100 protein-coding genes and 1 pseudogene (2 of these 101 cut by a window edge) are annotated in these 115,343 nt (G+C 42.4%); 48 read left to right on the forward strand and 53 right to left on the reverse strand.

The annotated features are described in order from the left end of the window. The 8 genes from ACQKC9_RS00960 to ACQKC9_RS00995 form a co-directional block, all read left to right on the forward strand. Nucleotides 1-153 carry the 3' end of a TonB-dependent receptor plug domain-containing protein gene (locus tag ACQKC9_RS00960; RefSeq protein ID WP_427620166.1) on the forward strand. The gene continues 1,770 nt to the left of window position 1, outside the view, so 153 of the gene's 1,923 nt are visible here — the last part of the coding sequence; its start codon lies off the left edge, out of view; the stop codon is at nt 151-153. A 352-nt stretch (nt 154-505) separates the two neighbouring features. After that, nucleotides 506-1,930: an adenosylhomocysteinase gene (gene ahcY, locus ACQKC9_RS00965; protein WP_101204984.1), complete on the forward strand. Its 1,425-nt coding sequence runs from the start codon at nt 506-508 to the stop codon at nt 1,928-1,930. 13 nt (nt 1,931-1,943) lie between these two features. Continuing rightward, on the forward strand, nt 1,944-2,792 hold the full coding sequence (gene metF, locus ACQKC9_RS00970) for a methylenetetrahydrofolate reductase [NAD(P)H] (protein WP_427620167.1): 849 nt from the start codon (nt 1,944-1,946) through the stop codon (nt 2,790-2,792). Nucleotides 2,793-3,092: 300 nt separating this feature from the next. After that, complete coding sequence (locus ACQKC9_RS00975; RefSeq protein ID WP_427620168.1) at nt 3,093-3,989, forward strand: 16S rRNA (uracil(1498)-N(3))-methyltransferase; 897 nt, start codon at nt 3,093-3,095, stop codon at nt 3,987-3,989. Between the two features lie 173 nt (nt 3,990-4,162). After that, nucleotides 4,163-5,875, forward strand: coding sequence for a putative bifunctional diguanylate cyclase/phosphodiesterase (locus ACQKC9_RS00980; RefSeq protein WP_427620169.1), 1,713 nt, complete (start codon nt 4,163-4,165; stop codon nt 5,873-5,875). A 608-nt stretch (nt 5,876-6,483) separates the two neighbouring features. Next, nucleotides 6,484-8,277 (forward strand): acyl-CoA dehydrogenase C-terminal domain-containing protein, encoded by a 1,794-nt coding sequence (locus tag ACQKC9_RS00985; RefSeq protein ID WP_427620170.1) that lies wholly within the window; start codon nt 6,484-6,486, stop codon nt 8,275-8,277. Nucleotides 8,278-8,624: 347 nt separating this feature from the next. Beyond that, nucleotides 8,625-10,409 (forward strand): acyl-CoA dehydrogenase C-terminal domain-containing protein, encoded by a 1,785-nt coding sequence (locus ACQKC9_RS00990; protein ID WP_102092994.1) that lies wholly within the window; start codon nt 8,625-8,627, stop codon nt 10,407-10,409. 237 nt (nt 10,410-10,646) lie between these two features. Continuing rightward, nucleotides 10,647-13,091 (forward strand): site-specific recombinase, encoded by a 2,445-nt coding sequence (locus ACQKC9_RS00995; RefSeq protein WP_427620171.1) that lies wholly within the window; start codon nt 10,647-10,649, stop codon nt 13,089-13,091. Nucleotides 13,092-13,211: 120 nt separating this feature from the next. Here the strand turns inward: ACQKC9_RS00995 and ACQKC9_RS01000 are convergent, their stop codons facing one another. From ACQKC9_RS01000 to dkgB, 5 genes are all read right to left on the reverse strand, one after another. Then, entirely contained in the window at nt 13,212-13,733 is a 522-nt protein-coding gene (locus ACQKC9_RS01000; protein WP_427620172.1) for an endonuclease V, read from the reverse strand. Continuing rightward, a complete protein-coding gene (locus ACQKC9_RS01005) occupies nt 13,730-14,692 on the reverse strand; it encodes a hypothetical protein (RefSeq protein WP_427620173.1) in 963 nt (320 codons plus the stop codon). The genes ACQKC9_RS01000 and ACQKC9_RS01005 overlap by 4 nt, the downstream gene beginning before the upstream one ends. A gap of 13 nt (nt 14,693-14,705) precedes the next feature. Beyond that, nucleotides 14,706-15,635, reverse strand: coding sequence for a hypothetical protein (locus tag ACQKC9_RS01010; protein WP_427620174.1), 930 nt, complete (start codon nt 15,633-15,635; stop codon nt 14,706-14,708). Between the two features lie 469 nt (nt 15,636-16,104). After that, the gene (locus tag ACQKC9_RS01015) at nt 16,105-16,689 is read right to left on the reverse strand and encodes an NAD(P)H-dependent oxidoreductase (RefSeq protein ID WP_305935300.1); all 585 of its coding nucleotides are present in this window, start codon (nt 16,687-16,689) and stop codon (nt 16,105-16,107) included. 20 nt (nt 16,690-16,709) lie between these two features. Continuing rightward, nucleotides 16,710-17,522 carry a 2,5-didehydrogluconate reductase DkgB gene (gene dkgB / locus ACQKC9_RS01020; RefSeq protein WP_372863355.1) on the reverse strand — a complete coding sequence of 271 codons (813 nt, stop codon included), beginning with the start codon at nt 17,520-17,522 and terminating at the stop codon, nt 16,710-16,712. 117 nt (nt 17,523-17,639) lie between these two features. Here dkgB and ACQKC9_RS01025 point away from each other — a divergent pair, with 117 nt between their 5' ends. Next, entirely contained in the window at nt 17,640-18,527 is an 888-nt protein-coding gene (locus tag ACQKC9_RS01025; protein WP_305935301.1) for a LysR family transcriptional regulator, read from the forward strand. Nucleotides 18,528-18,745: 218 nt separating this feature from the next. Here the strand turns inward: ACQKC9_RS01025 and ACQKC9_RS01030 are convergent, their stop codons facing one another. Continuing rightward, nucleotides 18,746-19,582 carry a symmetrical bis(5'-nucleosyl)-tetraphosphatase gene (locus ACQKC9_RS01030; RefSeq protein ID WP_427620175.1) on the reverse strand — a complete coding sequence of 279 codons (837 nt, stop codon included), beginning with the start codon at nt 19,580-19,582 and terminating at the stop codon, nt 18,746-18,748. Nucleotides 19,583-19,723: 141 nt separating this feature from the next. Continuing rightward, complete coding sequence (gene rsmA / locus ACQKC9_RS01035; protein WP_057760387.1) at nt 19,724-20,587, reverse strand: 16S rRNA (adenine(1518)-N(6)/adenine(1519)-N(6))-dimethyltransferase RsmA; 864 nt, start codon at nt 20,585-20,587, stop codon at nt 19,724-19,726. A 309-nt stretch (nt 20,588-20,896) separates the two neighbouring features. Here rsmA and ACQKC9_RS01040 point away from each other — a divergent pair, with 309 nt between their 5' ends. Further along, on the forward strand, nt 20,897-21,676 hold the full coding sequence (locus ACQKC9_RS01040) for a transglutaminase-like domain-containing protein (protein WP_427620176.1): 780 nt from the start codon (nt 20,897-20,899) through the stop codon (nt 21,674-21,676). A gap of 442 nt (nt 21,677-22,118) precedes the next feature. Here the strand turns inward: ACQKC9_RS01040 and ACQKC9_RS01045 are convergent, their stop codons facing one another. Then, a complete protein-coding gene (locus tag ACQKC9_RS01045; protein ID WP_427620177.1) occupies nt 22,119-22,679 on the reverse strand; it encodes a hypothetical protein in 561 nt (186 codons plus the stop codon). 210 nt (nt 22,680-22,889) lie between these two features. Further along, nucleotides 22,890-23,978 (reverse strand): 4-hydroxythreonine-4-phosphate dehydrogenase PdxA, encoded by a 1,089-nt coding sequence (gene pdxA, locus ACQKC9_RS01050; RefSeq protein ID WP_427620178.1) that lies wholly within the window; start codon nt 23,976-23,978, stop codon nt 22,890-22,892. A 296-nt stretch (nt 23,979-24,274) separates the two neighbouring features. Between pdxA and dnaB the strand changes: the two genes are divergently transcribed. The 3 genes from dnaB (at nt 24,275) to argF (ending at nt 28,104) form a co-directional block, all read left to right on the forward strand. Then, a complete protein-coding gene (gene dnaB / locus ACQKC9_RS01055) occupies nt 24,275-25,678 on the forward strand; it encodes a replicative DNA helicase (RefSeq protein WP_057760393.1) in 1,404 nt (467 codons plus the stop codon). Between the two features lie 178 nt (nt 25,679-25,856). After that, nucleotides 25,857-26,963, forward strand: coding sequence for an alanine racemase (gene alr / locus ACQKC9_RS01060; protein WP_427620179.1), 1,107 nt, complete (start codon nt 25,857-25,859; stop codon nt 26,961-26,963). Nucleotides 26,964-27,180: 217 nt separating this feature from the next. Continuing rightward, complete coding sequence (argF, locus tag ACQKC9_RS01065) at nt 27,181-28,104, forward strand: ornithine carbamoyltransferase (RefSeq protein WP_057760398.1); 924 nt, start codon at nt 27,181-27,183, stop codon at nt 28,102-28,104. Nucleotides 28,105-28,240: 136 nt separating this feature from the next. On the opposite strand, the gene rpiA is transcribed toward argF, so the two are convergent. After that, nucleotides 28,241-28,900: a ribose-5-phosphate isomerase RpiA gene (gene rpiA, locus ACQKC9_RS01070; RefSeq protein WP_057760400.1), complete on the reverse strand. Its 660-nt coding sequence runs from the start codon at nt 28,898-28,900 to the stop codon at nt 28,241-28,243. Nucleotides 28,901-29,206: 306 nt separating this feature from the next. Here rpiA and ilvA point away from each other — a divergent pair, with 306 nt between their 5' ends. Further along, a complete protein-coding gene (gene ilvA / locus ACQKC9_RS01075) occupies nt 29,207-30,760 on the forward strand; it encodes a threonine ammonia-lyase, biosynthetic (RefSeq protein ID WP_427620180.1) in 1,554 nt (517 codons plus the stop codon). Nucleotides 30,761-30,948: 188 nt separating this feature from the next. Here the strand turns inward: ilvA and ACQKC9_RS01080 are convergent, their stop codons facing one another. Then, nucleotides 30,949-31,170 (reverse strand): hypothetical protein, encoded by a 222-nt coding sequence (locus ACQKC9_RS01080; RefSeq protein WP_298807682.1) that lies wholly within the window; start codon nt 31,168-31,170, stop codon nt 30,949-30,951. Here ACQKC9_RS01080 and ACQKC9_RS01085 point away from each other — a divergent pair. From ACQKC9_RS01085 to ACQKC9_RS01115, 7 genes are all read left to right on the forward strand, one after another. Next, entirely contained in the window at nt 31,148-31,252 is a 105-nt protein-coding gene (locus ACQKC9_RS01085) for an excalibur calcium-binding domain-containing protein (RefSeq protein ID WP_201579448.1), read from the forward strand. The two genes, ACQKC9_RS01080 and ACQKC9_RS01085, sit on opposite strands and share 23 nt — an antisense overlap. Nucleotides 31,253-31,350: 98 nt before the next feature. Beyond that, nucleotides 31,351-31,779 (forward strand): RNA-binding S4 domain-containing protein, encoded by a 429-nt coding sequence (locus ACQKC9_RS01090; protein ID WP_427620181.1) that lies wholly within the window; start codon nt 31,351-31,353, stop codon nt 31,777-31,779. Nucleotides 31,780-31,986: 207 nt separating this feature from the next. Beyond that, on the forward strand, nt 31,987-32,484 hold the full coding sequence (locus ACQKC9_RS01095; RefSeq protein WP_427620182.1) for a low molecular weight protein-tyrosine-phosphatase: 498 nt from the start codon (nt 31,987-31,989) through the stop codon (nt 32,482-32,484). Between the two features lie 315 nt (nt 32,485-32,799). Then, a complete protein-coding gene (gene murB / locus ACQKC9_RS01100) occupies nt 32,800-33,843 on the forward strand; it encodes a UDP-N-acetylmuramate dehydrogenase (protein WP_427620456.1) in 1,044 nt (347 codons plus the stop codon). A gap of 49 nt (nt 33,844-33,892) precedes the next feature. Further along, a complete protein-coding gene (locus ACQKC9_RS01105) occupies nt 33,893-34,621 on the forward strand; it encodes a YdcF family protein (RefSeq protein ID WP_227679385.1) in 729 nt (242 codons plus the stop codon). A gap of 115 nt (nt 34,622-34,736) precedes the next feature. Then, nucleotides 34,737-34,997 carry a cbb3-type cytochrome oxidase assembly protein CcoS gene (ccoS, locus tag ACQKC9_RS01110; protein ID WP_427620183.1) on the forward strand — a complete coding sequence of 87 codons (261 nt, stop codon included), beginning with the start codon at nt 34,737-34,739 and terminating at the stop codon, nt 34,995-34,997. Between the two features lie 98 nt (nt 34,998-35,095). Next, nucleotides 35,096-35,995, forward strand: coding sequence for a sulfite exporter TauE/SafE family protein (locus ACQKC9_RS01115; protein ID WP_427620184.1), 900 nt, complete (start codon nt 35,096-35,098; stop codon nt 35,993-35,995). A gap of 107 nt (nt 35,996-36,102) precedes the next feature. Here the strand turns inward: ACQKC9_RS01115 and ACQKC9_RS01120 are convergent, their stop codons facing one another. Next, nucleotides 36,103-37,257, reverse strand: coding sequence for a DEAD/DEAH box helicase (locus ACQKC9_RS01120; RefSeq protein WP_102091784.1), 1,155 nt, complete (start codon nt 37,255-37,257; stop codon nt 36,103-36,105). 290 nt (nt 37,258-37,547) lie between these two features. Then, nucleotides 37,548-37,763: a cold-shock protein gene (locus ACQKC9_RS01125; RefSeq protein ID WP_057760416.1), complete on the reverse strand. Its 216-nt coding sequence runs from the start codon at nt 37,761-37,763 to the stop codon at nt 37,548-37,550. A 446-nt stretch (nt 37,764-38,209) separates the two neighbouring features. Between ACQKC9_RS01125 and aroQ the strand changes: the two genes are divergently transcribed. Both aroQ and ACQKC9_RS01135 read left to right on the forward strand, forming a co-directional pair. After that, on the forward strand, nt 38,210-38,746 hold the full coding sequence (gene aroQ / locus ACQKC9_RS01130; protein WP_427620185.1) for a type II 3-dehydroquinate dehydratase: 537 nt from the start codon (nt 38,210-38,212) through the stop codon (nt 38,744-38,746). Nucleotides 38,747-38,869: 123 nt separating this feature from the next. Continuing rightward, entirely contained in the window at nt 38,870-40,171 is a 1,302-nt protein-coding gene (locus ACQKC9_RS01135; protein ID WP_427620186.1) for an ABC1 kinase family protein, read from the forward strand. A gap of 33 nt (nt 40,172-40,204) precedes the next feature. On the opposite strand, the gene ACQKC9_RS01140 is transcribed toward ACQKC9_RS01135, so the two are convergent. Further along, a complete protein-coding gene (locus ACQKC9_RS01140) occupies nt 40,205-41,035 on the reverse strand; it encodes an ion transporter (protein ID WP_057760421.1) in 831 nt (276 codons plus the stop codon). Between the two features lie 317 nt (nt 41,036-41,352). Here ACQKC9_RS01140 and ACQKC9_RS01145 point away from each other — a divergent pair, with 317 nt between their 5' ends. Then, the gene (locus ACQKC9_RS01145) at nt 41,353-42,102 is read left to right on the forward strand and encodes a YebC/PmpR family DNA-binding transcriptional regulator (protein WP_341609230.1); all 750 of its coding nucleotides are present in this window, start codon (nt 41,353-41,355) and stop codon (nt 42,100-42,102) included. Between the two features lie 80 nt (nt 42,103-42,182). Here ACQKC9_RS01145 and ACQKC9_RS01150 read toward each other — a convergent pair whose 3' ends face one another. Continuing rightward, nucleotides 42,183-42,749, reverse strand: coding sequence for a methylated-DNA--[protein]-cysteine S-methyltransferase (locus ACQKC9_RS01150; RefSeq protein ID WP_347163128.1), 567 nt, complete (start codon nt 42,747-42,749; stop codon nt 42,183-42,185). Between the two features lie 54 nt (nt 42,750-42,803). Continuing rightward, on the reverse strand, nt 42,804-43,715 hold the full coding sequence (gene ftsY / locus ACQKC9_RS01155; protein ID WP_227526712.1) for a signal recognition particle-docking protein FtsY: 912 nt from the start codon (nt 43,713-43,715) through the stop codon (nt 42,804-42,806). A 762-nt stretch (nt 43,716-44,477) separates the two neighbouring features. Here ftsY and ACQKC9_RS01160 point away from each other — a divergent pair. The 3 genes from ACQKC9_RS01160 to ACQKC9_RS01170 all read left to right on the forward strand — a co-directional run bounded on the left by ACQKC9_RS01160 (nt 44,478) and on the right by ACQKC9_RS01170 (nt 47,831). Beyond that, nucleotides 44,478-44,624 (forward strand): hypothetical protein, encoded by a 147-nt coding sequence (locus ACQKC9_RS01160; protein ID WP_191113690.1) that lies wholly within the window; start codon nt 44,478-44,480, stop codon nt 44,622-44,624. Nucleotides 44,625-44,689: 65 nt separating this feature from the next. After that, on the forward strand, nt 44,690-46,186 hold the full coding sequence (locus tag ACQKC9_RS01165) for a M16 family metallopeptidase (protein ID WP_427620187.1): 1,497 nt from the start codon (nt 44,690-44,692) through the stop codon (nt 46,184-46,186). Nucleotides 46,187-46,253: 67 nt separating this feature from the next. Beyond that, complete coding sequence (locus tag ACQKC9_RS01170) at nt 46,254-47,831, forward strand: M16 family metallopeptidase (RefSeq protein ID WP_427620188.1); 1,578 nt, start codon at nt 46,254-46,256, stop codon at nt 47,829-47,831. Nucleotides 47,832-47,980: 149 nt separating this feature from the next. Here ACQKC9_RS01170 and ACQKC9_RS01175 read toward each other — a convergent pair whose 3' ends face one another. Continuing rightward, entirely contained in the window at nt 47,981-48,556 is a 576-nt protein-coding gene (locus ACQKC9_RS01175) for a hypothetical protein (RefSeq protein WP_427620189.1), read from the reverse strand. Between the two features lie 268 nt (nt 48,557-48,824). Further along, nucleotides 48,825-49,772, reverse strand: a complete 948-nt coding sequence (locus tag ACQKC9_RS01180; RefSeq protein ID WP_427620190.1) for a D-Ala-D-Ala carboxypeptidase family metallohydrolase — start codon at nt 49,770-49,772, stop codon at nt 48,825-48,827. A gap of 284 nt (nt 49,773-50,056) precedes the next feature. Here ACQKC9_RS01180 and rodA point away from each other — a divergent pair, with 284 nt between their 5' ends. Beyond that, nucleotides 50,057-51,199 (forward strand): rod shape-determining protein RodA, encoded by a 1,143-nt coding sequence (rodA, locus tag ACQKC9_RS01185; protein WP_057760433.1) that lies wholly within the window; start codon nt 50,057-50,059, stop codon nt 51,197-51,199. Nucleotides 51,200-52,305: 1,106 nt separating this feature from the next. Further along, nucleotides 52,306-52,647: pseudogene (locus tag ACQKC9_RS01190) on the forward strand (septal ring lytic transglycosylase RlpA family protein); the annotation flags it as partial. Between the two features lie 162 nt (nt 52,648-52,809). Here the strand turns inward: ACQKC9_RS01190 and radA are convergent. The 11 genes from radA to ACQKC9_RS01245 form a co-directional block, all read right to left on the reverse strand. Further along, nucleotides 52,810-54,246, reverse strand: a complete 1,437-nt coding sequence (gene radA / locus ACQKC9_RS01195) for a DNA repair protein RadA (protein WP_290176845.1) — start codon at nt 54,244-54,246, stop codon at nt 52,810-52,812. 393 nt (nt 54,247-54,639) lie between these two features. Beyond that, complete coding sequence (gene lptB / locus ACQKC9_RS01200; protein ID WP_427620457.1) at nt 54,640-55,350, reverse strand: LPS export ABC transporter ATP-binding protein; 711 nt, start codon at nt 55,348-55,350, stop codon at nt 54,640-54,642. Between the two features lie 143 nt (nt 55,351-55,493). Further along, complete coding sequence (lptA, locus tag ACQKC9_RS01205) at nt 55,494-56,051, reverse strand: lipopolysaccharide transport periplasmic protein LptA (protein WP_057760441.1); 558 nt, start codon at nt 56,049-56,051, stop codon at nt 55,494-55,496. Nucleotides 56,052-56,140: 89 nt separating this feature from the next. Beyond that, entirely contained in the window at nt 56,141-56,725 is a 585-nt protein-coding gene (gene lptC, locus ACQKC9_RS01210; RefSeq protein WP_057760443.1) for an LPS export ABC transporter periplasmic protein LptC, read from the reverse strand. Further along, complete coding sequence (locus ACQKC9_RS01215; RefSeq protein WP_290176847.1) at nt 56,722-57,288, reverse strand: KdsC family phosphatase; 567 nt, start codon at nt 57,286-57,288, stop codon at nt 56,722-56,724. Before ACQKC9_RS01215 ends, lptC begins: the two co-directional genes overlap by 4 nt. Before the next feature lie 77 nt (nt 57,289-57,365). After that, complete coding sequence (locus ACQKC9_RS01220; RefSeq protein WP_427620191.1) at nt 57,366-58,358, reverse strand: KpsF/GutQ family sugar-phosphate isomerase; 993 nt, start codon at nt 58,356-58,358, stop codon at nt 57,366-57,368. A gap of 219 nt (nt 58,359-58,577) precedes the next feature. Then, nucleotides 58,578-59,105, reverse strand: a complete 528-nt coding sequence (hfq, locus tag ACQKC9_RS01225) for an RNA chaperone Hfq (RefSeq protein WP_160022674.1) — start codon at nt 59,103-59,105, stop codon at nt 58,578-58,580. A 327-nt stretch (nt 59,106-59,432) separates the two neighbouring features. Then, nucleotides 59,433-60,599, reverse strand: a complete 1,167-nt coding sequence (gene miaA, locus ACQKC9_RS01230) for a tRNA (adenosine(37)-N6)-dimethylallyltransferase MiaA (protein WP_427620192.1) — start codon at nt 60,597-60,599, stop codon at nt 59,433-59,435. A gap of 82 nt (nt 60,600-60,681) precedes the next feature. Then, nucleotides 60,682-62,466 carry a DNA mismatch repair endonuclease MutL gene (mutL, locus tag ACQKC9_RS01235; RefSeq protein WP_427620193.1) on the reverse strand — a complete coding sequence of 595 codons (1,785 nt, stop codon included), beginning with the start codon at nt 62,464-62,466 and terminating at the stop codon, nt 60,682-60,684. A gap of 53 nt (nt 62,467-62,519) precedes the next feature. After that, nucleotides 62,520-63,050 (reverse strand): tRNA (adenosine(37)-N6)-threonylcarbamoyltransferase complex ATPase subunit type 1 TsaE, encoded by a 531-nt coding sequence (tsaE, locus tag ACQKC9_RS01240; protein WP_427620194.1) that lies wholly within the window; start codon nt 63,048-63,050, stop codon nt 62,520-62,522. Continuing rightward, a complete protein-coding gene (locus tag ACQKC9_RS01245) occupies nt 63,050-63,670 on the reverse strand; it encodes a 6-pyruvoyl trahydropterin synthase family protein (protein ID WP_102091507.1) in 621 nt (206 codons plus the stop codon). The genes tsaE and ACQKC9_RS01245 overlap by 1 nt, the downstream gene beginning before the upstream one ends. A gap of 393 nt (nt 63,671-64,063) precedes the next feature. Here ACQKC9_RS01245 and ACQKC9_RS01250 point away from each other — a divergent pair, with 393 nt between their 5' ends. Further along, entirely contained in the window at nt 64,064-64,186 is a 123-nt protein-coding gene (locus ACQKC9_RS01250) for a hypothetical protein (protein ID WP_021815223.1), read from the forward strand. Nucleotides 64,187-64,302: 116 nt separating this feature from the next. Here ACQKC9_RS01250 and ACQKC9_RS01255 read toward each other — a convergent pair whose 3' ends face one another. Beyond that, nucleotides 64,303-64,635 carry a YnfA family protein gene (locus ACQKC9_RS01255; protein WP_427620195.1) on the reverse strand — a complete coding sequence of 111 codons (333 nt, stop codon included), beginning with the start codon at nt 64,633-64,635 and terminating at the stop codon, nt 64,303-64,305. A 221-nt stretch (nt 64,636-64,856) separates the two neighbouring features. On the opposite strand from ACQKC9_RS01255, the gene htpX reads away from it, so the two are divergent. Then, a complete protein-coding gene (htpX, locus tag ACQKC9_RS01260) occupies nt 64,857-65,771 on the forward strand; it encodes a protease HtpX (protein ID WP_427620196.1) in 915 nt (304 codons plus the stop codon). Between the two features lie 117 nt (nt 65,772-65,888). Here htpX and ACQKC9_RS01265 read toward each other — a convergent pair whose 3' ends face one another. The 3 genes from ACQKC9_RS01265 to ACQKC9_RS01275 form a co-directional block, all read right to left on the reverse strand. Continuing rightward, nucleotides 65,889-66,479, reverse strand: a complete 591-nt coding sequence (locus ACQKC9_RS01265; protein WP_427620197.1) for a hypothetical protein — start codon at nt 66,477-66,479, stop codon at nt 65,889-65,891. 246 nt (nt 66,480-66,725) lie between these two features. Then, a complete protein-coding gene (locus ACQKC9_RS01270) occupies nt 66,726-68,000 on the reverse strand; it encodes a saccharopine dehydrogenase NADP-binding domain-containing protein (protein WP_427620198.1) in 1,275 nt (424 codons plus the stop codon). Between the two features lie 297 nt (nt 68,001-68,297). Then, nucleotides 68,298-69,539 carry a carboxynorspermidine decarboxylase gene (locus ACQKC9_RS01275; protein WP_427620199.1) on the reverse strand — a complete coding sequence of 414 codons (1,242 nt, stop codon included), beginning with the start codon at nt 69,537-69,539 and terminating at the stop codon, nt 68,298-68,300. Nucleotides 69,540-69,638: 99 nt separating this feature from the next. On the opposite strand from ACQKC9_RS01275, the gene ACQKC9_RS01280 reads away from it, so the two are divergent. Next, nucleotides 69,639-70,304 (forward strand): DUF924 family protein, encoded by a 666-nt coding sequence (locus tag ACQKC9_RS01280; RefSeq protein WP_427620200.1) that lies wholly within the window; start codon nt 69,639-69,641, stop codon nt 70,302-70,304. 136 nt (nt 70,305-70,440) lie between these two features. On the opposite strand, the gene ACQKC9_RS01285 is transcribed toward ACQKC9_RS01280, so the two are convergent. The 3 genes from ACQKC9_RS01285 to lpxB all read right to left on the reverse strand — a co-directional run bounded on the left by ACQKC9_RS01285 (nt 70,441) and on the right by lpxB (nt 74,235). Then, nucleotides 70,441-71,682 (reverse strand): CAP domain-containing protein, encoded by a 1,242-nt coding sequence (locus ACQKC9_RS01285; RefSeq protein WP_427620201.1) that lies wholly within the window; start codon nt 71,680-71,682, stop codon nt 70,441-70,443. Nucleotides 71,683-72,017: 335 nt separating this feature from the next. Then, on the reverse strand, nt 72,018-72,896 hold the full coding sequence (locus ACQKC9_RS01290; protein WP_427620202.1) for a ribonuclease HII: 879 nt from the start codon (nt 72,894-72,896) through the stop codon (nt 72,018-72,020). A gap of 22 nt (nt 72,897-72,918) precedes the next feature. Then, nucleotides 72,919-74,235 (reverse strand): lipid-A-disaccharide synthase, encoded by a 1,317-nt coding sequence (gene lpxB, locus ACQKC9_RS01295; RefSeq protein WP_427620203.1) that lies wholly within the window; start codon nt 74,233-74,235, stop codon nt 72,919-72,921. Between the two features lie 429 nt (nt 74,236-74,664). Here lpxB and ACQKC9_RS01300 point away from each other — a divergent pair, with 429 nt between their 5' ends. Beyond that, on the forward strand, nt 74,665-75,747 hold the full coding sequence (locus ACQKC9_RS01300; RefSeq protein WP_102078467.1) for a 3-deoxy-7-phosphoheptulonate synthase: 1,083 nt from the start codon (nt 74,665-74,667) through the stop codon (nt 75,745-75,747). A 178-nt stretch (nt 75,748-75,925) separates the two neighbouring features. On the opposite strand, the gene pepN is transcribed toward ACQKC9_RS01300, so the two are convergent. Then, nucleotides 75,926-78,526 (reverse strand): aminopeptidase N, encoded by a 2,601-nt coding sequence (pepN, locus tag ACQKC9_RS01305; protein WP_427620458.1) that lies wholly within the window; start codon nt 78,524-78,526, stop codon nt 75,926-75,928. Nucleotides 78,527-78,954: 428 nt separating this feature from the next. On the opposite strand from pepN, the gene ACQKC9_RS01310 reads away from it, so the two are divergent. The 3 genes from ACQKC9_RS01310 (at nt 78,955) to ACQKC9_RS01320 (ending at nt 81,223) form a co-directional block, all read left to right on the forward strand. After that, complete coding sequence (locus ACQKC9_RS01310) at nt 78,955-79,563, forward strand: DUF6231 family protein (protein WP_427620204.1); 609 nt, start codon at nt 78,955-78,957, stop codon at nt 79,561-79,563. A 141-nt stretch (nt 79,564-79,704) separates the two neighbouring features. Continuing rightward, the gene (gene pal, locus ACQKC9_RS01315; RefSeq protein WP_057760480.1) at nt 79,705-80,223 is read left to right on the forward strand and encodes a peptidoglycan-associated lipoprotein Pal; all 519 of its coding nucleotides are present in this window, start codon (nt 79,705-79,707) and stop codon (nt 80,221-80,223) included. Nucleotides 80,224-80,410: 187 nt separating this feature from the next. Further along, nucleotides 80,411-81,223, forward strand: coding sequence for a 4'-phosphopantetheinyl transferase family protein (locus ACQKC9_RS01320; RefSeq protein WP_427620205.1), 813 nt, complete (start codon nt 80,411-80,413; stop codon nt 81,221-81,223). A gap of 137 nt (nt 81,224-81,360) precedes the next feature. On the opposite strand, the gene ACQKC9_RS01325 is transcribed toward ACQKC9_RS01320, so the two are convergent. Then, entirely contained in the window at nt 81,361-82,239 is an 879-nt protein-coding gene (locus ACQKC9_RS01325; RefSeq protein WP_427620206.1) for a hypothetical protein, read from the reverse strand. A gap of 593 nt (nt 82,240-82,832) precedes the next feature. Between ACQKC9_RS01325 and ACQKC9_RS01330 the strand changes: the two genes are divergently transcribed. After that, the gene (locus ACQKC9_RS01330) at nt 82,833-83,591 is read left to right on the forward strand and encodes an IclR family transcriptional regulator (protein ID WP_347163149.1); all 759 of its coding nucleotides are present in this window, start codon (nt 82,833-82,835) and stop codon (nt 83,589-83,591) included. 206 nt (nt 83,592-83,797) lie between these two features. On the opposite strand, the gene mmsB is transcribed toward ACQKC9_RS01330, so the two are convergent. The 8 genes from mmsB to ACQKC9_RS01370 all read right to left on the reverse strand — a co-directional run bounded on the left by mmsB (nt 83,798) and on the right by ACQKC9_RS01370 (nt 95,667). Continuing rightward, nucleotides 83,798-84,718: a 3-hydroxyisobutyrate dehydrogenase gene (gene mmsB / locus ACQKC9_RS01335; RefSeq protein WP_427620207.1), complete on the reverse strand. Its 921-nt coding sequence runs from the start codon at nt 84,716-84,718 to the stop codon at nt 83,798-83,800. Nucleotides 84,719-84,911: 193 nt separating this feature from the next. After that, nucleotides 84,912-86,177 carry an enoyl-CoA hydratase/isomerase family protein gene (locus ACQKC9_RS01340; RefSeq protein ID WP_427620208.1) on the reverse strand — a complete coding sequence of 422 codons (1,266 nt, stop codon included), beginning with the start codon at nt 86,175-86,177 and terminating at the stop codon, nt 84,912-84,914. Between the two features lie 55 nt (nt 86,178-86,232). Then, complete coding sequence (locus tag ACQKC9_RS01345; RefSeq protein ID WP_427620209.1) at nt 86,233-87,015, reverse strand: enoyl-CoA hydratase; 783 nt, start codon at nt 87,013-87,015, stop codon at nt 86,233-86,235. Nucleotides 87,016-87,047: 32 nt separating this feature from the next. Further along, entirely contained in the window at nt 87,048-88,208 is a 1,161-nt protein-coding gene (locus ACQKC9_RS01350; RefSeq protein ID WP_427620210.1) for an acyl-CoA dehydrogenase family protein, read from the reverse strand. Nucleotides 88,209-88,427: 219 nt separating this feature from the next. Further along, nucleotides 88,428-89,912: a CoA-acylating methylmalonate-semialdehyde dehydrogenase gene (locus tag ACQKC9_RS01355; protein WP_427620211.1), complete on the reverse strand. Its 1,485-nt coding sequence runs from the start codon at nt 89,910-89,912 to the stop codon at nt 88,428-88,430. A 343-nt stretch (nt 89,913-90,255) separates the two neighbouring features. Then, a complete protein-coding gene (locus ACQKC9_RS01360) occupies nt 90,256-92,277 on the reverse strand; it encodes a propionate--CoA ligase (RefSeq protein ID WP_427620212.1) in 2,022 nt (673 codons plus the stop codon). 313 nt (nt 92,278-92,590) lie between these two features. Beyond that, entirely contained in the window at nt 92,591-94,261 is a 1,671-nt protein-coding gene (locus tag ACQKC9_RS01365; protein ID WP_427620213.1) for a fatty acid--CoA ligase, read from the reverse strand. A gap of 215 nt (nt 94,262-94,476) precedes the next feature. Further along, the gene (locus ACQKC9_RS01370) at nt 94,477-95,667 is read right to left on the reverse strand and encodes an MFS transporter (RefSeq protein WP_201568044.1); all 1,191 of its coding nucleotides are present in this window, start codon (nt 95,665-95,667) and stop codon (nt 94,477-94,479) included. 541 nt (nt 95,668-96,208) lie between these two features. On the opposite strand from ACQKC9_RS01370, the gene ACQKC9_RS01375 reads away from it, so the two are divergent. The 3 genes from ACQKC9_RS01375 to ACQKC9_RS01385 all read left to right on the forward strand — a co-directional run bounded on the left by ACQKC9_RS01375 (nt 96,209) and on the right by ACQKC9_RS01385 (nt 99,064). Further along, entirely contained in the window at nt 96,209-97,141 is a 933-nt protein-coding gene (locus tag ACQKC9_RS01375) for a dienelactone hydrolase family protein (RefSeq protein ID WP_427620214.1), read from the forward strand. A 309-nt stretch (nt 97,142-97,450) separates the two neighbouring features. After that, the gene (locus ACQKC9_RS01380; protein ID WP_427620215.1) at nt 97,451-98,197 is read left to right on the forward strand and encodes a hypothetical protein; all 747 of its coding nucleotides are present in this window, start codon (nt 97,451-97,453) and stop codon (nt 98,195-98,197) included. 120 nt (nt 98,198-98,317) lie between these two features. Then, nucleotides 98,318-99,064: a hypothetical protein gene (locus ACQKC9_RS01385; protein ID WP_427620216.1), complete on the forward strand. Its 747-nt coding sequence runs from the start codon at nt 98,318-98,320 to the stop codon at nt 99,062-99,064. A 125-nt stretch (nt 99,065-99,189) separates the two neighbouring features. Here the strand turns inward: ACQKC9_RS01385 and ACQKC9_RS01390 are convergent, their stop codons facing one another. The 4 genes from ACQKC9_RS01390 to ACQKC9_RS01405 all read right to left on the reverse strand — a co-directional run bounded on the left by ACQKC9_RS01390 (nt 99,190) and on the right by ACQKC9_RS01405 (nt 103,344). After that, nucleotides 99,190-99,705: an Rrf2 family transcriptional regulator gene (locus ACQKC9_RS01390; RefSeq protein WP_427620217.1), complete on the reverse strand. Its 516-nt coding sequence runs from the start codon at nt 99,703-99,705 to the stop codon at nt 99,190-99,192. Nucleotides 99,706-99,990: 285 nt separating this feature from the next. After that, nucleotides 99,991-101,244 carry an NnrS family protein gene (locus ACQKC9_RS01395; protein WP_427620218.1) on the reverse strand — a complete coding sequence of 418 codons (1,254 nt, stop codon included), beginning with the start codon at nt 101,242-101,244 and terminating at the stop codon, nt 99,991-99,993. A 210-nt stretch (nt 101,245-101,454) separates the two neighbouring features. Continuing rightward, entirely contained in the window at nt 101,455-101,892 is a 438-nt protein-coding gene (locus tag ACQKC9_RS01400; RefSeq protein WP_427620219.1) for a DUF3429 domain-containing protein, read from the reverse strand. Nucleotides 101,893-101,961: 69 nt separating this feature from the next. Continuing rightward, entirely contained in the window at nt 101,962-103,344 is a 1,383-nt protein-coding gene (locus ACQKC9_RS01405; protein WP_427620220.1) for a DASH family cryptochrome, read from the reverse strand. A 220-nt stretch (nt 103,345-103,564) separates the two neighbouring features. Here ACQKC9_RS01405 and ACQKC9_RS01410 point away from each other — a divergent pair, with 220 nt between their 5' ends. Continuing rightward, nucleotides 103,565-103,813: a hypothetical protein gene (locus tag ACQKC9_RS01410; protein WP_057760515.1), complete on the forward strand. Its 249-nt coding sequence runs from the start codon at nt 103,565-103,567 to the stop codon at nt 103,811-103,813. Nucleotides 103,814-103,939: 126 nt separating this feature from the next. On the opposite strand, the gene ACQKC9_RS01415 is transcribed toward ACQKC9_RS01410, so the two are convergent. After that, nucleotides 103,940-105,418, reverse strand: a complete 1,479-nt coding sequence (locus tag ACQKC9_RS01415; protein ID WP_201548618.1) for an aldehyde dehydrogenase family protein — start codon at nt 105,416-105,418, stop codon at nt 103,940-103,942. A 428-nt stretch (nt 105,419-105,846) separates the two neighbouring features. Here ACQKC9_RS01415 and ACQKC9_RS01420 point away from each other — a divergent pair, with 428 nt between their 5' ends. The 7 genes from ACQKC9_RS01420 (at nt 105,847) to ACQKC9_RS01450 (ending at nt 114,260) form a co-directional block, all read left to right on the forward strand. Further along, nucleotides 105,847-106,446, forward strand: a complete 600-nt coding sequence (locus tag ACQKC9_RS01420) for a TetR/AcrR family transcriptional regulator (RefSeq protein ID WP_057760518.1) — start codon at nt 105,847-105,849, stop codon at nt 106,444-106,446. A 369-nt stretch (nt 106,447-106,815) separates the two neighbouring features. Beyond that, on the forward strand, nt 106,816-108,027 hold the full coding sequence (locus tag ACQKC9_RS01425; protein ID WP_101205076.1) for an iron-containing alcohol dehydrogenase: 1,212 nt from the start codon (nt 106,816-106,818) through the stop codon (nt 108,025-108,027). A 167-nt stretch (nt 108,028-108,194) separates the two neighbouring features. Continuing rightward, nucleotides 108,195-109,244, forward strand: a complete 1,050-nt coding sequence (locus ACQKC9_RS01430) for an NADP-dependent oxidoreductase (protein ID WP_427620221.1) — start codon at nt 108,195-108,197, stop codon at nt 109,242-109,244. 239 nt (nt 109,245-109,483) lie between these two features. Further along, nucleotides 109,484-110,161 carry a type 1 glutamine amidotransferase domain-containing protein gene (locus ACQKC9_RS01435; RefSeq protein ID WP_427620222.1) on the forward strand — a complete coding sequence of 226 codons (678 nt, stop codon included), beginning with the start codon at nt 109,484-109,486 and terminating at the stop codon, nt 110,159-110,161. A gap of 30 nt (nt 110,162-110,191) precedes the next feature. After that, nucleotides 110,192-110,821: a glutathione S-transferase family protein gene (locus ACQKC9_RS01440; RefSeq protein ID WP_160021176.1), complete on the forward strand. Its 630-nt coding sequence runs from the start codon at nt 110,192-110,194 to the stop codon at nt 110,819-110,821. Between the two features lie 402 nt (nt 110,822-111,223). Further along, nucleotides 111,224-112,912: an MFS transporter gene (locus ACQKC9_RS01445; protein WP_427620223.1), complete on the forward strand. Its 1,689-nt coding sequence runs from the start codon at nt 111,224-111,226 to the stop codon at nt 112,910-112,912. An 85-nt stretch (nt 112,913-112,997) separates the two neighbouring features. Next, nucleotides 112,998-114,260 (forward strand): HlyD family secretion protein, encoded by a 1,263-nt coding sequence (locus tag ACQKC9_RS01450; protein ID WP_427620224.1) that lies wholly within the window; start codon nt 112,998-113,000, stop codon nt 114,258-114,260. A gap of 142 nt (nt 114,261-114,402) precedes the next feature. Here ACQKC9_RS01450 and pdxH read toward each other — a convergent pair whose 3' ends face one another. Both pdxH and glmM read right to left on the reverse strand, forming a co-directional pair. Then, nucleotides 114,403-115,074: a pyridoxamine 5'-phosphate oxidase gene (pdxH, locus tag ACQKC9_RS01455; protein ID WP_427620459.1), complete on the reverse strand. Its 672-nt coding sequence runs from the start codon at nt 115,072-115,074 to the stop codon at nt 114,403-114,405. 109 nt (nt 115,075-115,183) lie between these two features. Further along, nucleotides 115,184-115,343, reverse strand: the 3' portion of a protein-coding gene (gene glmM / locus ACQKC9_RS01460; RefSeq protein ID WP_427620225.1) for a phosphoglucosamine mutase. 1,208 nt of this gene lie beyond the right edge of the window; only the last 160 of its 1,368 coding nucleotides appear in the window; the start codon falls outside the window, past its right edge; its stop codon occupies nt 115,184-115,186.

Here is a 115,343-nt window from a genome sequence, read left to right on the forward strand (position 1 = left end):
AGTGGCTCTGTTTACATTACACCTAATCTTCGTGCTAATTTGCGCGTTGACAATATCACTGACGAAGATTACACGTTATCTAATCAGTTCGGCACAGAATACAGCACTGACGGCACTAACTACTTTACCTCTCTAACTTACAACTGGTACTAAGCTGACTTAGCACTATAAAACTCTAGCGGTTGTTTAAATATAAAAGGTCATCTACAGGTGGCCTTTTTTTATACCTATGAAAAACATACAGGTGCTTATGCCATGATTGCTTATCATTTATCTCAGTCAATAGGTGACAATTAACCACTCATCTATTACAATAACGACCTCCGAGAGGTGTTGCGCCATAACAGTGATTTACTGCATTAACATTCTAAAGTTATGCAATCACAGGTTATGTTAGGCTCGGTTAACTGTCGAAAGACCATGTTTTTGGTCGCTCACAGCGCAAACAACGGCACCTGCGTTTTTATTCTTTTTATCATTCGTTAACCACTGATAGGAGCATATTATGGACGCAGTGTCTACTACACCATCTGCCCATACGATCGACCCCTCTTTCACTGACTATAAAGTCGCTGATATCAGCCTTGCTGATTACGGCCGCCGTGAAATCACCCTTGCTGAAGCCGAAATGCCTGCCCTAATGGGCTTGCGTCGCCGCTACGAAGCAGACCAGCCGCTTAAAGGCGCGAAAATCGCTGGCTGTATCCACATGACCATTCAGACTGCCGTACTTATCGAGACACTAGTCGCGCTAGGTGCTGAAGTACGCTGGACATCATGTAACATCTTCTCAACTCAAGACCATGCTGCTGCGGCTATCGCTGCTGCTGGTATCTCTGTTTATGCTTGGAAAGGCGAAACAGAAGAAGAGTATGAATGGTGCCTACGTCAGCAAGTACATGTTGGCGGCGAAGCGTCAGGCCAACTTTGGGATGCTAACTTAATCTTGGATGATGGCGGTGATTTGACTGCTTTGATTCACAATGATTATGCAGAGCTGCTTGATAACATCCATGGTATCTCAGAAGAAACCACTACTGGCGTTCATCGCTTGGTTGAGATGCTTGGTAAAGGTACACTTAAAGTACCAGCCATCAACGTCAACGATGCGGTTACCAAGTCTAAAAATGATAATAAATATGGCTGCCGTCATAGCTTAAACGATGCTATCAAACGCGCTACCGATATGTTCCTTGCTGGTCGCCGCGCTTTAGTTATCGGTTATGGCGATGTAGGTAAAGGCTCTACACAAAGCTTACGTCAAGAAGGCATGATCGTACGTGTTTCAGAAGTTGACCCTATCTGTGCTATGCAGGCATGTATGGACGGTTTTGAAGTATTATCACCATACATCGACGGTGACAACACGGGCGGTGCAGCCAGCATCAACAAGCGCTTGCTTGAAGATACTGATATGATCGTCACCACGACTGGTAACTACCACGTTTGTGACCGTCATATGCTAGCAGCCCTTAAGCCTGGTGCTGTGGTATGTAACATTGGTCACTTTGACACCGAAATCGACACACAATTCATGCGTGATAACTGGCGCTGGGTTGAGATCAAGCCACAAGTGCATCAAATCTTCCGTTCAGACGATGAGAACGATTATTTGATCTTGCTTGCTGAAGGTCGCCTAGTAAACCTAGGTAACGCAACTGGTCACCCATCACGCGTGATGGACGGCTCATTTGCCAACCAAGTATTAGCTCAAATGTATCTGTTCGAAGAAAAATTCGCTGACCTGCCAGCTGACCAACGTACTGACAACCTATACGTAAAAGTATTGCCTAAAAAGTTAGACGAAGAAGTAGCTGCTGCGATGGTTGCAGGCTTTAACGGTACGCTAACTAAGCTGACCCAAAAGCAAGCTGAATATTTGGGTGTGCCAGTTGAAGGTCCATTCAAGCCTGACGCTTATAAATACTAAAAGGAGCCTGACTGTGAGTAAGCCTGCTTTCTCCTTTGAGTTCTTTCCTGCAAAGACCGAGCAAGGTCACGAAAAGCTTCTCAGCACTTATGATGAGCTTAATAAGTTGTCACCAGCTTATTTTTCGGTAACTTATGGTGCGGGCGGTTCAACCCGTAGCCGCACCTTAGATATCGTACAGGCACTAAGTGTGCGTGGTACCACTGAAATCGCGCCGCACATGTCTTGTATTGGCGATGATAAAAGTGAAATCGCTGAATTGCTCGAGTATTATAAGACTTTAGGTATTAGACGTTTAGTAGCGCTACGCGGCGACTTGCCATCAGGTCAGGTGGGCATGGGTGAACTACCATTTGCGGTAGATTTGGTAAAGTACATTCGTGAGCATTCAGGTGATCACTTCCATATCGAAGTGGCCTCCTATCCTGAAATGCACCCACAAGCGCGTAGCTTTGAGTTTGATATCGATAATCTGGTAAATAAATACCAAGCTGGTGCCAATGCGTCGATTACCCAGTTTTTCTACAACGCTGACAGCTATCTGTACTTGCGTGATAAGTTAGAGAAACGCGGTATTGACACGGTAGCTCAGCCTTTGGTCGCTGGTATCATGCCAATTACCAATTCAAGCAATCTCTTGCGTTTTGCTGATAGCTGTGGCGCCGATATTCCGCGCTATGTACGTAAGCAGTTGACGGATTTTGGTGATGATCGTAAGGCCATTCGTGAATTTGGCTTTGATGTGGTTTATCGCTTGTGTGAACGCTTGATTGCCGAGGGCGTACCTGCCATGCACTTTTATAGCATGAATAAAGTCGAGCCAAACAAACGCTTAGTAGAAGCTTTGGGATTGACTGCTTAAGCACTTAAGCATTCTATAATATCCTTTAATCATTCTTGAATACATTATTAATGACTGGCGTTTCTAGGAGCGCCAGTTTTTTATTGTCAAAATTTTGACCAATAACCCTTTACCGTTTTATTCATACACTTTATCTTATTTGATTTTTAAAAATTTCTTCACTGTGTAATAATGCTGCTCTAAAAATAATTTTCTTTATTAAGAAAAATTCTCATAAAACAAATGTCATTAATTGTCTCAAGTGATATTCTATAGATCTAATAATAACTATACTCAATCAAATAATAGGAATAAGACCACGTGCGACGTTTTTTTTATGCCGTTAACAACGACAATGCTGATGCCTCACCACTACCTAAATTGGGTGAGTTACCGCTAGGTAGCAATATCGAATTACCCGATAGTGTTGTCCATCACTGGTGCCGTGTACTACGAGCCAATATTGGTGATCAAGGGATTTTGTTCGATGGATTTGGCGGCGAATATACAGTAGAGCTACAGGCAATCAGTAAAAAAAATGCCACTGCTACTTTGCTTACACATATAGACGACGATCGTACGCCGCCTACTATCACTCAGATTGGTTTGGTAATGAGCCGCGGTGAGCGTATGGATTATGCTATTCAAAAAGCAACTGAGCTTGGAGTGACTGCCATTCAGTTGCTCAGCAGCCACCACGGTGAAGTCACATTAAAACCAGCCCAAGTTGAAAAGAAACTGGCACATTGGCAACAAGTAGCGATTGCAGCTTGTGAACAATGCGGTCTTAATCGTCCGCCCCTCATTCTTGCGCCACAATCTATCAATGAATGGCTAAGCAATACCAATTCTGACGATAAGACTACTGAGGCTACGGCTACTGACGATACAAAGGCGCAAATGGCCGTCAGTTCTATCGTTTCTGTGCTTAGTCATGATTCTTACTATCAAGTATTAGCAAACGCTGCAGATCTATGTATGCAAATGAGTGTACCAGCAGCAGGACAACCTGCCACGCCTAGCGCTCTATCTGATATTCTTAAACAACAGACCCCTTATATCAAACTGTTGATCGGGCCTGAGGGTGGTCTGAGTCACGATGAATGTCAGCAGGCAGAGAGTGTTGGATTTGAGCCTTGGCAGATCGGCACAAGAGTCTTGCGTACCGAGACTGCACCAGTGGTAGCGTTAGCTACTTTACATGCCTTAAGCACCTAGTAAAAACTGATAAGTATTAGTATGACTATCGTAGTTTTTATCTTTTATGCTTATAGTCCAAAATAAAGTCTGTTCTGTATCGTACACAGTAAAACGCGATGCTAACTCAATATTAATAAATTGATAATACGGTTCTTATTTTTATAAGCCCTTATCTTTTGTGAGCCACTATTATGAGCAATTTTGACACTATTCCAGTATCAATCAAGCAGCAGTTGATGAGTACGCTATGTGAACAGCTTGAAGACGCCATATTTGTATTAGATGATAATTTACGTTATTTAGCGGTCAATGCCAGTTATGAGCTTATGATTGGCTACAAAGAAGAGTTCTTGGTTGGTCGGCCACTTGGTATTTATGCTGCTGAGTTTTTATCAGAAGCAGAGCAGCTGATCTTAAAAGACATCAGTAAAAACCTAGACAGTCATGGATTTTACGAACTTGATTTTTCGATGATCAATCGTTATGGCGAACCTATTGATTGTCATGTCACTTATCGCAAGATTTATGTCGAGCAAACAGCCTACCATGTGGGTATGTTACGTGACATGTCATCCGTTATCAAAGACCAAAAACAGGTCGCGCATTTACTCAACTATGATCAGCTTACGGGGCTTCCTAACCGTAAGGTATTTTTAAGTCAGACAAGTGACATGCTATTGGATAGTTACCAAGAGGTTGTCCTTGTACGCTTAAACATTGATCGCTATCGTAATCTTGCCAGCCTACTAGGGCCTGATGGTGCCAATGACTTAATAAAAAACTTTGTAGAAGAAGTCGAGAAGCTCAAGCTGCATAATTTACGCTCTTTTTCTCACTTTGGTGGTGATGATTTTGCGCTACTGTTTGAGGTTAAAGATGCCAATATGGTACGTCATCAATTAGACACACTTATGCAAATGTGTGAACGCCCCTTCTCTACTGATAAGAGCCATGCGACAGATGCAAATATCTATTACCATATTTCTGTGGGTGTCAGCTGTTTTCCAAAAGATGATAACGAAGTAACCGGTTTATTGACCAAAGCAGAAAAAGCATTGGACTATGTCAAGCAGCACGGTGGCGATGATATTCGCTGGTACGATGAGACTATTGAAAGCGCCACCGCTGGTAGCTTAGAATTAGAGTCTGAGCTTAGAACGGCTACCACTGAAGGTCAATTCGTTCCTTATTATCAGCCAAAGTTCTCATTAGAAACTGGGGCTATCACAGGTTTTGAAGCATTGGTACGTTGGCAACACCCTACTCGCGGATTGCTCAAACCTGTTCATTTCATTAATGCCATTATCGCGCACAAGCTCTCCTTTGATTTATTTTCGCAACTGGCTATTAAAATCGTCAAACAACTCTCCGTTTGGCAACAGCAAGGGTTTCATCAACACGTCTGTATCAACGCTGATGCCGCAGAATTTAGCCACCCTGACTTCTTTGATATGGTCAGCACACTACTGACAGAGAATGACGTTGCTGCCCATCAGTTGCATATCGAAGTGACCGAGTCGTCTTTGATTCAGCGTCATGACAATGTAAAAAAACAGCTTAACTCGCTCAGAGAGCTTGGCGTACGTCTAGCGCTCGATGATTTCGGTACTGGTTATGCATCATTGAGCTACTTGCAAGAATACCCATTTGATTTTATCAAGATTGATAAGAGCTTTATCTCCAATATTGAAACCGATCGTACCCAGCACGCGATTGTAAAAGCCATTTTAGACTTAGCAGTCGCTTTAGATATGCAGGTCGTTGCTGAAGGTATCGAAACTGAGCAGCAGCGCGATGTGTTATTAGATATGGGTTGCCAAATTGGTCAGGGCTATTGGTTTAGCAAACCCGTGGCTGCTGATGTCGCCACTGCGATGTTGATTAAACAAAATGCTTCTGAGTAAACGCTAAGCTATTCGCTATAACTTATAACTTATAACTTATTAACCATAAGCTACTATGTTCAGACTCCTAGCATACGAGCATGTTTAATGTTTATCACGTTTATATCTGTGAAATAATTTACATGCTCGGTTCTACCAAATAGTGTTGTAATTTATACCGATGCGTTTGTCTTTATGGCGAACGCTATTTTTTTGGCTGTCGTTTTTTCATGTTAATAATAATCATATAAAGGATTATCTGTCTTAGTAACGTTAGAGTTTTCATATGCTTAATGCTGCTGCTTCCTAGCGCCTAACGTCGATTGCATAACCGATGCAAGATAGGTTCATGACTTATCAGTCCTGTCACCAAACTTGTATAATCACCTATGAAAGCCTATCTTTTATAGTGAATTTGTTAGAGCACATTTAATCTTTCTTTGACTCTGACAATCACCACTCTTTTTAACACTATTTTATGTAATCGATAGCATGGTTGACCTGCTTTACTGTTTATCATTTATTTAGATTTCCAGACTGGCTAGGTAAGAATAACGCACTAGAGGATAGTGCGACCATATGCTCATTATTGGCTATACTCGGTTACATTACAAAAAGGACAGGAAGTTATGCAATACAAAGCGCCCTTACGTGATATCCAATTCGTTATGCATGAACTACTCGATAGTGAAAGCCACTACAAAACTTTGCCTGCGTTCCAAGAAGCTGACCGCGAGCTAATGGACAGCCTATTTGAAATGGCTGCAAGCTTTGCTGAAAACGAACTGTCACCATTGAACCAAAGCGGTGATGCTGAAGGCTGTAAGTTTGACAATGGTAAAGTCACCACGCCAAAAGGCTTTAAAGAAGCTTATGACGCGTATTGTGAGCTTGGCTTCCCTGCTTTATCTGCTGAAGAAGATTTCGGTGGTCAAAACATGCCGTTCTCATTATCTACTGTCATCAATGAAATGGTTGGTACGGCTAACTGGTCATTCTCTATGTACCCTGGCCTATCACATGGTGCTATTCAAACCATCGAGCATCATGGTACTGATGAGCAAAAACAAACTTATTTAGAGAAAATGGTCACTGGCGAATGGTCAGGCACTATGTGTCTTACTGAAGCTCATGCGGGTTCTGACTTGGGTATTATCCGTACCAAAGCTGAGCCTAAAGAAGATGGTAGCTATAGCATCACTGGTCAAAAGATTTTCATCTCAGCTGGTGAGCATGACCTAACCGGTAACATTATCCACATTGTATTGGCTCGTCTACCAGGCGCACCTGCTGGTACTAAAGGTATCTCACTATTTATCGTTCCTAAAATGACAGTAAACGCAGATGGTAGCGTTGGCGAAAGCAACAATGTCGTTTGTGGCTCTATCGAACACAAAATGGGTATCAAAGCCTCTGCAACTTGTGTCATGAATTTCGATGGTGCAACAGGTTACTTGATTGGACCTGAAAACCGCGGCCTACAGTGCATGTTCACCTTTATGAACGTGGCACGTATCGGTACTGCCGTGCAAGGTTTGACTGCGGCAGAGTATGCATTCCAAGGTTCATTGACTTATGCAAAAGACCGCTTAGCAATGCGTTCACTATCAGGTACGAAAGCACCAGAAAAAGCGGCTGACCCTATCATCGTACATCCAGCTGTTCGTAACATGCTATTGACTGAAAAAGCCTTTGCTGAAGGTGGTCGTGCGCTAGTTTATTATCTCTCACACTTTGCAGATACCGTTGCAAAAGGCGAAGGCGAAGAGTTGAAGTTTGCTGATCAAATGTTGTCACTACTGACACCAATTGCTAAAGCGTTCTTGACTGAAACAGGTCTAGAAGCTGCTAACCATGGTATTCAGATTTATGGTGGTCATGGTTTCGTTAGCGAATGGGGTATGGAGCAGAACGTACGTGATACGCGCATTTCTTGCTTATACGAAGGTACCACAGAGATTCAAGCGCTTGACTTACTAGGTCGTAAAGTCTTGGGTTCACAAGGTAAGCTACTTGCGAACTTTGTAAACGTTATCCAAGAATTCTGTGAAGAAAACAAAGAAAATGACGAGATGGGTCAGTTTATCCGCCCACTTGCCAAGCATCTTAAAGAATGGGGCGATTTGACTGCACGCATCGGTATGCAAGCAACTGAAACGCCAGACGCTGTCGGCGGCGCTGCAGTAGACTATATGTATTTCAGTGGTTATGTGACCCTAGCTTACTTATGGGCGCGTATGGCACTGGTTGCTCAGACTGCTATCGCAAACGGTACTGGCGAAAAAGCATTCTATGACGCTAAAGTTAAAACGGCTCAGTTCTACTTTGCTAAGCTATTGCCACGTACTACTACGCACGTACAGCGTATCAGCACTGGTGTAGAGCCATATATGAGCATGGACGTTGATCAGTTTGCCTTTTAATTAAAGCGCCAAACTTCGCAATCGTATAATCTGAGCGGCAATATACTTCGGTATGTTGCCGCTTTGTTTTGCGTATGCTTATGACAACTATCAACATAGTTTTAACCATAGCAACTATCTATAAGCACCGACCTGTCTACCTTCTCACATTCTAGTTATCAGCAAGATGTATATAAGCACTTCAATAGCCGCTGCTAACTTTTGGTGTACGCACAATTCACGAAGAAATACACTCGCTCACAAGCTTATTTGTTAAACTTTGATTATTAATCGCTAAGGTTATACCAAGAGAACAGTTGATAATCTTAACAACTTCAATTTTAATTATTTGAACCAAAGGAATGTTTATGGCTGTTTATAATGCCCCTCTTAATGACATGCGCTTTATCTTGAATGACGTATTCAAGGCGCCAGAGTTTTGGCAAAACAACGAAAACTTGGCTCATGTCGACATGGAAACTGTCGATATGATTTTAGAAGAAATGGGAAAACTGTCAAAAAACATTCTACTACCTATTAACCGTAGCGGTGATGAAGAAGGCGCAACTTTCGAAGGCGATGGCGTCGTCACGACTCCGACAGGATTTAAAGAAGCCTATAAGCAATATGCTGAATCAGGCTGGGTTGGCTTAAGCGGTAATGCTGAATACGGCGGTCAGGGCTTCCCTAAAATGGTTACCATGCTCACCGAAGAGATGGTTTTCACTGCCAACCAATCATTTGCCCTATATCCAAACCTAACAGTCGGTGCGACGCTTTGTTTAAATGCAGCTGGCTCTGAAGAGCAAAAGCAAACTTATCTAGAAAAAATGTACAACGGCGAATGGGCGGGCACTATGTGCTTGACAGAGCCGCATGCTGGTACTGATTTGGGTATTATCAAAACCAAAGCCGTGCCTAATGATGATGGTAGCTATGATATTTCTGGTACCAAAATCTTTATCACTGGTGGTGAGCATGACCTTACTGACAATATCATTCATTTGGTATTGGCAAAAACACCTAATGCACCAGAAGGTTCAAAAGGTATCTCACTATTTGTCGTACCAAAATTCTTGGTCAATGCAGATGGTAGCTTAGGCGAGCGCAATACGTTAGCTGTCGGTTCTATCGAACACAAAATGGGTATCAAAGCCTCTGCGACTTGTGTCATGAACTTTGATAACGCTAAAGGCTGGATGGTTGGCGCGGAAAACACTGGTCTATCATCAATGTTCATCATGATGAACTACGAGCGTGTCACTATGGGCTTGCAAGGCCTTGGTGGTTCTGAGCTTGCCTATCAAAATGCAGCGTTATATGCCAATGACCGCGGTCAAGGCCGTAGCGATACCCAGCTACAAAGCCCAGAAAAACCTGCTGATGCTATTATTCATCATGCTGACGTCCGTCGTATGCTATTGAATGCTAAAGTAAATACTGAAGCGTCGCGCTGTTTTGCGATGTACGTTGCCAAAAATCTTGATGAAGAGAAGTTTAGTACCGATCCTGAGTCAGCCAAAGCGGCGGCAGCGCGTGTTGCCCTACTGACACCGGTTGCTAAAGCGTTCCTGACTGATAAAGCACTAGAAGCAACTGTTGATTGTCAGCAAGTCTTTGGTGGTCATGGCTATATCCGCGAATGGGGTATGGAGCAGATCGTTCGTGATACCCGTATTGCGCAGATTTATGAAGGCACTAACGGTATTCAAGCGCTTGACTTGTTAGGTCGTAAAGTTGCTCGTAACAACGGCAAGTACGTCACTCATTTCTTAGGTGAGATTCGTGACTTTGTTAACAACATGCAAGCAGACCACGCTATCAAACAAGCTACGTTAAATGCAGCAGATACCATCGAAGAGCTAACCACCACTGTGCTTAACAATATCGGCGAACGCAAAAACGAAATCAATGGCTGTGCGGTTGACTACATGCATGCGTTTGGCTACCTCGCCTACTCGTACATGTTTGCGTTGATGGTAGAAGCCGCTAATGGCAAAGAAGGCGAGTTTTATACCAATAAAGCCAAGCTTGCTGACTATTTCGTCGGTCGTGTCTTACCACGTATCGATGCTCATGCACAAATGGTCAAAGCTGGTAGTGACCCAATGATGAACTTTGATCTTGCCTATTTCGACGTTCCTGCAAGCTAAGTTAGCTTTAAAACTAACCTAAAATACCTTGATTAAAAGGACAGTCGTGTTACTGTCCTTTTTTTTGTCAAAATAACTGCTAACAAAATAATTCAATATCAATTGGCAGTTCCGATTAAAATAACGCAAGACAAGATGTCGCTCGACTACAATTGAACGATTGGCAAACATCACTCAACCACTTATACCGACTTAAATAATAAAAACGATTGAAACAACCATGATAAAGGGTGCGACGTGTCAGAATTAAAACGCATTTTACAACAGATTACCGCTTTGAGCGACGTGCCAGATCCTGCGGTACTCAAACGCTTGATTGATGAGCTACGAGTCAGTGATAAAGAACCTGCATTGGCCAACGAAAAAATTCAATCCCTTATTGATATCATACATCAGCATCCAGAATATGGAGATGGGCTGTCTAGTTTTGTACTAAAACTGATTATCCAATATCGGCAAATTGCCCTGTATACCGACACTGGTATTATGTCCGACCAAGGATTCTTCAACAGTTTACGCCGTTTGATTGGCCATCGGTTTTTACCATTATTGCCACAAGATGACTCTGTCGTTGAGCTGGTGGGCTACTTATTTAATAAACGCTCTGATGAACGCTGGCTGGCCAATATCGAAAAGGAAAAATGGGACAAACTGGTTGAGCTGGTTCGCGTAGAAGAGAAACACTTAAATCTAGTGGCTACCGCAAAAAACAGTATTTTAAACGCCATTATCATTTTGTCTTATCGCATCAGCGGTATCGGCTTGCATCCTGATTTGATGGAGTCCTATCCGCAGATACTGAACTATTCCGCATCTTTTGTTGCACAAAATCAAGAAGCCGTACTCTTTGTCAATCAATATCGTCAAGCACATGAGCTTGATACCTTGACAGATATTACGCCTGAGCAAGCAGTCGACCCTGCACCCCTATTGGTTATGCTCGAACAGTGCGAAGATATCGTCGCTACCGTACGCAAGCGGATTTATAAAACTGGTATCTCTATTCGTTTGACTAATATGATGCTGCGTTTGGATCAAAGCTTGCAGCGTATGCGGATTTTGACTGAGTTGGTCACAGACGATAATCAAAAGCGAGATCGTGCTGTTATTGAACTGATACAGGCGCTCATCACTACAGCCAACCAGCGCTATAGTATTGGTTATTTGATTGATAACAATACCAAACTACTCTCTCGCAAAGTCACAGAAAATGCTAGCCGCGTCGGTGAGCATTATATTAGTACCGACAAAGCTGGCTATCAAAAGATGCTCAAAAAAGCCTCTATTGGTGGCTTTATCATTGCATTTATGGCAACCATAAAAATACTGGCATATCACTTAGCGCTCGCGCCCATGGGTCGCGCTTTCATCAACAGTATGATCTATGGTTTGGGCTTCGTATTTATTCATGTTATTCGCGGCACAGTCGCGACCAAGCAGCCAGCCATGACCGCTGCTGCAATCGCTTCTACCATTTCTGAAGGATCTGGTAAAAAATCGCATCAGTTGACCAAGCTATCAGAATTGGTGGTTGATATCTTGCGCACCCAGTTTATCGCTATTATGGGTAACGTCATGCTAGCCGTACCCGTCGCTTTGATTATCTCTTTTGCTTGGTTGCAATATACTGGCGCGCCAATGATCGATACCGAAAAAGCAGGACACCTGCTACATGATCTCGACCCGTTCCACTCATTAGCACTTCCCCATGCTGCCATTGCTGGGGTTTACCTGTTCTTATCTGGTTTGATTGCCGGTTATTACGATAACTTGGCAGTTTATAACAACGTAGGCGCGCGTATACAACGTCACAGATTGTTGAAATACATATTACCTAGCTCATGGCTTCAGCGTTTAGGCGGCTTTATAGAAGCCAATTTGGGCGCTATCATGGGTAACTTCTTATTCGGAGTGTTTTTAGGTAGTACCGCGACTATTGGTTATATCTTCGGCTTACCAATTGATATTCGTCACATTGCCTTCGCTTCAGCAAACTTGGCACACGGGCTATTTAATATATCTGCTGATGACATCAGCTGGAGCCTCATCCTAATTTCTATACTTGGTGTGGCACTTATTGGTCTGGTCAACTTAATCGTTAGCTTTTCACTGGCACTGTTTGTCGCCTTACGTTCTAAAGAAGTTCGATTTTTTGAATGGAGTCGCCTCACAAAACTGGTATTTGGCCATATTATTAGTCATCCGTCTGATTTTTTCTGGCCACGTGATAAGCCAATGAAATATGCGCGTATCGATAGTCAGGGCCATATGATATTTGATGATACTTCAGCACAAAAAAATGGCAAATCCATACCAAGTAATTATGTGGTAAGGCGTCTGTCTGATGTCAGAATCCTGCCTGAATCTAAACATGCTGATGCTCAACATTCACAGACCAACACCGACATCAACTATGAAAAGCAGCCGACAGATGAGCATACGCAGCCGTATAGCTCTCCTGAAAAAGTAATGGATCTGGATGATGGTTTAGTCGATGACGAACTAAACAGTGTTCCTTATACCGATGATATTCAATACGATAAGGCCACCAAAACGATAAGTGCGATTGATAGCGACGCTGTTAGTGATGAGCCACACCACACTGACTCTGATGATAAGCAAACTGGTGACGCAAAAACACCTTTACCAAAACCTAAAAAACCACCAAAGTTACCTAGTTAAATAGGTAGTTGCGGTGGCTTTATGCTCGATCAATCGTTGATATTAAAGTTATTTGTCATAAGACCTGTTATGGAAAGAAGAGCGGTTCCCTAGTTAGGGTGTGGCTGTAGCATAGATTTTCTAATTGATGACACGGCCTAGTTTATCTACGTAAGTAACCATTTTCGGCATCCTATTGTCGCCATCCATCCTACTTATCATCTCTTTAGCTTTCTTGATTTCTATACCAATACTAGTTACATATAGTGGATGCTTACTTATTCCTCTCCAAACGGCATAGTCTTCTGTAATGTCATAAAAATGATTTTTAGCGATACCGATGATGGGCTTTTTATTAGCTAGGTTGTCATACAGATATTTGCCTAATCCTGCTTTGCCTACACTATCCAAAAATACATAGCCGTCTATGATAATCACATCAAAAGGCTCTTTGATTTGGTTGATCAAGGCCAGTAAGCAAGGCATTTCTCGTTTATAGAACTGACCTGGCTCATAAGGCGCAACGTCATTAACTTCTACAATATGCTCGCTTAGAACACGGGATTGCTCAATGCCTTCAAAGCGAATACCTGCAACAGTTGCTGTAATTGCATCGATTTCTTGGCTTTCTTTATAATGTACGTCTAGAATTAGGAAAATCAATTTATTACTACCTCAAAATGTGGATGAGTTGCTTTTAATGCGTTAACTTTATCCATTTCTTTTTGATCAAAAGTATCTTTTCCAGCAAGCTGGCTATTTTTCAATTCTAACCTCTTCAAGTATGGGAGGTTAATTTTATCATTGAAAAAAATTAAGGTATCAAGATGTTCAATATCTAATACCAAGATAGACTCTGTCTCAGCAAGAGATTTATTCAATATCCATTCTCTAACTAATGACTCATTAATATCATCGCTAAGCCAAATTCTGAACCAATTGCTATTCATTTTCAATGTCTTGTAGTTCTCTAGCAATTCAAAATATTTAGGTAGAGAAAAAGGACATTTAAGATAGTCTTTTTCTTGGATTTCATTACCAGCAGCACCAAACCCTGTCACTCTATCGGTTCTAAAGTTATTGCTTACGAAAATATGCTTCAGTCTTTTATTACTATCTCTCTCGTCATACTTCCTATAAGAAAAGCTTCCAGAGTCTGTGCTTTCTTCTAAGGAAAAACATTCCGTATATACGTAGCTCCCACTCTCATAATTAGCATAATTTAATTCAAATTCATAAGGGTCTTCTTTATTTTCATACCATAATATTGAATTAAAAGTTTGTCCTTTTTCATCTGTGTATGTTTCACTTTTACATATACCATTGAAGAAAGTATAAGATATACCATGATATGGTTCACCCATGTAACGTTGCGGAATCATCCCACAACCATAGTCGTCTTCATCTATATTCCAGAAATCACTACAGTCTATTTGTGGATATGAAATAGGCTTATATTGGCAAATAGGCGTATAAAGTTTGGTTATTACACCATCTGCGACCTCGAAAACTTCTATTAAATAATTTTCTTTATCAAAAAATAAAATTCCAGTGTAAAGTTGATGCTGGTAATACCATCGGCCATCTAGTTCAGTCAATAGCGTTGATTTGAGTCGTTTCATTGCTTTATCCATATTAGTATATGACATCAATATCAGGTGCAATGGCCTTAAGTCTCTCTACTTGCTTTAAGGATGTTTTTTTATTTAGGAATATTTTTCGCAGGGAGCCAAAAATCTGTTTATTACTAAAAATATCTAAATCGTTTAAACCGTCCAGACCACTGATGTGTATTTTTTCTACATTTTTAAAGCTATTGTTTGCTACCCATATATAGAATAATTTAACTATCATATCTTCATTTATATGTAGAGATACAAACTTATCAAATATAAAATACCGATAGTTCTCGATTAACTCGTACATTTTTGGTAAAGGAATTGGGCAGTCAAGGTAGTTTCTTGAGGTAAGAATGTTGCCTATGATTGTTAATTTACCTATTGTATTTTCCTTCCATATATACTTGATAGAAATCTCCTCAAGTTGATTGGTTTCTTTACAAGTTTTACCATACCCAAAAGTTACATATTCTTTACTAGTGTTCGAATAATCGAAACCTGACTGCTTATCCTCATATCGAAGCTCAAACATGAATGGTTCATAGGTTTGGGTCTTCCACATGATCTGATTTTCTGTTTCGCCATTTTCAATGGTATAGATCTCTCTATCGCAGATACCTTCATCAAAGGTATATGACATACCTTGATATAACTTATCTTGATAAAGTTGCGGTATTGTTCCACAACCATACTCGTCTTCATCTTCATTACAAAACCCTGAAGAGTCTATTTGAATAGGTGAAGATAGCCCTATCTGACACGGTGAGACATACGGTTTACCAATCTCTCCGTTTTTAACTTCATAAGCTTCAAGTTGATGGTCAGGTTTATCAAAGAAGATAATGCCTGTGTATAGCTTATCGCGCTGATACCATTTACCCTTCTGATACCATTTACCGTTACTTTTATTTAACAATGTTGATTTCAATCGTTGCATATTACTCATGTTAATCTTCTCTTAAAGAGGAGTTATTAATCGTGCTAGAAGAAACGGTAATGCTAGAAGGACTCATTTTGAGAAATATATGGCGAACCAATCAGGTTCTTTCAATGGTTTGGTACCCTAGTGAGGACTTGAATGTTTGGCTGTGGGCTAACGGTATCAACGTTTTAACTAGCTGAAATAGTCACAGTGTACTTCATGGTGTACTTATCATATATATTCTGTTCGTGATCTGTGCGCTATAAAGGCTTCGAACGCGAAAAATAGCCTCCATAATGAAAAAAGCGATAGCGTATTTCACCATTATCAAGCTATACAATCGATATAGAGTAGTATAAGAAAAAAAATCCAATCTTGCCAAAGATAACTAGCCACTACTATTTTTTAGACTTCGTAATGGCATAGTATCCCTACAGCAACATATTCAAATATGCTATCAACTCATTATCAATAAGAGTCCTATTTGCAATATTTATATTGCAAATAGGATTTTCAGGTGTTGTTCATACTGCGCAATATCATGATCAATGGTCGGATTCTTAATGGCATCATTCACCATGAATGTTGGCATTGGCTCCATTCCTAGAAACTGATATGCCTTATGAGTAGCGATATATACGCCATCAACGCCAACACCTTCAAAGAACTGCTCGGGATCAGTGAATGCTTCTGTAGGTGCATTCCAAGTTACTGAAAGCATATACTGTTTACCTTGCAGCAGACCACCAGAACCATATTTATCTTCTGAGTTTTGACGAGAACGTCCATCACTTTGATAGAGACTGCCATGACCAATGGTGAAAATCTCATCAATATATTTTTTGACTGTCCATGGCACACCCATCCACCAAGCAGGAGCTTGTTGAATGATGATATCTGCCCACAGCCATTTTGCAATTTCATCCTCAATGTCATAACCTGCATCAATGTTGGTCACTTTTACGTCGTGACCTAAACTGAGTAATTGTTGCTCAGCGATATTGGTCAGGGTGTCATTGAGCTCACCTGTTGAATGAGCAAAACGTTTGCTACCATTTAATATCAATATTTTTTTCATTATCAGCTGCCTTGTACAAATTAGATAGATGGATCCCAAATAGGTGCCAAACCTTCAGGGTTGACTTCACGACTATTGGTATCGAGTTGGTCAATTTTCATTAATTGCTCATCGCTCAATGTGATGCCTTGTGCTGCTAAGTTGCTCGCTAGGTTTTCTCTTTTAGTTGAAGAGGGAATCACAGCGTAGCCCTTAGCGAGTGCCCACGCTAAGATCACCTGTGCTGGTGTCTGTTGATTGTGATTGGCTATTTCTTGAATGATAGGATCTTTTAAAGCTTTGCCATATGCCAGTGTCATATATGAAGTCACGTTAATACCTTGCTGCTTCATAAAACTTACCAAGCGGCGATTTTGTAGATAAGGGCTTAACTCTATTTGATTGGTCTCAATGTTTTCAGCGCCTATTACTGCTATAGCTCGTTTTAACAAATCAATATTGAAGTTAGAAACCCCTATTTTTTTGGTGAGGCCTAATTTTTTTGCTTCGAGTAAAGCTATCATATACTCTTCGACAGCTACTGGGCTTGAAGGCGCTGGCCAGTGGATCAATGTCAAATCTACAGCATCGACATTTAATTTTTTTAAGCTGGCTTTTAAGCTAGGAATGAGCTTTTCTTTTGATAAGTTATCAACCCAAATCTTAGTGGTTAGATATATTGAGTCAGAAGATATACCGCTATTTTTGATAGCAATACCGATAGCCTCTTCGTTATCGTATGCTTGCGCCGTATCTATCGCTCGATATCCTAAATCTAAGGCGTTTGTCACAGAGTGTATAACCGTATCACCTTGTAATCTAAAGGTACCTAAACCGAATTTTGGTAGTGTCATATGCTTTACCTATATTTTATCTATGAAAGTTATCGTTGGATTGGCAATCATTATATAGACGCTTATAATTGATAAGAAGGCACAAAAAATCAAAATACTCTTGCATAAGGATCAATAATGAAAGTTACGATTAATGAGCTTGATACTTTTGTTAGTATTGTTGATGAGGGCACAATCAGTCAGGCCGCTGAACACTTAGGGGTTACGGTTTCAGCAGTAAGCAGAGCGTTATCAAGGTTAGAAAAGAAACTAAATACCTCACTATTTAGGCGCACAACACGGCGTTTGGAGCTGACACAGGAGGGTGAAAAATATCTGGAACGTGTGCGGAGTATTCTCAGTGACTTAGAAGATGCGGGAGATATGATGGTGAAGAATAAAGAGGTGCCATCTGGTAAGTTGCGTATTGATGCAGCTACTCCTTTTATGTTGCATGTGATTGCACCATTGATCGATAAATATAGTAATGCTTACCCACAAATCGATATCGAGTTGGTCAGTAATGAAAGTTTAGTAGATTTATTAGAAGCACGCACAGATGTGGCCGTTCGTATCGGCGAACTAAAAGATTCTTCATTGAGTGCCACACCACTAGGCTTAAGTCAGATTCGTATTTTAGCCAGTCCTGTTTATTTGAAAAAACACGGTACGCCTAAAATTGTGGAAGACTTGGTCCATCATCAGTTATTAGGTTTTAATTCATTGGAGAAATTAAATGATTGGCCTATCTACGATGCTGCTAATAATTTATTTCATATTCATACGAATATAAAAGCGGATAGTGGCGAGACGCTAAGACAGCTTGCTTTATGCGGGATCGGTATAGTGTGTTTGTCTGATTTTATGACTTATCAAGATATCCAAAAAGGAGATTTGATTCAGCTATTTGAGTCTAGTACGATCAAAATGCAACAGCCTATTAATCTGGTTTACTACAAAAATAGAAAGTTGTCAGAACGTGTTAGCTCATTTATTGAGTTTTTGAAGGCGGAAGTGACGCTTTAAGATGAGTAAAAAATAGAATGATAAAAAATGCTTCAGGCCGTATGCTGCACTGATAGTTATTTATTCAACTAAGACTTGAATAAGGTATACCCCCAAGGGAACCAGATGTTTCACCTTTTAAACCTATTAACATACCATCTAAAACAGACTGCTATAATGGAACCACTTATAACAGACTGTTTATTTAGCCTTGTATATTAAGACGCTTATAATCTTCATTATGGGCTCGGGCACTGTGCGCTTGAGGTTGTTACCTTGCCATCACCCAATCTATAAGCCAATAGATAATTACCCCACACGCAGCCACCGTCGAGTGCGCGCGCATGTGGTAAATCAATCTCGCCTTTTAGCGCAGCCCAATGACCAAATAGTATCTTACGAGTGCTCGGTACTTGCCACTCAAACCAAGGTAAAAAATCGGTTGGCATAGCCTCATTTAAACCTGCTGAAAAACTAAACTCAAGCGACCCATCCTGCTTACACAAGCGCATGCGCGTAAAGTAATTAGCAATCGCCCTCAATTTAGTAAATCCTTCGATATCTGCATGCCATTCATCTGCTTCTTTGCTATATAGATTCGGTAGCAATTGGTCGAGCTGCTCCAAACTACTTTGCAACTGAGCTTCCAATTGTTGTGCATATCCTGCGGCGGCTTCAATACTCCAATGCGGTGGAATACCCGCATGTACCAACACCGTATGCTCATCAGGATAGGCTAATATCGGCTGCCTACGTAACCATTCGAGCAACTCATCACAATCATCTGCAGCAAAGATAGGTGCGGTTTTGTCTTTATTTTTAAGCTTGGCTGCTCCGCGCCAGACTGCTATCAAATTAAGATCATGATTGCCCAATACCGTTGCCGCTGCGCCCTGCTCACACAACGCTTTGACATGACGCAGCGTGTTCAATGAGTCCTCGCCGCGTGCTACCAAATCACCAGCAAACCATAATTTGTCTTGGGCAGGATCGAAATCCAGTGTTTTTAGCAATTGTAGATACGCAGCATAGCAACCTTGTAAGTCACCGATAACATACTGATGGCGAAAACTCATAATACCTCAACGATTTAAACCCGATAGTTAAAGACAGCTCGATAAGAAATAAATACTTAAGTGCTAATCATAAAAATAAAGCATAAAAAACCGCCATTATAATTGACGGTTAGTAGCATGCTTTTATTTATCCAAAATACACTATACGTCTAGCTGTTGTGAATGATTGCTTAGGTTCACAAAGTCTGTGACGCTTAATGTCTCAGGTCGTGCCTGCGGATCGATACCACAAGCCGCAAAATCGTCTTCGCTCAATGTCGGCAGCAACGTTGATTTTTTAAAGATAGCCCGTAGCGTCTTGCGACGATGGTTAAAAGTCTCACGCACGACAATAGCAAAATGCTCTTCATCATTTGCGACTACTGGTTTGTTGATATGCGGCGTCAGGCGGAACACGGCACTAGTCACCTTTGGTGGTGGATTAAACGCACCGCGAGGAACGGTCAGCAAATAATCTGTATCACAATGGTACTGCATGATGACCGATAAACGGCCATAGGTCTTGCTACCCACATCGGCTGTAATACGCTCGACCACTTCTTTTTGCAACATAAAATGCATGTCTTGAATCACATCGGCATAGCTAAGCAGATGAAATAAGATAGGCGTTGAGATGTTATACGGCAGGTTACCCACTACGCGCAGCTTACCGCGCTCTTCACTATATAGCTCACGGTAGTCCACATGCATCGCGTTGTCTTTGATAATCTCAAAGTTTGGATGGCTATTGGCACCGATACGAATACGCAAGCTATCTGCCAAATCGCGATCCAGCTCCACGACTGTCATTGCATCTACTTCTGCCAATAACGGCTCGGTCAATGCGCCCATACCAGGTCCAATCTCGATCAAATTGTCATCGCGCTCTAGACGAATACTTTCGACGATTTCGCGAATGACGCTAGTATCATGCAAGAAGTTTTGGCCAAAGCGTTTACGCGGCTGATGTTTGGCAGCACGTAAGCTGTTAGAAATAGTTTGAGCATCAAATGAAGTTTTGGACATAAAAGAGTCTTAATGTATAAAAGAGAAATGGGCAATGATAATGTAATAGCAGCAATGTTTTAGCTTTATAATGATAAATTATACCACAGCTCATAATTAGGCTGTGTTTTTGAATAATTATTATCGATAGACGAGCCATACGCAATTGGTTATGTTTCACCTTTTGAGTTTGAAAAGCGGTATTATGATAATTTAACCCTGTCAGGTATTGCTACCTGACTCTAGTAAGCCAGTCTCTGGTATAGTCGAGGCGGTTTAGCCCTACGCGATCGTCAGCTCGCTAAATAAATACCCTTAGGGAGTTCACATATGATCCTGAAACTTAACGTCACACTCCATTATCGACTCTCAGAGCCAATGGATCTTTTGCTTCAGATCGAAGCTGCCGATCTTGCGGATCAACGGGTACGGTCAGCCGAGATTTGGACATCTGACGTTGCGCATTTTTCACGGGTTACCGCCGATGATGGCATAGGAGAGCGGATTTGGATTCACGCTGAAGGGGATTTTAGCTGCACTTATCTCGCAGAAATCGCCGTTGACCGTCCTGCCTTAGACATATCGGCACTGTCCCAAACGCCCCTGCATCTTTTGCCCGGAGAGACAATCAGGCATTTGATGCCGTCTCACTATTGCCCATCCGAACAGTTCCATGCCTTCGTGGACGCCGAGTTTGGCAATCTCGCTGGCGGCGCACGGATTGCCGCGATGCGCGACTGGATCGAGTCGGCATTTAGCTATGTACCCGGATCGAGCCATGCACAAACCACCGCGCTCGACAGCTTTGCTCAACGTCAGGGCGTATGCCGCGACTTTGCGCATGTTCTCGTAACACTAGCGCGCGCGTCGTCGATACCAGCTAGGTTTGTGAGCGTATATGCGCCCGACGTGACACCACAAGACTTTCATGCCGTGGCCGAGGTCTATCTTGAAGGGAGCTGGCACCTCATTGACCCGACTGGCATGGCAGGTGCCGACACAATGGCCCGCATCGGTGTTGGGTCCGATGCGTCCAGCGTCGCGTTTTTAACTTCGTTCGGATCCATGGAGCTGGTCAACCAGTCGGTATCCGTGACCAGACAATCTTAGGAACCTGACCCTAGGCTTTCGAGCCTGCGTTTAAGACCATAACCGCCGCCATAATATGAAGGAGGTGGCAGCGGTTTTGGTCCATCGGCTTCTCGCTCTTCCATTCTTCACCGTGCAGATGAAAGTTTTCGTTCAACGGATCAAGGTCATGGTAGGAGAACATCTCAGGCTGTGTTTTTCAGATATTTTATCTACAAACTATCTCAAATGTAGCGCAACCAACATAGCAGCTCTTTGCTCTCGTATCATTTAACATGAAAGTCTTTCTAGGGAAGCAACAGTGGCTCCCTAGTGAGGACTTAGGTCTTTGACTGTAGGCTAATGGTAGTTATGGTTCGAGTGCTCTGGATAGTCGTCGTACTCTTTATAAGCGATCACATCAAATCGGGGATTATCTTACTTTATTTTAAAAAGATTATTCAAAGATGGCACAGTGAGTTAATCACCATTTCATAATACCTCGTGTCACCTTGATACTGCCAACAAGCGTTGAACCTTCATAATCTTTAGTTAATCGTAGCAATGTGCTTTGAAAACCCAAATTGGGAAAGGCTGCTTCGACCTGTTTAATAACAGCTTTACTCATGCCCTTACGAATATGGCCTTTTGATATGTCAACCCAGTCTGCTTTTCGACAAGCCTCAATAACTGCCTCATTTTTACCAGAATAAGGGGTGATTTTGTGATGCCAGTGAATTGCATTACGAAGTAGTTGAGGATCAAATCCCCAGTCATATTTTTCATTATCTGCAAGTGCAACTGCTTCAGAGGGTTCCAAATAAGCCAGTTTATGATCTGTCCATAATCCTATGTCATGATAGGCAAATATTGTTTCAATTAAAGCCTCATACTCAGGTTCGTTGTCCAAAAAATGCATGGCATAAGTAATGGCACGATAAACATGGTTACGATAGCCTGGGAAGTCCTTATCAATCAGATGCTTATAACGTGCAAGGATTTCTTCCACTCGAGATCGTACTAGTTTGATTTCAATATCAGACATAGCTTACACTCCTATTTTTATCAAGAAACCTTAATCTAGCAAGCCTATTTCAAAAGTTAAATACTTTTTTAAGCGATATAGATGATTATATGTATCAATAGAACCACTTACATTACGTTTAATTATTCATAAGTAGGTATTACTCACACTAAAACCATCAAGTACGATGTGAACAATACCTATTAGGCGATGAGTCATAACAGAGGTATATCAATGAGTAAGCGACTTATCCGCCATCTCATTAGCCATATTTAGTGCTTGGTATAAGCTAGTCGCACTCGCACTGCCGCTTCCTGCCAAGTCTAGTGCCGTACCATGATCGACAGAAGTACGAATATAAGGCAAGCCTAAGGTTAGATTGACCGTATCACCAAAACCGTGCGATTTTAATACTGGCAATCCTTGATCGTGATACATGGCAATGACCGCATCACAGTTTGCTAAATGTCTGGTAGTAAATAACGTATCCGCTGGCATTGCCTCTGAAATATTGACGCCCATATTGATAAACTCGTTGAGTACTGGATTGATAATTTCAATTTCTTCCATACCCAAATGGCCGCCCTCGCCTGCATGTGGATTGAGGCCGCAAACCAGGATACGAGGCTGCGCGAGACCAAACTTTTCTCTCATGTCATCGATGACGATTTGTACCGTTTGGCGTACATTGTCCGCAGTAATCGCAGCAGGGATGTCCTTCAACGGCAAATGTGTAGTGACAAGCGCTACTTTCATCGCTTGATTGGCAAGCATCATGACCACTTTCTCACAGCCACTTTGCTGCATAAAAAACTCAGTATGACCACTAAACATGGTGCCATCTAACAGCTTAATACCGGCATCTATCAGCGCTGATTTTTGCAAGGGACCTGTGACGATAGCGGCGACTGTTCCATTTACTGCTAACTGATGAGCAATGTCTAATTGCTGAGCCACCATCGCTGAGTTAGCAGTATTGATTTGCCCGCCAGTAACTCGTTCTGTACAAGGAACATTAAGCAAAATAAAAGCACTATCAGCGTTGATATCTTGCTGTGATATCTGCGCCACCAAATTAACATCGAAATTATCGGCATTTATATCTGTATTGATAGTATGCCAACTAGGCGTACTATCAAAAACGCCAGCTGTAACCAACTCATCTGCACGCACTTGCATCGCGCTTGCATCAGCGGTCACCCAAATCGGACGGTCAAAATCTTGCAGCTTGCCCTCTGCCGCCAAACTCAGTACGACGTCCATGCCAATACCAGCAGGCTCACCTGTCGTGATTAATAGCGGGCGCTTTTCTTCTGTCATAACAATAGCCTTTTTATTTAAATTACTGATTTTATTATATTTATAATTATTATTCTAAGTTTTTATACTTAGATATTGTATGGTATTTCTTAGTTCATGAAAAACAATCAATTCAGATTTAGTGCTTTATCAAGTCTAAAAAACCACATTATGTGTTAAACTTTCGCATCTGATTGTAGCATTTACAGACAAACCTGAGACCGCGTTTTGGTACTTCTATCGTAGAGGCGCGCTACGTTTGTATTGCTCTATCATCGACATCTTTTTTCATACCCATTTTAACTCATTAGGCACTCATGGCAGAAAACGACAAGACCGACGACTTACTCAATCAGACACCGCCACACAATATCGATATTGAAAAGGCATTGCTCGCGTCTTTGATGAGTATCGAAGAGGCGTACGACAAGATTGCCGATATTGTCACCAAAGATGACTTTTATGCTGGGCGACATCAATATATTTTTGATGCCATTGCCCATTTGGCGGCAGTGAATGAGCCTTATGATACGGTCATGGTACACGACTGGTTAGAAGCGCAAAAGCTCCTCAAAGGCGCAGGTGGTGACAGCTACTTAGCCGATATTTTGAGCCAAAGCCCGGCGACCTTGTTTAACCTGACTGCCTACGCCCAGCGTGTGCGTGAACTATCAACCCTACGCCAGTTAATTACCACTGGTAATGACATGCTGACGCTTGCCTATAATCCAAAAGACCAAAGCGTTAGTGATATTCTAGACAATGTCGAGGGTAAGATATTTAGTATCAATGAGCAGCATAACAAACGCGCTGAACAGCGTGGCCCTGTCGGTATTACTTCGGTCTTAACCAATGTTATCGATAAAATTCAAGAACTCAAATCTAATCCCGATGGCATGATTGGTTTGCAGACACCATTTGCCGAGCTAAATAACAAAACCCAAGGCCTACAAGCGGGTGACTTGATTATTGTCGCTGCACGTCCTTCTATGGGTAAAACTACTTTTGCGATGAACTTGGCAGAAGGGATTTTGTTTAATGAAGATTTGCCCGTCGTGGTGTTTTCGATGGAGATGCCCGCTGAATCAATCGTCATGCGTTTGCTGTCCTCATGGGGCGCGATTAATCAGACACACTTGCGCTCTGGGCAAATGAACGAAGATGAATGGGCAAAGATGATGAACGCCATTCAACACTTGCAATCAAAGCATCTATATATTGATGATAGTACTGCCCTACCGCCGTCTGAGATGCGTTCCCGCTGCCGCCGTATCGCCAAAAACCATGACGGTCGCTTGGGTGCAATCGTAGTCGATTATCTCCAGCTTATGAAAGTGCCAAGTCTAGATGGTAACCGCGTTGGCGAGATTTCCGAGATTTCTCGTAGTTTAAAGGCACTGGCACGTGAGCTTGAATGTCCCGTGATTGCATTGTCACAGCTTAACCGTAGTCTAGAAAACCGTCCAAATAAACGTCCTATCATGTCGGATCTACGTGAGTCTGGTGCGATTGAGCAGGATGCCGATTTGATTATGTTCATCTATCGTGATGAGGTTTATAATGAAAACTCGGACCATAAAGGCGTGGCGGAAATCATCATTGGTAAACAGCGTAACGGTCCTATCGGTACTATTCGTCTAGGCTTTGAAGGTCAATTTACTCGCTTTATCAATCTAACGCCAGAGTACTATCAAGGCGTGAGTTTTGAGAATGATGAGTAACTAACCTTATAAAATTTAACCCTAACAAAGACTAAGCCTTATATAGACTCAGTTTCAATTATAGGTTAATGAATAATTTTACATAACCAGTTTTAATACAATAGCCAGTACCGCATCAACTCAATCGATGCAGTGCTGGCTTTATAACTTCATAATTCTACTCATAAAGAAGGCGATTATGCGCACAATTACTATAAAACCAAAAGCCCTTACTCATAACCTAAATCAAGTCAAACAACGAGCACCTCAGTCTAAGGTATTGGCTATGGTCAAATCCAATGCTTACGGGCATGGCGTGGCGGCAGTCTTGCCAGCCCTGCAGCAAGCAGATGGTATAGGTGTCGCTACTTTGACTGAAGCACTGGAGGCCAGACAGTTAGGTTGGGTGAGAAGTATCGGTCTAGTAGAAGGTGCATTTACCGCTGATGAGTGGCAGCAAGCGATTGATCATGAGATTAGCTGCGTGATTCACCATGGACCACAGCTAGAGTGGGCACTACAAAACATCCCGCCAGCTGGCAGTGCAACTAGAGTAGCTTGGCTCAAATACAATACAGGTATGAACCGTTTGGGTTTCAATGCTGAGGGTGTGCTATCAGCAGCAAAACGCCTACATGAAGCGGGTTATCAGCTGATTCTAGCCACGCATTTCGCCAATGCTGATGACCACGATCACCCATTAAATGCGATGCAGATTGAGCGCTTCTCAAGCGTACTAGCGACTTTGAAAGACACCATTAGCCCAGATATCCAAGGCTCATTATGCAACTCTGCTGGTATCGTCAACTTCCCAGAACATCATTATGATTGGGTACGTCCAGGCATTATCTTATACGGTAGCTCACCTGTCGTTGATAAAAGCGCACAAGAATTAGACTTACAGCCTGCAATGGAGTTTACTGCTCAAATCATTGCTCTACAAACCGTTAGCGCCAATGATGCGATCGGCTATGGTAGCCGCTGGCGTGCGCAGCAAGACACCAGAACCGCATTGGTCAGCGTTGGATATGGTGATGGCTACCCACGTGTGGTCACGGATGATGCGTATGTTACTGTCATGGATGCTAACGACAATCAAAGCTACCGTTGCCCTGTGATTGGGCGCGTGGCGATGGATATGATTGTCATTGATATCAGTAGCGCACCTGAGAGTCTTGCTATAGATAGCAAGGTCATGCTCTGGGGCAATTCACCGCGTGTTGATGAAGTTGCAGGTCATGCTGGGACGATTAGCTATGAGCTATTATGTCGCCTAAGCATACGTCCAAACCGTACACAGGCATAATCATTAGCGGCACAGTCATTAGCATATAAGGTATTGCGGCTTGCTAATGTGATTTCGGTCTATTTGGCAAGCCATTTGATCTTGATAAAAATGAACGTTTACATTGAAAGTAAATACGCTATACTAAAAGTTTGTTGTCAACCCAGTATACGCACTGACGCGATGCTATTGAAGACTGATGACGTTTCACTGACTGCGATCGACTGCTAGGATTACTATGAGTTTGCGCCATTTTTTAACCTTATCTGATTTAACCAAACAAGAACTAGAAAACTTAATCAAACGCGCAAGCGAATTGCGTAAGATGCAACACGCAGGCGAGATATACCAGCCTTTTGTTGGTCGTACGCTTGGTATGATATTTGAAAAATCTTCAACGCGTACCCGTATCTCGTTTGAGACCGGTATGGGTCAATTTGGTGGTAACGCCATATTTTTATCACCAAACGATACGCAGCTCGGTCGCGGCGAGCCACTAGAAGATTCAGCACGCGTGATTTCTAGCATGGTAGATATCATTATGATTCGTACCTTTGGGCACGAAAAAGTTGAAACTTTTGCTGAATACTCAAGCGTACCGATTATCAATGCGTTAACCGATGACTATCATCCATGCCAGTTGCTCGCTGATATGCAAACCTATTACGAGCATCGCGGTAGTATCGAAAATAAAATCGTCACTTGGGTCGGTGATGGCAACAATATGTGTTCATCATTTATGCAAGCTGCTAATCAGTTTGGTTTTGAATTACGCGTGGCAGCACCTTATGGCTTTGAGCCTGATCCGAAACTTATGGAACGCTTCTCACATTGCGTCAGTCTGGTAGAAAACGTACAGGACGCGGCAAAAGATTCTAACTTAATTGTCACTGATGTGTGGGCAAGTATGGGTCAAGAATCAGAGCAAAACACGCGTGCACGTCGTTTTGCGCCTTATCAAGTGACGCCATCTCTACTAGACAAAGCTGATCCTGAAGTGGTGTTTATGCACTGCTTGCCAGCCCATCGCGGCGAGGAAATCTCTCATGATATGCTTAATGACCCACGCTCTGTGGTATGGGACGAAGCTGAAAACCGCTTACATGCACAAAAAGCATTGATGGAATTTTTACTTAAAGACAAAATCAAGTTACCTGCATAACTTAGGCTATTCTATAAAAAGACAGTGGGATAAATAGTAAGGTAACTTGCTAACACACTCCTAAATAAGTTCCCAAATAAAAAAGCCATCCAGATCTGGACGGCTTTTTTGTTTATAAAAATGATTTGATCATAGATTAACGCGTGAGCGTTGTCACACCATTAGCACCTGCTTTTAGCAGAACGTCTGCTTGGTTTGCTGCAAAGATACCATTACAGACCACACCTACGATATTATTTAGCTCTTTTTCAAGCGCGATTGGATTACTCACATCCAAATCATAAGTATCCAGAATGACATTACCATAATCAGTGACAAAGTCTTCACGATATACCGGCTCACCGCCCAATTTGGCCAATTGGCGAGCCACATACGAGCGTGCTTGTGGTAATACTTCAATCGGTACTGGAAACGCACGACCTAATATATCAACGCTTTTGCTATCATCGACCATACAGACGAACTTATTTGAAGCTGCAGCCACAATCTTTTCGCGAGTCAATGCACCGCCGCCGCCTTTGATAAGTTGCAAGTGCTCGTTAACTTCATCAGCACCATCGATATAAACATCTAACGTGCCAGCAAAGTTCAAATCGACTATTTCGATACCAAGCGCACGAAGTTTGTCTTCTGTCACCTGTGAGCTAGCGACAGCGCCAGCAAGCTTCAATTGTGGCAACAACTCAATCAAACAGTTGACCGTACTACCTGTCCCTACCCCAAGTATCATATCGTCTTCGATATAGCTTAGAGCAGCTTTGGCCGCGGCTTGCTTTTGTGCTTGCTGATCACTCATCATAAATCCTTGGAAAATAAACGTATGGTCTTAAAAAAAGTAAAAGGCTAAAACAGATAAAATGCGCGGCTATTATAACCGATGATATTAACGGATGTTAGCGCATCATGACGCTAATTTGTGAGTCCTATCGTGCCTACCTAAGACTTAACGTATGCAAATACCTGCACTTCATGTAAATTCAAGCACGAAATCCCAAGAAAACTGCAATTGAGTCTTGCAAGATACTAAAAATCGGCATAGGCTAATCTATTTCGTTTTTATATTCATCTACACTTTTTATATTCACTCTGTTTAGGGATTACTATGCTGTCACACTGGGTACGAGCCATCTTACAAGCCACCGTCTATGACGTTGCTATTCAAACACCACTTGAAACGGCGCCCAAGCTGACCCAACGTTTTGCCAATGATATTCGATTTAAGCGTGAAGACTTACAACCAGTCAAATCATTTAAATTGCGCGGTGCCTATAACCGCATCAGTCAGTTGAGCGATGAGCAAAAAGCGCGTGGCGTCATTTGCGCTTCAGCAGGTAATCATGCACAAGGCGTGGCGTACTCTGCACGCAAATTATCATTAAACAACATCATCGTCATGCCAACCACAACTCCTGACATCAAAGTGGATGCGGTAAGAGCACTTGGTGGCAATGTAGATCTGCACGGTGATAGTTTTGATCAAGCAAACCGCTATGCGATTGACCGCGCTGAACGTGAAGGCCTTACTTTTATTCCGCCTTATGACGATGAGCTAGTCATCGCAGGACAAGGTACCATCGGTCTTGAGCTGACCCAACAGTGGCGCAACATGGACTATGTATTCGTTGCCGTTGGTGGTGGTGGCCTAATATCTGGTGTGGCCGCATTCTTAGGCGAAGTGGCACCGCATGTAAAAGTGATCGCGGTAGAGGCTGAGCAGTCAGCTTGTCTAAAAGCAGCACTTGAAACAGGTGAACGTGTCAAGCTCGAGCAGGTAGGATTGTTCGTTGATGGCGTGGCAGTCGCGCAGATTGGTGAATTACCTTTTGACGTCGTCCGTACACAAAAAAGCGATAACTCAGGTCCTATCGTTGAGCCTGAAGTGATCACTTGTACCAATGATGAAGTGTGTGCGGCTGTCAAAGACATCTTTGAAGAAAACCGCAGTATCGTTGAGCCTGCTGGCGCGTTGTCAGTCGCTGGTATGAAAAAATATATCGAAGCCAACAATATCCAAGACAAAAACTGCGTCGGTATCATTTGCGGTGCCAATATGAATTTTGACCGCTTGCGTTATATCGCTGAGCGTACCGAAATTGGTGAGAAAAAAGAAGCCATCTTTGGGGTTACTATCCCCGAGCAAACAGGCGCTTTTTTGAACTTCTGTCGCAGTCTACACGGTCGTAATATCACAGAGTTTAACTACCGCGCTGACAGCAAAAAGTCACCAGACTCAATGGAGCCTGCCTCAATCTTCGTCGGTATCGCTTTAAAAGAAGGCGAAAAAGAGCGTCAAACCATCAGTAACCAATTGTCAGACGATGGCTATACTGCTCACGACCTGACTGATGATGATATCGCCAAATCACATATCCGTCATTTGATTGGTGGTCACGCCAAGGTCGAAAACGAGCAGTTACTACAAGTGATATTCCCAGAGCGTCCGGGCGCCCTACTGACTTTCTTAGAAAAATTGGGCGATGACTTTAATATTACTTTATTCCATTACCGCAACCATGGTGCCGCTGAAGGTCGGGTGTTGGTTGGGTTACAAGCCTCTGAAGGTAACTCTCGTCAGCTACAAGACGCGCTTTTAGATATTGGTTATGACTGTGCCACGGTCAATGACAACATTGGCTATCAGTTGTTTTTGAGATAGTAAAAATAGACTTAATGTTTCTTACCTAATGGCAGTTTTTAAGTCGATTAAAAACTGCCATTTTCATATTAATAATAATTATGAGCTGGCAGGTATGGCACAGTGATAAACAAAGTATTAGTGATATTGACCTGTCTGATTTTCGTGCTTATAGGTTATAGAGTCCTTCAACCTAAAAACACGGTACATCAACCTGCAACCAATGCAGCGGCTGATATCGTAACGCGACCTACTCTTACTTCTACTGACGTCGATAACATTGATGACATACCGCCGACATACGTTGATTTAGGTACCACTTCAACATCAGCGCCAACTGCAACTCCAGTCTTATCGACACAACCGGCCTCAAGCTTTTCATGTGACGGCAGAACACATTGCTCACAAATGACATCCTGTGCAGAAGCCACCTATTTTACAAACTACTGTCCCAATACCAAAATGGATGGTAACCACGATGGTGTGCCTTGTGAACAACAATGGTGCAACTAACCCACAGTCATCAAAACTATTTGCAAATAGTAAAGTTGCCCTAATATTGTTTATATAACACTATGATTTAATATAAAAACGAATGCAGAGTGACTCTTATGAAAAAAAATACTAATGCTGATGATAATAACCAAGGTTTGGTGAAAATCCGTCTCGATAAATGGCTATGGGCAGCTAGGTTTTATCGTACACGCACCCTAGCCAAACAAGCGATTGAGAGTGGACGCGTGCACTATGCTGGTAGCCGGGTAAAAACCAGTAAAGAGATTTCAGTCGGAGATGAGCTAACCATTCGCCAAGGCTCAGCGACCGCGATGACAGAAAAAACTGTCGTTGTTGAGGCGCTATCTGCACAGCGTGGCAATGCGACTGCCGCTGAGGTACTATACTCGGAGACTAAAGAGAGCGAGACGCGCCGTGCGTACTATGCCGAACAGCGCAAACTGGCCAACCTTGCTCGTCCTGATAACAAGCCCAACAAAAAAGAACGCCGCGATCTACAACGTTTTAAAAGTAATCAAGATTAAAACTGTTTCACTATCTCACCTTTTGGCCATGCATCATATGGCCAATTTTTCATTGTTAAATGACGCTATTGTTTAGTCTCTATCCTTGCCATTCCAAGCATTAAGCGTTACGCTAGCAGCTTATTCAATCGATTGCATGCTAATAAAAGCCGCATTAACAATGCCGGTCTCTTATAGCATGTTTTTTTTGTTATAGAAGGTCATATTATGCTGATGAAAGCCTGTACTCCCTCGTCTGTATTATTGGTATGTTTGGGAAATATCTGCCGCTCCCCTACTGCTGAAGAAGTTTTTCGTCAGCAAGCAGCGATTGCTGGACTATCTATAAAAATAGACTCAGCAGGCACCAGTGATTGGCACATTGGTAGTGCGCCTGATGCTCGCTCGCAACGTCATGCTAAGTCACACGGCTATAAAATTAATAAGCTGGTCGCTCGTCAAGTCAGTGCCAATGATTTTCGTGATTTTGATTTAATCTTAGCCATGGATTCACAGAATCTAGCTGATCTACAAGCTATCAAAGATGGCATTACAGAGTCAGAAGATAATTTGGCAACACTAGCGCTGTTCAGTGAAGAGGACCCTACCTATTGCGGCAGTGATGTGCCAGATCCATATAAAGGCGATAACGATGATTTTGAAGAAGTGATCGAGCGTATCGAATCAAGCGCCCAAGCTTGGATAGAAAGCTGGAAAGCCTGCTAGCCATACCGTCTATATTTCTGCTACTCTTGCATCCGGTATCCTCTATAATATAGTTAATCCTCTATAAAAGAGCTATAGCGTTAACCTCGCTTGAAGTATCACAGTTACGTCTGCACTCAGTTGCCTTGTATCTCTTTTAAATTGAATAAACTATAGCTACCTTATTACTTATTATCCTTTTGCCACATAGGCTATGTTATGACCCAAGCTTCACGCCTTGACCACAGTGCTCAGTCTACCATCAGCTCTGATGTTTTGAATGTTTCAGCGACTGCCGTAGTCAATAATTCAATCGACTTGTCGCATGACAATACTATGGCATTGGCCTGTGTTGCTGACTCTGTAGTGACATTAGAGAATGAGGCGCAGCTTGATGATTTTATGGCAGCTTATATAGAGGATACAGCAGACAAGCTACCACTGTTTGTGTTGTCTGGCGGTAGTAATGTCTTATTACCTGCCGCTTTGAAAGCCATAGTATTGCAGCCAAAGATGCGTGGTATTCATCTGACCAATCAAACCGACGATTATGTCGAGATCGAGGTAATGGCTGGCGAGAATTGGCATGATTTGGTCGTACATACGGTCAATCAAGGTTGGTATGGATTGGAAAACCTTGCATTAATACCAGGTCTGACTGGCGCGGCACCCATACAAAATATCGGTGCATACGGCGTACAATTAGAAGACCGCTTACATTATGTACGCGCCTATCATTTGCCGACACAAACTTGGCACCATTTATCAGCTGCTGATTGCCAATTTGGCTATCGTGACAGTATCTTTAAACGTACGCCAAACACATGGCTTATTAGCCGTGTAGGTTTCAGATTACATACTGATCCTGCCAATATTCTAGCCAGTTATGGTGATGTACAGACTGTGGCGCAGCGCTATGCGGAGCAACAAGGGCGCGAGCAAGCGATGCCTCATGATGTTATGCAAGCTATTATAGATATTAGACAACAAAAGCTGCCAGACCCTAAGCAGCTACCTAATTGTGGTAGTTTCTTTCAAAACCCTATTATCGCTCAGGAGCGGTTTACAGCGCTGCAAGCAACTTATCCAGCTATCGTTGGTTATGCGATGGCTGATGCAATGATGGTAAAGGTGGCTGCAGGCTGGCTCATTGAGCAAGCAGGGTTAAAAGGGGGCGGCATTGCACCTATTTTTACGCATAAGCAGCAAGCACTAGTACTAACCAACCATACACCTCAGCAAGCCACGCAAGAGGATGTAGCCATAGCGCAGAAATATATCGCTGCTACTGTCTATGAAAAATTTGCCATTCAATTGTCACGTGAGCCAGTCTGGGTAAATGCTGATGGCTCAATTGGATATGCTGAGCATGTGGCCTAAAAAATCATGGTCTAAGCGGCTATTATCTAAACGATTATGGCGATATTACTTGCGGTTTTCTGAACGCATGGTGACGCTTTTTCGCATTATCAATATTACTTTTATACTAGGCTCAACGTCTGTCATTTTGGTGATTATTAGCCTATTTACCCCGCTGTTTTCGCAAGCAATCGTTTATATCTTTTCTCTACTGCCGCTACCTGATATGCCTTCTGCTGCCATGAGCTCACCGCCTACTGCCTATGTAGTCCTAGGCGGCGGTCTGACCAATGACCACAACAACCAAATTATCCTCAATCGCTATAGCCTCAATCGCGCCCGTACCGCTGCAGGCGCTTACCATGACTTACCCCTACCGATCGTACTGAGTGGCGCCGAAGCTCCATGGCTCGGTCAATGGTTGATGGAACACGGTATCGACGGACTGATCAGTGAAAATGCCAGCATGAATACATGTGAAAACGCTCGTTTTACAGCCAAACGTATTCCGTTACGCCATGTATATCTGATTACTGATAGCTATCATATGGCACGTGCACGCAGACAGTTTGCCTTAAATGGTATCAATAGCACACCACTTCCTGCGCCATTACCAGTGAGACGCGACTGGATGAAGCCTGCCCACAACTTAAGTCACTCACGGCGTGCTGTCTATGAGGTCGCAGCCTACCTGCGCGATGTGATACGTCCCCAGATGGACTGTCGCCATGCCAATGATGTGACTTCACAGCAGCTATTGACCCCAAGAGGCACCGCCACAAAAAACTCTGACGAATGACCGTTAAAGATGTATACGGTACCATTGAGAGACGCATTCTAAATGCTACCGATCATCCACTACATTTGTGATGGGTGTATAATGATAAGAGACACTGCTATTTAAGAGATTTGCCATGCTCAGTATATTTTTATTAATTCCATTAAGTCTCATGCTGTTTGTGGTTGCTATTTGGGCAGTGCGTTATGCGGTCAAGTCAAATCAATTCGAAGATCTGGACAATGCATCACAGCGTATTATATTGGATGACCGTCAAGAACGCCGCCAAACCATGCATGCTCACGAACGCTCAGCACCTACCCAGCAACAAGATGAAACAGCGGCAACTGATATGAATAACGATAATTCTGAGATAGATAAAAACTCAGAAATCTAATCTTATCTACCTTATAAATGCGTAATTTATTGTTGCCATTTCATTAAATAATTCAGCACTAGCAAGTTCGCCCTTTACCATTCTTAGGAGACGCATTCATGACCATCGCTTTACTTGTGGCGGCATTACTAATGGGATTCTTTGGTTCACCACATTGTTTAGGCATGTGTGGCGGTCTTGTGACCGCGTTTGGCCTATCTATGAAAGATGTCAGCCCTGCTAAACGCCGTGCTTTGGTAGCCACTTATCATCTTGGGCGTTTAACGAGTTACGCATTATTGGGTTTAATCGCAGGGCTTATCGGTATTACTGTATTAAAGCCATTAATGATGGGTAATAGTACACCGCGTATTTTATTAGGATTGGTCCTGGTATTCGTCGGTGTGACGATGCTTGGTGCACCGTTTTTGACTAAGCTTGAACGTTTTGGTATGCGCTTTTGGCAGTATCTTAGCCCATTGCGTCAAAAGGTATTTCCACTTAATACTTTTCCGCGCGCATTAACAGCAGGGTTGCTTTGGGGCTTTTTGCCTTGTGGTTTGGTATATGGCGCTCTACTAATTGCGGTCGTTGCTCATAATCCATTAAGCGGTGCTGCGTTGATGTTTGTCTTTGGTCTAGGAACCATACCGATGTTGGTTGCGACGCATGAGACGGTCGGTTGGCTACGTGATAAGATCGGACGTTTTCGCTTAAGGCAGTTAAATGGTGCGGTTATGGTCATATCAGGTTTGGCAGTAGCAGTCGTGCCGATGGTCATGGCAAATATGCATGGTGGCCATGGTGAGATGAACCATGGTAGCCACGCTGCTATGATGTCTGATATGGACTCTCATGATATGAGCCAAATGAATCACGATATGGATATGGCAGAAGACATGGATCATAACATGCAAAATATGGACAACCATATGGATCATAGTATGCATGGCATGAGTGATGAATCGATGGACATGAATCACCATGAGCATACTGAAATGATGGAACACGCTCAATAGAGTTATCGGTAACAGATATTATTAACACTTCGCATATAAAAAAGCCCTCAATACCATTTTTGATATTGAGGGCTTTTGCTTATTAAGTAGTGCTCAGTTTATAGCAATTATTCCTGCCACTGCTCAAGCGTAAACTTGGTTTCTAAATGCTTTTCTAATGCCGGTATATTAAAGGCATCATCCTCACTCACAAAGCTGATACTAATACCTGTCTGGCCTGCACGGCCCGTACGACCAATGCGATGTACATAATCATCTGGTTGGTCAGGCAAAGTAAAGTTAACCACATGGCTAATATCATCGACATGGATACCGCGCCCTGCTACATCTGTCGCCACCAAAATAGAAGCATGACCATCTTTGAAACGCTGTAAGTACTTCTCACGTTTTTGCTGGATGACATCGCCGGAGAGCATCACAATATTATGCGCTTGACGCAGCTTGTGATACAGACGCTTTACTTGGTCTTTACGATTGGCAAAGACGATGACCTTCTCTACTGCTTCATCACTGATAATACGCTGCAAGGCGTCTAGTTTTTGATCTTCTGTCAGCAAATAAAAATGCTGATCTACTAACTCGCTAGTCTTGTGTTCAGGCTCAATTTCAACAAACTGAGGCTCATGTAACCAACGATAGGCCAAATTCATAACATCTTGGTTAAAGGTTGCAGAAAACAACAAGCTTTGGCGATCGGTATTGGCAGGCATTCGACCAACTAGGCGCTTGATATCAGGAATGAATCCCATATCTAGCATACGATCTGCTTCATCGAGTACCAGTACCTCTACTCTATCTAGATACACCATGCCTTTATTAGCAAGATCAATTAGACGGCCAGGCGTCGCTACCAAGATATCAACGTATTGACGTTCAAGCTCGTGCTGCTGAGTTTCATAGTTAGTACCGCCCATAATACAAACACTATGTAGCGAGGTATATTTGGTTAATGCAATACAGTCATCAAATATTTGCTGAGCCAGTTCGCGAGTTGGCGCCATGACCACAGCACGCGGCTCACCAAGATAGCGCTCTTCGTCATTGGTAAATGGACGCTTAAGCAAGGCTTCCATAATAGTCAGTAGAAAAGTTGCTGTTTTCCCTGTACCCGTTTGTGCTTGTCCGATAGCATCTTGATGTGCCAATGTATGCGGTAGTATCTTTGCTTGAATGGGTGTCAATTCAGTAAAGCCTAGATCACTTACTGCACGCAAGGTCGCTGTTGAAAGTGGCAAATCAGTAAACGTTGTAAAATTGCTCAAAAAAATATCCTTTTAAATGAATTACTTGTATTCTATTAATTATAAATAGGCTCACAATGAACCTTTATAGTGTCAAATATAGCGTTTAAACCGTGAGCAGTAAGAGTAGCTTTATTAAACCTGCAAACTATCACTAGATATATAGGCATAAAAAAAGCCAAGCCCGAATCCAACCCTACCAAATATGCTGCAGTTCACTCAACATAGGTAAGATAAGATGGGCTTGACTCAGTAGTATATCAGTAGTTTGTACAGACATTATAACTAAACCGCTTTAATGTCTGAGTAAATTACTCTTCTATCTTTCTGACTTCTTCAGCTTGCAGACCTTTGTCACCTTCTACTACGCTGAACTCAACTTTTTCGCCATCCTTTAGAGAACGATAGCCATCACCCTGAATCGCGCGGAAATGGACAAAAATATCTTCTCCGCTGTCACGTTGAATGAAACCAAAGCCTTTTGAGTCATTAAACCACTTAACGATACCTTGCTCACGAGCTGACATAATATTACTTCCTAAAAAAGTCCGCTTAGCCCTAGCTTCCTTTGCGACATTGCATATAAACAGGGTCTAAGATTATGAAATCAAAAATTAAGAGTATTACTACTCTACTTACCATCGTCTATGTAGTGCTTGAATTAGCTACATAGTGCTTCCATAACGAATTCGCTAAACACGCTTATCGTCATGAAATTTGATGATAGCAACAAACTTGCAATATTTATTGCATAAAAAATATCATAGCACGGGTTTTTAGCAACATAAAGACTTTTAATATGCTTTTTGATATCTAAATAATTTTTTTAGACAAATTTTTATAACCTAGCTGGCAAGCTGTTATGATAAAGAGCAAAATGCGTTGAAACCATTTTAGCTTAACGCCGCGCACCTTAGATTATTCTTATAATATAATAAATTATTAACATTGCTCAATAGTTACCGAGACCATTATGACCTCCTCTACTCCGTCAAAAACAGCAGAACAATCGACCAATGAGAATTCAAATAAAATACTGACTCATAAATTACTACTGGTAAACGGAGTAAATCTGAATTTACTAGGCAAGCGAGAACCGCATATTTATGGTCATAAGACACTTGCTGATATAGAAAAGCAATTAGTCGAGCGCGCGGCCCACCACGGTATAGAGTTAATATGCATACAGTCCAACCATGAAGGCAAGCTAGTAGACGACATTCAGCATCACGGATTATTGGCGGATAAATCTGCGCAAGTTGATGCTATTATCATCAATCCGGCTGCATTTACGCATACTTCAGTGGCTCTACGCGACGCGCTATTGGCCACCCAAAAACCATTTATAGAAGTACATTTATCCAATGTTCATGCCCGTGAGCCTTTCCGTCATCATTCATATTTAAGTGACGTTGCGGTCGGAGTCATTTGCGGCTTAGGACAATTAGGCTATCAAATGGCGCTTGATTACTGGTTGAGTAATATGTATGCAGTTGACACAAACAAATGATGTAGCGGCGCTTACTTTTTTATAAATAATTGCTCGCGTCTTCACACATTAGTCAAACAGTAATCTTGCAATTAAAATAATAGAATTACGACTGAGCAAACAACCCATTATACGGTGACATGAATGGCAAAATCGTCCGGAAAACGCTTTATGAAACTCGCTGGCATGACAGCGAGTATTGCTGGCAAAGCCGCTAAAAACTCATTTAAGCATCTCTCAAGTGACGAAGAAAAACGTCTGCAAGCTCGCTCAGATCTGATGCAAGACGTGGGCGTTCAAATTGCCGAGACGTTAGGTGAGATGAAAGGCGCAGTGATGAAGGTCGGACAGATTGCTTCACAATATAAGGATGTGTTCCCGCCTGAGGTTGCGTCAGCACTCGAAAAGCTACAGAAAGATGCGCCGCCAATGCCATATGCGCAGATACGAGCCCAAGTTGAACGTGAATTGAAAGCGCCTATCTTAGAATTATTCAGCGAGTTTGAAGAGACACCTTTTGCCGCAGCATCCATTGGACAAGTGCACAAAGCGACTTTGCCATCGGGTCAAAAAGTGGTGGTCAAAGTCCAGTATCCTGATGTTGATGAAAACTGCGATAGCGATCTCAAACAAGTACGTATGGCATTAAAAATCGCTGGCGTGCTCAATATGAGTAAGCAACTACAAGAGCAGCTTTTTAATGAGATTCGCCAGAGTCTGCACGATGAATTGGACTATGTCAAAGAAGCTCATAACTTACGAGTATTCGGTGCTTTTCATGCGGAAGATGAAGGCCTTATTATTCCCAAAGTGATTAGCAGCTATTCTTCTAGACGGATTTTAACGTTGACCGAAGAGATGGGAGAGACATTGACTGTCGCTGCGACATGGGACAATGACGTCAAACAAAAAATAGCAGAGCGTTTGTTTCATTTTACCGCAGGCCAGCTATTTGGCTTATACCGTATGCACTGCGACCCTCATCCAGGTAACTTTGCGTTCCGTCATGACGGTAGCGTCGTGGCATATGATTTTGGTGGCATCCGCAGCTATAGCGATAGCGAAGTGCAGCTATTCAAACGCTTTGTCAAACATGCGCTAAGAGGTGACGTCACTGCACTTGAACAAGATTTGATTGCCCTAGATATCCGCCGCGAAGATGATAAGAACATCCCTGGTGAGTTTTATGAAAAGTGGCTATCGATTGGGCTTAAACCTTTATCCATTAACCCCTATCAAGAAGGCGAATTTGATTTTGGCAGTAGCCAAGTCCATCACGAGGCCATTGCCCAGATGCGTACGTCTTTGAAGTACTTCGGTCAGTTTCAACCCTCAGCTACCACTATGATGCTAGACCGTACTGTATCAGGACAGTACTGGAATCTGGTCAATCTAGGCGTCGAGATCGACCTGTCACCACTGGTTGACGAATACATCGATGCGTAGTAGGTATATTGACTGTCAGGATTAAACCTATCTCTAGATATGTAGCGCGTGTCCACAACGATCGCAAAAGTCTGCCCCTACTGCATGGCCGAACTTACCACAGTTTGGACAAGTCACTGGGTTCAACTGTGGACGCATATTACGTGCTAACTCTGACGTAAAAATACCTGTTGGTACCGCAATAATCGAATAACCCGTGATCATGACCATGGTTGCAATTGCTTGGCCGAGCGGTGTTTTCGGTGACATATCACCATAGCCAACCGTCGTCATCGTGACAACTGCCCAGTAGATAGACAATGGAATACTGGTAAATCCATTCTCTGGCCCTTCTACGACATAAATAATTGAACCAAAGATAGTTACTAACAATACAAGCGATAGGAAGAAAACTGTAATTTTCTGCTGACTGGTTTTTAATGCAGACGCCAAAAACCCAGCCTGTTGCATATAGGCCTTGAGCTTAAGAACGCGGAACACGCGTAAAATACGTAATACCCGTATCACGAGTAGATACTGTACGCCCACAAACATTAGGCTCAAATAACTTGGCAATACAGACAGTAAGTCTACTATTCCAAAGAAACTAAAAGCATAGCGTAAGCGGTTGGGTGCTGAAAACAGCCTTAACGCATACTCAATAGTAAACAAGATGGTAAAAAACCACTCTGCATAAAAGAACAACGTGCCATACTGCAAACGCATATATAGCACACTATCAAGCATGACGACGGCCACACTGGCTAAAATTGCAATCAGCAATACAATATCAAAGAGCTTACCCAGACGAGTATCTGTGCCTTCAATAATGATATGCGTACGGTTACGCAAGTGTGTAAGAGCTTCGGCGGTTGGTTGCTTCATAGAATCAGTACTTTATAAAATCAATGGCCTGATAGCGCGCAATGACTTAAAATGTGATGGATAAGGGCAAGTTGGTCAAAATAGCTAAAACTGGTTTATAATATCGCTCACCTATCACAGTGAATACAATCTATAAGTTGCCACAGTGTAGCAAAAAAGCACTCTCAACAACATACAAATCGTTAACGTGTCAGTAGCGCTACTACCTTAAATAGACAAAGTAATGATAGTATAAAATCAGGCAATCAGATATCGAAGGTTGTTGTTGATCACTCTTTTTACCCATAAAAATAGTACGTAGAAATTAAGGATGTTATATGGCAGGCCATTCAAAATGGGCAAATATTAAACACCGTAAAGCCCGTCAGGATGCAGTAAGGGGTAAGATATTTACCAAGATTATTCGTGAAATCGTTTCAGCTGCCAAACAAGGCGATCCCGATCCTGACAAAAACCCACGCTTACGTGCCGTTATCGAAAAAGCCCTATCCGTCAATATGACGCGCGACACGATTAATCGTGCTGTCGACCGTGGTACAGGCGGCGGTGATAATGAGAATATGGAAGAAGTCAGTTACGAAGGCTACGGTGTTGGTGGTGTGGCTGTATTGGTCGAAACCATGACTGATAACCTTAACCGTACGGTCAGCGAAGTACGTCATGCTTTTACCAAGAATGATGGTAATCTTGGCACATCAGGTTCAGTGGCGTATCTATTCACTAAACGTGGCGAAATCACTTTTAACGATGTCAGCTTAGAAGATGAAGTCATGCTCGTTGCACTAGATGCGGGCGCCGTTGATATCGAAAATGATGGCGAAAGCTTACTCGTTATCACTGAATGGGAAAGTTTCGGTCAAGTTCAAGATGCCCTTAATGCGGCTGGTCTTATTTCTGACAACGCCGAGGTCACTATGTCACCATCTACCACGGCTGAGATCGACAATGTCGATGATGCTGAAAAGATCATAAAGATGATTGATATGCTAGAAGATGCTGATGATGTGCAAGAAGTTTATACTAACGTGAACTTCTCTGCTGACGTCATGGCTCAGCTTGAAGCATAAGCTTATTAATTGTTCAGTAAAAAGGGCCAGATACTAAAAGTATTTGGCCCTTTCTTATTAAGATAGCTCCAGACTCAGTTTTATGTCCAACTTCCTTCTAGTGCTAGTAAATACTCTTTTTTATCTAGCCCGCCTGTATAACCACCAAGCTTGCCGTCGCTCGCAATCACTCGATGACAAGGCACGATAATGCTAAAAGGATTTTTACCATTGGCCTGCGCGACCGCACGAAACCCCTTTGGACTGTTGACACGCTGCGCGAGTGTGGCATAGCTGATGGTTTCGCCATACTCAATACCTTGTAGTGCCTGCCATACTCTTTGCTGAAACTCAGTACCCATAGAGAAATCTAAAGGCAAATCCAACGTCTTACGTTTACCATCAGCATAATCTTTGAGTTGGAAAATCGTTTCTATTAATAATGCTTGAGCAGGTTCATTCATGCTTAGGCTATTTTTATCTATAAAAGTAAAGTCTTCATCTGTCAGACCATAGTACTTTTTAAGTTTAGGTACAGATTTTGAGCTATGCCATGAGTTACCTGCAAGCAGCCAGTTGGCTTCAACGAGCATAGGCTGACCATGCTCATTGACACGAGCAATCAGTGTTAATCGATGTGACCCAAAGGCTGCTGTGGTAACTATCATAGCGTCTACTTCCCTATTCTTTTAAAAATGATTTACTAGATAAAACTGGCTCTCTTATTCTTTATCGTCGGTCTCGAACAAAGCGGCGACAAATTGTTTCGGACTAAAAGAACGCAAGTCATCAATCGACTCACCCACACCAATATAGCGGATAGGCACATCTGTCGTTTCGGCAATATTAAATACCACGCCACCTTTAGCAGTACCGTCTAGCTTAGTAATAGTAATACCTGTCAACGGCACAACTTTATTAAACAGCTCGACTTGGTTGATAGCATTTTGACCCGTGCCAGCATCCAGCACAATCATACCTTCATGCGGAGCACTTGGATCCGCTTTACGCATGACACGTACGACCTTCTCTAACTCTGCCATCAAATGTGTCTTGTTTTGCAGACGTCCAGCAGTATCGGCAATGAGCACATCGATGTTCTTTGCTTTGGCTGATTGCATCGCATCAAAAATGACAGAAGCGCTGTCAGAACCATGACCTTGCGCTACCACTGGAATATGATTGCGCTCGCCCCAAATCTGTAACTGCTCAGTAGCTGCCGCACGGAACGTATCGCCTGCTGCCAGCATAACTGATTTACCCTCGCCCTGTAGGCGCTTGGCAAGCTTACCGATCGTTGTGGTTTTCCCTACACCATTGACACCTACTACCAATATAACAAACGGCTTTTTGCTAGTATCAATCACCAATGGCTCAACTTTCGGTGTAAGGATATCAACCAACTCACTTTGCAATGCTTTATACAAAGAATGAGCATAGATCAAGTCACCACGATCTGTCTGTTCGGTGAGGCTCTTGATGATACGGTTCGTCGCGTTAACGCCAATATCGGCTACCAGTAGCTGATCTTCGACTTCTTCTAATAGTTCGTCATCAATCTCCTTACCACCGATTAAGATACTGACCATGCCTTCGGCTAAGTTTTTGCGTGACTTACTGAGGCCCGTTTTCATACGGTTGAACCAGCTGCCCTTTTTCTTATTCTCTTTTGTCTCTTGTGACTCTGTAGCAGACTCTTTGCTAGTAGCTGCCTGTGTGTCGCTTTCAGCCACTGGGTTTACACTTGGCGTATCACCCAATTGCTCTTGCAACGGCATAGCAGGAATGGTTGACGCAGTATTAGTTTGACTTGTAGCGGCTGTCTCTGCAGCGCTTGAAAAGCTTTCAGAATCACCTTTAGGGACATTATGCTCTTCTGTCATAACAATTGGCGTCGCCAAAGCAATATTGTCTGCAGCCTCATTGCTAGAGACATCTTGGTTTACCGTACTGTCCTTTTGTGGAGCAACACTCTCTGTCTCATCAATAATGGGCATAGATTGCACCGGTAGACTGGGTAAGGTAATATCATCGTCATCTAAGTCATCAAGACCCGCATCAAGGTTAATGACTACGCGGTTGCTATTGTTTGGGTTGTTCATAAGTTTGCCCTAAAAGTTATCACGATTAATTATTTGTTTATTGTTAATGGATTTGCATATTGTCATCTGGCTACGAACGACATGATTCTTAATTTTGACCTATTTTAGCATAATTCAAGTCATGCTCAGCCCTTACCCTATTAGACTATCGTCAAAATTTATCTGTTTAAAAAATCACTCAATGATTTGAGAAAGTTTTGCTTAAGGTTTGGACACAGAATTCTGACCTGTTACTTGTCAGACTTCGCTTACTCTACCAAGACTTATTCGATAAATACTTATTAGGAATCCGTTATGTCATTATTCTCTAAGCACTATAAGAAAATTAGCATCAGTGTGGCTGTTTTATTAACGACGACTATATTAGTGACAGGTTGCACCACGACGCAAGAGTTTAGACCGACTGCTAGTGTTATGGTTGGTGCTCAGACCTCTTTGTAATGCCATTTATTACTATGATTAGCATTTAATTCTTCTATTATTATTTTATATAAGTAGACCATACCATGCCATTGTCTTTACCTCTAGCAGCTGCGCCATTACGCATTGCTTGTGCCTTAGCAGTAGCAGCGTCACTTGCTGCGTGTCAAACCAATACGATGCCTACTAACTCTGCAACCACGACAAGCTCAATCGCAACCGATAGCTCGGCTCAAAATATATCAAATGAAAATAAAACGAGCAAAGACACACAGCCGTCTGAGTTGACAATGGACATGTCAGGTCGACATGAATATCAGTTAGAAAATGGTCTAAAAGTCGTCATAAAAGAAGACCACCGTGCCCCAGTCGCTATGACACAAATCTGGTACCGAGTGGGCTCGGCAGATGAGCCTCTTGATAAAGGTGGTATCTCTCACTTACTCGAGCACATGATGTTTAAGGGCACCACCAATGTTTCTAGTGATGATTATGAGCGGCTAATTGCTAAGTTTGGTGGGGTCAACAATGCCTTTACCAGTTATGACTATACGGGGTACTACGAGCTATTTCCCGCCAACCGTATGCCATTAGCGCTAGAGCTTGAAGCAGATCGCATGAAAAACCTTATATTTGATGAAAAAGAATTTGCCAAAGAGCATCAAGTGGTCATGGAAGAGCGCCGCCAACGTACTGATGACAATCCGCTTGCCAAAGCGTATGAGTCATTTCGTCTACTGGCCTTACCTGACAGTCCAAAAGGCGAATCTGTCATTGGGCCTATGAACGAGCTAGAATCGATTAAACTTTCAGATTTAAAAGACTGGTATAAGACGTGGTATGCACCAAATAATGCAACGTTAGTCATCGTCGGTGACGTGCAACCACAAGAAGTACTTACTCAAGTCAAACGTTACTTCGGTGATTTAGAAAAAAGCAACCTACCCAAACGTACCTCTGTGACTCAAAAAGGCTTCCGTGGTTATCAAAAGGTAGACTCTGAGCAAGCCGTACAAGTCCCCGTTCTACTGATGGGTTACAACGTGCCAAGCCTTGCCACGGCAGGCAGAAGCAATGAAAAACAAGCTTATGCCCTGTCACTTGCGCAAGATGTGCTCGATGGCGGCTTATCTGCACGCTTAGAGAGTCGACTGATACGTGAGCAAGGTCTGCTTACTACAGTTGGTACTTCTTACGACTTGCTAGATCGCGGTGATGGCCTGTTTTTGATTCAAGCAACACCTCGTGAAGGCGTCAGCTTAGAGCAAGCACAACAAGCCATAACCTCAGAAATAGAAAAGCTGAAAACCGATCCTATTGCCGATGATGAGATCAGTCGCGCCAAGACCAATACGGTTACTGGGTTGATTTATGCGCAAGACAGCATGGAAGGACAAGCGCGTATGATTGGCTCGTTACAATCTATCGGCCTAGATGACAGACTGCTTGCTAAACTGCCAACTAAGCTCGATGGTATCAGTGTGGCTGACATTCAGGCTGCTAGTAAAAAGTATTTGGTCAAAGACAACTTAACGGTGATGCATGTCGTGCCACCTAAAGACAATAAAACCTCAGCGAAATAGTCGCTGCCTATTATCAAACGTCTCATAGAAATGACCATAACACCGTATTCTTAATAAGAAGAAACTCATGATTCAGAATAAATACGACTCTAAAGCAAGACAAGAATCTTTTAAGACTGCTTCATCCTCTATAAGCAGCACTATCGCATCTAAAAAGCGATCCCACCTCAGTGCTAGCGTAATTTTTGCTTTTAGCGTCTTGGCTACTACTGCGCAGGCTGATACAACGACTGCTGAAGATTACCGCTCACCTGCTGCAGTCGATGCAAGTGCGCCAATTGCTGCCTTATCTAAACTGACCAGCTTAGACGATGACAAACCTTTAAAAGTCACTGTACCGACCATTCAACAGTTTAAGACCAAGTCTGGCGTACCTGTCATGTTTGTACAAACGACCACCTTGCCAATTGTCGATGTGGATTTGCGTTTTAATGCTGGTAGCGCGCGTGATGGTAGTATCAAAAAGGATGGTTTTGGTATTGCTAATATGACAGCGACGATGCTCGAACAGGGCTCAAAAAGTCTAGATGAAAACGCATTTACACGTGCAGTGGAAACGTTGGGCATCAATCTAAGCAGTAGCGCCTATAAGGATATGTTTATCGTTTCACTGCGTAGCTTATCTGATGACAAGCATCTCCTGCCAGCCATTGATTTAATGACACAGATGGTAAGTGAGCCTACGTTTGACGAGCAAGTTCTAGCACGCAATAAAGCAAGACTGTTGGTAGGCCTGCAGCAACAAAAACAAGATCCCAATAGCCTAGCAAGTATCGCTTTCAATGATGCTTTGTACGGTACTCACCCTTACGCGCATCCATCAGTCGGCACGCTAGAAAGCGTTCCTATGATTGAGAAACAACAACTGATAGACTTTAAAAACAAATATCTAGTGGCAGCAAATGCATCTGTTGCTATGACCGGCAACCTGACATCAGAACAAGCCAAAAAACTGGCAGAAGACATCACTGCTAAATTGCCTACTGGCCAAGCTGCCACTGATTTACCTGAGCCGAAGCCGCTGACTAAAGCGCAGCACGTTCATATTCCATTTCCAAGCACTCAAACCACTGTACTCATGGGACAGCTGGGTAGCAAACGGGCAACTGACCCAATAGCACAGCAGCAGCAGACCAACTTTGCTGTTGGAAATGAAGTCATGGCAGGCAGTGATTTTAATGCGCGGCTAATGACTGAGGTGAGACAAAACCTTGGCTATACTTATGGAATTTCGGGATCGATGAACCCAATGCTCTCTCGAGGCCCCTATCAGATTGGTTTTTCGACACGTAATGACAAGGCGCGTGCGGCCATTGATGCAAGCTTAGCGGTTATCAACGAAACGCTGGACAAGGGTATCACCAATGAGGAGATGCGCTTAACTACAGATAATTTGAAAAACAGCTTCCCAATGGGATTTGCGAGCAATGCTGGTATTAATGGCTTACTCGGAATGATGAATTTTTACCAATTGCCGAATAATTACTTAGCTGACTATACCAATCGCATTGATCAAGTCACACTTTCAGAGGTCAATCAAACCATGCGAGATACGCTAAAGCCTGATAACTTTTTAATAGTTACGGTTGGGCAAGAAGATCCGTGGAAAGAAAAGAAAGCGGCAAAGAAAACCAGTAAGAAATAAATCGCTAGGAAGCCATTTTAGAAATGATAAGGCTTATTAATTTTGTGGACGTATTATGAGTGGTAAAAGATACTGCTCATAACATCTACTTTGATATCTGAGCGGCTATAATCTTTAAATAAGAAGTAAAATATTAGGAATGCTTAGTATTAGGAGTGCTTGGCATCAGAAATTTTTAGCGCAACATCATAGACAAAATGCTCAGGCTTATGAGTAGCCCCGTTATAGCTCAAACGGATAACGTGCTTGTCATAAGACGTCACCTTATAATTACCATTGGCAAAATTATGTAGCGTCGGCACAATTAATAGCGCTTCTATTTGACGGTTATCTACTTTAACATTGAGGCGCTGACCCTCTCGCGGATATAAGAAATAATCACAGTAGTCATTTACCATGACCTCTGATATACGTTCAATGACCTGAGCACCTGTTTCTTCTTGAATTAGTTTGGGACAGACATCAGAGCGCTTAGAGGCCAAACGAGCGTAAGAGTTTTTGATACTATCTTCTATCTCTTTAGAGCTTTGTATATGTCTATCAGCCTTATCCATCACTATCATATTGTTTTCAGAGGACATCTCTGTACTACACGCACTAATCAGTAATACCGACATAAGTGCAGAAATAAACAAAGCACCATACTTATAGTTCGAGTGCAAAAAACTTTGCTTTTCGTTATTTAATTTATGATAGTTTTTCATTGTCGAGCGCTGATTTTTCATAGTTTTCGCTTAAAGTAAATTTGGTGGTTTTCTTTATAAGCCATGAAAATATAAAGGCGATTGATAACACATATTATTAAAGCATAGTTTTTAAAGACCGAACAAATTTTTAATGAACTCATGCGTCTAACCTATCAATCCTACCAAATAATTACAAAATTATTATTTTTAGTAAACACCGGAATAGTATATATAAAAATGAATATATATCTAGCGTTATCTCGGCTAACTTTATAATTATTTGAATTTTCGATTCTTGGCAGGTCAACTAATAACGGCAAGAAGAAGAACTACTAGCGTGATTAAACCCCCATTTGCGATAACCATCAGTATCTAAATGAATAGCCCCTGTCGCATATAATCCTAAGCCAAAGCTATAAGACTGTCCTTGATACTGCCAAAACTGACATAATCCATCATGCATGGTGCTCAAGCGCCATAAATTGTCTTCGTACTCAGGTACCCAGATATCGATAGCACTTGCATTCATATGCTTACTACCGTCTGCCCCGCCTGCACAATCGTTCAAACCTGGGTTACGATATACCGAACGTATCTCACTGCTGAGTGGTAAAATGCCTTGGTTTTTCAACTCACTATAAAGGCGCAATGTTGGTACAATGTTAGACCATAGCTCTTGAGGTGGCAGCTGATACGGCTCATACCCGCATTTACTCCAACTACGGGCAGTCGTCAGCAGTTGCGACAATGGCGGTACATTCTGCGACCCGACTCGTACGCTGAGATAGCGTTCGTACTCTGCTACTTGTCTAGCACGATAGCTATTGCTATTTAACCATGCGTTAAAGTCCATACTCATAGAATCGTTATAAGCACCATTATAGGTGTTGTTTGCTGTACTATAAGTAGTACCGCGTCTCACTACATTCACACGTTTGTTTTCTTCAATGGACAACCTAGCATCAATCTCGAAATCACGCTGTTTTTGTACAATCAAGTTTTGCATACTGTCGCCATTTGATGCACTCGCACCACTCAACATGGTGACACCAGGACGCTGATATGAGCTGTTGGTAGAAGGCGTTATATACGCATTACTGTTATTGCTTGTACTGCTACTTTGACGTATTTGAATACGGCGTTCACTATCATCACTGATAATAACGGCATGAGCACTGACACTGCCAGCACATAGGATAAGGGTAATAATAGGTTGGCAAATTTGCCTATACGCATGGGTTTTTGATTTTATCATTGCAAGAAACTACCGCTAAAAACGTTTTATCGATACTATCAAATTTTCAACAAGCAGGCTAAACTATCGCTTCTAATTTGAAGTCCAATATTGATAATTAACACTTATCCTTACAACTTTTATAATTGAGTGACTTTATTATTATTTGTGAATTATATAGCCATTGCGTGCACGCATATTTTTATTAAAGTCGGTACTTTTAAGTACGCTTCTCATCATTATTTATAATGAAATAATTTAGTTAGTACTTCCCTCCTACACCAATTGTTAGCCAAATTCTGCCTATGTCTTCTAACCCGCAATATCGTTTTTCACGTCAGAGCCATCATTTGGGTCAAGGTCATGCACCGACACTATGGCAACGCATTCATATCGACCCATGGTTAACTTTACTGTTATTGACGGTTTGTTGTATCGGTCTGACGATTCTATACAGTGCCGCAAGCCAAGATATTGGTATGGTCATTCGCCAAATGGTCAGTTATGGGGTGGCATTCGCTGTAATGTTTACTATGGCGCAGATACCGCCTAGTCTCTATCGTACTTTCACACCCATATTTTATGTCTTAGGACTTATATTATTGGTATTGGTAGATATTATTGGTGAAGTACGTATGGGTGCTCAGCGCTGGATCAATTTGCCTGGGTTCGGTAGTGTGCAGCCTTCAGAGTTCATGAAGCTTGGCATGCCAATGATGTGTGCTTGGTTTTTGTCTAAGCGTGATTTGCCACCGTCAGCGTCTAGCATTGCTATCACCTTGGCATTGATCATTGTACCAGTGCTATTAATTGCTAAAGAGCCCGATCTTGGTACATCACTGCTGGTCGCTGCTAGCGGCATATTTGTGCTTTTCTTAGCAGGCCTTTCATGGCGATTGATTTCTGCTGCTGTAATTTTGGCTGTGCCGTTTATTGCTTTTGCTTGGAACTTTTTACTCCACGACTATCAGCGTACGCGAGTCTTGACACTCCTTAATCCTGAAGCAGATGTACAAGGTGCTGGGTGGAACATCATTCAATCGAAGACAGCCATTGGTTCTGGTGGTCTTACTGGAAAAGGCTATCTAGAAGGCACACAGTCACACCTACATTTCCTGCCAGAAGGCCATACTGACTTTATTATTGCCGCCTTCTCTGAAGAGTTTGGTTTGCTAGGCGTGATGCTGCTGATGTTCATTTATTTCTGCCTTTTATCACGTGCCTTATATATCGCTTTCACCCATCCTGATGTTTACAGCAGATTGTTGGCTGGTGCTATCGCCATGTCTTTCTTTGTTTATATATTCGTCAATGTCGGCATGGTTGGCGGCATTTTGCCTGTCGTAGGTGTTCCACTACCATTCATTAGTTATGGGGGTACGGCTATCGTCACTTTGATGGCAGGATTTGGCCTACTCATGTCTATCCATACACATAAATCCGGCTAATTTGTATCAGGTACTTTCTGTATAATTCGTCTTTCGAGTAAGTCGTTGTAATAATTATGGTAGTACCATTAAGATAAATTGTATTGTACTACTAATGATTCGATAAAAGACAATGAGCCATAACGCGAAGAAAAGTTTTATTCTTCGCGTTATGGCTTTTTTATTTTAATGCTCTTCATATAATGTATGTTCATATAGATAACAATAATAGTTACAAATCTGAAATAATTGTTCGTTTTAGCGCCCATTATTTTTACTAGAAAATTGACGTAATTTCCGATATTAGTTAACCATCTATAAGTTCAGAAAGATTTTATTCCTTGTTTTTTACAAAAAATTGCGTTAACCTCGTTTTACTGTACTCTGATACATAACCCGTACATAGCTACTAATAAACTTTGCATTTAAATATATTTAGGTTGTAGCGTAGCCGTATAGTTAGCATCTTGTAGATTCCAGACTTTCAAATACACTACTTAATTAACGGTTTGATAACATAGCGATACGCGATGTCCTCTGAACCCTTTATTAACGTAGCATTCTAATGAAGTTTGTATATCGCACATCATGTAAATACGACATATAGTGACATTGTCACTCAGTCCTGATTTTGGACTTTGTATTCAATGCTTATCGCTAACTATCATTTAAGCGTATCGTCAGTCACTTTAGCTCTATTTCTGCTGAACACTGATGATAATGAAATGAAAAATTACCATATATTAACATCTATAAGAGCCACTCATTAATCAATATGAAAACAAGAGATTAATGCCATGCTCAATCTAAAATATTTAGAGTTAGGTTTTGATGTATAAGTTATAGAGGTATTTATGAACAAGCGTTTATCTGGTTTACTTACAATGTCAGCAATGTTATTTGCTAGCTCTGCAGTCGCTACCAATGCAAATGCTGTAGAAGCAAAGACCACACTTGCTATGATTTCGCAAGATAACGCCTCCCACATTGACCGTGTACTTGGTGAACTAAGCCGTCAGCATGATGGTGCATCAAGTTTGGTAAAGTCAGCTCGTCAGCCGACTTCATTGGCACTTAGCAGCTCATTGTTAGCCAATGATACGACACAAGTTACCAATGATGAAGATGTATTAGAGCGCTTAACAGCTGTTGCTTCTAACTCTGTCAGTAAGTTCAAGCAGACTGGCCTTGCGTCTTGGTACGGTCGTAAGTTTCATGGTCGCAAGACTGCCAGTGGCGAAACTTTTGATATGAATGGTTTAACTGCAGCGCATCGCTCATTGCCATTGAACTGCTATGTCAAAGTTACTAACAAGACTAATGGTAAAAGTGTCGTGGTAAAAGTGAACGATCGCGGCCCATTCCATGGTAACCGTGTATTAGACTTATCTTATGGTGCTGCCAAAAAACTCGGTATTACGAGCAAAGGCGTGGGTAACGTTGCTATCGAACGCGTTGCAGGACCTTAATTTTAGGTATCAGTTTTAAAGATCAATAATATTGCTAGCCTATATAGCAAAAAAAGCCTAACTAATCATTAGTTAGGCTTTTTTTATGGTTTATATTTATCGCTTTAGGCTCATAGTAGCGACTAAGCTACTCAAAACAAAGTACTACTAATTCTATATACCTTATAACTCAAAGGCGCTTTCGATGGCATCATCGAGTCGCTCAACAGCAATCACATTGATACCCTTAAACTGAGGCGCATCTTTAGCAGGTGCATTGGCCTTTGGAATGATGGCATGCTTAAACCCATGTTTCATCGCTTCTTTTAGGCGCTCTTGTCCATTAGGTACTGGGCGTATTTCCCCTGATAGACCAACTTCGCCGAACACGGCTAATGAAGATGGTAACGCTTTCTCTTTAATACTTGAAGCACAGGCCAACAGTACGGCCAAATCAGATCCTGTCTCTATGACTTTGACGCCGCCAACGACGTTGACATAGACATCTTGTCCACTGGTATGTATCCCGCCGTGACGATGCATCACTGCTAGTAGCATGGATAAACGTTGGAAGTCTAAACCCAGTGCCATTCTTCTAGGCGAACCTTGTGAATCATCGACCAAGGCCTGCACTTCTACTAGTAACGGCCTTGTACCTTCACGACTGACCATGACAACTGACCCAGCAACAGGTTTGTCATAACGACTTAAAAATATCGCTGATGGATTAGCGACTTCTTTGAGCCCCATATCAGTCATACCAAAGATGCCCAGTTCATTAACCGCACCAAAGCGATTCTTGACCGCACGAATCATACGAAAACGCGAGTCAGACTGGCCTTCAAAATAAAGTACGGTATCAACCATATGCTCCAATACTCGCGGACCCGCTAGCGTACCTTCTTTGGTTACATGTCCTACTAAAAATAGCGCTGTCCCTGTTTGCTTAGCATAGCGAGTCAAAATCGCAGCAGACTCTCTAATTTGACTGACACCACCTGGCGCAGAGTTAATAGCGTCCGTATAAATCGTCTGGATAGAATCAATAATAGCGATGGCTGGCTGCTCTTGCGTTAATGCAGCACAGATAGTTTCTACGTTAGTTTCGGCCAACACACGCAGTCTATCAGCAGGCAAGTCTAATCGTTTGGCTCGCATGGCTACCTGTGCAAGCGACTCTTCACCCGTCACATATAGTGCACTACCTGCCAGTGAATCCGCCCGTGCCATATTGGTCGCCGTTTGCAGCAAGATAGTTGATTTACCAATACCCGGATCACCACCGATTAACACCACAGAACCTGCCACTAGTCCACCGCCGAGTACGCGATCAAACTCACTGATACCGGTTGGTAGGCGCGTGTCGAGCGTCACACTTACTGCATTAAGCGGCATGACAGCACTGTGAGTGCCAGAATAGTTACCAGCTGGTGCACTGGTACCACGAGTAGCAGCTCGTGCGTTATTAGGCTTCGCGGTGCTTTTATTGTGATGTGGCATACTGACATTTGGGGCTTCGACCAAGCTATTCCATTCCCCGCAATCCGTACACTGCCCAGCCCACTTACCAAAATGCGCACCGCAATGCTGACAGACATAGCTGCTTTTATTTTTTGCCATAGCTTATAAGCCTTATTCAGAGGATCAATCGAGAATAATGAAGAAAGTACTGTCACGCTTTATAGGCGCTGATTCAAAAATATTTATTATGATAAGTCAGCCATTGGTTTTGCAAGCTGTACTTGAAAGAGGATAATGTTAATTGTAGAGATATTAATTATAGATATAAGTAGTAACTGGCTTATAAGCTCTATATAAAATAGTGTTAACCAGTTCTATTAGTTAATTAGAAATTACAAAGTTATTATTATGAATTTTACGTAGCGTTTGGAAAGTGGAATGCATAGGAAGTAAGGAAAATCCATACCAGCATAACTCTACTTTAACGGCACCTTTTTGTTTTGAGCGCACTATATGAAATAGAGTATGAGATAAGGGATTTAACGCTCTCACTTATACTTGAAAGTCTTTACCTAGATAAACAGATTTTACTAAATCATTTTCTAACACTTCAGCTGAAGTACCTTCTGCAATGATAGCGCCTTCTGATACGATATAAGCCTTTTCACAAATAGCCAATGTATCTCGGACATTGTGATCAGTGATTAAAACGCCAATGCCACGATTTTTCAATGTCAAAATAACGTCTTTAATATCACCAACAGAGATAGGATCTACCCCTGCAAAAGGCTCATCCAATAAGATAAACTTAGGATCAGCGGCTAATGCTCGCGCAATCTCACAGCGTCGACGCTCACCGCCTGACACGCTCATACCCTGAGACTTGCGCACATGTTCTAAATGGAACTCGCCAATCAACTTTTCAAGCTCTTGCTGCTGTTCAACTTTACTTAATTCTGTACGAGTCTGTAGGATAGCTAAAATATTATCTTCGATAGACAATTTACGAAAGATTGATGCCTCTTGCGGTAGATAGCCGATACCCGCACGCGCTCGCTCGTGCATTGCGTATTTAGATAAATCCATTTTACCTAGCGTAACGCGGCCCTTATCCATATTGACCAGTCCCACCACCATATAGAAGCTTGTCGTTTTACCAGCACCGTTAGGCCCCAACAGTCCGACGACTTGGCCCTGTTCGACAGAAAATGAAACGTCTTTGACTACCCAACGCTTTCCATAGCGCTTGCCTAAATTTTGCATAGTCAATCGAGCGACAGGCGCCGTATTGGTATTTGATGCCGATAGGTCTAGATTTTTATCATCGCTCATAACTTACTCTTACTTTCACAAAATTTAAGCATTGCTAAAGGCAGACTTATTTACTCATAGCCTGTTTATTTGGATTAACGTACGCCACTTTGGTTTGTACCATTGTTAGGCGGGAATACCAATTCAACGCGCTGATTACCACCAGCGGTTGCTTCAACATCACCTGCTTTTAGGCTATAACGAATGACGTTACCAGCGAAGCTTGCACCATTTTGAACCAGTTTTGCATTGCCAGTTAGCGTAATAATCCCAGACACTGCGTTGTAATCAATCTTATTAGCCTGCCCTTTTGCCAAGCCCTTTTCTTGCGTGACTACTTGCTGCATAGTCGCTGGACGGCCAGTTGCTACCGCTGAGTTAATGCTACGCTGCTGAGAAAGATTGACCGTAATATTATCGGCCGTCATCTTAAAAGTACCTTGAGTAATAATGACATTACCTGCATAACTGGTCACGCCGGTACGCTCACTATAAGTGGCTTTGTCCGCTAGCAGTTTAATCTGCTGATTAGAATCTGATGGCAACGCGTGACTATATAGTGGTAGCGCCAATAACATCACCATTGGCAGTGCGCGCAATTTGTGCAAGCAGAGTGATGATGCGCGTAAAGTAGGCAAAAATTTAAGTTTCATATAAATAACTCATTTCATAATAGGTGGTAGGATTTGCAAACTTTATGCTAGCTGCTATTTTTTAACACAGTGAATAAGAAGTACTTTGATTAAAATAATGCTTTGTCTTGGCGTTCAGATGGAGAAAAGGCAACAGCCACTTGACCAAATTCGTACTCACCCGTCTCAAGATTGGCCGTCATACTAGAGGCTTCAAATCGATTCATGCCTTGTTCGATTTTCACAGGCGCGTCACTGTATACTTTGCCTGATTTCGTATTACCTTTTAGCGTACTACCAGTCACTTTTATCGGTTCGATATCAGGGGTACTCTTATTGCCTTCGCTCACCAGTGTAAATCCACCTGATAAACTAAGCTCCCCTGTCTGTTGACTAATAGCTGCACTGCCCGCTTGAATACGATAACGTTGCTCTGCAGATGGCTCCCAATTCATGGTAATGCCTGACATTTCATCCTGATTGGTCTCAGGATTATGTGTCAAAGACTCAGCGGTAAGCTCGTATTCGGTTTCACCTTGTTCATTGGTCTGTACGGCTTTAATATCGGTAGCTTCATAATCGACATCTGTCGTTTCAATATTGACTGGCGGCGTTACGTCGCCTTGCTGCTGAAAAAACCAACCCGCGATACCAGCAATAATTAAGGCTAATACAATTAATACACGTGTATTCACGACTGTTTATCCTGAGTTTGCGCCTCATCAAGCGTGTAATGCGCGATAAAGTCTTGATAATGTCCATGACCTTTTAAGATAAGATCACATATCTCGCGCACCGCTCCAGTACCGCCAGCACGAGTCGTTACCATGTCACTGCGCTTGATAACTTCAGCATGCGCATTAGGTACGGTTGCTGCAAATCCTACTGTTTGCATCGCCTTAATGTCTGGTAAATCATCGCCCATATAGGCACAGTCAGCAGCAGTGATATTCAGGGAAGGATCTAGAGAAGATAGCAGCTCGTTTAGCGCAATTAATTTATCATCACGGCCTTGCACCACATGGTTGACGCCCATTTCTGTTGCGCGCTTGTTCACCATTGCACTACTACGGCCGGTAATAATGGCTGTCAAAATACCGTAGCGTGCTAACGACTTAACACCCACACCATCCTGTACGGAGAACGCTTTGGTCTCAACACCGTTAGCATCATAGATAATTTGACCATTGGATAAAATACCATCGACATCCATGACCAATAGTTTTACTTGTCCAGCTTTCTGTATCAAGTCCTGCATTATTTGTCTCTTTTTAATATTTATTTTCGAAGCGTTATTCTATATAGCTTAACTATTTCAACGGCAACTCACAAACCTTATTTGACCCCAGCTTGCAGCAAATCATGCACGGTAATAATAGCTTCTAAACGATCTTCATCATCAATGATCAATAACTGGCTAATACCACTCTCATTCATGACGCTTAGCGCATCTGACGCACGCATCGTTTTACTGATATGGCGTGGATTGCTAACCATTACTTCTTGCATTGGCGTTTGTAGATCGATGCCTTTTTCTAACCCTCGGCGCAAGTCACCATCTGTGAATACGCCGACGACCTTATTAGCATCATCAGTCACTACTGTCATGCCCAGTCGTCCGGCAGACATAGTAAACAGAGCTTGTTGCAATGGGGCCTGCTGATGAATCAAAGGCAAGTCCTCTGAGTTCGTATGCATCAAATCTTCAACACGCGTCAATAGCTGACGACCCAAGGCACCAGCAGGATGCGATAATGCAAAATCTTCAGAAGTGAAGTTACGTGCGTGTACTAAAGCAACCGCCAATGCATCTCCGAGCGCTAAAGTAGCTGTCGTACTGGAGGTAGGCGCTAAATTAAGCGGACAAGCCTCTTGCGACTGACCAAGTGTCAATACAATGTCAGCTGCTCGTGGCAACATACCGCGTTTATCACGACTGATACTAATGAGAGGAATATTTAGATGCTTAACAACTGGCAGTAGCATCTTGATTTCATCTGACTCACCTGAGTTTGAAATAGCAAGTAGCACATCACCTTTTACAAGCATTCCCAAGTCGCCATGTCCCGCTTCACCAGGATGCATAAAAAAAGCAGGCGTACCAGTTGAGGCAAAGGTCGCTGCAATCTTGCGTCCAATTAGTCCTGACTTACCCATGCCTGTGACTACCACTCGACCCTTACAAGTCAGAATGATGTCACATGCTTGTGCAAATCTGTCGTCAATCTGCTCTGTTAGCAGTGCTAACGCAGATATCTCTGTATTAATGGCCTCGATAGCAGTGGTAATAAATTGCTCATGGGTTAAGTTGTTTTTGGTATCACTCATGAATCCGCTCTATTTTTATAATGAATCAATACTCTATTTTACTACACTATGTTTCATATTAGTAATGGTCTACAAAATCTACACTAATATAGTGCTTCATACTGAATAAAGAGCTTGCTGCTATCTATACAAAAAAAACCCACTATATCAGCAGGTTTTAAACGAATAAATCATGTCTTAATATTTTTTTCAGACAACACGCTCGATTAGGGCAATACGTTAGCTATTGCTATCATTAGAACCATCGTTTGGCTTATCTTCAAAGCCTGTATTATCTGCTGTGGCATCAAACCCACGATCTTGACCAAAACCACCACGCTCAAATCCGCGCTCTTGACCTTGACCGAAGCTACCGCGTTCAAAGCCGCGATCCTGACCTTGGCTAAAACCACCACGATTGAATCCACTGCGACTCGATGCAAAACCACGTTCTTCAAAGCCGCCAGCAGCAGGGTTGCTACCACGTTCAAAGCCACCGCCTTGATATCCAGTCGGTGCTGCGCTCTGAGGCTGAGCACTTGTACCTGTCGTCGTACTACTACGCGGGTTACGCGCTGGCACGACTGTTGAAATGGCATGTTTATACACCATTTGGCTCACTGTGTTTTTCAGGAGAACAACATATTGATCAAATGATTCAATTTGGCCTTGTAGTTTAATGCCATTTACCAAAAAAATAGAGACAGGAATGCGGTCTTTGCGCAGCGAGTTCAAGAACGGATCTTGTAAAGTTTGTCCTTTTGACATGAAATCTCTCCTAAATATTATATAGTTATGTTTTGAGTGCCAATTATTTTAAGTGTTAATTTAATTATAATGGCTAAAAGGTAGATACAATAAGGTGTTTTCTTTATAAAACGTATCTAAATAAATATTCGTTGCTCTTAAGTGATTCCACTTTATCGCGAATACGTTATTATTGTAAATAATTAAGTAACTAGTTGTTTCGTTAATACTTTCTGTCTACAAAAGTTTATAGACCAGACATCATAACAATGCTCAAAGCACTGAGCCAAATTATAACAGCTATCTATGTCAATTTTTGAAACTAATTGTGTTAGCTATTATTACACTTTAAGACAAGTACTCTCGTGCTTCGGCCATGATTTCAAACGTTTGTAGTATCATACGACTGCTAGTATCAGCCCCGCTCTCAAAGTCTGCTATCCCACTTGATGACGCACTGGGCAACTGCATTACCTTTCTTAGCCATGTGTACTGACGTTTTGCTAGCTGTCTTGTAGCATATAATGCCTTATTTTGCATTTCCTGACAAGCAAGCGCCTCGGTCTCTTGGCTAGCCATGTTTGGTTGAGCAACTAACTGAGCAACGTTATCTGTGATTTCTTTTTTTCCGTTGACAGCTGTATGCTTTCCAAAAGCTTCATAAAATTGAGTTTTATCCAGATGAGTCTCATCAAATATCGGATGATCAATATGCACCAAGTATTCTAGTACTTGCCTGTAACCCACACATCGCATCGAAGGCATATTAGGCGTGAGCGGATACTTTTTTAGTAAGTCTATGACCTCAGTCACCAGCCCTTCATTCCACATGATATCTAGGCGTTGTTCGATACGATCATGTAGCCATAGACGATCTGGCATTACCGATAGCGCGTGCCACTGCTGATTCGGATTATGTGCCAATGCTTGCTTTGGCTTGCGCTGCCAGTCACTTATTGGAATATGTGTTTGTAGGTAGACCTCAACTGCTCGCGTGATACGCTGAGTATCAGTAGCATTCAAGCGCTCGTGACTTATAGAATCTATACTCCCCAAATAATCATATAGAGCGCTAATACCTTCCTCTTGACGCCACTGCTCTACGCGCGCCCGTACGCTGTCATCGCTATCGGGCACAGGAGACAACCCATCGAGTAGCGCCATGTAATACATCATGGTGCCGCCTACTAATAGTGGTATCTTGCCATTTCTATGACATTCGTCAATAAGACGGGCAACGTCACTGACAAACTCAGCCACGCTATAGCTTTGCATAGGATCAATGATATCGACCAAATGATGTGGATAACGCGCCAACTCAGCCGCTGTTGGCTTGGCTGTGCCAATATTCATATCACGATATATCAGCGCTGAGTCCACTGAGATTAATTCAAAACGACCTGTATCGTATAGCTCGTACGCCAGTGACGTCTTGCCGCTAGCAGTTGGTGCCATAAGACAAACCACGCTATTATCCGCCAGCTTGTGAGAGATGCTATCAGACGAATGTTGCATAAAGTGGCCTTTCATAATATATGGATAACTCGGATATCGATTGGTTTAATTGCTTTAAGATATTGTAATTATTTTCAGATATTCAGGATAGCATTAGCTTTACTAAGCGATAGCTATCTATCGTCTTGATAGAATTGTTCATGATTATTTCAGTAAGATCATTCACGAAAACCATTGAATCCTGTGCAGACATTTGCGTATTGACACTAATAAGTTGCTGATTAATCTCAGTAGCACTGTTTGGCAATTTATCTTTTTTGAATACTTGCTGACTAGAGGTAAGTGATTCAAATAACTGGCTTACTTTAAACTGCCAATCTTTAGCACTTATCAGTACACACTGCCCTTGGTGATAAAATAACAGCCAAGGTAGACTTATATCATCTGTGTTTGAGTCCATATCCATAGCTTCTATATCGTTAATGATATCTAAGCAAATTGGTAAAAATGCAGAGGTAGCTGCTCCATCAGAATAATATGAAGTGCTGTTGTTACTGTTGTTACTTTGGTCTGATCGCTCATTGATATGAGGTTGTACTGATTCTTGCCATGAAGAATTATTTGAAGATAATGGGTTTGCAGTAGTCTGATAAGACTCCTTATTAGACTCTACTTTATTATATCGCTTTGGGTTGTTGGTAGGCTGACTACTCGAAATAGGTATTTCAGCCGAACGACTTGAAGAAGCATTATTATTTGCCCGTTCCGTAGATTTGTATTGACTGTCAGTTTCGGTCGTAGCTACGGACGCAGATGCAGAATCAATTCCAAGCCCAAACTTAGCTACATCGATCGTTTTCAACTGCGCACGAACTGTATGGCCTAAGTGCGCCATAATATTATTCAATGGACTGATTTTGATACGTTGTTTAGATGGATGTACATTGATATTTAACCATTGAGTTGGTAAATCAAAATACAGTGCGTACCCCATACCTGCTAGCTGTGCACCTTGTGCCAGTTGACGTATTTGATTGCTAATCAACGCTTCTTTTACCAGTCTGCCATTTACATAAATCAGCTTTGGTAAGTCAGATTTTTCATAATGCAATGGCCATAACCAACCACTAATCGCTGCTTGATTAGCATTGCTACTATCATACTCTACAGACGACTGTATCAGACTCGACAAATCTATCGATATTGCTAATGCATTATCTGTCAATGCCATACCAGTCGCTTGTTCCAACCGCGGTAGTGGCAAACGACTGTCATTGTTACCACTAATACTCGTAGCACTTGCAGATAATGATAGCCGCTGTTTATTGTCATGGTAAAGTGTCAAAGCAATATCGGCACGCGCCAGTGCGACTTCTCGAACGATGGTTTCGATATGACCGAATTCAGTAGCAATAGATTTTAGGTTGCCACGGCGGGCAGGCACATTGAAATATAAGTCTTTGACTATGATTGTTGTGCCGCGGTTATGAACAACTGGTACCAGTTTTGGTGTGTCATCTAATACGCCAGCGACCTGTAATTGACGACCGATACCGCTCTCATCATGACTACTGGTTAAGGTTAAACGCGAGACAGCAGCCATCGCCGCTAACGCCTCACCACGAAAACCCAACGTCGTAATACCATGTAAATTAGCAACGTCAGCAACCTTACTAGTCGCATGACGAGTGATGGCCATGACCATATCATCAGGGTGAATGCCCACCCCATTATCTACTACCTCAATCAGGCCCATACCACCTTGAGTGATGCGCACCTCAATACTAGTCGCACCTGCATCAATGGCATTTTCCAGCAGCTCTTTGACCACCGCTGCTGGACGTGTCACCACCTCACCTGCTGCTAATTGATTGATCAGCAACGGCGATAGTTTTTTGATGCGAGTATTAGGGTGATTATCTGGCATGGATAGATGTCATATTTTTGGAAAGTAGCGATTGGTGTAATTTAGATATTCGTTTAGATGATAAGTTGCGATAGATCCAAGCCCTGCGCTTGACCTGCCTTTGACAGTCTCAACTGCACTTGGCGAGCTTCAGTGCCGTTATCATCGCTGACACTTTGAGTCATATCGATGAATAACGTGGGCGGCGGAAGATAGCTATCAGCACGGCTAGCCCATTCGATGATGACTAATGCTTCAGGCTCATCTAGATACTCATCAAACCCAATAAAAGATAGTTCTTCTGGATCTTGGAGACGATATAAATCTGCATGATAAACTGGCTTGATTGAACCATCTTTTCGCTGAATACTATAAGGCTCAACCAAGGTATAGGTTGGGCTTTTTACCGCACCTGTATGACCAAGCGCTTGTAACCAATAACGCGTCAATGTCGTTTTACCAGCGCCCAAGTCCCCTGCCAGCCACACGCTACCTGTTAGCGGCAATGTCGCTAATTGCTCAGCCAATGATTGAGTATCTTGCTCAGAGTTTAATATCAGAGTCTTTAAGTATTTGCCATTTTCTATAGATTGACCATCACACATCAGACTGAACCTGCTTGTACTTGCTCTGTCTGTACCTGCATGGTCACAGTTGGATTGGTAAAGCTTTCACCACGAATCAGCTTGGCATATAGCTCAGAGTCAGTCCACTCAGCACGAACCTGCTCACTAAATTCAAAGTCTTCTAAGACCAGTTTACCCATTTGATCGTTTGCAACATCATCAGCAAAGCACTGCGCATACCCTGTCGCCGTCTCGTGAGCAATTACTGAGTACACGCTGACATCTGCTTCACCATTTTGCATTTGTGTCTGACGTAGTATTTCTTGCGCCCAAAAGAATATCACTCGTGAAAACTGCTCTGCCGATGGTGAAACTGGCAAGCTTATCCAACGTGCGCTAAATTTCTTACACGCTGCGACATACTCAGGATCATCTTTGTTCCAAAAACAAATAGCATGATCAAAGCTATCAATAATGTCTTTGATGGAAGACTTTAATAGACCAAAGTCGTAAACCATTTGCCCATGGTCTAAACGAGTGGCCTCAAGGATTAGCTCAATCTGATAGCTGTGGCCATGAATCGAGTGCTTACAACGCTCAGAACTACAGTTACGAACGATGTGAGCATTTTCAAATTTGAACAGTTTACGAATACGCATAATAATTTGACCAAAACAGTAAGCACTATGGTGCTAAATGTTAATAAATAAGAATTTGCCGCGTTTATGAATCGGTTTATGACGCATTATAGCAAATCGCCATGTATCCGTAAGTAAGCACTTATTAATACAATGATTGATTGAACGAATCAATTGATAGACTAGGACTAACCTTATTGGATTTGCTCGTCATTCTGCGCAAAGAACACTTAGCGAAAACCATAAAGAATTTGAATGATAATTGAATCGTAGACGAATTGTGCGAGCGCTATCTATTACTAAAGCTTAAGCCTATACTCTATTCAGTAAACAGCTATGTTAGCTGTATTCACACTGTCTTGAATTCGCTTAACTTGGCGTCAAGAGTAGTGTGCTGTAAAAAAGGAAACGATGATGAGCAAAGGTCAAGATAGTAAGAAGAACGTTAAGAAAAAGCCCCTTTTGACTGCTAAAGAGAAGAAAGCTGCCAAACAAGCCAAGAAAGACGACAACGGTAGCATCTTAGGCAAACATTAATAATCAATATATTAATATATTAATATACCAATCCGACCTAGCCGTTTGATTGGTATTTTTTTGATTCGTCATTGACTTTTAGCTAAGTACTGCCTTTAATTAAGCTTAGGTTTTGATTAAGCTCCGCGCGGTGCAAACATAATAATCGCCATTCCTAATAGCGCCACTATCGATCCCACTATGTCCCACATAGTTGGCCGTATACCATTGACCGTCCACAACCACAAAATCGCCATACATATATAAACACCACCATATGCAGCATAGACCCTGCCCGCCGCAGTCGGATGTAATGACAGCAGCCAAACAAACGCGACCAAACTCAGCGCACCAGGTAACAGCAGCCAGATTGACTTGCCTTCTCGCAGCCATAAATAAGGCAGATAACATCCTACAATCTCAGCCAATGCAGTAAGCGCAAATAACCCAACCGTCTTTAGTTCTGTCAAAAATCACTACTCCTCATCTACTACTGTTCTAACCTGCTAAAACCAGTTAGGTATTGTACGGCATTCCCCAAAATAATCACCCTATCTCTGTCACCTCTTATAAAAGACTATTTTGTCTAACATTACAGTAGAAATCACAGTAAAATCTATCATAACAAACAAACCTCTTAGATAACTGTCTATCGAGGCCATACCGACATTGTAAACAGGAAGTTAGCATCATGATGCGTATTGGATTATTTTTATTAACCAACTTAGCAGTGATTGTGGTATTTAGTATTGTGTTTGGTATTTTATCGAGGTTTTTTGGCATCGGTGGTGTGCACAGCGCAGGTGGTCTTAACTACATTAGCCTTGCTGTTATGTGTGGTATCTACGGTATGGTCGGCTCGATGGTGTCGCTATTTATATCAAAGTGGATGGCTAAAAGATCCACTGGTACGGTAGTCATAGAATCGCCACGCACCGCTACTGAGCAATGGTTAGTTGATACAGTCTCCAAACAAGCGCGAGCCGTAAATATCGGCATGCCTGAGGTTGGTATTTTCAATAATTCACAGCCAAATGCCTTTGCGACTGGCTGGAATAAAAATAAAGCGCTGGTAGCGGTTTCGTCTGGTCTATTGCAAAACATGAATCAAGATGAAGTCGAAGCCGTATTGGCGCATGAGATTGGCCATGTGGCGAACGGTGATATGGTAACCCTTGCCCTCATTCAAGGGGTCGTAAATGCCTTTGTAATGTTCTTTGCACGTATTGTAGGCAGTTTAGTTGACCGTACTGTGTTTAAAAACACCAGTGATCGCCCAGGTATTGGGTACTTTATTACCAGTATCGTAATGGATATCTTACTTGGGTTTTTAGCGTCTGCAATCGTGATGTGGTTCTCACGCTTACGTGAATTCCGTGCGGATCAAATGGGCGCAAAACTTGCTAGCCGCGAAAAAATGATCAGTGCGCTTGATGCGTTGCGTCCCTCTGCACAGCGACCAGATCAAATGCCTGAGAGTATGAAAGCGTTTGCAATTTCGTCTGGGCAGACTCAAGGATTTAGTATTGCCAATCTATTTCGCTCACACCCAACGCTTGATGACCGTATTGCGGCGTTGAGAGAATATAATCCGAGTGAGGTTTGATGTGTGCACCTTACTGGACTTTTAATCGCGGCAACTGCCCTACTTGTTGTCGCTTTATATTTGATTAAGCGTGGCGAATTGTTAACTAAACATAGCACAAAGCATAGTCATAATTTTTTATAATTTAAAATCTATAATTACTTGCGCTTTTCGACAAACTCTTGAGCAAACTTCTTGTAGATTCGAATAAGTATTTAAGAGATTTTCAGTTATACGCTGATGATTAATATCAGATAAACTTGAGTCAAACGTAAGTTTTGAACTTTCTCTAGCATTTGACACTTCTTGATTATAAATATTTAAAGCAGTTTTAAATTCATAAATCTTACTTTGTAGCTCTATTGGTAGACGAGAAATTTGCACTGAATTGCTATCAAGTAATATAGTTGAATGCCACTTCAAATTAAGATTTGAACTTTGGTTTCTAAAATAGGTAACTATTTCGTTAAAGTCTGTATCATCGGCTTGAAGCAATGATTCTATACTATTAATAATGTTATCCGACGCATCTTCACCTTCATATTGAATGAGAAAATTTTTTACCTCGCTCAGATATTCTCGGTTAAAACTTCCGTATCTCTGGGCTATGAGATATCCTGCTAAGCAGACATGAAACTGCAAATGTAATAGCTCAGACTTTGCAGCGATAAGGAATTTTTTATTATCATAGCGATCTTTGATAATATTGATTATTGTAGGACTTAGCAACCCTAGAACCCAGCCTAAGATAATGTATAAAGTCTCTATATAACCCTCCTTAATATTTAATAGTCTATATTTTACATATTAGCGCCGTAGGGTGCGCACACCCTGTTTATAACAAAAAAAACGCTCAATCACAATAGATAATAGCAAGAGTGTAATAACACCACTAGCCTCTATTTTTCATATGATCAGACATAAAAAAAGCCTATCTATAGAAGATAAGCTTTTTTATTGGATCGAACCTGCTAATTAAATATCAAATTCAAGCGCTCTATCACCTTCGCTATCTTTAATACGCGTTGGTAGACCAATCTTATTTAGTAGATTGATAAATGGCTTGGCATCTAGCTCTTCGACGTTGACCATCTTGCCTGCATCCCATTCGCCAGTTGCGACCAGTATCGCAGCAGCAACAGGTGGCACACCTGCGGTATACGAAATCCCTTGGCTACCAACTTCATTGTAAGCATCTTTATGATCTGAGACATTGTAGATAAATACTTCAGTCTCAACACCATTGATCTTGCCTTTGACTTTGTCACCGATGCAGGTCTTGCCTGTATAGTTCGGTGCAAGTGAGCTTGGATCTGGTAGTACTGCTTTAACGACTTTTAGTGGTACCACTTCTTGGCCTTCAGCAGTCATCACTGGCTGCTCAGACAATAATCCTAAGCTCTGTAGGACAGTGAAGACATTGATGTAATGCTCACCAAAACCCATCCAAAAGCGAATGTTTGGCACATCTAGATTGGCTGACAATGAATGCACTTCATCATGACCACTTAGATAGCTGTTCTGTACGCCCACAACTGGCAAATCGTCCGTACGTTTGACTTCAAACATTTTATTAGACTGCCACTTGCTGTCTTGCCAAGAGTAAACCGTACCGGTGAACTCACGGAAGTTAATCTCTGGGTCAAAGTTGGTCGCAAAGTACTTACCATGGCTGCCCGCATTGATATCAATGATATCGATATCCGTCACAGATCCTGCATCCATCATGTCATAGCCAAGACGCGCGTAGGCGTTGACCATACCAGGATCAAACCCTGCACCTAAAATGGCAGTGACATTGTTGTCTGCACAGCGCTCTTTACGTTGCCACTCATAGTTGTTGTACCACGGCGGTGTCTCACAAATCTTACGCGGGTCTTCATGAATAGCCGTATCTATGTATGCAGTACCTGTCTCAATGCAGGCTTCTAGTACGGTCATATTGATAAATGCCGAACCAACATTGATGACTATTTGTATTCCAGTGTCTTGTATCAGCTGCACGAGTGCTTGGCTGTCCATCGCATTAACTTGATGCGTATGCAAGACCGCAGCCTGCTTAAAGCTGTCTTTTTCTTTTACACTTTGGGCAATGGCATCACATTTGTCTTTTGTACGTGAGGCGATATGAATCTCACCAAGTACATCATTGTGCATCGCGCATTTATGCGCGACCACTTGAGCGACACCGCCTGCTCCGATGATCAGTACGTCTTTTTTGTTGGGCTTAGCTTGTTGGTTTGTGTTCAATGAACAATCCTCCTTTGTGTCCCTGTCGATACCATTGATAGCGGCTATGCAAAACAGAAACGAGTGAATGATATGCGTGAATTAAAAAGGAAGACCGAGGAAAACCCACGCACCCGTCGGGCAAATAATACTCCATTATTTGCCCGACGCGATTATAACAATTTTTATTCCCTTATCGGTAAAAAATATGTATAAAAAGTAGAGATATCAAAATATCTACTAATACAGGTTAAGTATTTGTTTTTTAATAATTAAAATACAAATACCCGACAATAGCATAGTCTTAAAAGCTAAGGCTTAAGATAGGCTAGCTTTATAATCTTGATAATCAAACTCACGCTGGATATCGATACTGCCATCTAATCGGCGGATGACTATCGCTGGCATGTTGACACCGTTGAACCAGTTTTTCTTAACCATTGTATAACCAGCAGCATTGCCAAAGGCAATCTGATCGCCTATCTGAAGATTACTCGGTAATGCATATTCACCAAAGATATCACCTGCTAAGCAAGAACGACCATAGATAATGGTATGGTCTGCCGACTCAGCATTAGCTTTAGACGGTGCAGCTTCTGCAGGATTACCAATAGGTGCAATATCGGCAGCTGTATGGTTAATCGCAGCAATCGGTGCTGACTCACGGTAAATTAGTAGATCAAGCATGTGTGCTTCAATAGAAGCATCAACGACGGCTAGGTTTTTTTGATTGTGCATGGTGTCTAACACCGTCGTCACCAAAGTACCTGCGCCGTGAATACTCGCTTCACCTGGCTCAAGATAGACTTGTACACCATAAGTTTCGCTAAAGGCTTTCAAACGTGCAGCTAGCTTCTCTAATGGATAATCAGGCGCGATAAAGTGGATACCACCGCCCAAACTCACCCACTCAAGCTGCGCTAAGATATCACCAAATCTTTCTTCGATATCAGCCAAGCTTTCGCTAAAGGCTTCAAAACTGTCATTTTCACAATTGTTATGAATCATGACGCCAGTGATGTCGCCAAGTACCGCTGCGATTTTATCTTTATCATGTTCACCAAGACGGCTAAATGGACGCGCAGGATCAGCGATCAAAAACGATGAGTTGCTGGTCTTTGGATTGAGTCGTAGACCTACAGGTATATTTTGCGCGGCGGCTTGCGCTTTAAAAGCGTTGAGCTGTGAGATTGAGTTAAAGATAATTTTATCCGCATAGTTCAATACTTCAGGGATTTCATCTGCACTATAGGCGACGCTATAAGCATGCGTTTCTTTTTTATCGCTGCTACTGGCATCATCGTTATTGCCAAAGGTCTCATAGCCCAATCTGACTTCGTTAAGTGAAGACGAAGTCGTGCCATGCAGATAAGGCTGCATCACATCAAACACGCCCCATGTGGCAAAGCATTTTAGTGCTAATAATGCTTTTGCACCAGACAGCTCACATAGCCTAGCGATGATTTTCATGTTGGCGACGATGGCCGCTTCATCAAGCACGTAGTAAGGCGTTGGTGGCAATGCCTCGTTGATAGAATTCTCTAGATTTTTTGCATTCATAATAGATTACCTAATAGACACTCTGCTGTTGGTATCTTGACAGACAGATATAAATATTTGCGCTATAGTAGACTAAATTCATCATAATTAGAATATCTTATGGCACTCTCAACCGATTATTCCACCTCAGCCAGTCGATCCCATTCATCACAATTGGATCCGAAAAACATAGATTTGACTTATCTAGATCCTAATGCGCGCGCCGTGTTGGATTTTTGGTTTGATAAAAACAATGAAGCGTACTGGTTTGAACAAAACGATCGTTTTGATAAGCAGATACAGGATAAGTTTGGCGACATTTGGCATGCAGCAAAACAAGGCGAATGTGTCACTTGGCGTATCGCAGAGTCTTCATTAGATGGTAATAGTTCGATAACGGCGTTGGCAGGACGCTTGGCAGAAATTATTGTGCTGGATCAGTTTTCACGCAATTTATGTCGTGGACAAGCAAGTGCATTTGCGCAAGACGGTATGGCGTTAGCACTCGCCCAAGAAGCCATTCAACAGCCTTATTTTGATACTCTACCGATGCAATGGCGTAGATTTATTATTATACCGTTTATGCACTCTGAATCGGCCATGATTCATAAACGTTATCTACCGCTATTTGAACAATTAGATGATGCAAATACATTAGATTTTGAACATCGTCACAAAAAAATTATCGAACAATTCGGGCGATACCCACATCGAAATGAGGTACTAAATCGCGACTCAACCGAAGATGAAAAGAACTTTTTAAAACAGCCTAACTCATCGTTTTAGGCTAGACTCCTAGTATTGTATGAAGATAATTAAAGTTATTACAAAAAAAATCATCACATAAAAAGAAGGTCTGAATCATATCACTGGTTCAGACCTTCTTTTTAACGGCAAATATTTAGAGAGTATTAAATATTTATTAGTAATTTACCTTACCAGTAGTAAACGTAAATGACTGCTGCTCTAATGTTTTATCGTCAACCAAAATATCAAAGCTGACCTTATACTTACTATTGCCATAAAGTCCACAATTACCACCTTCATTACTACCTGATTCACAGCTTTTCAGCGCATCCGTTAATGGCAAAATAAATGCTTCATTTGTTGGTAGCGCATAACTCGTACCTTTGTACGGATCATTGTCAGAATCAAGTAATTGAATAGGCACATCTATATTGCGCTGCACATCTCGGAATTTAATGTTACTCACTTTAACTTTATCAGCGGATGGCATGTTGATATAAACTGGCTGTCCGATAGGATCAGTACGCAAATTGCGCCCAGAGCCTCTGACTGGATTTGGGGTTTCGTTATAAAGTGCAGTAACTGTCCCGCTCACATCTTGACATGGGTACGTAAAAACACCTTCCAATGTTTTATTTGCCGTGGTTTTTGTCCCTGCAGCATTGCTTACCAAAACATAGCCTTTGTTGTTAGCAGCATTTTTACTACTAGGCGTATAGGTAACCACTCCTGTTCCTACTACGCCTGAGGTTGGCAACATTAAAGAGCGTAGATGATAGGGCGCTGACAACAAAGACTTTGCCATAGAGCTTGCCACGGCTTCTGTACTCAAAAAATTGCCTGCCGAACTGTAATATACAGACTGGGCAATGTTTTCAGTGACACCATATTGAGAGTTGCCATAGTCCGCATTGATCAATCGATCTGCCAGATCTAATCCACTGAAAAAAGGATTGTTAGAACCTGTCACACTAGCAATATCGCTGATTTCATTTTCAAAATGCGCGTTAAAGCTGGTTGGCGAGCTATTAGCAAATACATATTTAATATAATTTGCGTGCTGAATAGCAATATCATCTAGTTCTGTATCAACAGATAAACCATTTAGACCACAGCTGGTTCTTGCTAGACTGAACTGATTGTTCGCACTTAATGCTGCTTGTACATTGTTTTCAGCTGATCCATTGCCACCAGCGTTAGGAGCACCGCCACCTTGTTCAGTTGGTGTCGCTATAATCGGAGCAGAAATGATAGGTTCCGACGTTGTTGGCTGAGCTGTTTCATCACTTTGTGAGTTATCTGGTGTATTAGCAGATGTAGAACTGCTATCAGAATCACTGCCTCCGCCGCACGCGCTGAGAAATATCGTAAAGAATAGCACTGCCGCAAGATTTTTCTGAGAAGTATAAGAAGTCATCGCTCATCCTATAAAATAATAATCTGCTTGTGAAAAGCAATGAGAATAAAAATCAGCTACAGGGTGGTTAGTGGTTGATTTAACAGTGTTTTATTTCAATATAATATCTATTGTATTACAAATTATGAACTTTTGCTCATTATTTTGTAAAAAAACCTGCTACTCGTTGATTGCAAGTAACAGGTTTTTTTTAGGTCTATAAATTAACACTAAGCTTAGGCTGTTCTTAAGGCAGAGATATCATCTATAAAGTACGATTCTTTTGTAGCCGCTATACAGTCATTTTTCCATGATCACGTTTTTATAATTACTTTGTGATAGTCACTTTTTTATAGCTACTGTTTTTCTAGCGCTTTTCTTACTGGTGCAAAACTACGTCTATGCGTTGGCAAGACACCATATTTTTCGATTGCTTCCATGTGCGCGCGCGTCGGATATCCTTTGTGTTTGGCAATACTGTATTCCGGATATTGAGTATCTAGTGCATACATCGATTCATCACGACTTACTTTTGCCAATATACTGGCCGCTGCAATACTAGTATGACGCGCATCACCTTTTACCCACGCTTGACAATCAATTGCAAATGGCGCTACCTCTAAATTTTTAAAACTATCATAGTTCAAGTCAGGGCAACGATTCCCATCAAACAGTACTTCGATTTTTAATTGATTGAGCGATGTGTTTTTATCATTTCCAGTAGTCGAAAAGTTTTTAAAAATCACTTCTAGCAATGATTCAGTACATAAGCGCATACCAAGCATCGTTGCTTGCAATATATTCACCTGATCAATCACTGCTACCGGTATATCAGCGATGATATAACCGATAGCATGCTGCTGAACCAATGGATAAAGGATATCGCGCTTTCTTTCACTGAGTTGTTTGGAGTCTGTCAGTATCGACAATGGCGTGTCTTTAAGCGGCTGTTCTTCAATGAGCCCTGACCAAGTCGCAGGTAATATTGCCGCCGCCACATTGACGCTGCCTAGTAATGGGCCGCGCCCTGCTTCATCAACGCCGATTTGTAGTACTGACTGCTCTGTCTCTTGGTTATCATTAGACTGATATTGAGTAAGCAACTCAGCAGCATTCATTTGCCCATATAAACGTATGGGCGCTGCTAACTGAATATATTGTCCTTTGACATCGATATGCTCAATATTGATGTCAATTATTTGAGCTGAGCTTTCTGTATGTTGGTTGATATGCATAATATTAGAAGGTCTTTCTTGTTTAATTAGGATTGACGGTAACGGTATTTTGGATAAACCACTGTTCAATCACGCTGTTTGCAGGCTCATGGTTACTTTGCTGTTGTAGCGACTGCTTTGTCACTAGTAAGTCGTGTAATTGCTCGGCATAAGCGCGTGGTTGCAGCAATCGCATCACGGTACGGCAAATATTGTCACCGCTCGCCTGCTCTTGAATAAGCTCAGGTACAATCGGTGCATTAGCCAATATATTAGGCAATGCCACATATGGCACTTTTACCAGACGCTTGGCTATTTGATAAGTGAGCTGATTTAATTGATAGACCACTACCATCGGCCGTTCAAGCAGCATTGCCTCCAGCGTTGCTGTCCCAGATGCCAGCATCACGATATCTGATGCTGCCATGGCATGTTGGCTAAACTCTGGCTGGGTATCATCATAGACCACCACAATTGCTTCACGTAGCTGCTCTGAGCGTTGGTCGATCACTTCTTGCACGATATATTGATGGTTTTGATCCACCGTTGGAATGATGAAGCACAGCTTAGGATCTAATAGGATTAACTTTTGGATACCATCAAGCATCAATGGCAGAATAGCTGTAATTTCACCGCGCCTAGAGCCTGGCATCACACAAATAAGCTGACTTACATCATCAAACCGTTCGATGAAGAACTGCTGCAACCCATCGTTGTCCCAAACGAGCTCACTGCGACGTTGATTGATTGGTGTATCGATCAGGGTCTGATCAATGGTTCGTAATAATGGATGGCCCACACAGATCGCCGGATGGTTATGTCGCTCATAAACTGGCAATTCAAACGGAAATAGGCATAGCACCAAATTAGTCGCCGCTTTAATATTATGGATACGCGACTCGCGCCATGCCCAAATAGAAGGACTGACGTACTGCACACAGAACACGCCTTGGGGCTTTAGCTTTTTGGATACTCGCAAATTAAAATCAGGCGCATCAATACCGACGAACCAATCAATATTAGCAGCCTTAAATGCGCTCAATAGCTCGCGGCGCGCTTTGAGCAAATCGGGTAGCTGCGACATGACTTCTACTAGGCCCATCACTGCCAAACGCTCTAATGGAAAAATACTCTGTAGCCCTTGCGCTTGCATCTTTGTACCGCCTACGCCTACCCAGACAATATCATCACGTAGATTATTCATTTGCCGCATAAAATCTGCGCCTAAGCTGTCACCAGATACCTCACCTGCGACGATGCCTATCACTAGCGGCGTAGCATTTATATTTGCTACTTGAGAATCCGTCTCGGCTTGATGAATGAGGTCAGTATGGTGATGAGACGTAGCAGAATCTGTCATGACAAGCTCTCGATATTAGAAATACACAAAATAAAATAAACCGTTATTATAAAATATAACGTAATAAATCAGCGATACGACCTCACGGAGAATGTGCGTACTCATCCGTACTATTTTAATGCCACAGTTTGGGTCACCCATCACTAATGTTGCTATCATACTTGACGATGGTACAAATAGCGAAATTCACGCATAAAATCTGAGCGTTATGCACCAAAAACTCAATCAACTCTTATTGATAGATAGAAAAACCAAATGCTAAACGTGCATTTAGAACGACAAATATCATGCTAAGTCTCTATAAGTATAACTAAGTTTTAGTTTTCTCATTCCAGTTATCAGTCAATTAACTGCTCGACTACCCTTGTCAACCAACACTTTTGTCCGCATAATGAATGTTCCTATAAATCAGCTAGACGATATATAACCATGACAACATCAGTTACCCATAATGCAGATATTGACGACGTGAATATTGAAAAATTTATTCCTTTGATTACCCCCGCCGAGCTAAAAGCCGAGCTGCCTCTGTCAGACGACGCGTATAACACCGTACTAAAAGGTCGTAATACTATTCAAGATATCTTGGATGGTAAAGACAAGCGTTTGTTTGTGGTCATTGGCCCTTGCTCTATTCACGATATCAAAGCCGCTCACGAATATGCCGATCGTTTAGCCGTATTGGCAAAAGAAATCGAAGACAGTGTATTTGTGGTCATGCGTGTTTATTTTGAAAAACCTCGTACGACGGTTGGCTGGAAAGGCATGATCAACGACCCTGACATGAATGACAGTTTTGATATAGAAAAAGGCTTGCGCACGGCTCGTAAATTGCTACTTGATTTGAATGAAAAAGGTCTACCTTGCGCGACTGAAGCACTTGATCCAAATACACCGCAGTACATTCAGGATCTAATCAGCTGGTCAGCCATTGGTGCACGTACCACTGAGAGCCAAACGCATCGCGAAATGAGCTCTGGCCTATCATGCCCAGTTGGCTTTAAGAACGGTACCGATGGCGGTATGACGGTTGCTGTAAATGCCATGCAAGCGGTTAAAGAAGGTCATAGCTTCTTAGGTCTGTCGTCAGATGGTAAAGTCTCTATCATCAAATCTAAAGGTAACCCTTACGCGCACGTGGTACTTCGCGGTGGTAATGGCAAGCCTAACTATGATGAAACTGCGGTAGCCCAAGTTGAAAACGAGCTGGCAAAAGGCAAAACCAATAGCAAGATTATGATTGATTCAAGTCATGCTAACTCAGGTAAAGACCCTTACTTACAACCGATGGTTATCAAAAACGTTGCCGAACAAATTCAAAATGGCAATAAATCAATTATCGGTATGATGATTGAGAGTCACTTAAAAGGCGGCAATCAAAAATTGACTGCTGATTTAAGCCAGCTTGAGTATGGTAAGTCTATCACCGATGGTTGCCTAGATTGGGATAGCACCGTCACAGCATTACGTGACTTACGTGATATGGTAAAAGATGTACTACCAAATCGCTAATAGCTATCCACGATAATTTATCGTCGAGCAAACCATAAAAAGCCCCTTTTGCACTAATGCGAAAGGGGCTTTTTATTTATGAACATTCTATAAGAAATAATGTATTCTAAAACTCGATTAGCAATGACCATCAACGATACGTGTTTCATTAATTGGTCAGAGCTAACCCTGCTCTCAATTAACTATTTGCAGCATCTAGCACGCTCTCTAAGCTTTCGAGCACATGCTTAGATGAGACATTCTTTTGTAAATCTACCAGCTGCTCGTGCGCCATTTGACGGCGCGGCTCAGCCAACGTATTCCAGCGGGCTAGTACTTGCAGTAAGCGTGAGGCTAATACAGGATTGGCATCATCTAATTTTTGAATCACGCCTGTATACATCTCTAGACCTTCTGCCGTCCAGAGTACCGTCGGTTGTGAGCTAAAAGCGCTGATGACTGAACGGACACGGTTAGGGGTATTCCAATCAAAGTCCGTATGCGTCAGTAGCGACTTAACCATATCAGGCGTCACATCATCAGCCGCAGCTTGTACACTGAACCACAAATCGATAACCAGATCGTTTGATTGGAAACGCTCATAGAAGTCCGCTAAGTACTTATCTGCATCTACCAATTGGTGATTGACCATGGCCTTCAATGCACCAAAGCGCTCAGTCATACAGCTTGCATTGTCATACTGCTGCTGTGCCCAGTCTGCTGCATCGTCTACATTAGCAGTCAACGCCATATCAAGCACGACATTACGCAGCGCACGAATACCTCGAGCTTCAGCGCTATCCTCATAAGACTGCATTGGCAGGTTGTTGTACAGCTCAGCCCATTGGTCTTTTAATTTATCAGCAACTTGCTTGTATAGCCCATCGCGCTGCTCTTTAACCAGCATTGGATCGTAATCTTTAGAAATAGCAGAAGCCAACTCTTGCGCTGACGGAATATCAAGTAACCGTGCCGCTAGCATCGCATCATCAGCCGCTAAGACAGGCAGCGTCTGCGTCAATGCTTCTAGGTATACATCAGGGCTGCTCTTCGCACCTTGTCCTTGCAGCAAAATACGATTTACCAGCATTTGAGTAACCTGCCAGCGGTTAAACCCGTTGGTTTCATGCTTAAGCAAAAATGCTAAGTCTACATCTTGATAGTCATAATTAAGCTGTACTGGCGCGCTAAAGTCACGTAGTAATGACACAACAGGCTCGCTCGCAACATTCTCAAAGACAAACGTTTGCGTCGCCTCGTCAAGCAATAACATACGCTCAGCGACGATAGCGCCTGAGTCTTTATCAAACAATGCGGTTGCTACAGGTATCGGCAATGGTTTTGGTGCATCAAAGCCTTTGACATGGCGTGTCTGCTGATTCAAAGTGATGGTCAGCGTCTGTGCTGCGCTATCATAGGTTTGAGAACCCGATACCACTGGCGTACCAGGTTGACGATACCAATCAATAAAATTCTCGATTTTGTCATCAGTGATACTCAGTGCTGATAAAAAGTCCTCAACCGTTACCGCTTGTCCATCATAGCGACGGAAATACTCATCTGTTCCTTTACGGAAATCATCTGGCCCTAACGTATTGGCAATCATGCGCACAATTTCGGCGCCTTTCTCATAGACAGTCGTCGTATAAAAATTATTAATTTCAACAAAGCTCTCTGGACGTACTGGATGCGCTAATGGACCTGCGTCTTCGCTGAATTGATGTGCACGTAGGGTGGCTACGTCATCAATGCGCTGTACCGCACTTGACTGCTGATCTGCTGAAAATGACTGATCACGGTAAACGGTAAAGCCTTCTTTCAAGCACAACTGAAACCAATCACGGCAGGTAATACGGTTACCTGTCCAGTTATGAAAATACTCATGAGCAATAATGGCTTTTACGCTAAAACTGCGCGCATCGGTGGTCGTCTCAGGGCTAGATAACACACAAGCAGTGTTAAAAATATTCAAACCCTTATTTTCCATTGCACCCATATTGAATTGGCTGACCGCCACAATCATATAGCGATCTAGATCGTAGGCTAGTCCATAATTGACCTCATCCCACTTCATCGCATCTTTCAAAGCTTGCATACCGACATCGCATTTATCAATATCAGCAGACTTGGCATACAACTCAAGCAAGACTTCTCGACCTTCGCTGGTCGTATAAGAATCTGTCAATACATCTAAATCGGCAACCACACAGGCAAATAGATAGCTTGGCTTATTGGTTGGATCGTGCCAGATGGCGTAATGGCGGTCTGGCGCGTCGGCCACTTCACCTGCTTCGACTAAGTTACCATTGGCCAATAACGTCGGATAGCGCTTATCTGCTTCAAGTCGCGTGGTAAATATCGCCAACACATCAGGGCGATCCGGATAAAAAGTAATCTTACGGAAACCCTCTGGCTCGCACTGAGTCACAAACATCGTGTCGTCACCACTACCTGCCATATATAAACCTTCAAGCGCGGTGTTGGTCTGTGGGCAGATACGCACTTGAATGTCTAAAGTAGCTCGCTCAGGGGCATTATAAATCGTCAGCTTACCCGCTTCCTGCTGATAATCCTCAGTGCTCAGCGTCTTATCATTCATCGTAATCGTTAGCAGCTCTAATGACTCACCAAATAAAACAATATCCCCTGCCGTTTGGCGTACCATTTCAAGCTTACTGTCTACCTGCGCGTAGTCTTCAAACAGCTTAATATCTAAATGCACTGTCTCGACATCAAAACTTGGTTTGGTATAGTCTTTTAGATTAATCTTGCTTGGCGCATGGGGCGGCACATCTGGCATTTCAGGATTGATGATTTGTGCATCAGTTTCAGCAGTAGACATATGGTGTCCTATTATTATCGGTGGTTTGGTTATAAGGTAATTTTACTGAGGATGAGTAATATATGATTAATATCATTTCGCTATTTGCAAAAGGCACTAGTGTCAAGAAAGACTTTATCTTTAGGCTAACTAATCAGCTAAACACTTAATAAACTAAGCACATAGACAAGCTTTGCAATGATTAAGCTAACTTTTATACTAAATTGATTTTCTCATCAAGCTTATAGCTAGATTGACCTAAATCGCTAAATTTCAAGTATGTAAAGTAAGATATCGTCGGTTCAAGATGATTTAAATATGAAACATACGTTATCAATTGGATAATGTCGTTGAAAATGATTTAATAGTCATACTGATGACCAATCATTTAACTAATGGCCTATTATATGACAAAAAATACGGTGAAACGCGCAGACATAACCCTACCTTTGCTTATAGAGTATGTTGACGCGCTACTACCCTCATTGACGACTCAGACAGAACTGTCACCTGAGCATAACAAAAATAATAATGAAGCATTATGGGTAACACATAACAATGCAGATTTATTAGCACTACAAGCACAACTTGACGATACTACATCTACTAATGAGAACACTGAATCAAAGCTGAACGCAGTACACTTATCAACGCTATCAGATCTTGCTAAACAGCATGTACCTGATCGTTATGAGCTTGCTTGCTTTTGGCTACCCACCTTGTCAGAAGAGCTGACTCAACACTATGTGCCGCTACTGATGCGCTACCGTGACCTGTATGCCGCGCATTTGCTTATTGCATTAGATAGCTCTGTAGACCTAAAACCTTATGGCTTTACACCATTTGATATATTGAATGAGCCATCTCTAAACATTGATGACATTCAATCTATTACCTCGTCAAACGTCACTGCGACGCTTTGGCAATTTAATCTATATGACTACAAACAACTGCCAAATTGGCTCAATGCTGATTACTGGGCTAACCCTGAAAACTGGGGCAAGCACCGCTGGTAATACGCTTAATTTTATCTATCGTAATTTACAGTAAAAATACTTACATAAATTAACATTTAGTATATTATAGATAGAGATTGCCTAAGTTTTATCGGAAGCAGTTTAAAAAAACAAATTTAATTAAAATTTTAGGAGCTCGTCATGTCAATCAGTTTTTCTAAGATCGCTGTTCTTGCTGTGCTATCAAGCGCCGTTGCATTAACCACTGGTTGTGCTACCAAACGTTCTACCTCAGAAGTTGTCGTTGCCCCACTAGGTATCCCAGGTGGCCAAGTTGGCTACAATGGTGCGGTTATCGTTGATAACTCAAACGCTGTCATTACTGGCGCTGAGAATATCCAAGCAGTGGTCTACTTTGCCTTTGATAGCAGCGAAATTACTGCTCAATCAGCGAGCGTCCTTAACCAACACGTAAGCCTGCTAAATTCAAACCCAGCAGCGACTGTCGTTATCGCAGGTCACACTGATGAGCGCGGTAGCCGTGAATACAACATGGCACTAGGTGAGCGACGCGCACAAGCTGCACGCAACTACCTTGCTGCTCAAGGTGTCACTGCAAACAACATTCGTGTCATTAGCTATGGTGAAGAGCGCCCTGCAGCAGCTGGAAACACAGAAGACGCGTATGCACAAAACCGTCGTGCTGAGCTGTCTTACTAAATTGTGATTTAGCGTTACTTATAGCGTTTGATAGTTTAATGAAAGCCCAGTAATAATATATTGTTGGGCTTTTTGGATTTTTAGTAGGTTAATTAGACATTAATTATTTAGATAACACATAGTGTTTAAACTTACATATTCTTATATATTCAATTCTATAATAATCGTTTTTGATGACTATTAATATATGCCGACTCCCAACCTTACTCAGATACAGTACACGCAACTCGACACCACGACATGGTGTGTGACTGCCCAAGTGAGCGAGTCAGTGAGTCATTTAGTCACTGAAAGCTTATGGAGCAAGTCATTATGGTTTTCATCATGTAATACGTCGTATGAAAACATCATCAAGTTCAATAGCCTAAATTGGTACTATCAGGTGGCGACAGCACCTAGACACTCAGTACCTACTCTAGCGCGTAAACAACGTCAGCAGCAGCGGCAAGGCGTCAGGCAACTATTGCAAGAGCTGCTTAAGAAGTTAGCAATAGATGACACCTTGGATGAGTCAAGCTTTCCCTATCGGCTCGTTAATAGTCAGCATTACGTATGCTTTAGCCATACAGGAGCTGGTAGTTCAAAGCAAATTACAGAATCGAATCAGACAAGCTTTACGCATTTGCACAGCAAAATAGCGGTTGTTATCAGTCGTCAGCGTCCTGCTGGTATCGATATAGAGACCAATAATATTGCGTGGCATGTAGTCAAGCGTTTCTATTCAGAGAGCGAGTTGACCATTTTACAAGAGCTATCTACAGATCAACGAGAACGCACTGCCAAACTGTTATGGCAAATAAAAGAAAGCTTTATTAAAGTGAACCAATATACGTTAGCTCAAGGCTTAGGTATGGATTACTCTCACCTTATTCCTAGCTTAATCGAGAATGATAAAGAGATTAACTCTGTTTCTGTACTCAATGATAGTGAGGATACGGATTACCAATCTGTTTATAGTATTGCCGTATTACAATTCCAACAGACTGTCATCGTTTTTTGAGCAAAGTTTTCTAAGTAAAGTTCAAACCTAGTTTTTACCATATCTTTTAACACTTTATTTTAAACATAAAAAAACGACCCTAAAAAGGATCGTTTTTTTTGTTTTCTACTAATGACAGTATTTAAACTGTGATTAGATTAGAAACGGTAAGTTGCACCAACTTTGACGATTGGTAACCATTCTAACCAGTCTTTATCTTCTAGCTCTTGTTCAGCTAAATTAGCAACATCACCAGCAGTCAGACCAGAAGGTATATCAGTGACGCCGTTAGAAACTCTTACAACATTTTCTGGGTCAGTTGCATTTACTGTAGCATCTGTTTTGCCCATGTAAGCGGCACCAATTTCACCAAATAGACCGAAGTTGTTGGTGATGTTTGGACGGAAACCGATAGTAGCATAAGGAGCTAGCTTGTTACGATGCTCCATAGTACCTTGTAAAGTACCTACATCATCTGCGTTGTATGATACATCATTGATTTTGTAAGTACCGCCTTCAGAGTTAGCAGTTACATCAAAATCGTTGTCAGGAACGATGATACCAGCACCAACTGTGAACCAATTAGCCATAGGACGTACTTGTACGCCTAGGTACGGGTTGCTAAAGTCAGAGTCTACATCATAGTTCACGTCATTTGCATCAAAATCACCGCCGAAAAGGTCAGCTACATCGCCACCTGCCCAACCAGCTTGCAGTTCAGTTTTGTCATTGATTGACCAACCGATATTAGCACCATAACCTAGAGTACCAACTTCAGCGCTAACAGATGCTGGGTTAATAGCTGTTTGGAACAAAGTTTTAGTGCCACCAAGTACCGCACCAGTAGTGTTGCGTACTACACCAGCGTCAGCATTGTATGCATAAGCAGCAGGTTCTGCTTCATAGGCTACAGCAACTGGCTCAGCTTCATATGCAACTGCAGCGTTGTTATCAACAACGATAACTGGCTCAGCAGCTAATGCAGCAGTTGATGCTAGAACAGCAGCAGAGATTGCCGTCAATTTAATCAATTTCATAATTATTCTCCTAAAGTGTGAAATAAACCCGCCCATAAAAAACGATGATCGTGCTTTTTTTAAACCATCATTTTGTTGAGGTGATTAAAACAATTTTGACTTGAAAAGTCACCCCTACTGATGCTGTTTTTATTTGCCATTATGTAAAGATTGCATAGGTACTGTAATAATTGCTACACCAATCTGCAAAAATTCGCCTTTATGTTACATAACGTCCTTAAAGTAACCAAACAGCGTAAACATGAGACTTTACTCGCTTAATGTTTATGTAAGGGTATTGCAAAATATGTCCACATAATTATCTAAAATATCTTCCGACTCAATGACAGTTATATGGCTTAACCTTACAGAATAGTGTGCCTTGTGAGTTGACGTATCTATTGTTACTTATATAGAGAAATCTACGCCAACAAATAAAACGATATAAATGATCTCATATAACGCGACTAACGCTTGCCTCAAGCGAATATTATGCTAAATTAGTTGTTATAATAGATTTGTTATAGAACGTCATTAATGTCACCATTTGTCTTATTTATGAAATTCTTGTGATGCTGTCTGCTCTATTTCTTTACTCCTACTGAGTCATATATATGCCTAAAGTATCTTCGATTACCCGTGTCCTAGAAATCATCGAAGCAGTGTCCTATGCTTCAAAACCGCTTTCTCCACTCGAGCTCTCACAAGAGCTAGATATCCCTAAACCGACCATTCATAGATTGATTCAAAACTTGGTTGATGATGGTTTTTTGACTGTTGATATTGGTGGCGGTATTATCCCTGGTAAGCGCGTGCGCAACTTAAGCGTTGAGTTATGGCAACAACGACTGTTCTTTAACGAGCGACAGATGATTTTGCAAAAACTGGTTGATGAGCTAAAGGAAACTTGCGGTATTGGCATCCCCTATCATATGGATATGATCTATACCAACCGCGCTCAGACGACCTTGCCACTACAGATTTATCTTCCTGTTGGGGCAAAGTCACCTATGTGGTGTACAGCAACTGGCAAGCTATATCTAAGCCAACTATCTACAACTAGCCGTATGAAAATTCTACAAGGGTTGCCATTAGATAAGTTTACTAAGAATACGATTACTGATATCGATGCATTAAATGCCGAGCTTGATCGTATCGCTGATACTGGTATCGGCATTGATAATGAGGAGTTTATCTCTGAGATGGTGGCAGTGGCTGTACCTATCTTGGATAAAAAGCAACGCTATCTGGCTTCTCTCTATCTGCATGCGCCCACCATACGCGTCTCCTTAGATGATTTGCTGACGCACGTACCAAGACTGCAAGAAGCCGCACAAGACGTTCAGACGCTCGTCTATGATCTGCAGAGCTAATACTATCTATTAGCCATCAAAAAAGGTCTACGCTATGATTTTAGCGTAGACCTTTTTCTTTTTAGCAAATGCATTCTCTTAATTAATGCCATCTACTAGTGATACGAAAAATTCTTAATATTAGTATTTTTAAGAGTTGGCATGTCTAAAAATTGATATGTCTAAGAAGGTTACACCCAAAAGAGACACAGTTAAGAGAGTCATGTTTAAGACAATAATGAGACATCATGACGTCCGATAATACTAGAAAAGTCTTTATCACCATTCTCTACAGTATGTGAGGCATATAATTCTGTTGCTTTAGCACCCATTGGCGTGTCTACTTCAGTGTCTTGAGCAGTCTGCATCGCAAGGTTTAGATCTTTTTGCATCAATTTGCTCATAAAGCCACCTTGATAGCCATTGCTAGAAGGCACATTTTCCATGACTTTTGGATAAGGATTATAAACTTCTAGTGTCCAGTTACGCCCTGAGCTCTGTAGCATGATGTCTGATAGCACTTTGGGGTCTAAGCCGTTCTTGACTCCTAGATTAATCGCTTCTGCCGTCCCTGCCATCAGAATACCTAGCAGCATATTATTGCAAATTTTAGCGACTTGTCCTGCGCCATGCTCGCCAGCATGAAAGATGTTTTTTCCCATCACGGCAAGTATTGGCTCAGCCTTAGCAAAAGCATCATTATCGCCACCGACGATAAAGGTCAAACTACCAGCAACTGCCCCGCCTGTACCACCAGAGACTGGCGCATCTAAAAATCCTATCCCAAGCTTACTTGCCGACTCTGCTACTTTCCTTGCATCAGCCGCCGCAATCGTACTACTGTCAATCACAAGCGTACCTTTTGGCAGTTCTGCAAGTAACCCATTAGATCCGCTATCGCCTAAATATACAGAATGTACATGCTGGCCTGCAGGTAACATACTAATCACAACTTGAGCATTACTTGCAGCATCTTTAGGACTTTTTGCGACACTAGCCCCTGCTTGTGCTAGGCGCTGGGTTGCAACCTCAGACAAATCAAAGACAGATAGCGCGTAACCTGCCTTTAATAAGTTCTCTGCCATTGGCGCACCCATATTACCAAGCCCAATAAAAGCAATGTTTGGTTTAGAGTTATTATTATCCATCGTACTTATATCCTTTGTACCCATCTCATCACTCCTTGATGATTTATGATGTAGCAATAGCTACATACTATTTGACAGTATTTACTAGCGAGTATTGCTTACTAGTGAATGCTGCTATCTTATGTCTTAACATCATTCTTTAAAACTTTATGAAATCGCTGACAGTCTTACGTTATAAATTTCTTTTAGACAGTCAGCCGACGTATCGACTACCTAAGGCATCGTTACCCAGCCAATCGCCCAAAGGATGCTCACCTTTTGGATAAGGATTGCCAAAATGCTGATCGATATACGCCTGCCCTTCTACACTTAGACAGTCTGCCAATGAACGCGACCATTTGGGATTTCTATCTTTATCAATTAATAATGCCCGCACGCCTTCTTTAAAATCAGGATTGGCCGCGCAATGTACTGCGACATTGGTCTCTAAATACAGTACTTGTTCGATCGATAGGTCAGCGACTTTGTGATATAACGCATAGGTTAATGCAGCCGTGACTGGGCAGCCATGCCGATAGGTTGCAACTGCGCGCTGAGTCCAACTGTCTTCTGCAAAGTCTTGGTTTAGCTGGGCGAGCGCAGTATCGCTTTGTAGCAACGCATCGATATCAGCCAGACCGCCACTATTCATCAGTTGCTGAATAGGCTGCCAGTATGTTGCAAGCTTACTATCAGGTAGTTCGGCAATAGGTAGTTCAGCAAGTGCTCCGCTGACAATACTATGTGCGCTATTGCTATGGCACTTATCTGCACCGCTCGTGTTATCGACTGCCTGCCAGTCGCTCTGTTTAAGACGCTGTATGACGGCATCATAGTCATGGCTAGCAACGGCATACTCTGCCAGATTGGCCAATAGCGCATCGCTACCATTGCACATCGCGCCAGTTAGACCTAAAAACAAACCCGTCTTAGCAGGCATACGCTGCAAAAACCAACTGCCAGAAGCATCAGGGAACAGTCCAATAGTGACTTCAGGCATGGCAAAACGTGTGCGCTCAGTGACCAGACGATGACTACATCCTGCCATCAGTCCCATACCGCCGCCCATGATGATACCGTCACCCCAAAGTATCAGTGGTTTCGGATAAAAGTGCATTTGACGATAGAGACGATACTCGTGACTAAAAAACTCAGTAGCATACGGGTTTGGCATTGGTGCACTGGTAGACATGCTGTCATAGAGCTTACGAATATCGCCGCCCGCACAGAACGCTTTGTCGCCCGCACCTTTTAACACAAGCGCTACCACTTGCTCGTCCGCTTGCCAATGCTCTAACTGGGCTGAGAGCAATTGACACATATCAACGCTGAGTGCATTAAGCGATTTGGGTGTATTAAGTGTCATGATCCCAATCAAGTGCCCGCAATCTGTCGACTCAGTATTGAACAATACAGGTGCTTCTTGTGCTGCATTATTGACTGAAGTTTGGGAGTTAATATCATTCGTCGCTGCTGTCATAAAAGTGACCTACAAAATTAAATAATAAAAATGGCTCAAGCGTTTTGACCGCTGTTTATTTGTTTTGCCAATTGGGTTTACGCTTTTCTAAAAAGGCCTGTACCCCTTCGCGCTGATCTTTGGTATCAAACAACTTCACGAAAGCTTCACGCTCATGGATGAGGTTTTGCGCAGGTGGGGTGTCTCTAGCCGCTTGAATAAGTTGCTTGGAATAACTGACAGCAACGGGTGATTGCTTTGCGACTTTTTTTGCTAAGTCCTGAGCGATTTGCAGACCTTCACCTTTTGCCGCGACCTCTTCAACCAGACCGATACGCAATGCCGTATCTGCATCGACCCGCTCACCACACAGTATCATGCGCTTAGCCCAACCTTCCCCTACTAACATAGGTAGATTTTGCGTGCCGCCAGCACATGGCAATAATCCTACGCCTGTCTCTGGTAATGCCATCTGTGCGTGCGCTTCTGCGATACGGATATCACATGCGAGCGCACACTCAAGTCCGCCGCCCATCGCATAGCCATTGATGACAGCGATACTGACACCGCGATAGGCAGACAAAGCTTCAAACGCCTCACCAAATGCAATTGCCATGCTGATGGCGCGGCCTTTATCACCGTCTGAGAAATTGTTTAAATCTGCACCAGCTGAGAAGAATTTTTCGCCATCTCCATGCACGATTAATGCATAGACATTGTCATTAGCATTGAGGTCGGTGATGAGCTGCTTAAGCGCATGCAAACTGTCCATCGTCCATGTATGTGCCGGTGGGTTATTCAACGTCAACGTTGCGGTATGACCATCAATTGATAGCTGTAGATTGGTATAATCTGTCATAAAACATCCTTGTTTCAGTAAAACGAGATAAATTAGCGGAGCTGACTTAACCCTTCATCCTGTAAAACCTGACGTGAAATAATCACTCGCATGATTTCATTGGTGCCTTCTAAGATTTGATGGACACGTAAGTCTCGCACATGGCGCTCAAGTGGGTACTCGTTTAGATAACCATAACCACCGTGCAATTGCAGGGCTTCATTGGCAACATCGAAACAAAGATCCGTAGATAGACGTTTTGCCATTGCGCAGTAGGTAGACGCTTGCCCATCATTATTGTCGACTTTATCAGCTGCTAGATACAGCATTTGGCGCGCGGCAATGGTCTGAGTCAACATATCGGCAAGTTTAAACTGTACTGACTGTAAGCTCGCAATCGGGCTACCAAACTGGCTACGCTCTTGTACGTAACTGGTTGCGGTCTCCAACGCAGCTTGTGCCGTACCCACCGCACAAATACCGATATTAATACGACCACCATCTAGTCCTTTCATCGCGATACGAAAGCCTTGACCTTCCTCGCCTATTAAGTTCTCTACTGGGACTTTAACGTCTTTAAAACTAATCGTGCGTGTTGGCTGTGCTTTCCAGCCCATTTTGTGCTCGTTTTTGCCATATTCGATACCAACACTATTGGCATCTATTACGAACGCTGACACGCCTTTGGGCCCAGCGCCACCAGTACGTGCCATTACTACCAATACATCGGTTGAGCCTGCGCCAGAAATAAAGGTTTTTTCACCATTTAGTACGTAATGCTCGCCTTGCTTCTCCGCTTTGGTACGTAAGGAGGCTGCATCAGAGCCTGCATTTGGTTCTGTTAAGCAATAGCTACCAAGCCATTCACCACTGACCATATTGGGTAGATATTTTTTGCATAGCGTATCGCTGCCATATTCACCAATCATCCATGCGGCCATGTTATGAATACTCATATACGCTGCTACAGCCGTGTCGCCCCATGCAAGCTCTTCGAATACCATCGCTGAATCGAGTCTTGGTAAGCCCAAGCCGTCATATTCTGGATTGGTGTACAGTCCCAAAAAGCCAAGCTCACCAGATTTTTTAATAACATCTATTGGGAAGTGCGAGTTGCGATCCCATTCGGCAGCGTTTGGCTTTAGCTCTTTTTGTGCAAACTGACGAGCCGTTTGGCGAAAGGCGACTTGGTCATCAGTCAATGAAAAATCCATAGGGTCATCCTTGTTCTTATAGATCAAATAGAGGGCTTAAATCTCAGATAAACGTTAATAAAAGCGCTAGTAAAAATGTTGGTCAGAGATTTTATAAGACATTAGTGCGACATGATAGCGGCATAACGATAATAAAACTGCGTTTAATAGTATCGCAAGTCGCATTATTGTCATACCGAAAACACAAAATGTCATACTGAAAAAACAGTGAGCTGACGATTAAATTGAAATGGTCGTATTCACACCACGGCTTGCTTCATCATCAAACCAACGCGCAGTCACGGTCTTCGTCTGAGTATAGAATTGGACGGCTTGCTTGCCATAAGGACCTAGGTCACCGAGCTTGCTGCCACGTGACCCTGAGAAGGAGAACATAGGTAGTGGCACAGGGATTGGCAAGTTAATACCGATTTGACCAACTTGAATGTCTTGCTGGAATTTATGTGCAGCCGCCCCTGACTGAGTAAATATCGCTGTGCCATTGCCATGTGGGTTGGCATTCAGTAGTTCAATCGCTTCATCTAAGCTATTAGCACGCATAATACACAGTACTGGGCCAAAGATTTCTTGTTGATAAATTTGCATATCGCTTGTGACATTATCAAAGATCGTCGGGCCTACAAAGTTACCTTTCTCGAACCCTTCAACGGTAATGCCACGACCATCTAAAATCAAGCTCGCGCCTTCTTCCACCCCAGTTCCAATCAAATGCTCGACACGGTCCTTTGCAGCAGGCGAAATCAGTGGTCCCAAATCCTTGTCATTTTTGCCAGCTGAGACGACTAAGCTTTCTGCTTTTGCTTTAATCTCATCAATCCACTCACCAGCTGCGCCTACTAGTACGACGACCGATAGCGCCATACAGCGTTGACCAGCTGCACCAAATGCTGCGCCTGCTAACTGATTGAGCGTTTGTTCTTTGTTAGCATCAGGCAGGATAACGCCATGGTTTTTTGCGCCCATCATGCACTGTGCACGTTTACCTGATTGGCTGGCACGCTCATAGACATGTTTGCCTACATGAGTAGAACCGACGAAAGAAACCGCTTTAATATCTGGATGGTCGCAGATAGCATCGACGGTTGCTTTGCCACCATGTACGACGTTAAGAACGCCTTCTGGTACGCCAGCTTCAATCGCTAGCTCTACCAAACGCATAGTCACCATTGGATCTTGTTCAGAAGGTTTTAGGATGAATGTGTTGCCTGTAGCAATCGCCATTGGGAACATCCATAGCGGAATCATCGCTGGAAAGTTAAATGGTGTGATACCAGCGCAAACACCGAGTGGCTGCCAAATACTATAAGTATCGACACCTGACGCTACGTTTTCTACAAAGTCGCCGATTTGCAGATTGGCAATACCAGCGGCATGCTCTACTACTTCTAAACCGCGGAACACATCACCGCGTGCATCAGCAATCGTCTTGCCTTGCTCTGCGGTCAAGATTTCTGCCAACTCATCCATGTGATCGCGAATAAGAGATTGATACTTTAAAAAGATACGTGCACGCGTGGTAATTGGCGTTTTGCGCCATGTCTCAAACGCAGTCTGTGCAGCGGCGACAGCTTGGTTAATCTCATCATTGGTGGTTTGCGGAACTTTTGCGATGACTTCTTGCGTCGCTGGATCAGTGATATCAATCCATTCGTCGGTGTTAGATTGTACGAACTGACCATTGACGAGCTGTTGAACGTGGTGCATAAGATATCCTTATCTTTTTTGCGAGACTACCGTGTGACGGCACCTAGATATTTATTAGAAAAATAAAAGCGATGGGTATTTATCTATAAAACATTATTAAAAACTGAATTTTAAAATGATTTATTTTGTATCGTTATTGACTATAACAATAAACCATTTTTACGGTCAAGCGCTTTATCGAAATTATATCTAAGTTTATTTTAATAGCACGTGTTCCTATAAAAATTGCTTAAATAAAAAAAACGAAAAAGCCCATGATGACTCATGAGCTTTTTGAAGTTAACCTGACTTTCATACGCGATGAACAACATCACTATTTTTGTATAAGGTTAATTTATACCAATCAATAATCTTTCATCGCCTGCTTGATCGCATCGATAGCAGTTGGGTTATCAAGCGTTGACATATCTCCTGTCGGTTGGTTTTCCGCCAGAGCACGAATTGAGCGACGTAAGATTTTTCCAGAGCGAGTTTTTGGCAGTGCCTGCGGAAAGTAGATAGCGGCTGGTCGCGCAATACCGCCCAAAGATTTGACGACAGCGCCTATCACTTGCTGCTCGATACGGAAACGGTTTTCGGTGGTTTCAATTTGCGTCTGATCTTTTAGGACGCAGAACGCAATAGGTAGCTCACCTTTTAGCTCGTCTTGAATACCCACTACGGCACACTCTGCCATCTCTGGATGCGTACTGATTGCCTCTTCAATCTCTTGTGTGCCTATACGATGTCCTGCGACGTTAATCACATCATCGGTACGCCCTAAGATGTAGAAATAACCCTCTTCATCTGTCACTGCATAGTCCGAGGTTGAGTACTGCTGACCATCAAACAGACCAAAGTAGCTGCTGATAAAGCGCTCGTCGTTACGCCATACCGTGGTAAGACAGCCAGGCGGTAATGGTGCTTTAATTGCAAGCAATCCTTTTTCACCAGCCTGACAAGGATCGCCCGTTTCCTCATTGATGACATGCGCTTCATAGCCATACATCGGGTAACCAGGTGACCCTTGCTTGTGCGGCTTATGATTGAACTTTGGCGTATGGCTCAAGATTGGCCAACCAGATTCTGTTTGCCAATAGTGATCTAAAATTGGTACGCCTAGATGCTGAGTCAACCAACTAGCCGTTGATTCATCAAGCGGCTCGCCTGCGAGAAAGAACGACTTCACACTAGACACATCATAACGCGTCATCCAGCTTTCGTCTTGTTTTTTGAGCATACGCACACCTGTGGGTGCGGTGAATAAAATATTAACTTTGTTAGCTTCAACGATACGCCACCAGATACCTGGGTTTGGCATATGCGGTAAACCCTCATACATAATGCTGGTCATACCCGCCAGTAACGGCGCATAGATCGTATAAGAGTGTCCTACGGCCCAACCGATATCAGATATCGCCCAGAACGTCTCGCCAGCCTTGCCGTCATAGACATAGTCTATCGACGTCGTCAGCGCGACGGCATGACCACCTGTATCGCGTTGCACCCCTTTTGGTGTACCGGTCGTACCAGAAGTATAAAGCAAATAGGACGGGGTATTTGACTCAAGCCAAACGGGCTCCACGACTGCATTGGCCTCGCAGCTATGACGACGTTCAGTTGCATAATCGACATCGATCGCTTTGGTTTCAAATGGCAGTATACCGCGATTGACCACCAGCACATGCTCTGGTTTGACAGTCGCTTGTTCGACGCCTTGATTGACGAGATTTTTATAATTGACAACCTTACCACCGCGTAGCCCTGCATCTACCGTAATGACCATTTTGGCTTCGGCATCATCCATACGGATAGCCAAGTTATGGGCGGCAAACCCACCAAATACAACTGAATGGACGGCACCAATACGAGCACAAGCCAGCATGGCATAAGCCGCCTCTAATATCATCGGCATATAGATAATGACACGGTCACCCTTGCCAATACCGTGACGCTGTAGTACATCGGCAAAATAATTAACTTCTTTATATAAGTCATTATAAGTCAGGCGACGCTTGGTATAGTCTGTATAAAACTCGACGTTGTTGCCAAGATCTTTAAACGAATCAACGACCGCTGGAAAGGTTTCTATCAACTCTTGATTAATCTCTGATGACACCCACACAAAGGCATCTTGCTCTGCGCGGTCTGCCAAATGACGATCGACGCAGTTATAACAAAGATTGGTCTCACCGCCGACAAACCATTTGGCAAAAGGCAGATTACTGTCATCTATAATTTGCTCAGGCTCTTTATGCCAATAGATACGCTTCGCCTGCTCAGCCCAAAACTGCTCTCGATCCGTAATAGACTCATGATAAATATCAGCGAAGTTTGGCGTGTCTGTCGTTTGGGTAGAAACTGGGGATTGAGAATGGTCGCTCATAGTAGCTGTCCTTAGCATAAACGAGAAATGAGGCAATAGTATTTTATAGTTAAGGCACTCAATAAGTTATAACAGTATTCACCTCGTGCAACGTACTGTCTACGTGCAACTAGCTAATACCAACTCTAAAATGCTTCAACTATAAAAAACCTTGTCTTAATAAATACTGGTCATCCTTGCCAGAATTAAAAAACCGATACATATCGTATCGGTTTAAAATGTAGCAGAGCCTATCGGAAAGGTCAACTATTAAGCGTGTAATACGCGCTACATTTTGACGAATACAAATATTTGAACATTTAACTAATACTAATTAAATCTCAGTTTGATTGGCATACATTTCACGCATGACTTTTTTGTCATGTTTACCAACGGAGGTCTTCGGTAGCTCATCAACGAACTTGAACTGGCTTGGTACGCCATACTTAGGAATGATACCGCGCTCTACCGCTTTTTCTGCAATCGCTTTTATATCATCAGCACTGGTCTCCTTAGCATCAGGCTTTAATACCACCAAAGCCAATGGACGCTCACCCCATTGCTTATCACGTACGCCAATCACTGACACATCGGCTACGGATGGATGTAGTGATAAAATAGTCTCAATCTCTAGTGATGAAATCCACTCACCACCTGATTTGATCACATCTTTTAAGCGATCGGTGATTTTGATATAGCCATCAGGACGTATATAAGCGATATCCTGGGTATGCATATAGCCATTTTCCCACAGCTCTTTGCCAGCGTCGTCATTTTTGAGATAGCTTTGGGTCAACCAAGGCGCACGCAATACCAGCTCGCCTGTATTTTCTGGTCCTGTACCTACGGATTTGTTGCCCTCGCCCCATACTTGGGCATCGACCATTAATACTGGTTGACCTGTCATGCAGCGACGTTCAATATCCTCTTCTTCCGTCATTGCTGGCTCATCTAAGCTAAAGTGGGTCAAACTGATGAGCGGTGCAGTCTCTGACATGCCATAGCCTGTATAGACTTCGATACCTTGTGCCATTGCCGTCTTGGCTAGACCTTCTGTCAATCGTGAGCCACCAATAATCATTTTTAGACCATTAAAGCTAGCGTCGCGATCTTGCGCTTCTTTGAGTACCATTTGTAAAATTGTTGGTACACAATGGGTGATACTGACCTCTTCATTGACGATCAAATCCATCAACGTATCAGGCGCATAGCGACCTGGGTAGACTTGCTTTAGACCTACCATCGTTGCTGTAAACGGAAAACCCCATGCATGCACATGGAACATTGGCGTCATCGGCATATAGACATCACCATAGCTTACGCCTTGCTTATCAGGCAACATACCCAAAGTTGCCGCTTCTGCTAGGGTATGTAGCACTAGCTGACGATGGCTAAAGAAGACCCCTTTTGGATCACCTGTCGTGCCTGACGTATAAAAAGTCGTCGCGATAGTATTCTCATCAAAATCTGGGAAATCAAATTCACTATTGGCAGCTTCTAATAGCGCTTCATACTCGCCTGTGACACGGCTTTGGTTGCTACCAAAGATACCTTCAGCAGTGACACCGTTGTCATCAAGCCAGATAATATGCTCAATACTTGAATTCTCGAACTGATAGTCTTTAACCAATGGTGCAAACTCAGAATTGAGCATGAGCACTTTAGGCTTGGCATGGTTGATGGTATAGAGGATTTTTTCAGGAGATAAACGGATATTAACGGTCTGTAAAACGTACTCTGACATTGGTACGGCAAAATAAGACTCAAGATAGCGATGACTGTCCCAATCCATCACGGCAACCACATCACCTGCATCAAGCTTTAAGTCTGCCAATACATTGGCCAAACGATTGATACGCTCAAACAACTCTTTATAAGTCAGGCGCTTTTTGTCCGCATACACAATCTCTTGATCTTGCGATACCGTTTTTGCACGGCTTAATAATTGCTTGACCAGTAATGGATAATCGTAGGCAGATGGTGCACTGTGGTAAATGTTTGACATAGATCTGACTTCCTTGTTTGTCGTACTTATAAGGGGTAAATAACAATAATAATAACAATCAAGTTAATAGCAGCATAAAATTTCCTGCGCTAACCATTTTAATTTTTATAATAACATCGTTATTGATAGTAAGAAAAAAGCGGCGCTGTGTAAAGCGGTCTTACATTAAGTATCACAAGATGGCCGACCAGACCTATGCTACATAAGACAGCCAATCACTTTGCCCGTACTGTGGTTTTAATCATGCCAAAACTGGCTATCAATAACGCCAATACCTGCACAAACAATAACAACCATACGGTAAGAGACCACTGCCCTCGCGCATAAGCTATGCCACCCAGCCATGCCCCTAGCGTACCGCCTGTATAGTAGCCCATATAATATAGACCCGAAGCTAATGAGCGGCCTTTTTTCACATTGACCGCGATATAGCTGATGGTCGCTGACTGCGTAATAAATACACCAGACGACATAATAGCCAGTCCTATAATCACCCCCCATAACGGCGTGACCAGAGTCAATAACACCCCGACCATAGATACGACGATAGCCACCCGTACTGTACGCGCTGATCCAAATCGGCGTAGCAATGTCGTAGATAATGGCGTGATAATAACACCAAGCAAATATACTGCAAAAATATTGGCAAGCGCACCAGTACCAAGCTCATAAGGCTTATCTGCCAAATGTAAATTGATAAAAGTGAAACAGCCTACAAGGGAGAACAGCACGCAAGCGCCAAGCAGACATGCTGTTACCACATAGCGATTGGTGACATGCTCACCCAGCGTCTGTATCGCTGAGCGAAAATTAGGATTGGCCACAAAGTGACGAGACGATGGTAGCATCTTGCCGACCCATATTGCCCCCAGTAGCGTCATCGCGGTCATCACATAGTATCCATGACGCCAGCCAATCAGCTCATGTAAATGCCCTAACAAGAACCGACCCATAAAGCCGCCAAGCACACATCCTGACACATAAAAGGACATCAGCTCAGTCATTGCCCGGCCTTCAAACTCCTCACCGATATAGGCAATCGTCACCACCGTAATACCCGGTACAGACAATCCTTGCATGAAGCGCCAAATGCCGACCCATTCAATGCTTGAACTCTGGGCAATAAGCGCTGTTGGTATCGCCAAAAATAGTAAAGCGCCAACGATAAACGACTTGCGCCCGACTGCATCTGAGAGCATGCCTAGAAATGGTGACATAATGGCAATGGCTAACACAGTAGCACCAACGATCATGCCAGCCTGTACTTCGGTCGCAGCAAAGTCCACCATCATGACTGGTAGCACCGCCTGAATAGAATACACTTGCAAAAAAGCAAACATACCTATTAGGCCAATTGTGAGCTTCAATATCCACGACGTTGAATGATTGGAGGTGACTGGTGGCACAGCTGTTATATCTTGGATCTGATCTTTAGAATTATTCACAGGGGATCTGACTATATTGGTTATACCATGACTGCAAATAATAACCGTCACTGGCGTGGATGATAGAGAGGAATAACGGTGATTTTGCTTATGCTAAATGTATAAACAAAAGCACCGTTATTAAACGATAAATGCTCATCATAATGACAAGCAAATTATGGTAGCACATTCACTAATATACTCAGGTTTAAAAGTGTTATTGCCTCTTAATAGATTCTTTATTCGGGCTAGAGATTATCGTAGAAAAACTTGACTAGGATCCGTACTTTAACTTGAGACGGTGAAGACAGTTCTAGACTCACGAGGTCAATATCAACGTTACGTTTATTGCACATACAGGATAGTATGGTTAGATGCTCTTGACGCACTTGTTAAGTACTTAACTGCTTTAACGATTGATAACAGTGACAATTAACAATCACTACCTGTGTCTATTTTTTCTAACCTAGAGACGTGCACGACCACACAACCTTTTAAAACACAATTTACTATGATGAAAAATATGGTACTTTTAAAACTTATTATCGCTATGGTCTCATTGATTTTTTCTACAATGGCTGTAGCAGAAATAACTGTGTTCGAAACTAGCGTTAAAAGTCTCAACCCAGTTGGATCATCACTCGACGCTACAAACTCACTAGCGGCAGTAGATTGTATAAAGGATGACACTATCACTGCTACTGAGCTCACAAGAACACGGGATAATGGTCCGTTTTCTGTCAGTACCAAGCATGTGAGTCGCCAATCTGCCAATGGCTTCGGTGGCGGTACCATACACTATCCAACGGATGCTGCTAACTGTGGTCTGCTAGGTGGTATCGCGGTAGTGCCAGGTTACGTGTCGTATGAGTCTTCTATCAAATGGTGGGGACCGCGTTTGGCCTCTTGGGGATTTGTCGTTATTACTATTAATACTAGCTCCATTTACGATAACCCAGATAGCCGTGCTGAGCAATTGAGCGCGGCTCTCGATCACCTTATCGCTGATGAAAAAGTGGGTCATATGATCGATCCACATCGTTTGGGCGCGATTGGTTGGTCAATGGGCGGCGGCGGTGCGCTACGATTGGCAACTGAGCGCAGTACGGTGCAAGCCATCATTGCACAAACGCCCTATCACGATACGAGCTATAGTGCGATGGATACGCCTACTCTATTCATCGCTTGTGAAAATGACCGTATCGCCCCGAATAAAAAATATACCAATACCTTTTATCAAAAAGCTGACGGTCCAAAAATGAAGGTCGAGATTAACAATGGCAGTCATTTCTGTGCCAGTCATCGTTTTAACGAGAAACTATTAAGTAAGCCTGCTATCGCATGGATGCAGCGTTATATTAACGGTGATACCCGTTTCGATAAATTCTTATGTGGCAATGAAAACTACATAGATGATCCTCGTATCTCAGCCTATGATTACGAAGACTGTTTATAAGCTATTTTCAACCTAGTTACGAAAGGGAGAACAGCTTTCATTGCTGATGATGACATTTGAATAACAACTCTTTTTTATTTTTACACATTTACATTGCTTCTATCTTTTTTCTTACAGACATTACTGCCATAAAAATTAATAATCATATAGTCAATCTTCTATAAATTGGATACGGTGTCAGGCCTGCTTAGTCTACAACTTGTAGTACTTTCACTCGCTTTCCTTGTATCCAAATTATATTGGACCGACTGTAGGGTGCTACAAACAAGTAAAATGATTGAATAAATGAACGATTAAGGAGCAATGTTGATGACTGATGAAATATATGATTTAGGTGCAGGATTTTGGAGTATTCGAGGATCATTTATCAAAAACGGTATCCTTGATATCGGTGTCCAATGTGCACTCATAAGACTATCATCAGAGCGATTTATCTTTTTAGATAGCTATACATTAACTGGTGATGTGCGTCAGCAAGTCATGGCATTGACCAATGATGGTCAAAATGTCGAAGCCGTCCTCAATGTTCATCCGTTTCATACAGTACACTGTGCTCAAATGGCAGAAGATTTTCCGCAAGCAATATTCTATGGGAGTAGCCGACATCCAGAGCAGGTACCTGAAGTCAATTGGGCAAATGATTTGGTCGAAAGCGATGCCGTTGCTGTGCGCTACCCTGAACTCAAATTCTCTATACCTCAAGGTATTCATTACATCTCACCTGACGAGACAGTTCATGCCAGCTCATTATTGGTCTATCATCCTGCCAGCCAAAGCATTTATGTCGATGATACCTTTGAGATACCCCCTTCCAAGTTAATAAATGCCGTGCAGCCTAACCTAGGCTTACACCCTACTACCAAAAAAGCGCTCAAAGATGAGCCAAATGCAGCTAAGCATTATTGTGATTGGGCAGTAGAGCTGGCACACGAGTGGCGTGATGTCCGTCATTTTTGCGGTGCGCACTCAGGATTGGTTATATTTGATGAAGGTCAATTTGAATCAGCACTTATATCAGCGATTGATCTGGCTCGCCCTGAGCTTGAAAAAGTATAAAAGCATGAACCTATAGAAAACATACTATTAAAACAACTCTAAAGACAAAGCTTACAGTGAAAAATTAGCTTTGTTTTATTTACATATTTTATTTAATTAACTAGACGAGGAAAATTATAAATGACTGATCACATTCATGATTTAGGCGCAGGATTTTGGAACATACGCGGAACATTCCGTCTCGGTGGCGTGCTAAATATCGGCACTCAATGCTCGCTAGTCAAGCTATCATCAGGAAAATTTATCTTTTTGGACAGTTACGCCCTCACGGGTGATGTTCGAGATAAGGTTATGGCATTGACCAATAATGGTCAAGATGTCGAAGCGGTGCTGAACGTACATCCGTTTCATACAGTCAGCTGTGCTCAAATGGCTAAAGACTTCCCGCAAGCGACGTTTTATGGCAGTAGCCGTCACCATAAAAAGGTGTCAGAAATCGATTGGGCAGATGATTTGGTAGAAAGTGACGCAGTCGCTGCACGCTATCCTGAACTTAAGTTTTCAATGTCAGAGGGCATTTACTATATTTCGCCCAATGAGATGATCCATGCAGGTTCTTTATTGGCTTATCATCCTGCCAGCCAAAGCTTGCACGTAGATGATACGTTTATGAGCCCACCAACGAAGCTATTAGAAGCTGTATTGCCTGAGCTAATACTGCATCCTACGACCAAAAAAGCTCTGAAAAACGAGCCAAACGCTGGCGCGCAATACTGCGACTGGGCGACTAATTTGGCTCATGAATGGCGTGACGTACGCAATTTCTGTGCTGCGCATTCTTATCTTGTTCAGTTCAAAGAAGGTGGGTTTGAGAAAGCACTGGTGAAAGCCGTTAAGAAAGCACGTCCAAAACTAGAAAACGCCTAACTTCTCACACCTTAGACATATATTTTTGATAAACATAAAAACGGGTCGCTATTACTGTATTTACTAATGTAGCGACCCATTTTTTGAGCCAATGACTTTATAAAACATGCGATTATAGAAACTTATTATCGAAACAGCAATGTCGCCAACTCATCTTCATTGTTAAGAATATCTGCTAATGTATAACGCTCAAGCACATTGACAAATGCGGTGAGCGCTTCAAAAAACACGCTTTTAAGCTGACAGGCTGGACTAATCACGCAGCCTAGTGATTTATTCTTTTTTTCCTCAATGAATGTCACTGGCAAATCCGCCTGATGAGCGCCCTGCTCACTATCCTTATGAGACACTGGTACGGCAAAGCACTCTACCAGATTAAAATCAGGCTCTATCTGTTTAATCAATATGCCTAAATTAATATCTTTAGGCACACGTGCCAAGCGTATGCCACCGTTTTTGCCGCGGATACTTTCTATATAACCAAGCTGACCTAGCTGATGAATAATCTTGGTCAAATGACTTTTGGAAATACCATAACTATCAGCAATATCGCTAATATTAGCCAATAGTGATGGATCTGGTCTCACGGCTAAATAGATCAATGAGCGTAGCGCGTAGTCACTATAATTGGTCAGTCGCATGTACTTGCGCTCCTATTTTTATAAATTTTATATATTAAGCTAGGGCGTGTCATCAATTAGATTATGAGCATTAAAATAAGATAAATTGATGCTAAATAAGGAAAAGTTCGCAGTGAATATGAACCTATTGACAAGAACTTTGACACAGTTTAGCGAAAATTTAGCCATTTTAAGGCCATAAATTGCATCAATGTGCTAATTGATGACACGTCCTAGACAAAGTAAGTCGCATTTTTGGTAATAACGTTTAGACATAGCATTTGTAAACAGTATCGTTAGCCCGCTTTAACCAAATAAACCATCAGGCCGAGGACGTGCCAGCATGGGCAGATAACTGATGCAAAATAGCACAAAACAAGCAATCCAAGCACTTTGCGCCATCATAATCCACATTAGGTAATGATTCATATCTACCAATGGTAGTAACACACGGCTGATAAATACTAAGACCATCAAACCGTACATAACGCTTACCGTTTTTGGCGGTTGATGAATACTGCGACCTGTATGTCCTAGAGACACTCTAGTCATCATTGCTAACGTCATCATACCAACACCAGAAATCGCCAGTCCATGCATAGCGATGCTGTGCGGATAACCGAGCCAAGGCTGTAGTGAATACAATAAGAAACTCAAACACATGCCTAGAAACGCAATATACAACGACCAAAGTAATGGTTTATGCCAAATACTTTGATGATACCATCCTATCAGACGTACGATATTAATCACTGCTACGCCAAGTGCAGTAATCGTTAAAAAATACTTATTTGGATAAAATACATCACTAATAAAAAAGGCGAAGAAAAACACTAAGCTTGCGATATCTTGTGTCTTACTCTTACGTAGTTTAATGGGTTCTGACGTTTCCACATCTATACCCATACTAAGACCACGTTCAATAAAAAATGGCACTACGCGGCGGCCAATCGTCAGCACCAGCCCGATAATCAAATAGAACCCACTATAAATTCCTATCTTAATTGTATTTGTATCAGCATTGATAATACCCCAATAGCAGAGTCCGTTGCCAAAGGTCAGCAGTGCCGGTTTTGCTAATATACCCATTTGCTTGTATTGCTTAACTTGCCATACTGCTCTACATATCACATATGCCATCAAGGCGACAAATACCATATCAAAAAGGGCTGCTATATATAACCACGATATACTATCACCTATGAACGTTATGCCAAGCCCAAAACCTAACCAGCTCAGACGTGCCAGCAACCAACAGACAAAGATACCTAGCAACTTATAGCCATGCGGCATCATCACCCCTGTCCATGTTTTGACTGCGGTTAGCAAAAACCCGGCTATCACTGCCATGGCATAACCATACACCATCTCATGGCCATGCCAGTATAACGGGTTCAAAACTTGTGCATCGATATCCGTGTAACCAGTGAACACAAACGCCCATAGCAGCATCGTTGCCACAGCAAATAGCGCAGCAGCACTAAAAAATATGCGAAAGCTCAAATTAAGGATAGAATGCGGAGAGCTTGGTGGTTTGCTAGGTAACTTGATAGATTGCATAGCCATCTTCTTAGAGGAATATAGATGGCTCTAATTATAACATTCATTTTAAATGAACTTTATAAATCTTTAGTCTAACTATAAAATACTTTACTCACCGAAGTGCGGCGCCTACGGTAGTCTCTCAAAGCGACGTCCCAAGTATAAAAATAGAGAAACCAGGCTGGCTGTTCTTTAGCTGTTATTTGGCCATGACTTAGTTAATATCACTTACAACTGTAATGCCGCAATGACTAACGATACGACCACTATCGCCGTGACATACTGTCTAATTTTAAAATATACATCGCTAATAATCTGCGCGCGATGCAGACTATAATCAATAACCAATAGACTTATATAACCGACAACCAATAGCCAAATAAAGCTACTGGCTGATAAGATTAAAAACCCAAGCCAAAGGCAAAGCGCAATGACATTGCTATACAGTGGAAGCCTAATAGCCCACTTATTGTCGTCAGCTAAATCTAAATGATTACCCCAATGTGCGCCTGCCATAAACGATGCAATCACTAGTCCATAAGCACTTAATATATCGACTACTGAACCAAGCATAGGCACGGTAACAACGTCTATCATCAATAAAAATGCACAGGCGACAAACGGAATAGCACCTGCAAAAGTGAGATAAGGACTGGGCTTTTTCATTGTTTAAACCTATCTTATGATTAATCTAATAATAGTTGTCACCTGTTGAGTGGAAATTTTCCACATACATTAATCGCTCTTTTGAGTGTTACCTTGCCACTGACGAATAAAATCACCGTTTGGATCGTATTGCTGGGTTTGCTTGTCGAGATTAAACTGTCTGCATCCTCTTGGGTCAGCGCCGACGCCTGCCAGATATTGCCAATTGCCCCAATTGCTGCCGACATCATAATCAACAAGATGTTGCTCAAAGTAAGCTGCACCATACTGCCAATCAAGGCCTAGCTCATGGATAAAGCAACTGGCAACCAGTTGTCGTCCGCGATTCGACATATAACCTGTCGTGCGCAATTGGTTCATGCATGCGTTGACGATAGGATATTGTGTTGTACCACTCTTCCATTGCGCTAACAGATTTTCGTCCAATTGAGTTGAAGGCGCGTGCTGAGCGATGCCTTTAAACCAAAACAACTTTTGCCGATGGGTGACAGCATACCAATAAAAATACTCACGCCACAGCAGCTCGAACCATATCCAGTAGGTAGAGTCATTTGCGATAACATCGCGCTCATAGCGACGCAGACGATTCAATACTGTGTTTACAGACAGTGAGCCGTTTGCCAGCCAAGCGGAGAACTTCGTAGAATGTGTCCAGTCATCAAGCGCGTTTCGGGTTGTTTTATAAGTGCTCGGCGCATCGGAATCAAAATAGCTATCTAAGTGCTGAAGACCATTTGACTCTCCACCTCTAAAACTGGATAGCTGCTGTGATGGCTTATCAAGCCCTGCATGATCAGACAACTGCGATTCAAAAAAGTACTCGTCCCTACTCTGCACACTTTCAGGCAATGGAGCAAGTGATTCTGGCGTTGGAGAAATGGCTATATCTTTTTCTGCATGCAGCAAATCATAATCAGTCTCAATTTGTTTACGAAATTGCGTAAAGCTTTTGGGTAAGCTCTCTAGCGGTAACTCGTCAAACAAAGTCGCTGTTGTTTGAATGTGCCACTGTATCTCTGGATATTTCGCCTGTAGAAGCTCATATACTTTGTTTTGATTATAATCTGCCGTCTGGCTGATGCAGATATCTGTCACTCGTTGCTGCGCTATTAGATCACTCAACTGAGTAAAGACGTCCAATGCTTTATCGCCTTTTTGTAAATACAGCAACCTATTACCCCGCTGCATCAATGACGTATTTAAATCAGCTAGGCTCTCATGCAAAAACTGCTGGCGAGCTTGCCCCATAGCCTCATAACGATAGGCATCGTAATGCTCTTTATCGTCTAATATATCTGTCAACGATGAGGCATAAACCAATAGCAGCTTTCCATCAGTGGAAATCTCAGATGCCTTTAATAGAGTGGCATTGTCCGTTACCCGCAAGTCATTGTGAAATAATACCAATGTGACATTTTTATTCTCTAAGTTATTCGCTGCTTGATTTGACATACCCTATCCTTCTAGCTGTTCAGCTCTTATCTATTATTTTTAATATTTAGTCTTTAATCTTTAATCTTAAAATATCATATACGGTATAACACATACTTAGCATTCAATTTTGATGCTAACCTAATACTTGTAAGGCAATGCGCTCAGCCCCAGAAACCACTTATAAGCATTGACTCTCATGTGTCTGACTGCTTAAATGGTTTACCTCTAGGAGAACATCATGACTCAAAATAATACTACGACTGAAGAAAATAAATCAGATGAAAAGCGTAAACTTATCAATCGATTTTTGATGAGACTGACAAAAGAGCAGCCTCAAATGTATTACGCGACTACCTCTGAGATATCGCGGAGTATTCATACGATGATAAAAGAACACACCAATCGCCTGTCAGTAGAAGAGCAAGCACTGGTAAGACGGATGACGATGGAAGAGATTGAAGGGTTGCTTGGCTTTCATGCTAGATAAATAATTGACTGACTTTCAGATGTATCGCTTTCAGTAAGTTGCCAAATATCATACAAAAAAAAGACCGCTATCAAAACGGTCTTTTTTATTAGCTATTAGCTAGATTTAATAATTAATTTAAGACAATTAGAATGGATATTCACGTGGCTCATTTTGCATTGAGATCCAATGTGTTCTAGTGAACTCTTCTAGTACCCACTCCCCGTTGAAGCGACCGATACCTGAGTTTTTCTCACCACCAAACGGCGTATTGCTTTCATCATTAACTGAGATGTCATTAATGTGGGTCATGCCAGCTCTGATACCGCGAGCGAAACGCAGACCTTTTTGCATATCAGCAGTGAACACCGCACTAGACAGACCATACATAGAATCATTGGCAATCGATAGCGCATCGTCTTCGTCTTTAGCACGGATGATACCAACCAATGGTCCAAACACTTCGTTGCGTGACAGATCCATTTCGCGAGTGACTTCGGTAAAGATGTGTGGCGGTACGACTTGGCCTTCAATCTCGCCACTGAGTATCATTTTTGCGCCTTCTTCCTGCGCTTTAGCGATTTTTTCTTTGAGCGATTTAACTTGTTTTTCGTTGATAATTGGGCCAACAGCAGTATCTTGCTTATTAGGATCACCAACGTTTAATGTTTTGACGTGTGCTAAGAAACGCTCTACGAAATCATCATATATCTCGTCTTCTACAATGACTCTGTTAATCGCGATACAGATTTGACCTTGATGCAGAAACTTACCAAAGGCAGCTGCTTTTACCGCTTGCTCAATGTCAGCATCTTTTAGTACCACAAATGGGCTGTTACCACCTAGCTCAAGTGCCACTTGCTTGATATATTCGCCGCCATTTGCCAACTCACCGATATGTTTACCCACTGAGGTCGAACCTGTGAACGACACTAAACTTGGCGCTTTGTGTTCAACGATTGCATCGCCTATCTCACTGCCTGATCCGACCACGACGTTTAATAGACCTTTTGGTAGACCCGCTTCTTCAAATACTTTAGCCAATAGCAAACCACCTGTCACTGGCGTATCGCTAGCAGGCTTGAGCACGACAGCATTACCAAGCGCTAAGGCTGGCGCGATTGAGCGCTGCGTTAAATGTAATGGGAAGTTCCATGGGCTAATGACAGCGACAACGCCGATTGGCTCACGATAAATGAAGTTTTCTTTACCAGGGGTATTTGATGGACGAATCTCACCATGAACACGATTAGGGAATGTCGCTGCTTCAAGGGTAATCGCGCGCGTCGCACCGAACTCGACCATGGCTTTGATACGAGTACTGCCCGACTCTTTGATTAGCCAATCAACGATTTCCTCTTTGCGCTGATCGAGTATGTTGACCACTTTATACAACACTGCGGCGCGCTCTGCTGGTGTCTGCTTGGCCCATGCTTCTTGAGCTTGGGTCGCCGCATCATAGGCTTCGTTCAACTGATCTTTGGTCGCTTGCTGGATCTCTACAAGCGTATCACCGTTATATGGGTTGGTATTGGTGTTGGTGCTATCGTCTTTACCGGTTTGCCATTCACCAGCGATGAACTGTAAATGAAAGTCACTATATGCACTCGTAGTATTGGTTGACATAATCATCCTTATTTTTAATTTGTTATGTTAAGTATTGGTTTTCGATTATTAAAATAAAATTGTTAAGTCGGCGATATCTTAATGAGAAAATATCTGGCAGGTAGTAAGTCTGAAATCGTTACCAAGCTATCAATCAATAGTCATCAATTAAAAAAAGCTCTAATGAAAAATGATCTTTAGCAATAAATACTAACGGTAACGGATAACAACAAAACCTACCTTGCTAGACGACTGGTCTAATGCTACCATAGCTACTAATAAAACAAGACTATTTTGTCAGTGAATATTGTTGATAAAACGTAACACATATAACTATATCCTATTACAATACGCCATTAACGTGACGTTCAAATGAACGCTAACTGTTTTAACTGACTATCTAATGCATACGCTAATACAAGCAACTACTAAGGGAGACAATCCTGTTTATGTCTAATACAGACGCAACGACACCAGATACTAAAGCTCATTTACTTGCCACTGGCTACCAATTAATCGCCAAAAAAGGTTTTACCGCTGTTGGTCTAAAGCAAATTTTAGATACAGCAGGTGTGCCAAAGGGTTCTTTTTACCATTATTTCGCTTCTAAAGAAGCCTTTGGTGAAGCCATTATTAATCATTACTTTAGCTTATATAAGACTCGGTTGGATGTCATCGATGCACAAGATGTCAGTGCACAGCAAAAGCTATATGATTATTTTCAAAACTGGTATGACACCCAGCAGAATGGCTGTGACCATGAGAAATGCTTGGTAGTGAAGCTCAGCGCAGAGGTAGCCGATATGTCAGAAACCATGCGTAAGGCACTCGATACTGGCTATCAGCAGACGACCATGTGGCTCGCTAAGCAGATCAAAGCTGGCTGGCTCGATGAGTCCGTCCCTCGTCACGATAACATCTCGGCTGAGAGTATGGCCAAGCGTTGGTATTTTGCATGGCTTGGCGCAAGCTTGATTGCAAAGATTAGCCAAACCAATACCCCTTTAGCAGAAATTTGGCAGATGACCACGACCCAAATGGGACGCTAATCGTCAACTGTTCGGATTTCTAGCGACTGCACTTCTAACGTAACCATTAAGGCACATTGAATATTCATAACGCTCATAGATAGTAGCTGTCAGTACTATGCTTGATTATTCAGTGTGCTTCATTGCCTTCTCTTTTTTAAACGAATTTCTTAAAGACATTTGCATACGGCTTAGACAGTTATACGAGAGTTTTGTAAATATAACTAGACGACTGGTCTAATTGGTGTACAATGCGCATAAATATTAAGAATGAATGTCTATACGAGCATTGCTTATCATTCATTGATTGATATCAGACAATATCCCATGTCAAAACCATTTAATTGAACCGTTTTTATTAAAAACTTTTTATTACTAATTAGGAATCTTATGAATAACTTCCAATACTACAACCCAGTCCGTATCGTTTTTGGTGAAGGTCAAATCGAGCAATTATCAGATTTAGTCCCTACTGATGCGCGTGTACTCATTACTTATGGTGGTGGTTCAGCACAGCGTACTGGTACTTTAGACGAAGTGAAAACAGCATTAGCGGCAAGCGGTAACCGTACTGTATTTGAATTTGGTGGCATCGAAGCCAACCCAGAATTCACTACGTTATTAAAAGCCGCTGATATGGTTAATGAGCATAACATCGACTTCTTATTAGCAGTTGGCGGTGGTTCTGTAATTGACGGTAGCAAATTTGTCGCACTCGTTTCTTCATTGACTGAAGAAGACGGCACTGTCTCACGTGACCAAGCTTGGGATGCCCTAACTGGTTATTGCAAAAACATCGATTCTGCTGTCGACTTGGGTGCTGTATTGACTATCCCAGCAACAGGTTCTGAGATGAACTCAGGCGGCGTGATCAACTATAGTGAACGTCAAGCAAAACTACCGTTTGGTAACCCACTTGCCTTCCCTAAATTCTCAATTCTAGATCCAATCAAAACACTTACCCTGCCTGAACGTCAGGTTATGAATGGTGTTGCTGATGCATTTGTTCATGTAATGGAACAATATCTGACTTACCCAGTAAACGCTAAAGTACAAGATGCCTTTGCTGAAAGCTTGCTTAAAATCCTTATCGATGAAGGTCTAGTTGTTAAGCAAGATCCAGAAAACCTAGAAACACGTAAGAACATTATGTGGACAGCGACCATGGCATTGAACGGTCTGATCGGCACTGGTGTACCACAAGACTGGACAACTCACATGGTTGGTCATGAGCTGACATCATTACACGCTATCGATCATGCACGTACGCTAACCATCGTATTACCATCAGTCATGCGTGAGCTAAAAGAAAGCAAAAAAGAAAAACTGCTTCAGTATGCACGTAACGTATGGAACATTACCGATACTGACCTAGACGACGATGCTATCATCGAAACGGCTATTGTTTACACTGAAAACTTCTTCCGCGAGCTTGGCTTGCCAGTTAGCCTAGAAGATGTTGACTTGACGGAATCAGCGATTGATCCAATTATCAAGCAGCTTGAAGTGCATAACATGGTCAAGCTTGGTGAACATGGTACTAACGACTTAGAAGTATCACGTCGTATCTTGCAGCGCGCTGTAACTAGCAAAGCGTCTTAATAAGCGCTATAGCAAGAACTGTCAGAAGAATTATAAGAAAAATCGCGACAGTAACAATAAGTACATATCGTTATGCTATCTATAGTAGTAGCTATTCCATGCTGAGTAGCTACTACATTTAACACGACTATAATAATGACAATTAATAAATATAAAGGAGTCCTACAATGAGCTTCGACAAACAACAGAATCAACAAACAAACCGTCAAATCAAATTGGCGAGCCGTCCTAATGGCGTACCTACTGCTGACAATTTTGACATAGCAACTAGCGACATTCCTACGCCGAAAGATAACGAGATGCTACTACGCACTGTATATCTATCACTAGATCCATACATGCGTGGGCGTATGAGTGATGCAAAGAGCTATGCAGACCCGTTAGAAGTCGGTGACGTCATCATGGGTGGTACCGTAGCGCAAGTGGTAGAGTCGAATATCGATAACTTCGCGGTAGGCGACTTAGTCGTATCAAACTCAGGCTGGCAGGACTACAGTGTCAGTGATGGCGAAGGCGTCCTGAAACTAGACAAAAACATGTCTAACCCTTCTTATGGTTTAGGTGTGTTAGGTATGCCAGGGTTCACCGGTTACATGGGTCTGACTGATATCGGTAAACCACAAAAAGGCGAAACCTTAGTTGTGGCAGCAGCTACTGGACCGGTCGGTGCCACTGTCGGTCAAGTGGGTAATCAATATGGTCTGCGCACTGTCGGTGTGGCAGGCGGCAAAGAGAAATGCGACTTTGCGGTCAATGAGCTTGGCTTCGATATCTGTATCGATCACAAAGCCGATGACTTCGCTGAGCAATTAAAAGCAGCGTGTCCAGATGGTATCGACATCTACTATGAAAACGTTGGCGGTAAAGTATTTGATGCGGTAATGCCCTTACTTAACGACCACGCACGTATTCCAGTATGTGGTCTGGTATCGCAGTACAACGCAACTGATTTACCGGATGGCAAAGATCGCCTAGGTATGTTGATGGGTCTTATCTTAAGTCAACGCCTAACTGTCAGAGGTTTCATTATCTTTGAAGAGTACGGCGACCACTTCCCCCAGTTCTTGGAAACCATGAGCAAATGGGTAGAGTCAGGCGAAGTGAAAACCAAAGAGCACATTACTGACGGTCTAGATAATGCCCCAGATGCATTTGTCAGTATGTTGAACGGTGATAACTTTGGTAAGACTGTAATCAAAGTATCTGACGTCAAATAGTTACTGGTTAAACATTCGCTAGTTAAGCAGCTACTGACAGTTAGTAATCGTTGTGAATAACTACTTAACAACATAAATTGCTAATATCACTACTGAAAGTTGCTTACAAAGCAGGAATAATGCTAACAGTCATTATTTGCATTTAGGCTAATTAAGTAAAAACAGCTAATGATGTAACGTAAAACTTATGACTGTTGGCTATATAGTTACTAACACATAAATAATAAACAAGGATAATTATGAACATTTTAATGGTACTAACTTCTCATGACCGTTTAGGCGATACTGGTAAAAAAACTGGCTTTTGGCTAGAAGAATTTGCTGCTCCTTACTACGCATTTCTTGACGCTGGTGTAAATGTAACTCTAGCTTCTCCAGCTGGCGGTCAGCCACCACTAGATCCTAGTAGTGACACAGAAGACACGCAAACCAAAGACACCACTCGTTTTAAAGACGACAAAGATGCTCAAGAGCATCTGGCTAACACCAAAAAACTTGCTGATATGAACGCTGAAGACTTTGATTCAGTATTTTATCCTGGTGGTCATGGCCCGTTGTGGGATTTGGCAGTAGATGAAAACTCTATCAATCTGATCGAGACTTTTGTCAAGCAAGATAAGCCTGTTGCTTTTGTTTGTCATTCTCCTGCAGCGCTTAAAAACGTTAAAGTCGATGGCGAGTACTTAGTAAAAGGCAAAACAGTGACTGGTTTCACTAACTCTGAAGAAGACGCAGTTGGCTTAACAGACGTAGTACCGTTCTTAGTAGAAGACGCATTGAAAGCCAATGGCGGTAACTACGAAAAAGCGGCTGATTGGGAATCATTTGTTGTTGAAGATGGTCTGCTAATCACAGGTCAAAACCCTGCATCATCAGAAGAAGCTGCTAAGCGTCTAATGGCGAAGCTGCAAGGTTAGTCAAATTCACTACGCAATAAGGTCGATACCATGATTCGCTTACATCATCTCAATCAATCACGCTCATTACGTACGCTATGGCTCCTAGAAGAGCTAGGCGTACCTTATGAAGTCGTTAGTCATCAGCGCGATGCCAAGACTCATTTAGCACCAGACTCTCTAAAGGCTGTACATCCACTCGGTAAGTCTCCGGTTATCGAAATGGATGGACAGATTTATGCTGAGTCAGGTGCTATCACTGAGCTGTTAATTGAACGGTTTGCGCCAGAGCGTTTGCGCCCTGCTACAGGAAGCTCAGACTACGGCTACTATCTACAGTGGATTGATTTTGCAGAAAGCTCGCTCATGTTGCCATTAATGCTTGAATTATTTACTAACAAAGCGGGCATTAATGACAATGAGTTTTTAAATGGCTATATCGAAACAGAGAAAACCAGACTATTTAAATATCTGGATACTTCGGTTGAAGGTAAGTCGTTTATCGTGGGTGACAAGCTAAGTGGTGCCGACTTTATGCTGTCATTCGATTTGATTATTCTTGCTAAGCGTCAGAAACTTGATGCTTATCCGCATATCAAACAGTATGCTGAAAAGCTGGCCGGTCTTGATAGCTATCAGCGTGCGATGCAGCTAGAAGCAAAATATGATGAATCGATTTAGTATTTGGTATTAATTGATACTATGGTGTTAGTCAAAATGCTACGTAGTAATTGACCACCTGATTTTTCGATACACAAAAACAGCTCTGTATAGAGCTGTTTTTTATGCCTATAGCATTTTTTACTTGTTGCATCGTTTGTTTTAATGTTCGTTAAATTGCACGAAATACTGGTATATCTTTATTCAGCAGCGCTGATGAGTTACGCGGTGATGACAAAAGCGTTGTAGAAGTTATGATAAAATATGCCCTGCATTTCTTGGGCTATCTTTCCAGTTTGACCAGCATTTATATCAGCTACCCCATTGCGTTTTAAGCTATGAACATTCATCGTACTGACCTGATTTTGCGTCTGGAATCTGTTCTATGCCATTCTATTTCCTTATACAGATTATGGTACGTCCATGAGTAACGAATATCAGTTTAAGCCCCACGAACAACCGATAATGGTAGGCTCTCCTGCCAATCCTGATCATCCTACACGCCGCAAATTATTTTACTTACTGATTGGAATTTTCGTTGGTCTCACAGCCAGTTTCCAAAACGGTCTGCTCGTCGCAAATCTTACTCAAATTCAAGGTCAACTAGGCTTAACGCCAGCTGAAGGCGGTTGGATATCTGTTAGCTATAATATGACCAACGCCTGTATCACCGTTCTGCTGTACAAAATTCGCCAACAGTTTGGCATGTCACTCTTTAGTAAAATCACTCTGTTCTTTTTGTTAGCTGCCACGAGTCTACAGTGGCTAATCAGTAGTCACTTATTAGATACGCCTAATATAAAAATTGAGCCTTATTATCTAGAAATTGTCGCCAGAGGACTTAGTGGTATGGTCGCAAGTGGCATGACCATTTTAGGTTTATTCTATTGTTTGCAAGGTATGCCAACCGTCAAGCGTACCAGTGGCTTGATATTGGGTTTTGGCTTGGTGCAGTTTGGTATTCCATTATCACGAATCATCTCGCCCTATCTCGCCATCGACGGTCAGCTTGAGAATTTATTTTTATTTCAATTTGGTTTGGCACTGATTTGTTTTGGACTGATTAATATATTGGAGCTACCACCAGGTAATACGGAAAAAGTATTTGAGAAACTCGATTTTCTCAGCTTTGCTTTTTTTGCGAGCGGTCTAGCTGCACTGGCTGTAATTTTGGTGCAAGGTAGGATTTTATGGTGGACGACACCTTGGCTCGTCTATCCACTGATGATTGCTATCGTTGGAATTGGCGTCGCTCTATGGATTGAGACACATCGCAAAAACCCGATGCTACAAGTGCGCTGGATGCGTAGCCGCAATATTATTGCTTTTATGATTACCGGCGCGGTCATGCGAATTTTGCTGTCTGAGCAAAATGTCGGTGCTGCAGGCCTACTTGCTAATTTGGGTTATGGTAACGATCAGTTAGTTACTTTTTATGCTGTCATAATGGCTGCCAGTGTGTTGGCTTTGGTGATTAGTATTTTTAGTACCAATCCAATGGACTTGCGCCGTCCTGTTGTTTTTGCAGTGGCATTGATTGCTTTGGGTTCTTGGATGGACGTTGGGGTGTCTATCAACTCCGCTCCTTATATGTTTTATATTAGTCAGTTTTTGATTGCATTTGCCGCGGTATATTTTATGGGACCTTTGGTTTTCGAAGGATTTCTGCGTGCTATTGCCAGTGGGCCTGCTTATATCATTAGTTTTTCGGTTATCTTTGGTATTTCCCAAACGGTTGGTGGATTGGCAGGTGCAGCGGCTATTCAGGCATTTACGACCATTCGTACACAGGCCCATTATGCAGATATGGTCAGCTCACTGAACTTGGGTGATCCTACGTTCAGCGCTCAAATTGCCGGTACTCGTAGTGTATTGTCAAACCAAACGACGGACGCAGCGCAAGCGAATGTGGCTGCAATGAGTCAAGTGTTGCAAGGGATTCAGCGCCAAGCAACTGTCTCCGCTTATAGCGATCTGTTCTTTTTGATGGCCAGTTTTGCTACTTTCGTTACAGCTATTTTATTGATCAATTATTTTTATAACCGTTACCACAAACGCAATCCCCTTGCTAAAGAGCTTGCCGTTATTGCAAAAATGCGTGAGTCAAAATGACTCAGCTTATTATATTAATCATGTTTCACCTCATTCATTTATAGCCAGTCTATTTTAATATTTATTGAAAATTTAGGAGCACGTCATGAGCCAAGAAAAACCAAATGAGCTTAATCAAACACCTCAGACGTCCACTGGCGCTCCAGCAACAGACACACCTATAACGTCCGATATAAGCAAAGAAGAGTCTGCTACAAATTCTTCGCCATCAGCAACTAAGACAGCAGAAGGTGTTGTAGAAAACAGTACAGACAGCAATGAACCACCGATGCCACCAAAAGAGCCAATACCCGATACTACAGGTTGGTCGCCCAAGAAAAAGTCCTATCTAAACTTAGGTTTATTAATTCTATTGATTGTCATTGGTGTGGCATTGATTTTGTATGCCTGGAAGCTCCCACCGTTCACCCCAACGGTACAGCAAACCAATAATGCTTTTGTCAAAGGTCAGACGACTATTATTAGCCCGCAAGTTTCTGGCTATGTGACCAAGGTAGCCGTGCAAGACTTCGCCAACGTAAAAGCTGGCGACTTACTCATAAAGATTGACGATCGAACCTTTCAGCAGCAGCTCGATCAGGCACAAGCAAATACTGAGGTAGCTCTTACTAACCGCTCTACCAATGACCAGGATACGCAAACCAGCCAAGCACAAATCGAAGCACGTAGAGCTGATTTGTATAGTGCCAAAATCAATGTAGAAAGCGCGCGTGAAGATGTCAACCGTTATCAAGGTTTAGATGCTATTGGTGCGGTATCAAAGGCAGAAGTTGCTCATATCAAGGCACAATTGGCTCAAGCACAAGCAGGGGTACAGCAAGCAGAAGCTAATTTACAGGCGGCTCAAGAAAACCGTGAAAAGACTAGCGGCAGTCGCTCATCGCTGGACGCAAATATCAAAAATGCTGAAGCAGGCGTCAAGCAAGCGCAAATCAATCTAGACAATACTATCATCACTGCACCTGAATCTGGCCAGCTAAGCCAAGTTAGTGTCAAAGAAGGCCAATACGTCAGCGCTGGTACGCAGCTCATGTATATCGTGCCAAAGGGCATTTGGATTATTGCAAACTTTAAGGAAACTCAAATAGCCAATATGGCAATCGGCGAGCCTGCGACCATTCATGTCGATGCGCTTGGCGGTGCCAAATTTACGGGTCGTGTGAGTAATATCTCGCCAGCGACTGGTAGCGAGTTCAGTGCTGCTGCTGCCAACCCTGCGACAGGTAACTACATAAAAATTGCTCAACGTATTCCTGTACGTATCGACCTAGACCAAAACCAGCCTGAGCTTGCGCGCTTACGCCCTGGCATGTCAGTCTCAGTGGATGTCGATACCAATATTAAATGAAAGGTTGAATAAAAAGTTAAATAAAAAATAATGTCAGATAAGGTAAATAGCTAACGTAAAAAAGCCGCTCTAGATACCAAAGAACTTGGATTTAGAGTGGCTTTTTTAGTTTTGTATAATTTATAGCTTGAGGCTACAACAACTATGGTAGTAAACGTTTGGTTGTCCAGCTTGTATTACCTTCATTGCCTTCACTGTTGTCGCCGCTACTCTGCGTATACACAATTCGGTCATGCATCCGATTGGCGCGACCTTGCCAAAACTCAATACTTTCAACCGTAATTTCATACCCACCCCAGAACTCTGGCGTTGGTACGGTAGTATTGTCAGGGTGCTCTGCTTGAAGCTGTTCAAACGTTTGCTCCATGACTTCACGATTGGCCACTTCACCACTTTGCGGTTGACTGACCCAAGCCCCTACTTGACTATCATGGGGACGCTTTTGGAAGTAAGCAGCCGATTTATCAGCAGCGATTTTAGCGATACTACCGCTGATACGGACTTGGCGCTCCAGCTCATGCCAAAAGAATAACGCTTCGGCATTAGGGTTTTCTGCGATATCCTGCCCCTTCGCGCTTTCGTAATTGGTATAGAAAACAATACCTGTCTCAGTAATCTCGCGTAGTAACACAATACGGACACTAGGCTTATTGTCTGCGCCACATGTCGCCAAACTCATTGCATAAGGCTCTTGCACCTTTTGCGCTAGCGCCTCATTCATCCAAGCTTTAAAAAGCTCGAATGGTGACGTTGGTACTGACTGTTGGTCAAGCTCACCTTTCTCGTATGAGAGGCGTTGGTCGGTAAAGTCCATGCTCATGGCAGTTCCTTATTTGAAAACTATAATGTTGTTGTCTCGAATACCAGTCATTATCTTGAATACCAGTTGCTATTTTAAATATCAGTTATTGCCTTAAATACTATTAGCCTAGTACTGATTTTATAAGATCAGCTAAGTCATTAGCCATTACATCGCATTCTATCTCATCATCTGACTCCACCATCACACGAATCATAGGCTCTGTACCTGATTGACGTATAAGAAGACGACCACGACCCTCTAGCGTTGCCTGTGCTTTATCA

Origin of the sequence: Psychrobacter sp. NPDC078409 (assembly GCF_050268505.1) — a bacterium.
In the GTDB taxonomy this organism is placed as follows: domain Bacteria; phylum Pseudomonadota; class Gammaproteobacteria; order Pseudomonadales; family Moraxellaceae; genus Psychrobacter.

Bases quoted from the DNA above. Each gene is read 5' to 3' on its own strand.
- ahcY (WP_101204984.1), top strand. From the start codon at position 506: ATGGACGCAGTGTCTACTACACCATCTGCCCATACGATCGACCCCTCT.
- ACQKC9_RS00980 (WP_427620169.1), top strand. From the start codon at position 4,163: ATGAGCAATTTTGACACTATTCCAGTATCAATCAAGCAGCAGTTGATG.
- ACQKC9_RS00985 (WP_427620170.1), top strand. From the start codon at position 6,484: ATGCAATACAAAGCGCCCTTACGTGATATCCAATTCGTTATGCATGAA.
- ACQKC9_RS00990 (WP_102092994.1), top strand. From the start codon at position 8,625: ATGGCTGTTTATAATGCCCCTCTTAATGACATGCGCTTTATCTTGAAT.
- ACQKC9_RS01005 (WP_427620173.1), bottom strand. From the start codon at position 14,692: ATGAAACGACTCAAATCAACGCTATTGACTGAACTAGATGGCCGATGG.
- ACQKC9_RS01010 (WP_427620174.1), bottom strand. From the start codon at position 15,635: ATGAGTAATATGCAACGATTGAAATCAACATTGTTAAATAAAAGTAAC.
- ACQKC9_RS01015 (WP_305935300.1), bottom strand. From the start codon at position 16,689: ATGAAAAAAATATTGATATTAAATGGTAGCAAACGTTTTGCTCATTCA.
- dkgB (WP_372863355.1), bottom strand. From the start codon at position 17,522: ATGACACTACCAAAATTCGGTTTAGGTACCTTTAGATTACAAGGTGAT.
- ACQKC9_RS01025 (WP_305935301.1), top strand. From the start codon at position 17,640: ATGAAAGTTACGATTAATGAGCTTGATACTTTTGTTAGTATTGTTGAT.
- ACQKC9_RS01030 (WP_427620175.1), bottom strand. From the start codon at position 19,582: ATGAGTTTTCGCCATCAGTATGTTATCGGTGACTTACAAGGTTGCTAT.
- rsmA (WP_057760387.1), bottom strand. From the start codon at position 20,587: ATGTCCAAAACTTCATTTGATGCTCAAACTATTTCTAACAGCTTACGT.
- ACQKC9_RS01040 (WP_427620176.1), top strand. From the start codon at position 20,897: ATGATCCTGAAACTTAACGTCACACTCCATTATCGACTCTCAGAGCCA.
- ACQKC9_RS01045 (WP_427620177.1), bottom strand. From the start codon at position 22,679: ATGTCTGATATTGAAATCAAACTAGTACGATCTCGAGTGGAAGAAATC.
- pdxA (WP_427620178.1), bottom strand. From the start codon at position 23,978: ATGACAGAAGAAAAGCGCCCGCTATTAATCACGACAGGTGAGCCTGCT.
- dnaB (WP_057760393.1), top strand. From the start codon at position 24,275: ATGGCAGAAAACGACAAGACCGACGACTTACTCAATCAGACACCGCCA.
- alr (WP_427620179.1), top strand. From the start codon at position 25,857: ATGCGCACAATTACTATAAAACCAAAAGCCCTTACTCATAACCTAAAT.
- argF (WP_057760398.1), top strand. From the start codon at position 27,181: ATGAGTTTGCGCCATTTTTTAACCTTATCTGATTTAACCAAACAAGAA.
- rpiA (WP_057760400.1), bottom strand. From the start codon at position 28,900: ATGAGTGATCAGCAAGCACAAAAGCAAGCCGCGGCCAAAGCTGCTCTA.
- ilvA (WP_427620180.1), top strand. From the start codon at position 29,207: ATGCTGTCACACTGGGTACGAGCCATCTTACAAGCCACCGTCTATGAC.
- ACQKC9_RS01085 (WP_201579448.1), top strand. From the start codon at position 31,148: ATGACATCCTGTGCAGAAGCCACCTATTTTACAAACTACTGTCCCAAT.
- ACQKC9_RS01090 (WP_427620181.1), top strand. From the start codon at position 31,351: ATGAAAAAAAATACTAATGCTGATGATAATAACCAAGGTTTGGTGAAA.
- ACQKC9_RS01095 (WP_427620182.1), top strand. From the start codon at position 31,987: ATGCTGATGAAAGCCTGTACTCCCTCGTCTGTATTATTGGTATGTTTG.
- murB (WP_427620456.1), top strand. From the start codon at position 32,800: ATGGCATTGGCCTGTGTTGCTGACTCTGTAGTGACATTAGAGAATGAG.
- ccoS (WP_427620183.1), top strand. From the start codon at position 34,737: ATGCTCAGTATATTTTTATTAATTCCATTAAGTCTCATGCTGTTTGTG.
- ACQKC9_RS01115 (WP_427620184.1), top strand. From the start codon at position 35,096: ATGACCATCGCTTTACTTGTGGCGGCATTACTAATGGGATTCTTTGGT.
- ACQKC9_RS01125 (WP_057760416.1), bottom strand. From the start codon at position 37,763: ATGTCAGCTCGTGAGCAAGGTATCGTTAAGTGGTTTAATGACTCAAAA.
- aroQ (WP_427620185.1), top strand. From the start codon at position 38,210: ATGACCTCCTCTACTCCGTCAAAAACAGCAGAACAATCGACCAATGAG.
- ACQKC9_RS01135 (WP_427620186.1), top strand. From the start codon at position 38,870: ATGGCAAAATCGTCCGGAAAACGCTTTATGAAACTCGCTGGCATGACA.
- ACQKC9_RS01140 (WP_057760421.1), bottom strand. From the start codon at position 41,035: ATGAAGCAACCAACCGCCGAAGCTCTTACACACTTGCGTAACCGTACG.
- ACQKC9_RS01145 (WP_341609230.1), top strand. From the start codon at position 41,353: ATGGCAGGCCATTCAAAATGGGCAAATATTAAACACCGTAAAGCCCGT.
- ACQKC9_RS01150 (WP_347163128.1), bottom strand. From the start codon at position 42,749: ATGATAGTTACCACAGCAGCCTTTGGGTCACATCGATTAACACTGATT.
- ftsY (WP_227526712.1), bottom strand. From the start codon at position 43,715: ATGAAAACGGGCCTCAGTAAGTCACGCAAAAACTTAGCCGAAGGCATG.
- ACQKC9_RS01160 (WP_191113690.1), top strand. From the start codon at position 44,478: ATGTCATTATTCTCTAAGCACTATAAGAAAATTAGCATCAGTGTGGCT.
- ACQKC9_RS01165 (WP_427620187.1), top strand. From the start codon at position 44,690: ATGCCATTGTCTTTACCTCTAGCAGCTGCGCCATTACGCATTGCTTGT.
- ACQKC9_RS01170 (WP_427620188.1), top strand. From the start codon at position 46,254: ATGATTCAGAATAAATACGACTCTAAAGCAAGACAAGAATCTTTTAAG.
- ACQKC9_RS01175 (WP_427620189.1), bottom strand. From the start codon at position 48,556: ATGAAAAATCAGCGCTCGACAATGAAAAACTATCATAAATTAAATAAC.
- ACQKC9_RS01180 (WP_427620190.1), bottom strand. From the start codon at position 49,772: ATGATAAAATCAAAAACCCATGCGTATAGGCAAATTTGCCAACCTATT.
- rodA (WP_057760433.1), top strand. From the start codon at position 50,057: ATGTCTTCTAACCCGCAATATCGTTTTTCACGTCAGAGCCATCATTTG.
- radA (WP_290176845.1), bottom strand. From the start codon at position 54,246: ATGGCAAAAAATAAAAGCAGCTATGTCTGTCAGCATTGCGGTGCGCAT.
- lptB (WP_427620457.1), bottom strand. From the start codon at position 55,350: ATGCAAAATTTAGGCAAGCGCTATGGAAAGCGTTGGGTAGTCAAAGAC.
- lptA (WP_057760441.1), bottom strand. From the start codon at position 56,051: ATGAAACTTAAATTTTTGCCTACTTTACGCGCATCATCACTCTGCTTG.
- ACQKC9_RS01215 (WP_290176847.1), bottom strand. From the start codon at position 57,288: ATGCAGGACTTGATACAGAAAGCTGGACAAGTAAAACTATTGGTCATG.
- ACQKC9_RS01220 (WP_427620191.1), bottom strand. From the start codon at position 58,358: ATGAGTGATACCAAAAACAACTTAACCCATGAGCAATTTATTACCACT.
- hfq (WP_160022674.1), bottom strand. From the start codon at position 59,105: ATGTCAAAAGGACAAACTTTACAAGATCCGTTCTTGAACTCGCTGCGC.
- miaA (WP_427620192.1), bottom strand. From the start codon at position 60,599: ATGCAACATTCGTCTGATAGCATCTCTCACAAGCTGGCGGATAATAGC.
- mutL (WP_427620193.1), bottom strand. From the start codon at position 62,466: ATGCCAGATAATCACCCTAATACTCGCATCAAAAAACTATCGCCGTTG.
- tsaE (WP_427620194.1), bottom strand. From the start codon at position 63,050: ATGTGTGATGGTCAATCTATAGAAAATGGCAAATACTTAAAGACTCTG.
- ACQKC9_RS01245 (WP_102091507.1), bottom strand. From the start codon at position 63,670: ATGCGTATTCGTAAACTGTTCAAATTTGAAAATGCTCACATCGTTCGT.
- ACQKC9_RS01250 (WP_021815223.1), top strand. From the start codon at position 64,064: ATGAGCAAAGGTCAAGATAGTAAGAAGAACGTTAAGAAAAAGCCCCTT.
- htpX (WP_427620196.1), top strand. From the start codon at position 64,857: ATGATGCGTATTGGATTATTTTTATTAACCAACTTAGCAGTGATTGTG.
- ACQKC9_RS01275 (WP_427620199.1), bottom strand. From the start codon at position 69,539: ATGAATGCAAAAAATCTAGAGAATTCTATCAACGAGGCATTGCCACCA.
- ACQKC9_RS01280 (WP_427620200.1), top strand. From the start codon at position 69,639: ATGGCACTCTCAACCGATTATTCCACCTCAGCCAGTCGATCCCATTCA.
- ACQKC9_RS01285 (WP_427620201.1), bottom strand. From the start codon at position 71,682: ATGACTTCTTATACTTCTCAGAAAAATCTTGCGGCAGTGCTATTCTTT.
- ACQKC9_RS01290 (WP_427620202.1), bottom strand. From the start codon at position 72,896: ATGCATATCAACCAACATACAGAAAGCTCAGCTCAAATAATTGACATC.
- lpxB (WP_427620203.1), bottom strand. From the start codon at position 74,235: ATGACAGATTCTGCTACGTCTCATCACCATACTGACCTCATTCATCAA.
- ACQKC9_RS01300 (WP_102078467.1), top strand. From the start codon at position 74,665: ATGACAACATCAGTTACCCATAATGCAGATATTGACGACGTGAATATT.
- pepN (WP_427620458.1), bottom strand. From the start codon at position 78,526: ATGCCAGATGTGCCGCCCCATGCGCCAAGCAAGATTAATCTAAAAGAC.
- ACQKC9_RS01310 (WP_427620204.1), top strand. From the start codon at position 78,955: ATGACAAAAAATACGGTGAAACGCGCAGACATAACCCTACCTTTGCTT.
- pal (WP_057760480.1), top strand. From the start codon at position 79,705: ATGTCAATCAGTTTTTCTAAGATCGCTGTTCTTGCTGTGCTATCAAGC.
- ACQKC9_RS01320 (WP_427620205.1), top strand. From the start codon at position 80,411: ATGCCGACTCCCAACCTTACTCAGATACAGTACACGCAACTCGACACC.
- ACQKC9_RS01325 (WP_427620206.1), bottom strand. From the start codon at position 82,239: ATGAAATTGATTAAATTGACGGCAATCTCTGCTGCTGTTCTAGCATCA.
- ACQKC9_RS01330 (WP_347163149.1), top strand. From the start codon at position 82,833: ATGCCTAAAGTATCTTCGATTACCCGTGTCCTAGAAATCATCGAAGCA.
- mmsB (WP_427620207.1), bottom strand. From the start codon at position 84,718: ATGGATAATAATAACTCTAAACCAAACATTGCTTTTATTGGGCTTGGT.
- ACQKC9_RS01340 (WP_427620208.1), bottom strand. From the start codon at position 86,177: ATGACAGCAGCGACGAATGATATTAACTCCCAAACTTCAGTCAATAAT.
- ACQKC9_RS01345 (WP_427620209.1), bottom strand. From the start codon at position 87,015: ATGACAGATTATACCAATCTACAGCTATCAATTGATGGTCATACCGCA.
- ACQKC9_RS01350 (WP_427620210.1), bottom strand. From the start codon at position 88,208: ATGGATTTTTCATTGACTGATGACCAAGTCGCCTTTCGCCAAACGGCT.
- ACQKC9_RS01355 (WP_427620211.1), bottom strand. From the start codon at position 89,912: ATGCACCACGTTCAACAGCTCGTCAATGGTCAGTTCGTACAATCTAAC.
- ACQKC9_RS01360 (WP_427620212.1), bottom strand. From the start codon at position 92,277: ATGAGCGACCATTCTCAATCCCCAGTTTCTACCCAAACGACAGACACG.
- ACQKC9_RS01365 (WP_427620213.1), bottom strand. From the start codon at position 94,261: ATGTCAAACATTTACCACAGTGCACCATCTGCCTACGATTATCCATTA.
- ACQKC9_RS01375 (WP_427620214.1), top strand. From the start codon at position 96,209: ATGGTACTTTTAAAACTTATTATCGCTATGGTCTCATTGATTTTTTCT.
- ACQKC9_RS01380 (WP_427620215.1), top strand. From the start codon at position 97,451: ATGACTGATGAAATATATGATTTAGGTGCAGGATTTTGGAGTATTCGA.
- ACQKC9_RS01385 (WP_427620216.1), top strand. From the start codon at position 98,318: ATGACTGATCACATTCATGATTTAGGCGCAGGATTTTGGAACATACGC.
- ACQKC9_RS01390 (WP_427620217.1), bottom strand. From the start codon at position 99,705: ATGCGACTGACCAATTATAGTGACTACGCGCTACGCTCATTGATCTAT.
- ACQKC9_RS01395 (WP_427620218.1), bottom strand. From the start codon at position 101,244: ATGCAATCTATCAAGTTACCTAGCAAACCACCAAGCTCTCCGCATTCT.
- ACQKC9_RS01400 (WP_427620219.1), bottom strand. From the start codon at position 101,892: ATGAAAAAGCCCAGTCCTTATCTCACTTTTGCAGGTGCTATTCCGTTT.
- ACQKC9_RS01405 (WP_427620220.1), bottom strand. From the start codon at position 103,344: ATGTCAAATCAAGCAGCGAATAACTTAGAGAATAAAAATGTCACATTG.
- ACQKC9_RS01410 (WP_057760515.1), top strand. From the start codon at position 103,565: ATGACTCAAAATAATACTACGACTGAAGAAAATAAATCAGATGAAAAG.
- ACQKC9_RS01415 (WP_201548618.1), bottom strand. From the start codon at position 105,418: ATGTCAACCAATACTACGAGTGCATATAGTGACTTTCATTTACAGTTC.
- ACQKC9_RS01420 (WP_057760518.1), top strand. From the start codon at position 105,847: ATGTCTAATACAGACGCAACGACACCAGATACTAAAGCTCATTTACTT.
- ACQKC9_RS01425 (WP_101205076.1), top strand. From the start codon at position 106,816: ATGAATAACTTCCAATACTACAACCCAGTCCGTATCGTTTTTGGTGAA.
- ACQKC9_RS01430 (WP_427620221.1), top strand. From the start codon at position 108,195: ATGAGCTTCGACAAACAACAGAATCAACAAACAAACCGTCAAATCAAA.
- ACQKC9_RS01435 (WP_427620222.1), top strand. From the start codon at position 109,484: ATGAACATTTTAATGGTACTAACTTCTCATGACCGTTTAGGCGATACT.
- ACQKC9_RS01440 (WP_160021176.1), top strand. From the start codon at position 110,192: ATGATTCGCTTACATCATCTCAATCAATCACGCTCATTACGTACGCTA.
- ACQKC9_RS01445 (WP_427620223.1), top strand. From the start codon at position 111,224: ATGAGTAACGAATATCAGTTTAAGCCCCACGAACAACCGATAATGGTA.
- ACQKC9_RS01450 (WP_427620224.1), top strand. From the start codon at position 112,998: ATGAGCCAAGAAAAACCAAATGAGCTTAATCAAACACCTCAGACGTCC.
- pdxH (WP_427620459.1), bottom strand. From the start codon at position 115,074: ATGGACTTTACCGACCAACGCCTCTCATACGAGAAAGGTGAGCTTGAC.